We start from the raw sequence: 112493 nt of genomic DNA, 5'->3' as shown, positions 1-112493 counted from the left end.
CTTTCTCGTGCCGGGAAGACGCTGAACAAGCCTTGGCGTCCCTCAAGACGTCCCTTCGCCCACGGTTTCATCAGGTCAAGGCCGCGGTCGAAGAGATCGTACGCCCGAAAAAACGGCGCGGACGGCCGAAAAAAGGGGCGGAACCCGAGATGGAGACGCGGTATCTCTTGCGCCTTGACGTCGAATTCGACCAAAACGCGTGGGAACAGGCAAGACGGAAAGCGTCCCGGTTTGTCCTCGTCACGACCGTTCCGGAGGAATGGAAGGGCCAACAAATGGATGCCCAAGAGATCTTGAAGCTGTATAAAGGGCAGATCTCGGTGGAAATGAACTTCGCTTTTTTGAAAGACCCTTTTTTCACGGATGAGATCTATGTCAAAAAGCCAGAACGAGTTGCGGTATTGGGCTATTTGTTTCTCTTGGCCTTGGCCATTTACCGCGTCTTTCAGCGCCGGGTGCGCCAGTTCATCACACCCGAACACCCATTAAAGGGCGCCGGAGGCCGCAAGCTGACCCGACCGACGGGGCAGGCGATTTTCCAGCTGTTTCAATATGTGAACGTCGTCCTCCTGGAGCTGCCGGATGGACGCATCCAACGCTCACTGGATCGCTCCCTCACCCCTGAACAACGAAGGATTCTGCAGGGGTTGGGGCTGGATGAGAGCATTTACGTGTAACGTCATACGGAACGACCAGCGATGGTAAAAAAAGGATAGCCATCGCTCGTCGTGTGGTCAAAAAGTTATTCTGAAAAACTAAATAAAAAATCCTTTGTTTTGACCTTGTTAGGGTGCGAAATGTGAGTAGTAAAGTAAGAGGTATGATTTTCTGGGATTTCCCCCTGCTCGATCAGGTGTTCGTAGAACACCGTCACGGGCATGGTGGGATGTTCTTTTCTTAGGGCTAAAATATGATCCTCATCATCGGGCGACAGACGCCTTGAGTGGCCGCGGTCCGAACGGCGCTTCGGCTTTAAGGCGTCAAAGCCCCCTTTTTTGTATCGGGTGCACCAATCGAGGATCGTCTTGGCTGCGATTCGTTTGTCGCCCTGGTGGGGAACATGGTGCACTCGCTCGCTCACCTCTTTCAGATACGTCTTCGGTTCCACCTGCCCATTCACCAACGGAGCGATTAGCCCGTACCGAAACAGGGCAATGTCGTGTCTCATCGACTCATCCATTCGAATCTCCTCCTTGTCTCACTTGGAATCAGGACCGTTCCGGTCCGTCTGCCCTTATCGTACCGGATCGCTTTTTCTCCGTCGATAGGAAAGGTTTGTGGGAACCTCAACTATTTCCAATTTAGGATATGTATGTAAAATCAGGATCCCATTTGATTCGCAAAAGGGTGTCGGAATCCGTCCTCCCACATGTCTCTGATGACCGAATAGAGACCGTGTTTCTCCAACGTCCGGATCCACCAGGAAGCCCGTTCCTTTTCTTTTTTCACGATAGGGCCTATGATCCTCCACCGCCTCGCAAAAAAGCTGTGAAGGCTTGATAGGTTTCGGCAGAACCGTCGGACATAAAAGATGATGCCGTCCTTTGTCGGGAGAAACGGAGCCCGGTTCGTCCCCTCGGTCAATCCCAACTGCTCTTTCACGACTTGCCATATGGCGGACAACGTATACTGAAAATACGGGAGGAGAAAGGAAGGCAGCACACTCACCGTCTTCAAGCATTCCCGACAGCGATACCGGACAATCCAAATGCGATCATCACCATGTGGGGTCAATGCGTTTCGCTCATAGTAACCGTGGCGGTGCAACGGGCGCTTGGCCCGGCAATGCGGACACTTTTTCAGAAGAGGGAAGTCGTTTTCTTTTCCACGCTCTGCATACGTTTGGACGTCAATGCCAAAGTCATGAAATTGAATCACGTCCTCCTCCCCCTCCTCTGAACCGATGGATTTTCTCTTCCGAAATAATTCACAAAAAATTTAGCACATTCTTTCAGAAAAGGGGAGAGGGCTTTCTGAAGGAATGTGCAAAAAAATGGCTCTTTTGTTCCGAAATAAAGTGATAATTTACAAGGAAAAACGCACCACGCATCAATTTTTAACGATGAGTGAGATAACGAAGTTAGGAAAATTTCAGGAAAAATGAACAAAAGGCTTACAACTAATGACCACATAGACATTTAAAAATTATACTGTATACTATAGTGTCTGTTCATTTACTTAGGTAACTACTTTGCGAGTCAGTCAAGACTTTGTGGAGAACATTTTTTCGGTTCACTACGGACGTTGTCAATCACCGGTTAGTGAACCATTTTCAGGAATTGATATCGTAAGCGCTTTCGGACTCTCATCCCTCATCTTGAGGTGATGATACGATATTCCATTTTTTTACACCCAACCACCATCCCGGAGCGCCGACAACGCTTGATGGATCGGCGTCCCGGATGACTGCTGAAGATACGGGATGTTTTGTCGCATCACATCCGCCCACAACCGTCCTGCCTTCCGTTTGGCCTGTTCGATCCGCTTGGACTTTGTTGAGGCCGAGACGGCCGACTGGGGCTCTTGCTCCTCCCACCGTCCCTTTCTCCACCCGATCCCGTCGATTCGGGCTGCCATCGCCCTCAGAAACGCCCGAAGCCCTTGGTCTTTCCAGCTGCGGCGGGATTTCACCCGATGCGCAAATCGGCTCATCACACTCTCCGCATGGCCCATCGGACGCATGCCGGTCGTCTCCACCCCTTGCTCCGACAGCCACTCCCGGTAGTCCCGGATGCATCCCGGCATCGACTCGATCCGGCGAATCAAGGCGGCCAGCTGTTGTTCTTTGCCTTCGTCCCCCAACGTGCCGACCGCGCTGTTCAGCTCGACCAAAAGTCCTTCTTCGTCTTGTTTCGCCAGCTTCCTCCGCACCTCCCGCCAACGCGGATGGCCGGAGAGGCATTGGCGCAGCTCCCGCGCCACATGAAATCGATCCAACTGAAAGCAGGCTCGCTTTCCAAAATACTCCCAGCAGGCCGTGATCCACGACGCCGCGTCGCCGTTGATGATCAAAAGGTCCCGGCACGGATCATAGGCATATTCCTTCATCAGCCACTCTTCAAACCGTTCCCACACGTCTCCCGCCCCTTCATGGAGGCAGCAGCGCCGGTTCACGAGCTCGAGCTGCGAACCGCTTCGTCTCCATCCCTCATGAACCGCCAGGATTTTCTCTTCTTTCGCCCGTTTCCCTTTCCCCTGGCGGGAAACAGAGTCCTTCCGCCTCCACAAACAGCACTCGGCCGTGCCGTTGGGAAACAGGGTGGTGCAGCGAGACAGGGGCCTCCAGCACCAGTTGGCGAATCGCCTCGTGGCTCATGACCGCATACCCCACGATCGACTCCAGCGTGCGAGCCGCTTTGCGGTAGGAAGAGCACTCTACGGCCAACTCGACCGCCGTTTCCTCGAGGCACGGACTGATCGACTGCGCTCCATCAAAGCCCAGTTCGGCATCTAGCAAGAAGGTATAGGCCCCTGTTTGTCGATCATAGTAGTCGTTCCGACGGAACGCCACTTCTCCAAACAGCGTTTGGATCGTGGTCGGCCGTTTATCTTTCAGCTGATACCGCCGCTTGTCCCGCGCTTCCGCCAGTTGTTGATCAATCTCCTCCAAAAGGGCGGCCAACAAGACAGCGAACACCTTTTGAAGAGTTCTTACTAATTGCTCCTCCAACTCTTTTAATAGGGGCCATTATGTGGTAAGATGTTTCATGGACTCCCTCCCTCCTGTTTTATGGATGTTGGTCATCACCATCATAGCAGGGAGAGAGTCCTTTTTACATGAGATTTGTTTTTGGATTGGTGGCCCCGACGAGCGTGGCGAACAAAAATTCGCTACGCTCGTCGGGGATCCTTCCTGAATTTCACCCACAAATATTTTACTCACTCTTTGTGTTCGCATAGGCGGCGGGGCAATAAAAAAACACCTCGATCTCCATCGAGATCGAGGTGTTTTGTGATGACCTGTGAGGGACTTGAACCCCCGACCCCTTCCCTGTCAAGGAAGTGCTCTCCCACTGAGCTAACAGGTCATATCGCTTTCAAACACATTTTTTATTATATATATGCCTTCCTCGTTTGTCAAACACTTTTTTAAAAAAATTAGTGTTCATCATGAAAAAAGGGAAAGCCCGCGCCTCCCCCTTATCGAAACAACCCGCGCTCAAACGGCTCGAGCAAGAGCGGAATGTACTGGCGGCGGGCGGTTTCGTATTGTTCCATGATCCGGCGGCGGTGTTGTTCCGCGAGGGCGACGGTGTCGATCAAATCTGTTTCAAGCTGCGGGCTCGCGGTCGAGACGACATACCGGTCAAGGCCGAGCAAGGCGGCGAAGTCGAACACTTTAAACCGGTAGCCGAGCATGACGGCCGGGACGCCGGCGGCCAGGGACAACAAATTAGCGTGGAGTTTGAAGTTGACGGTGGCGGCAAGAGGCTGAAGCCGCTCGATGAACTGCCGTTCGTCATATAGTGCGCGGTCGAAGGTGACGCGCTCCGGGCAGTTAATTTTTTTGTACAGCCGCTCGCAGGCGGAGCGGTCGTTCGGCCAGACGATGTACAAGTGAATCCGGTAGCCGGAGGCGATCCACATTTTGGCAGCGCGGGCGAGGGTGTCTTCGACGAGTGTTTCGTGTTGGCCGAATAGGCGATTGTATGTCGTCCCCCAGTTGATGCCGATCGTTTTTTCTTTGTTTGGCGGTTCGGCTGAGGCGGGAGTCTGCAATAACAGCCCTGGATCGCCGATGACGCGGACGTTTGCAGGATAGGCGCCTAACGTTTTTAATACCGCTTCGCTGAGCGGGCCGCGAATGCCGGCAAAGGCGGCCGAGGCGAGGACGGTGCGGAACAGCTCGACGTCGTTGGCGGAAAAGTGGCGGTGAAGCGCTGGCTTAGCGCCTGCACACAAGGCGTCGGTTTCAGCTTCACCGATCCAGTCAATGCCGCTTCCCCATATCCATATTGGTTTTCCAGCTTCGTGCGCCTCTTGCAAAACGGCCATGTAGCCTGGAAGCAAGAGCGAACCGCCGCCGAGCACGACGGCGTCGTACGGGCTCGTATCTTTCCAGTTGACCTTGGGCGTCGATGGGATGATTTGAACGTCCGGGGCGTATTGGCGGGCATAGGAGGCAAAAAGATTCCATAACAGCTCGTCGCCTACGTTTTGAAAGCCGATCCAACCGATATACAACACCTTTTTCATCATGACGATTCCCCTTTCAACAAGGATGCATATACGCCAAGCACTTGGTCGACACACGTTTTGATATGAAACTGCTGTCTCACCCACTCCCGTCCGGCCGTGCCTAGTTGTTCGCGGTATGAGGGGGAGGCAAGCAGCCGTTTTAAGTCTTGGGAAAGAAGATAGCGGCTGCACCCTTGGCGCGAGCCGTGATCGCCAAAGTAACACTCCCATGCTTCGGCATAACCGCTTGGCTCGACAACGCCGAAGTAGCCGTGGTTGCCAGCGGCGAGCACCGGTTTGCCGCATGCCATCGCTTCTAGAGCGACACGGCCGGTGCCGACAACAACGTCAGCGAGTGAGTAATACACAGCCATATCGCTTTGTTCGCCAACGAGATGGAGAAACGACTCGCGGCACGTTTGGTGAATGAGGCGGACAAGGCTCTGCACGTCAGAAAAGCGCGGGCCGTCTCCGACAACGACGGCGTGCAAGGTCGGAAACAGCCGTTTGACATCTTTGCACGCTTTTAAAAACATAAAACAAATGCCAGCTTTCGCCCAGGCGAGGCGGCTGCTATAGACGATGACCAAGGCGTCGTCCGGGATGCCAAGCGTCTGCCGCCCTCCGCGGCCGAGCGGGGCAAACTCGTTCGTGTCAATGCCGTTCGGGATGAGAACCCGTTTGGAAATGAGCGGGACAATATGCCGCTCGACGGGCGGACTGACAGCAATCGCAGCAGAAGCAAGACGGAGCATCTCTTCAAGCTCGGCTGGCGGATAGTACGTGCCATGGGCGGTAAAGACGACCGGGATGCCGCGGCGGCGCGCAGCGGTGGCAGCGAGGATGCCGGATGGCGTCTGGTGGGCATGAACGATCGAGATGTTTTCCTTCTTCATCACCGCCTCAAGCTGCTGAATGAGCTGTTCTTTCCGTTGTTCGTCTATCTCGATCGCTGTTGGAAAATCGATGAAATAAATTGAACAGCCGGCTTCCCTAAAACGATCGGCCAGTGACCCGCCGCGGGCGGCGACGGCCACATGAACGCCGCGGGCGGCCATTTCTTTCGCTAGGCTGAAGGCGTGCGTTTCCGTTCCTCCAAAGTCAAGGCCATCTAGCACCATGAATACGCGCATGATCAGCTCCCTCCTTTCTTATAAAACTGGCGCGAGCGCTGTTGCGGATGGCTGCGGTAGTAGTACAAAATGTCAGGCAAATTTTCCACTTCCAGCTTGGCGTTTAAACATTTGACAATAAACTCATAATCTTCGGCGCCGCGAATCCGCCTTGTCGGCCCGCCGAGTTGGTCAAACACGGCGCCGCGGAACATGATCGTGCCGTGGCAAATGCAATGTTTCCCTTCCACATAGACGCGGCGGATGTCGCGCCCGTAAGCGAGCCAGTTGGCGGGCGTCTTTCGGTCGAAGTGTCCGTCGGGAAAGGCGGCGTAATTCGTGCCGATTAAAGCGATGTGCGGGTGCTCGTTCAAAAATTTCCATTGTTTTTCGAACCGCTCCGGATGGGAAATATCGTCGGCGTCATGGACAGCGATGTACTCACCTTTGCTTAAAAAGTAGCCGACATTGAGCGCCCCGGCAAAACCGACGTTGCGCGGGAGTTTGATATAGACGACCGGGAAGAACGGGGAATGGTCGTTCATCCACCGCTTCACGACTTCTTCGCTCCCATCGTCCGATCCGTCATCGACAATAATCGCTTCAAACTGGCGATATGTTTGATTGAACAGCCCATTTAGGCAGTCCTCAATATAACGGGATGCGTTATAACACGGAATGACGACGCTGATGAAGTCTTTTTTTCGCTCTGGCACCATCATCAATCACCTCATCCACTATATATCCATTTTTTCTCTTAACGGTGAGAGGCAATCGTTGATTTTTTAGGAAAACAGTAGAATTGTCCTATCATTTACCTGTCATTCCCCCGACAAAGTTCAACCGTTTTCCCCATGCCCGTGGCTAAAAAAATCGTTCTTTCTTCCTCGGATACGCACCCGTGTCGAATGAAAGAGCGGTGCATAACGTAGTTAACGAATGGAAGAAAAGGAAGGAGGAAGAGGCGTTGGGACATAAACATTTGCGCGAAGCAGTGAAAGAGCTGAAAAAGATCCGCAAATGGCTTGAAAAACTAGATTTGGATGATTCGGCCGTCGAACAAATTGTCTCTCTATTAGAAGCCATCGCCGATCACGGGGAAGATGCCGAACGAATTTTGCGCCGCATTCTTGATGAGGAGCAAGAACAGCGGGACATTTTGGAGGACGAGCGCGAACTGTTGCAAGCCATTTTGACCGAGTTGCGCACAGGGGCGCCACCCGCGGAAGATATTGGCGACGAGCTCGAGGACTTGATTGGGGAGAGAGTAGAAATTACGGTCAATTTCGGCCCGGTGAGCGGCACAGTCATCGCCGTCCGAAACGATTATGCCGTGCTTGAGGATGCGCTCGGGCGTTTCGTTTACATTCCGTTTGCCAGCATTCAAGCCATCACCCGTTTAGAAGGCTGATGAAAAACAATGGATTCGCTCGATTTATGAGAAATCACAAGGAATGAAGTGATGGTGTTGCAAGTTTTTTCAATTTGAGAAACACTGTTGGAGAGCAGTATTTCTCCTTAAATCACCGGCCTTTTAGACTGAAAGGAGGGAGGAGACAATGGACTTTGCGACCACATTCGAAGAGCAGCTCCGCCGCCTCATCGGGGAAACGATCCAAGTCGCGACGGACAACAACTTAATAGAGGGACGACTCACCGATGTCGAGGACGGAACGATCGAGCTTAGGGCGGAAGCGGGCGGATACGAGCGGGAAACGCGCACGGTGCTCATTCCGCTGACAGCCGTCAACTTTGTTCGGGAAGTGTAACGAAAAAAACAAAGGTATGCATCCGCCGAAACGATGCATACCTTTGTCGTTACCGCGTCGGAACGACCGATGGATGCTCATTGACAAACGACAACGCCTGCTCAAAATCGGCGATCAAATCGTTGACATCCTCAAGCCCGACGCTCAGCCGCAACAAGCCGTCGGTAATGCCGCGCCGGAGCCTCTCTTCTTTTGGCATCGCCGCATGCGACATTTTCGCTGGGTGCGATAAAATTGACTCGACCGCCCCAAGGCTGACGGCGAACACGGGCAGGCGGACGTTGCGGACGAACGTCCGGGCCGCTTCTTCATCGGCCAAGCGGAACGACAGCACGGCGCCAAACCCGTCCGCTTGATGGCGCTGGATGTCATGGCCTGGGTGGTTCTCGAGCCCCGGATAATACACTTCTTCGACCTTTGGGTGACAAGCCAAATATTGGGCGATGGCGGCCGCTGATTCAGATGACTGCTTCAGCCGGACGTGGAGCGTTTTTAATCCGCGCAGCACAAGCCACGCATCTTGGACGCCAAGGACAGCGCCAAATGCGTTTTGCAGTTTGTACAGCTCTTTTCCCAACTCTTCATCTTTCACCACGGCCAATCCGGCGACGACGTCGCTATGGCCGGCTAAAAATTTCGTGGCGCTGTGAAGGACAATATCGACGCCAAGGTCAAGCGGCCGCTGCAGCGCCGGCGTCATGAACGTATTATCCAAGAACGTCAAACAGCCGTGCGCTTTCGCCAGTTTGACGACGCCTTGAATATCGGTCACTTTTAACAATGGGTTGGACGGCGTTTCCATATAAATGACTTTCGTGTTCGGTCGGATGTTTTCGGCCACTGCGTTTAAATCGGTCATATCGACAAACGTATGCTCGATGCCAAAGCGGGTCAACACTTCCGTGATCATCCGGTACGTGCCGCCGTAGACGTCTTCAGTCACGAGGACGTGGTCGCCTCGGGACAAGAGCAAAAACGCCGTCGAAATGGCCGCCATGCCAGAAGCGAAGGCGAATCCGCGCACGCCGCCTTCTAACGCCGCGATCGTTTCCTCGAGCGCCTCGCGCGTCGGGTTGCCGGAGCGGCTGTAGTCGTATTTGCCGAATGAATCGAAATCGAACTGATGGAACGTGGAGGCATGCTGGATCGGCACGCTCACCGCTCCCGTGTGGCGATCGACTTTCCATTCATTATGGAGCAGTTTCGTTGAAAACGACCATTCCCGTTCCATCGCTTACACCTCTTTCATGTGTTTGAACGCTTGCGCCAAGTCGGCGATTAAATCATCCGCATGTTCGATGCCGACCGAGAAGCGGAGCAGTCGGTTGCAGACGCCGTTTTGGATGCGGATTTCCTCTGGAATGTCCGCATGCGTCTGCGTCGCCGGGTACGTGATGAAGCTTTCAACTCCGCCTAAGCTTTCCGCGAACGTAATGAGGCGCAAGCTTTTTAAAAACCCGTTCACCCACTTTTCATCGGCAATCCGGAATGACAGCATCCCTCCTCGCCCTGGGTACAGGACGTCAGTCACATCTTCATGTTCGCGCAAAAAGGCGCTGATGCGCTTGGCGTTTTCTTCATGTTGACGCATCCGGAGAGCCAACGTTTTCATCCCGCGAATGAGCAGCCATGAATCAAACGGCGACAACACCGCGCCGATGGCGTTCTGGTACTCGGCCAAGCGTTGACAGAGATCCTCGCCCTTGGCGACGACAAGGCCAGCCAGCACATCGTTATGGCCGCCTAAATATTTCGTGGCGCTGTGGATGACAATATCGGCGCCTTGTTCGATCGGGCGTTGAAGCACCGGTGTATAAAACGTGTTGTCAACGATCAACAAAAGCCCATGCCGTTTGGCAAGCGCGGAGACAGCGGCAATATCCGTCTCCTGCATCAATGGGTTCGTCGGCGTTTCCAAGAAAATGGCTTTCGTTTTTTCCGTTATCGTTTCTTCCACTGCATCGAGGTCAGCAAAGTCAACGTAATGAAACCCAAGACCGTACTTGCGCCAGCCGCGCTCAAACAGGCGGTACGTGCCGCCGTAAAGGTCGGCCGATACGAGAAACTCGTCTCCGCTCTCAAACAAGGCGAGCACCGTCTGAATGGCGGCCATGCCGGAGCTGAACGCATAGCCTTGGTCGCCGCCTTCCAGTCTCGCGATCGCTTCTTCGACGATTTTGCGCGTTGGGTTGCCGGTGCGGATGTAGTCAAACCCGGTCGACTCTCCGATGCCAGCATGGCGGTAGGCGGTCGAGAAATAGACGGGCGGGTTGACCGTCCCCGTCACCGTTTCGCTCCGATTGCCAATTTGCGCTAACAACGTCTCCAGTTTCTCCATCTCATCTCTCTCCTTCTGCTGAAAATTCCATCATGGATCAACGGCCGACCATTTGACGCCCAACGAAGCGCCGCTGTCTGTCGGGCAGCGGCCGAGGGCCTTGATCCTCGACGCCCCTCGGTTGAGGGAGCGGCCGCTTGAGTAAATAAAAAAAGTCTTCTAAGAAGAAGACTTTTCCATACGCACATGGTCATGCTTCTTCTTATCTGCCGAATTGAATGCTCAATTCGCTGGATTTAGCACCTGGCCGCCGGGCGGCTGGTTGCTGAAGCTTCATTGGGCCAGTTCCCTCCGCTTCTCTTGATAAGAATGAGACGCGTATTCAATTTTTCTAATTTTAATAAAAAATGTAGCGCATTCCCCCCGTTTTTGCAAGCCATTTTTTTGTGAATGGCACGATTCGGCAAATTCGCAAAAAATTCGAGCCCTTCGTTAACATCTTTTGGCGCAAATATGTTACAATAACAGATGAACTTACGCTTTCATGGAGGATGGTCATGGCGACAGCAACAGGAACGATGCGCGATTATACGCTTTACAGCAGGGAGCTGCAAGAAGAAATCGAACTGCTCGTCTACTTGCCAAGCAATTTTTCGCCGCTTTACAAATATTCTTTATTAATCGCGCAAGATGGCAAAGATTATTTTATGTATGGAAAAATGAAAACCGTCATCGAAACGCTGATGGCAGAAGGAACAATCGACCGGACGATCGTCGTCGGCATCCCGTATCGGAACGTCAACGACCGCTACGAGAAATACCACCCGGAAGGCCGAAAGCACGAAGCATACCTTCGTTTTTTAGCCCATGAACTCGTCCCGTTTTTGGACCGCGAACTGCCGACATACCAAATGGGCAAAGGCCGGGCGCTGATCGGCGATTCGCTCGGCGGAACGGTGTCGCTTCTAGCCGGGTTGTTGTATCCGCATACATTTGGGAAAATCGCCATGCAGTCCCCCTATATCGATGACTCGGTATTGGCGCGCATCCGCTCATTCCGCGATCCATCGCTCCTTTCGCTTTACCATTCTGTTGGCACAGAGGAAACAGCGGTGAAAACGACGGATGGCCATGTGCGCGATTTTATCACCCCGAATCGAATGGCGCGGGACTTGTTTATGGAAAAACGGTTTGCTTATACGTACCATGAGTTCGAAGGCGGTCATGCGTGGACGTATTGGCAGCCGGATGTCCCCCGAGCCGTAGCCGCTGTTTTATCGTTATAGGACAAAACGGAGCAACTTCAAAGATGTCGAAGCCGCCGCATCCATTCCGTGCGTTTCCTGCGCGTGGAAAAAGAACTGGTTCAAGGAGGGAAAACAAAATGAAGTACGGCATTGTGATCTTTCCGCCAAAACGGATTCAAGACTTCGCCAACTCGTACCGGAAACGGTACGACAGCCATTACGCCCTCATCCCCCCGCATATTACGCTGAAATACCCATTTGAAGCGGATGAGGAGCAAATAAAAAAAATGGCGAAAGAGTTGCGCCGCATTGCGGCGGAAACACCTCCCATTCCGATCAAAGTGACGAAATTCAGCTCGTTTTATCCGACAAGCAACATCATTTATTTGAAGGTGGAGCCAAACGACGTGCTCGAGCGCCTTCATGAACAACTGCACAGCGGCTTGTTCGCCGGAAAGCCGGAGTTTGTGTTCGTACCTCACATTACGATCGGCCGCGATTTGCCGGGCGCAGAATATGCGGACGTCTACAGCCAGCTGAAGCTGCAAGATGTGCACTTCGAGGAGACCGTCGACCGCTTCCATCTTCTCTATCAGCTGGAAAACGGCTCGTGGACCGTCTATGAAACGTTTATCGTCGGAGGAAAGGAAACGGTCTGAGATGAACATTGCGATTGGCACAACGCAAGATCGCGCTTTGTACGAAGACGCCTTGCGCGTCCGCCGGCTCGTATTCATTGAGGAGCAAAACGTGCCGGAAGACGAGGAAATCGACGCATTCGAGGACGACTCGTTCCACCTCGTCCTGTATGATGGCCAAACACCGGTCGGTGCTGGGCGACTCCGTTTCATTGACGAAGGCGTCGGCAAAATCGAGCGCATTTGCGTCCTGCCGTCCTACCGCGGCCGCGGCGCCGGACGGATGGTGATGGAAGCGATCGAACAGCTGGCGAAAACAAAAGGGGCGAAAACGGCGAAACTGAACGCCCAGACGCACGCGGAACCGTTTTACAAAAAGCTCGGCTACACGACCGTCTCCGGTGTCTTTATGGACGCTGGCATCCCACATGTGACAATGGTGAAATCGCTCGAATAACCAGCTGATTGAGCGTCCTTCGCCTACATGGCATCAAGTGCCAGGGGATCTGCAGAAACCTTTTCTTTTGCTTAGGCAGAGAGGGCAAAAAAGGGAGCTGTGCACACGCAAGCTCCCTTTCGCTTATTTTTTGTTGTTCAGCATATTGGCAATCGTATTGAAATCAATTTGCTTGCCGTTATGGACGATGGCCTTGACGATTTGGTCTTCGAGCTCCTTTGGCACTTTTCGATTAGCGATTTGCGCCACCCGTTTCACGACTTGGCGCACCGTTTTTTCGTCGCTGAAATTGGCGTTTTGCAGCGAGTTGGCGAGCTCAAAAACGTCTTTCATATTGACACCTGTTTTCTTTTCGATGTTTTTAAAAAATTGCTGATCCATCGTTCCGCCTCCTTCTCCCTGCTATATCGTATGACGCCGCCGCTTCGGCGTGCATGAAAGAAAGAAAAATACGAGCCGTTCCGTGGCGCCGAAACGGCCCGTACCGAATCCGTTTTTCTCATTAAGCGACAAACGCCGCGCCGACAATAATCAACAAGATGAACAACACGACAATCAACACAAAGCCACCGCCATAGCCACCGCCATAGCCGTAGCCGTAAGGATAACCATAACCGCAGAAGCCCATCATAATGTGCACCTCCTTCTCCGTTTACTGTATCGTATTCACCGGCTTAGCGGGGCGTATGGGCGCAAAGGCCATTTTGTCATCCAAATCGGCGGAACAGCTCGGCAAATTCCCGCTCCTTCTTCGCAAACCATTGCTCGATGTAGTCCAAGTTGCCTTGTACACTTTTTAAAAATCCATTGTTCAATTTTTCGATTTCTTGCAGCTGTTTGTTAAAGTCCTTTCCCCATTGTTCAAACAGGCGGATGAACGTTTCATGCCCTTCTTTGCGCGACGCCACCCAATTTTCGAGCGCTTTTTCCAACTCTTTGCTCACACTTTCCCCTCCTTTCTTACTGTTGTATGCAAAAACGACTGCCCGAGGTGAAGGCGTCCCCGTTCTTTTTTGCCTTGCCATATGGTAAAGTAAAGATGAACGGCAACATGAAAGGGAGGGAACGAATGTGAGACAAATTGAAACAGTTGAGCAATTCGAGGCGGCCATTTCCGGCGATAAGCCAGCGATTATGAAGTTTTACACAACTTGGTGTCCGGACTGCGTGCGCCTGAACATGTTCATCGATGACATCATCCGCGATTACGGGCAGTACGACTGGTTCGAAATCGACCGAGACCAGTTTCCAGATCTTGGTGAGAAGTACCAAGTGCTTGGCATTCCAAGTCTTCTTGTGTTCCGAAACGGGGAAAAAATCGCCCATCTGCATAGCGCCGATGCGAAAACGCCGGAAGAAGTGCGCGCCTTTTTGCAGTCTCTGCCGGAGTAAGGCGGGGCGGCGCCCTTGCGTCGCCAGAGAAGAAGGGCAACAAAAAGAGGCTGTCCGAGAAGGAAGTTTTCCTTCCCGGACAGCCAATGCGAATGAACAGACAGCTCCTTATGGATCGCCGATTGTGGAAACGGAAGCCGTCAATATTCGATTTCGTCGTAGTCTTTCGGCTGGCGCGTCAGCTGCGGGCTGTCAAACATCAATTCAATCGAAATTTCCTCATCGGTCGTCCGCGTCCGCTCGGAGCGGTCGTTCGTTTTCAATTGGATTTGAATTTCCTCATCCGTCGTTTTTGTCCGTTTGTCTTCCATCGTCTTTTCCTCCTGTGTCATCAGTTTCGCAAGAGCGGTTCGACTTTTTGCACAAGCTCTGCCATTTTTGCGGCGTTTCGTTCATACAGCGCCTTCGCCTCTTCGGAATTCGTCTGCAACGCATACAGCTCCAGATCAGCCTGCACTTTTTTCATCGCGGCCAAGAGCAGCTTTTTCTCCTGTGGCTCGGCAATTTGGATCTTATCATCGTACAAATCGATCGTCAGCTGTCCGTATGAATCGACTTGGGCGAGAAACACATTTTCAATCGCCACTCCTTGTTTGTCAAGCTGTTCCTTCAGCCAGCCGCGGCCAAGCCCCATCGTAGCGAGCGGCTCATCCAAAATCATGCCGTCCATAATGACCGTTTGCGGCTCTTTTTCCCGCGGCGGGTTTGGGAACACATCTCCAACGGTGAGCGGCTGCTTTTCCCGCTTCAGCAACACGTTCAAGTCGCCGTTTGGCTCAAGCACCGCAAACTCGACGTCGGCGACGCGGAACACATCTTTTTTGCGCAGCTGTTCGAGCAGCTCGTCAACCGTATATTTCTCCCGTTTCAAATTTTCCTCTAAAATTTTGCCGTTTTTAATAAAAACCGTGGAATTGCCCTCGACAAAATCGCGAAATTTCTTGTTGCGCAGCGAGAGACGAGCGACAGCCACTGGAAACAGCGACCAAATCAAAATGCTGGTGATGCCTTCTTGCAACGAAATTCCTAAATCGACCGACATCGTTCCAGCGATATCGCCGACGGTAATGCCGACGATGTATTCAAAAAACGACAATTTTGATAATTGCTTTTTGCCGAGAATGCGGGTGATCACAAACAACCCGATTAAAATGCAAATCGAACGAATGGCGGTTTCTAACCATATAGGCATCGATCATGCTCCTTACTTTCCGTGGTATTGCGGCTCTTCGAACTCGAGCCGGCCGATCCGGTCTTTGATGTCCGCGATGATCTCCTCTGTCGCAAGCATCGCTTCATGAAACGTCCGCTGCGCCGTTTCATCCTGGGAAGTGAGCGCCAGCTGTTGCAGCCCAGCGTGAATGCCTTTTAAGCTCGCCAACGTTTGTTTCACCTGCGAAGCAACGGTCATGGAAGATCCCTCCTATCCTTTCGGGCGGAACAAGAGCGCCCCGATAAACCCAAAGACGATCGCCGCTGAGATGCCGGCGCTCGTCACTTCAAACATGCCGGTCAATACGCCGATAATGCCGTGTTTTTCCGCCTCTTGCATCGCGCCGTGAACGAGCGCGTTTCCAAAGCTCGTAATCGGAATCGTCGCCCCGGCGCCGGCAAAATCAATGAGTGGCTCATACAAACCGAATCCATCCAAAATCGCCCCGACGACGACGAGAATCGTCAACGTATGTGCAGGTGTCCGTTTAAACACATCCATCAAAATTTGCCCGATCACGCAAATCAGCCCGCCGACGACAAACGCCCAAAAAAACATAGACAACACGCTACGCCTCACCTCCATACTCGATCGCCACCGCGTGGGCGATGCATGGAATCGTCTCGTTTTGCTGGAACGATAGCGGCGACAATAGCGCTCCTGTCGCGACTGCCAAAATGCGCTTCAGCTCGCCGCGCCGCATCCGTTTGATGAGATGCCCGTAAACGACGACAGCGGAACAAGCCGCCCCACTTGCGCCGGACAAAACCGGCTGCCCATCGCGGTAAATGAGCAGCCCGCAATCTTGGTAGCACTCTTCATCGATGTCAATGCCGTGCTGACGCAGCAAGTCAAGGGAGACTTGGCGTCCGATTCGCCCTAGATCGCCGGTGACGATCAAATCGTAATACGATGCATCGATTTGCATGTCGCGCAAATGCGCCTCAATCGTATCGACCGCCGCCGGCGCCATCGCTCCACCCATGTTGAACGGGTCGGCAAGCCCCATATCCACAACGCGGCCGATCGTCGCCGCGGTCACGCGCGGCCCGTCCCCTTTCGGGCTGACGATCGCCACGCCAGCTCCCGTTACTGTCCACTGCGCCGTCGGCGGCTTTTGCCCGCCGTATTCCGTCGGGTAACGAAACTGTTTTTCGACGGCAGCATTGTGGCTTGAGGCTCCGGTTAATATATAATCTGCCCCGCCGTAGTTGGTAATAAAAGCGCTTAGCGCCAGCCCTTCCATCGAAGTGGAACAGGCGCCAAAAACACCGAGATACGGCATGCCGAGCGTTCGGGCAGCAAAGCTTGTCGGGGTCATTTGGTTGATCAAGTCGCCGGCGATGAGAAATTGCACGTTTTCTTTCTCTAGGCCGGCTTTTTCCATCGCCTGAAACGCTGCTTCTTCCATGAGCACGCGGTGCGCCTTCTCGTACGACTCCTCTCCGAGCCATAAATCTTCGTGAAGAAGATCAAAGTCTTCCGCGAGGCGGCCGTTCGCCTCAAACGGCCCGCCGACCGCCGCTGTTGCGATGATTGCCGGCTTGTTCGCAAACACCCATGTGCGGTGCCCTTTCAGCATTACAATCCCCCCCACTGGGTCGCAATCGTTTTGACAAGGGCGATAACAAAGGCGGCAAACGTACCGAACAAGATGACCGATCCGGCGAGCTTGAACATGTTCGAGCCGACGCCTAACACAAATCCTTCCGTCCGGTGCTCAATCGCCGCCGAGATGACGGCGTTGCCAAACCCTGTCACCGGCACGGCGCTTCCCGCCCCAGCGAATTGAGCGATCCGGTCATAAACGCCAAGCCCAGTTAAAATCATCGACAAAAAGACCATCGTCGCCACCGTCGGATTGCCTGCCGTTTGCTCGGTGAAATCAAAGAAGTACATATAGAAATAAGAGATCGCCTGCCCGATCGTGCAAATGATTCCGCCAACGAGAAACGCGCAAACACAGTTGCGAACGATAGGGCGCTTCGTTTCCCGCTCTTTTTCGAATAAATGATATTCCTGCTGAACCGGGGTCAGCTTTTTCCGTTTTTCATTCGCCATAATGACACCTCTTATGTTTGCTCTTTGCTTAGCTTTTCAATGCGCCTGATTTCCCGATTGACTTTTCGTTCATCCCAGCGTCGATTGTCCATGTTGGCTTTTAATTCCTTCGTCTTCCAAAAAATTTTCAAATCGCTCGAGGAAACAACATCATAGCCAGGAAACAGGTCGCGCAGTTTTTGGTCAATGTCTTTCTCAATTTGTTTTCGACTCCACCGCTTCATATGGGGAATTTGATAAGCAATGAGCAACCGATCCCCGCTGTTGACCGCCACCACGTCCCGAACATCGTCGCGCCCGCGCAAATAGCTGGCCGCCCGCTCGGCCGGACCTTGGTTCAGCTCCGCATGTTTCGCCGTCCCGGACGTTTGGGTTCTCAGCAGGTTTGCCCCTTGCAGCGATTGTTTTTGTTCCGTTTCTTCTTTGGCGCAGCCGCCGACCGCGATCATCGCAACGACGGCCGCCAACCACCATTTTTTCATCTTCATCAACCCATTCGTTTTTATGTATTTCCGCCAAGTCGGGAAAGGTTGGCGTGCTGTGCCAACCTTTCCGCCTGAACCATCCCATTCGCTTCAGCGAAGGTTATTGTTGTTTATATTGTGGCTCTTCGTTTTGAATTTCTTGCATGCGCGAGTTCACCAAATCAATGACCGCCTGCGTTTGTTGGGCAGCTTGTTGGTAAAGCTGTTTCGCGGCTTGGTTTTCGGTTTGCAAAGCAAACGTTTCGAAGCTCGCTTGAGCCGATTTTAACCCCGCCAATGTTTGTTTCACTTGTGTTGCAACCGTCATGATTCATGTCCTCCTTATATGGTGTAAGATTGGTGGTGACAATGTTTAGAATGGTTTTTCGCCGCCAAATTATAATTGTCATTTTCTGCAAAACGTTCTGCCGCCTTTCCAGCCTTTCCGGGCACGAAAAGGGCGCCTTCTGCAGGCGCCCATGCGGTTTACGACTTGTTATCAACTTTATCGGAATAACCGCGGCCAAGCGACGGGTTGTTTAAAATGCCGGCCATCACCAAAATGCTTAATAACGCATGATACAACTGTTCATACTTGCCAAGGTCGATGTCGACGCCAAACGTCTCCAGCGCCAGTACGACAAACGACCCGACCCCGAGCCAAAGCCCGTAATTTTTAAAACGCTCCACCGTTTGCGTCCCCCATTTGCTTTATGGCTAGATCCACGAGAACGGTCTCCGTTCTCCTTCGTTTCGATCATGGCCTCCTTCACCATGTTCTTCCTTATCCCGGTCCCGCACATCTTCAACGGCTTCCATTTCCGTATCATCGCGGTGCGGGAACAACCACGGATCGCGGATGCGGCCGCGCGGCATAATGACGATGTCATCGGCATGAATGATCAATTTATCGACATGAATCACTTTCGCTTTTTTCCGATCCGACATGCCCTTCCCCCCCTTCCTTTCGCCTAGTTGCACTGTTAGACTATGCAAGGAGGCGAAGCGAAGTATAGGCATCTCTCACGGATTTCCGTTATTTCTTCTTGATGACGGCTGGCCGACCGCATCCGCATCCGCTCGGACGCCGCACAGGCTGCGTTGTCGAAGAAAGCACCCTTGTCACCGGTTTCGACGGAGTTGGCTTCTTCATTCCTCATCCCTCCATCCCGAAAAAGTGTAGCCCTCGCCGATCAACTATTTGCAAACTCTTCTCCAGTCAGAGCAATATAAAGCAAAGTTCAACGGCGAGAGGAAAAGCGAGCGGCTACTGCTATTGTATGGCTTGGCGAGCCAAGGGTGCCTCTCATTTTTCGTTTCGCTCCGGGTGTGGCATGATGGCATTTTCTTGCCTCAGTGTGCGGAAAAACCAGCTGTCCGGCCGTTCGTCCTCATCCGTCTTGCCCGTTTTTTCGCTCCATGGCGATTGCAGCAGCTGGCGGCGAAGCTCGTCATTTTCCTTCGCCAGCTGTTTGAGCTGCTCGTAGCGCTTGGCGCTTTGGTAAGCCAGTTCCTTTAACACAATGTTTTCGGCTTCCACCTCTTTCAGCCGGCGCTCCAGTTCAGCCATTCGCTCAGCGAGCCGCTGTTCACCCATCCCCCTTCTCTCTGCGTTCATCGCCCCGTGTTTGTCTTTCATCATTCGACATCTCCCCCTTTGATTCATCGTTGTCTGCACCCACCAGCAAAAAATCCGCATCTGTCCCAACACATTTACCTAAGCCGTTCCATAGTATACAGTAGTCCCAAACCACCAGGCGTTGGGGAACAAATGAACGATAGGAGGAACGAAGAAAATGGGTCATCATCACCGTCGCGATACAGAAAGAGTATGCATCAGAACGCGCAAAATTTACGACTGGGTGACGCGCCAAGTCGATGTGCCATTGCGAAGCTTCAGCGGCGAGGATTTGGAAGCGATTTTCCCGATGGACCACTGCCGGCGGGAAGGAACAATTTGCGATTTTTTGGGAGCGCAACATACAAACCCGCAACACTTGACAATCCGCTGCTTCCTGACAGACGCCGACGGAAACCCGATCGACTCGGTCGTTGACCAGGACGCATTGATTTGCCAGGAAATTACGCAGCCAAACGGCCGGCAGTCCGTAAACGTCACCCTTCCTTCTGGGGAAACGGTGACGTTGCAAAAAGTCAAAGCGCTCATCAAAGGGCATGTCGTCGTGCAAATTGTCAGCCCAGCCGGCACGGTCATTTGCCAATCGAAGCCAATTCCGTTCGCTACAGCACAAACGTTCATCTTGTGCGCCCCGGAAGGCACGCAGCTCAACTGCCATATTTCGTTCTTCGAATGCGACACGAGCCTAGTCTGCACAGACAACTTTGCACAACTTGATGTTTCCATCACCTTATGCCTTGAAGTCCAAGTGGAAGCTGATGTCAAAATCGAAGTCGAAGCTCGTTTCTGCCAACCGCGCGAAGAATTGGCCGAAGCCGTGCTTTGCCCGACAACCAAATTCCCGCCGCAATGCCCGGACGTATTCCCGGCCATGTAGCGTCCTGCACCGTTCAGGCTGTTGTTCCAACAACAGCCTTTTTTATATGGCATGCACCCGCAATGGATACATAAGATGAGAATGGAAGGGGTGGAAACCGTATGAAAAACAAAAACGACCAACATCTCCGTCTGCAGCAACAAATCATCCACTACCGGTCAGAAGCAGCCTCATGCCGGCAACAAGTGCAGCAACTGGAGGCCGAGTTGGCCAAGGAAAAAATGCGCAGCGCCTATTTGAAAGAGAAGCTGCGTGAAGCAGAAACAACCAACGTTGAAACGTACAAGAAAAAAATCGCCGCCTTGGAACGCCAGCTTCTGTTGTGTGAAATTGCACTGGAAGAAACGCGATATAACACCTCAAAAGAGACACAGACACCAGCGTTTGAACGAGCTGCTGCCGTGTCAGCGTTGTTTCACTATTCTGTCGTCGTTCCGACGCATCTTGATGAGGAGGAGCTGACCATCATCGGCGATTTCATCATTCGCAATCACGGAACAGCGCCGCTTCACCATTTGATTGTCTGTCTCCGCCTTTCGCCTCCAAAAACGGCGGTGCTCAGCGGGAAAATTGTTTTGCCAAACAGCGGACGGGCCGAGCAGGAAGCGCTGATCTCCAATAGCGCGGAAAGCTGGACGTTCACCCAAGAAAACTGGCGGGAAAAAGTGCGGCAAAGCGGGGAATACTGGCTTGCCCCGCTTTATGACGCCCCGCTTGAACCAGGCGAGGAGCGGCGCTTTTCCCAGTTTGAAATCACTGTTCCCCCGTCCAGCAATGCCCGCTCATTGACGGTTGATGGATTCGTGTATTGCGCAGAACTGCCAAAGGGCGTTCCTGCCGCCAACCATATTGCCATTCAATGGTGACCCGCTCGTTTTCCGCCTTCATGCCGGCCAGCGGCGCACCTGCTGTTTGGGCCGGCCGTTTTGGGCCGGCTCCGCTATTTCCTATTTCAAACAATAGGAGTTGGACGTTTCCTTCCATCAACGTCATCCCGACAAGCTGCGCTGCTGTTTTGGCATCACCGGCTGACGACGGCTTGACGACTTCCATCCACACCGCCAGCCATTCCTTCAGCGAACGTTGCCCAACCAGCATCAGCGGTTCGCTGTCCATTTTTTGACCAAAACGACGCCCGCCGGCATCCCTCATTGGCTGTGTCATGATCTCAATAGCCGCCTTTCTCCTTACGACAGCCATTTACTGACGATCGTCTCCATGATCGCCGCCCCGCCGGCAATCGCTAGAAGCATAATGAGCGGCTCAAAAACATTCGGCCAAAGCATTAGGCCAGTATAACAAAACGCCGCACACCAGATCCCCGTGCACCAGTAGCAGCTCAGCAGTTCGCCAAACCAGCGACGCAGCCCGCCTCCCTTGAAAGAAAGAAATGCTTGTTTGCTTCCGTCTGGAAGTTCCTGCTCCGTCCATTCGTGAAATGGACGGCGAATCCAGGCGGTGATCGCATCATATACAATCAGCCGTGTCAGGCGAAAGCTGGCTAAACAAAGAAGGACAAATGAAAATGGATCGTCCATGCTCCCCTCCCCCTTTCCGTCGGTCATGACCGCTAAAAAACCGATTACCTCTCCGTCGTTCCAACTTGGCAGCCAGTGAATTCTCTTTGACGCGGACGTTTGCCCAAACGCTCTCCTAAGCCAATCATATGATGGAGTATAGGTTTTTAACACAAGGGACAAGAAAGGAGGCGACGCGATGTACCATGTCTTTTTCAACCGACGCCCAACCCGACCCCGCCTTCCCCGTGCTCTTTACGAACAGCTGGCCGCGCTTCCACTCAACACTGAGGTTAACGTGCACACCACCAACGAGACGCATTACAATGCGCTTTTTCTCGGCTTCGAGCCGCGGACGAACAGCGTCTCGCTATTGGTTGACCGCTTTTATAAAGACGGGGGGCGCTCCCTTGCGATCGATGCGGCCGCGATCACCGCAATCGATCTCCCTGTTTCCATGCGGCCGGCTTCATCCGCTGATTCGGATGACGAGGAAGAATAACCAAGAAAGAAAGCACAGCCGGCTGACGCCAACCAACGCGGCCGGCGCTTATTTTTTTGGCGGCGCCGTTTTCTCATTGACTAGTGCGCTTGTCTATACATTCTCTTCTCGTATTACATACACTTTTACCAATCGACAATGGATGCTAGGAGGAACTGATCTTGGCTTCGAAACGATCTCGCTTGTTGTTTGACATTTTAAGCCGTTACGACCTGACTGGAACTGAAGTCGATATCATGAAGGAACTGAAAGAAAAAAAAGTATGGCTTGTGCAAAACAAAAAAACGAGGGAACGGTACGTGCTGAAACGGCTGAGCGAAGACAAAACGAATTTTCCGATTTTGCTTCATTCCAAGCTGTACCAAGAAGGATTTCATGTCCCAAAAATCTTCCAAACGAAAACAGACCAATATTACATCCACCGAAAAGGCCATTACTACTATTTGATGGACTACATCGTCCCAAGCGGAACGAAGCCCTCTTTCCAACAACGGATCGAAGGGCTCGCCCGCTTTCATGCTCACAGTCTGTTTGCCGATTGGATCGGCCCCTGCCCTTCATCGTTTCCGGAGCCAAAAGACGTGCTGAGCGCACATCGGCAAAAAGCAGCACAGTTAGAGGAGCAGGCAAAGGCCATCGATCATAGTGACACTCTTTCTCATATAATGGAACAGATGGCTGGAATCGCGAATCAAAGTTATGCATGGCTTGAAAAAAGCAATCTAGCTGATTTTTGCCGCACAGCGAAAGAACGAAAGGCCATTTGCCACGGGGATTACAACAGCAACAACCTTTTATTGGCGGAAAACCACGAAGTCATCATGATCGACTTTGACCTCGCCTACTATGGTCTTCCGCTTGATGATTTTCGCTTTTTGCTTATTTCTTTGACGAAAAACCCGAAAGACGATGCGGTAAAACGAACGAAGTTGCTATTTGACCTTTATTTCTCCGTTTGTTCCCTGTATGCTCCATACAAAAGGGTCTATTTAGCTGATGCCATGTTTCCGCACGTGTTTTACAGCGAAACGGTCGGCCAAGAAAAGCAAAAGCGGGCGGTAAACAGCCCAGCGTCCTTGAACTTGCTCACCCGCCTCGCCGAACAGGAAACAAAAAAATTCGCATTCTTGTCCGATTTTTTCAAAAGCGAGGGATAGAGAAAAATGAAACAAACGATCGCCCACTTTCTTCATGAAAAAATGAAAATCAATCAACGTTTTATTTACAACCAAATGGTTCATTTAAAAAAATACCGCCCGATCATGATCGGGTCATTCGCCGATGACGGCAGCCATCCGTTTCCTCTCATCAACTATTATCACCTCAACGACATCGACGATTTCGGCCGCTTCGCCAAAGAACAAAATATTGTCGCCATTCACGCTCACCATGGAAAGCATGCCGTCGAAATTCTTCCGCTTTGCATCGCCCATCGCATTCCGCTTGTCGTCAGCATCCGCGGCCGCGATGGATCGGCGAAGCATCAAAGTTTGCGGCGCAATCAAAAACGGTACAATTTGCTCAAACAGCACGGGGCGCTCTTTCTTCCTGTCTGCCGCTATCTTGCCAATGAACTGACTACACTAGGCTTTCCGCCGGAAAAAATCCAAGTTCTCTACGGCGGCATCGAGCTCGATTTATTTCCGTACCGAGAGCGGACGATTCCTGAGAACGGAGACATCATCATTCTCTCAATCGGCCGGCTCGTCGAGAAAAAAGGCTTTTTAACGCTCGTGCGCGCCTTTTGGCGCGTGCATGCGGTTCATCCGCGCTGCCGCCTCCGCATCATCGGCAGCGGCAAAGAGGAAGAAAACATCCGCCGGCTTGTCAGCGAGCTGAAGCTCGATCCGTTTGTCGACCTGCTGGGTGCCATGGATGCCGCTTCAATCGCCCGCGAAATGGAACGCGCCCATCTATTTTGCCTGGCGAGCGAGACCGCTTCAGACGGAGACATCGAAGGCATCCCCAACGTGTTGAAAGAGGCGATGGCAAGCGGACTGCCGGTCGTCTCAACGAATCACGCCGGCATCCCCGAATTGATCGAACACAAACGCACCGGCTATCTCGCACCAGAAAGAGACGATATTGAGCTAGCGAACGGCATTCGCTTTTTTCTGGAACATCCGGAACGAATTCCATCCTTCACGAAAAAAGCGCGCAAAGTGATTGAACAGCGGTTTGATATCACGAAACAAATCAAGGTGCAGGAGCGGTTGTATGATGAGTTCATCAAAAGGGGCTGACCCAAAAGGCTGTCTGCCTTCAGGATAGACACAAAATATAGTGCGGAAGAAGCGGTCAGTACGTATATATAGAGACGAAAGAGGGTGTCCCGATCCTTTTGGGACACCCCCTTTGTTGCTTAATTCTTCCCCTTTCCTTTCCAAACAGCAGAAAGGTTGTCCGCCGAAAATAGACCGCACCATTTCCAGCGTTTTAGGCGCTTGCCATGTAGCAAACCACGCTTGTCTGTTAATACGCTATAAAAGCCGGAGATTTCACGAAGGAGGCCTATTAGGATGAACATTTGCATCATTGGCGCTGGCTACGTCGGACTAACCACCGCTGCCGTCCTTGCTGAACTTGGGCATGAAGTGCATTGCATCGATCATGATGAACGGAAAATCCGCCTGCTCAATAACGGGGAAGTTCCGTTTTATGAGCCAGGGCTCGAAGAATTGATTGTCAAAAACTATAATGATCTGACGTTCAGCGGCCGCTGGGATGATATCAAACGGGCGGCCGTCGTTGTCATTTGTGTCGGCACCCCGCCGCGGCCCGACGGCGGCACCGACTTGCGCTATATTGAAGCGGTGCTCGACCGCTTGGCAACAACGATCAAATCGTACAAAACGATCGTCACGAAAAGCACCGTCCCTCCGGGGACGAATGAATGGATGCGTGCCGAGCTCATCCGCAAAGGAGTGAAACCGCAGTTGTTCCGCATCGTATCCAACCCAGAGTTTTTGCGGGAAGGGTCGGCTGTCTACGATATGTTTCACCCAGACAAAATCGTCGTCGGACTCGAACCGGATGATGACCAATCGCTTGCCGTCATGCAGGCGGTGTATGCCGGCATCAATGCCCCTTACCTCACAACAAGCCTGACCGGCGCGGAACTGATCAAATACGCCGCCAACGCGTTTTTGGCGACCAAAATTTCCTTTATTAACGAAATGGCGCGCATCTGTGACGCGTTTGCCGTCGATGTCAATGACATCGCCCGCGGGATCGGCCTCGACCCGCGCATCGGCCCGCATTTTTTGCGGGCCGGCCTCGGCTATGGAGGATCTTGCTTTCCAAAAGATATCAAAGCGCTCGAACATGCGGCGCGCTCGCGCCAAGTGGAGCCGCATTTGCTGAAGGCAGTGCAGACCATCAACGCCACCCAGCTTGACGTTTGCTTCCAAAAACTCAATGAGCAACTTGCCCCATTGACGGACAAAAAGATCGCCGTGCTTGGCATCTCCTTCAAGCCGAATACAGACGATACGCGTTTTTCCCCCGCTGAAGCGCTCATCCGCCGATTGAGTGAAAACGGCTGTACGGTTGCCGCCTACGACCCGAAGGCAACGCTCTCGGAGCCGCTCGCCCGCGTCACACAAGTCCAGTCGGTGCACGAAGCGATCCAAGGGGCGGATGGCTTGGTCATCGCCACCGATTGGGACGAATTCCGCACGCTTGACTGGGGGCAAGTGAAAGCGGCGATGAATGGGACGCTCGTGTTTGACGGTCGAAACTGTTTGGATCGCCATGCAGTCGAACAAAGCGGTTTGCGCTACATGGGGGTGGGGCGCCCGTGAACATTCTCGTCACCGGGGCGGCCGGATTTATCGGCTCCCATTTATGCGAAAAACTGCTCGAAAACGACGAGCATCATGTGATTGGCGTCGACGGCTTTCTCGGACCGACGCCGGCGCCGCTAAAAGCGAAGAACATTGCCCATTTGCAGTCTCATCCACGGTTTACCTTTCTTGAGCTGGATTTGTTGACAGCCGATTTGCCGTCCTTGCTGCAAAACGTCGAAGCGGTCTACCACTTAGCCGGCATGCCCGGCGTGCGAACGAGCTGGGGGACGGAGTTTGCCGCCTATGCTGCACACAACATTTCCGCTACCCAGCGGTTGCTTGAGGCATGCAAAGACCGGCCGCTCAAACGGTTCATCTACGCTTCGACCTCATCCGTCTACGGCGAGCGGAGCGGCCCGTTGTCGGAAACGCTTGAACCGGCCCCGCTCTCCCCATATGGCATTACGAAGCTCACCGGCGAACATTTATGCCGCGTCTATTTTCGCGAGTTCGCCGTACCGATCGTCATTTTGCGCTATTTCACCGTCTACGGCCCGCGCCAGCGCCCGGACATGTCGTTTCACCGCTTCATCCGCCAGCTGCTCGCTGGACAACCGCTCATTGTGTTCGGCGACGGAACACAATCGCGCGATTTCACCTATATTTCTGACTGCGTTGATGGAACAATCGCCGCAATCGAGCGGGATGGCGTCATTGGAGAAACGATCAATATCGGCGGAAAAGAACGAACATCGGTCAATGAGGTGATCCGTCTGCTGGAAACGCTGACGGGAAAACAAGCGATCATTCAGTATACCCCCGCCGCCCGCGGAGAGCCGAAACAAACATGGGCCGACTTGACAAAAGCGGAGCGGCTGCTTGGGTACAAGCCGGTTGTAACGCTTGAGGACGGCCTACAAAAAGAGATCGAATACATCCGTTCGCTGTATGAGGGTGAGCATTTATGAAAATCGCCTATGTCTGCACGGAAAAGCTGCCCGCCCCGGCAGTGCGGGGCGGGGCCATTCAAATGATGATCGATGGGATTGCTCCATTGATCGCCCGCCGCCACGAACTGACTATTTTTTCGATCACTGACCCGCTGTTGCCGCCTGAAGAGACAGACGGAGACATCCACTACATCCGTTTTCCAAAAGCCACGTATGAAACGGATGTGGCACGTGCGCTGGCCGCATACAACTTTGATGTCGTTCACGTCTTCAATCGTCCTGTTCCGCTCATCGATTACCAAGCGGCGGCTCCGCAAAGCGCCTTTGTGCTAAGCCTGCATAACGACATGTTTTCCCCGCTGAAAATGACAGCCAAGCAGGCGAAGCGGGCGCTAGACGCCTGCACCTTGCTGACTGCTGTCAGTGAATACATCAAACGGACGGTGACAAACCGTTACCCAATCGATCCTCAGAAAGTAAAAATCGTTTATTCCGGAGTCGATGCTTCCCAATACATCCCCGTCTGGACAGAAGAGGGCAAGCGCATACGCCAGGCGGAACGCGAAGCGTACGGACTCACTGATAAAAAAGTCGTTCTCTTTCTCGGCCGACTCAGCAAAACAAAAGGACCGCATTTGCTGATTCAATGCTTGCCATCCCTTTTGGTCCGCCATCCCGAGGCAGCGCTTGTCATCGTCGGCGGAAAATGGTTCGGCGACACCGGACGAAGCGAATACATCGACTGGCTTCATGAACTCGCGGCGCCGATGGCCGATCGCGTTCTGTTTACGAACTACGTTCCGCACAGTCATATCCCCAAACTGCTCTTAATGGCCGATGTGTTTGTATGCAGCTCGCAATGGCACGAGCCGCTCGCCCGCGTTCATTACGAAGCGATGGCCGCCGGCATTCCGGTCGTGACAACCAACCGCGGCGGCAATGCCGAAATCGTCCGCCACGGCGAGACCGGCTTTGTCATCGATGACTACCAAAACCCGCACGCTTTTTTTGAAGCGATTGATTACATGCTTGTGAACAAACATGAAGCGGAAACCATGGCGAAAAAGGCAAGAAGGCTCGTTGAACAGCAATTTCAATTCCACCATGTGGCCAAGCGGTTTGAAACGGTTTATATCGAAGCATGTTCCTCCCTTTCCCCAAACCAATAAGGGCTGTCTAAGAGAAATGTTTTCGGGACAGCCTTTTTCTCTTTCTCCGATGAAATCAACCATGCCGCTCCTTGTGCATCTATCCCCACTCGTCACACTTTCGCCGCCCCCCAGTTCGTCAAACTGCAGAGGCTTCGGGAAATATCCTCTATTTAATGAGCTTACCCAGTCCAATTTCGTTCTCCATACATATCCTAGTAGCAATCACACATATTTCACTTCGTCCATTCCCAAATACCTGACAGGAGGGATAGCATGAAAGACATCGTTATTGAACCATGGCTCGTCGATGAAACGACCCATGAATTTTTTATCCCTGAGTATATCATCCAGCTGGCAGAGGAAGTGCTGAAAAACTACGATTTATCCGTTCAAAACATGCAAATCGTTACGACAAAACCGGACAAGGGAGGAGCGATTTGGAAGCTCGAAACGAAATCAGGCCCGAAAAGTTTGAAGCTGCTGCACCGGAGGCCGACAAGGAGCCTATTCAGCCTAGGAGCACAAGAATATTTAGTGGAAGTGCGCAAGGCAAGAGTGCCGCCAATTGTAAAAACAAAGGATGGAAAAAGTTATGTCGAGGCAGGAGGAAAACTATGGTTTGTGGCGGAATGGATTGAACCGTTGACGCCAGTTACAAAGGATTTGGAAGGAGCAAGAAAGCTTTGTTATGCCCTTGGTGAATTCCATCGGCTAAGCAAAGGGTATGTCCCCCCAAAACAGGCGGAAATGGCTTCGCGGCTGCACAAATGGCCAAAAAACTATGAAAAAATGATTACGAAAATGAGCTGGTTTCGGAACATTGCCAAATACTACCCTGAAATGCCGGCAAGCCCACCATTATTAGAGGTAGTTGACCGATTTGAAGAACAGGCGCGAAAAGGCATGGAACGATTCCTGCAATCCAGCTATGTTGAATTCGTCAAGCAAGGAACGGCTCATTGGGGGTTGGTTCACCAAGACTACGGTTGGTCCAACGGCCAAATGGGCGCGGACGGAATGTGGATTATTGATCTCGACGGAGTTGCCTTTGACCTTCCGATTCGTGATTTACGAAAACTCATTAGCGGCACAATGGCGGATTTATACAAATGGGATGCAACATGGGTGCGGGAAATGATTCTAGCGTACCACGAAGCAAATCCAATCACACCTGAATTATACGAGCTTTTGATGATTGACTTGGCCATGCCAAACGAATTTTATAAAAATATGAAAGAAGTCGTCTATGAACCGGAAATTTTTCTCAATGAACAAACAGCACAGTTAATTCAAACGATTGTCGAAACCGACCAGTCAAAGTGGCCTGTATTGGCAGAAATCGAAAATGACTGGAAAGGAGTGGGATAAATATGAGGATTTTGATGGTTTGTACAGAAAAACTCCCCGTTCCCCCTGTACTCGGCGGAGCCATTCAAACGTATATTTCCGGCATTCTTCCACATGTAAGCCAATTCCATGATATTACCGTTTTAGGCATCAGCGATTCGTCGCTTCCCGAGCAAGAAACGATCCATGGCGTTCGCTACGTGCGCGTACCGGGAAAAATATTTGAAATATACCGGGAAAACGTTGTTCGTTATGTGGAAGCGAACAAGTTCGATCTCATCCATATCTTTAACCGCCCCCGCCTTGTTCTGCCCATCCGGCAGGCAGCGCCCGACGCCAAAATGACGTTAAGTATGCACAATGATATGTTTCAACCGGAAAAAATCGATCCAGAAGAAGCAACGGCGGCCATCGCAGAAGTGGCCTACATCGTAACCGTGAGCGATTATATTGGCAATGTCATCCGCAGTCTATATCCGCAGGCATCGCCAAAATTGCGCACGATTTATTCTGGAGTAGACAGCGAACGATTTTTGCCGGGAAATCATCCAAAAATGCAGAAAATACGCAACGACATTCGGCGGGCACATGGGTTGGAAAACAAAACGGTCATTTTGTTCGCCGGAAGGCTGTCGCGCAATAAAGGGGTCGATAAACTCATTCTAGCATTGCCGGAGCTGTCAAAAAAATTTAAAAACTTAGCCCTGGTGATTGTCGGGAGCAACTGGTTTAGCGAAAATGACATTACTGATTATGTCGCCTATGTAAGAGCACTGGCGAAACGAATGCCTGTCCCCGTTGTCACGACAGGCTTTGTCCCACCGAATGAAATCCAAAATTGGTTTGCGGCGGCTGATTTGTTTGTATGCACCTCGCAATGGCAGGAACCGTTGGCGCGCGTCCACTACGAGGCCATGGCAGCAGGCCTTCCGATCGTAACGACCGCGAGAGGCGGCAATCCGGAAGTCATTTTCGCCAATGAAAACGGCCTTATCGTAGAAAATCCGGAGGACCCAAGTGATTTTGCCAACAAGATTGCCCAAATATTATCGGATCAATCATTGATGAGAAGAATGGGAGAAAAAGGCCGGCAGCTTGCGATTTCGATCTATCATTGGGAGCGAGTCGCTTCCGAGTTATTGGAAGTTTGGGAGCAGGCGGAGAAAACAGAACAAGCTGTAGTGAGTGAAGAACAAGCAGCCGGCATGACAATAGAACCGCTGAAAGAAGATGCAACAGAACAACTGAACCGGCCAACCCCTAAAGCGGATGCAAAAGAAAAAGTCCACTCGAAAAAGAACGCGGCAGCGTCATCCGACAAAACGAAAAAGGGAAAAACCAAAAAAGAGCGTGCCATATCAATGGAAGACCATCAACAAACAGCCAAACAAAAAGAAGCTGCGGCAGAGCGAACTGAACTCGCGAAAAGCGCCCCAGCTCCTAAACAGCCCCAAACCGGCCGCCACATAAAACCTTTTACCATTGCAAGCGGCAACCAACAAACGCTGGACGCGTCGCCTAAAACGCATTTGAACCGCAAATTGGCTCAAGCGAAACATGACACCAAACATTTTACGATTGCAAGCTCACACTAACACGAATCGAAAATCGCCAACGAAGAAAATGACGGACATCCAAAATAAAAATGAGAATACACTCCCACAGCAAATGAAGGAAACAAACCCTCATCATCCTTTCCTGGCGCCGCAACGCATTCAGGCAAAGATGCGTTTCAACGCAAGGAAATGCGTTACTGCACAAACCCGATCATCGTCACCGCGAGAAGCTGCGCGCGCCCGATGACCGTTTCGTTTCCCTGTTCATCGGCGATCGTCAACTCGGTCGCCGTGCACTTCTTTAATATGCCTTCATAGCTCTTATCCTTCATGACAAATTGGCATTTCAGCGGCGGCAAATGGCCGGGCAGCTCCGCCAAAAAGGCCAGCCGCTCGTCGAGCGCCATCGCTTGGAATTCTTTTTTGGCAAAAAATTCAGTCGGTTCCTCCTCGCCGCCTCGTTCATCGCTGGAACTCCCTTCCTCTTCCTGTTGCGTTCGGCTAGTCCACATAAACGTTTCTTGCATATGCGCCGCCGCCCGCATCGCTTTTGGCTGCACAATGTAAAGCAACGGCTCCGTCTCCACAACGTTTTGTTTCCGCACGTCGATCCCCCTTTTCCATGCTTGCCTTACCTTATATATGTATGCCCGTGATCTCAATAATTGCCCAAGTCAAGCAAAAAACAGCCGCTCCATCAACAGGAACGGCTGCTCGCACGTTTTTAATATCCTAAAATGTGGTATCCCGAGTCGACGTGAATAATTTCCCCGGTGATGCCGCGCGACAAGTCGCTGAACAAAAACAGCGCCGCATCGCCGACTTCTTCTTGGGTCGTCGTCCGGCGGAGCGGAGCGCGTTCTTCGATTTGCTTTAAAATCGAGTTGAAATCGCTCACCCCTTTGGCCGACAGTGTGCGAATCGGTCCAGCGGAAATGGCATTGACGCGGATGCCGTATTTGCCTAAATCGTTCGCCAAATATTTCACGCTCGCATCAAGCGACGCTTTCGCCACACCCATAATGTTGTAGTTTTGCACGACGCGCTCGCCGCCTAAGTACGTGAGGGTGACGATGCTGCCGCCTTCCGTCATCAGCTCTTTCGCCTCGCGCGCAACCGCGGTGAGCGAATATGCGCTGATATTGTGGGCGAGCAAAAAGCCTTCGCGGCTGACGTTCATATATTCCCCGCTCAAGTCTTCTTTATTGGCGTAGGCGATGCAATGAGCGACGCCGTGGATGACGCCGACTTGTTGTTTGATTTGCGCAAAACATTGAACGATGTCTTCATCTTTTGCCACATCGCATGGCAGCAGAAGCGAACGTTCGTCCCCAAGCGTATCCACAAGCGCCCGCACCTCTTTTTCAAACCGCTCTCCGGCATACGTAAACACCAACCGAGCGCCGGCAGCGTGAAGCGAACGAGCGATGCCCCAGGCGATGCTTCGTTTGTTCGCCACCCCCATCACGACATATGTACGTCCTTCCAACGATAAGACCATTCGTTCATCCTCCCAATTATCATTTATTCTTAGCACCAGGTGTTAATTCTATTATAGGCGATGCGGCGGGCGATGTAAATGCACGCTTCCCTTTTGCCTTCCGATTCCTTCATGCTGGCGGCGGTTTTTCCCACTTTGCAAAACCGGCGCGATTCGCTAATATGGTATATGGCACATTTGAATGGAGAGGATCGTTCCATGGATCATGATCGTTTTTCCAAATCGAAGCTGGATTACCATATGCTGTTCCTTTTATTCTTGATGGCGGTCGTCAGCGCCATCGCCATCCATAGCGCAGAACCGATGCTGCCGGAGAAACTGCAAAACGTCAACTTCGCTTCGAAACAGCTGCAATGGTACGCCATCGGCGCTGTCGTGATCGCCTTGACGATGATCATTGACTATGATCGGCTGTTTCAAATCGCTTGGTATTTGTATGGATTCGGGATGTTGCTGTTGCTTGGGCTGGAATTGAACGTCCCAGGATCAGTAACCATTAAGGGGGCGACGAGCTGGTATCATCTACCTGGAGGCAACTTTCAACCATCCGAGCTGATGAAAATTTTTATGATCATCGTCCTAAGTCGCATCATCGTCAACCATCGGGAAAAATATCCCGAACCGACGATCAGCGATGATTTTAAATTGCTTGGCAAAATCGCTTTGACCGTCTTGCCGCCGCTTATTTTGCTCGCCAAGCAGCCGGACATGGGCATGTCGATGGTGTTTATGGCCATCACCGCCACCTTGGTGCTCGTTTCCGGCATCCGCTGGCGCATCATTTTCGGCATTGTCCTTTCCGGTGTAACAATGGTGGCAGTCGTTGTGTTCATTTTCTTTTATTTTCCTGATTTCTTCCATAAGTACATTATTAAAGAAGATTACCAGTTGAACCGGTTTTACGGCTGGCTGGCTCCATATGAATATTCCAACGAACAAGGCTTCCAGCTCATCCGTTCGCTTATGGCCATTGGGTCAGGGGAACTGTATGGGAAAGGATTGGGCAACTTACAAGTCTATTTGCCGGAGGCGCACACAGACTTTGTGTTTGGCGTCATCTCAGAACAGTTCGGATTTGTCGGCTCAAGCATCGTCGTGTCTCTCTTTTTCCTGCTCATTTATCGCATGATCCATATTGCCTTGGAGAGCAACGATTTATATGGCAGCTATTTATGCGCCGGCGTCGCGGGCATGATTACGTTCCAAGTGTTCCAAAACATTGGCATGACGATTGGACTTTTGCCGATCACGGGGTTGCCGCTTCCGTTCATCAGCTATGGAGGAAGCTCGCTGGCGACTTATATGCTGGCGATCGGCCTCGTCTTAAACGTTCATTCGCGAACGCGGAAGTTTATGTTCGCAAGCGATGAATAAAGCCGCTTGCTGCGTCCGCAGGCGGCTTTCTTTTGGCCTTCATCCCGGCCCAAGGCCCCTTCTTTGTTCCGCTCCCCGCCGCGGCCACTGCTTTTTGAACAGCGCCTTCGATGGGTAGGGCAAGGCTGCCTCATCTTTTCTTTTCCCTGTCGAACGGACATACTGGTAGTATAACGATTCGGGCTAGAAAGGAGCTCATCCTATGCAGGTGGACATCATCGGCGACATTCATGGCTGCTTCCGCGAATTCGCCGCATTGACGGAAACACTCGGCTACCATTGGGACGAAGGGGTGCCAATTCATCCCGACGGACGAAAGCTCGGCTTCGTCGGCGATTTGACCGACCGCGGTCCTGAATCGCTGAACATGATCGAGATCGTCTGCGCCCTTGTTGAGCGAAATTTGGCTTACTACGTGCCAGGCAACCATTGCAATAAGCTGTACCGCTTTTTTTTAGGACGAAACGTGCAAATCGCCCACGGGCTTGAGACGACGGTCGCGGAATATCGCGCCTTGCCTCCAAGCGAACAAGAGATGATCCGCCGCAAGTTCATCCGCCTGTATGAACAGGCGCCGCTGTATGCGGTGCTCGATGAGGGGCGCCTTGTCATCGCCCACGCCGGCATCCGTCACGACTATATCGGGCGGACGGACAAAAAAGTCAAGACGTTCGTCCTGTATGGGGACATCACCGGCGAAACGAACCCGGACGGGACGCCGGTGCGCCGCGACTGGGCGAAACGGTATCACGGCAGCGCATGGGTTGTATACGGCCACACGCCGGTCGAAAAACCGCGGTTTGTCGGGCGGACGGTCAACATCGACACCGGCTGCGTATTCGGCGGTGCGCTGACCGCCTTGCGCTATCCGGAAATGGAAACGGTCTCCGTTCCTTCCTCGATGCCGTTCGTCCCGGAAAAATTCCGCACGTTCTCCTAATCAGCGCACCGTCTGCGCGTTGCCTCGAGGAGGAGTTCCATATCGTCAGGAAGCGGGGCGGAACATGTATACCAGCGCCCGGCAAACGGGTGAAAAAACGACAGCTGCCGGCTATGAAGCGCCTGGCGGCCGATCATCTCCCGGCTCCCGCCGTACAGTTCATCGCCGGCGAGCGGGTGGCCGAGATAAGCCAAATGAACGCGGATTTGGTGCGTGCGCCCCGTCTCCAGCCGGAGCGAAACGTATGTATAGCCATAAAGCCGCTCAAGTACACGAAAATGAGTGACAGCCGACTTCCCGTCTTCCCGCACTTCGCGGGCAATGATGCTGTCGCTTTGGCGGCCGATGGGGGCGTCAATCGTCCCTTCATCCTCGACGATGACGCCATGGCAAATGGCCTCATACGTGCGCACAACGTGCCCTTTTTGCTGCAATGCCGACAACAAATGATGAACGTGGCGGTGCTTGGCGACGAGCACGAGCCCGGACGTGTCGCGGTCAAGCCGGGTGACGATATGGACGGTCGAGTCGAGCTGCTGCTTTCGATAATGGTGAAGCAAGCCATTGGCGAGCGTCCCGCCCGGGTGGTGGCGCGACGGAATCGTCGCCAATCCCGCTGGTTTGTTGACAACAAGGACGTAATCGTCTTCATACAGAATGTCAAGCGGCATCGCTTCTGCGTCCATCCAATCGCTTGTCCGCTCCGGCGGAAAGACAACCGACAGCGTCTCGCCGGCGCGCAGCACATGGCGGACGGTGACGGGCCGACCGTCAACCAACAGCGCCCCGCCATGGAATTTAATATCGGTAAGCGCCGTCCGCGAAATGCCGTTCTCTTGCAAAAACTGGCGCAGCAGCTTTCCGTCGTGCTGTTCATCGATGGAAAAGGTCATGGTAAACGGCGGCAATGTTCGTCACCTTTCTGATCAAAAATCTCCGTCTTGCTCATCGTGTTCCATCCACTTTTCTTTGGCGCCGCGAAAACGGAATCGGCATCCGCGCCAAAAGACCATCACCTCGCCGCAAACAGGAAGCGTTGCCTAACCAAGGAGGCGTGCTTTCCCTCAGTCGGCGATAAACGAGTCGCGCACCCGCCGCCAAAACGGAAACGGCCGAAAGCGGGCGAAACGCACCTTTTCATCGGCCACCCGGCATTGAATCGACTTCACTTCTTTATGCAACAGTGACAAATGGTCGATCGTAATTTGAAAATCGACGTGGTTGACCGGCTTGAGTAAACACGTATGGTGCGCCGGCAGCACGAGCGGCGAACCGATTGTCCGAAACACGCGGTTGTTGATCGACGCCATCTCGGTCACTTGAATCGCCTCAAGCGAAGGATGCAAAATCGCGCCACCGAGCGCTTTATTGTAAGCCGTGCTGCCGGTCGGCGTCGAAATGCACAACCCGTCGCCGCGGAACCGCTCAAACAAGTCGCCGCGAATCTCGACATCCATCACGAGCGTCCCGCTGACGCACTTGACTGTGCATTCATTGAGCGCTAAATACTTTGCCTCGCTTCCGCCGTTGAGATAGCGGATCGTCACCTCAAGGAGCGGGTATTCGACCACTTGGTACGGCGTCTTGGCGATGGCGATGACGAGCTTTTCGAGTTCCTCCGGCACCCAGTCTGCGTAAAAGCCGAGATGGCCAGTATGGACTCCGACAAACGCCGTCTTGTCCAACCGATGGCAATAGCGATGGAACGCATACAACAGCGTTCCATCACCGCCAACCGAAATGACGAGATCAGGTTCCTCTTCATCGTAACGCAAGTCAAAGTCAAGCAAATACGTTTTCATTTTTTGCGCCAGAGCGTTTGATATGTCGTCGCCTTTGGACGTGATGGCGAACACGAGCGGCGCGTCCGTCCGTTTCATTGCCCTTCTCCTTTTGCTTCTTGTTTTCGAGAAAAAGCAGCCTGCGCTTCTTGAATTTCAAAGCGGATTTTCGACATCTCCTCATCGAGGCGATAGGCCGCCTCCGCGGCGCGCTGCAACCGAACTTTGATATCTTCGGGGAAACGCCCGCTGTACTTATAGTTCAACGAATGCTCAATCGTCGCCCAAAAGTTCATCGCCAACGTTCGAATTTGAATCTCCGCCAAGATGTTTTTTTCACCGCGGATCGTCTGCACTGGATAGCGGATGACGACATGGTACGAGCGGTAGCCGCTCTCTTTTTTTTGCGTGATGTAATCGCGTTCTTCGACAATCGTAAAATCGTTGCGCTGGCGCAATAGCTCGACGACGGTCTTAATGTCATCGACAAACTGGCACATGATGCGCAGCCCCGCAATATCTTGCATCTCTTCCTCGAGACGGTCGAGCGGGATGTTTTTCTTTTGCGCCTTATCCAAAATGCTGGCAACTGGCTTCACCCGTCCGGTGACAAACTCAATCGGCGAGTGCGCTTCAATCATCTCGAATTGGGCGCGAATGCCCCTTAGCTTCACTTTCAGCTCCTCAACCGCCTGCTTATACGGGGCTAAAAACAAATCCCAATGGTTGACCATCGTACCACCTGCCTACATGTTTTCGATCTCCCGCGGCTTACGTCTCTTGCTGCTCGATGGAACCGCTCATCTGTCGAATTCACCGGGCCGCTCCCGATCCTAACGCGCCGGAAAGGGAACCCCCCGGCTTATGGCTCAAAAAACACGTCTTGCACCGCCTGTTCAAGCGCCTCGCCATAGTTGGCGTTGCCGCGAATATTTTCAAGCAAATAAGACAGTTCATCGCGAAACTGTTCAAGCTCAAGCGTCCTCTCTCCACATCGAAGCCAGACCGGCTCCTTGGCGTCAAGCGCCGCCTTTAGCTCAGGCCACCACGGCTTCGGAATCATGACATATAGAAAGCGGTTATCGGTTTCCAAAATGTACGCAAACGCCAACGCATCCGAGTCGACAAGCATATGGCGTTTCGGCGTTACGCGGGCAAGCGGAACCGGAGCATCATTGACATACAGCCAAAGCCGGCCGCCTTCCCGCTCCGCCCGCTCGACGATCCATTTTTCGTTCATGTTTTCTCTCCTTCCGCATCAACCATCCGCCCTTTATTTTACCATATTCACCCTATACAGGCGAAATAATTGATATTCGCCGGAAAACAGCTGATAATAGAGGGAGACGACTATCCTGTCTGAAGGGGATTCACGATGCATCAAGAAATCGAAATCGAATTAAAAAACTTGTTAACAGCAGCGGAGTTTGCTGCCGTCCGCGCCGCCTTCCGCCTTGATGATGGCGCTTTCTTCCGCCAGGAAAACCATTACTTTGACACCCCGTCATTCGCCCTGAAAGAACGAGCGGCAGCGCTGCGCATCCGAGCGAAAGAGGGACGCCTGACCTTGACGCTGAAACAAACGCGGGCGGACGGGACCATTTTGGAAATCCATGAGCCGCTTTCGCTGTCTGAAGCGGAAGCGTTGCTTGCTGGTATAGCGGCGCCGCGCGGGGCGATCGCCGATTTGCTTGCAGAACTGGGCATCAACCCACACGAGGTGCGCTGCTTTGGCTCCCTTGTCACCGACCGAGCCGAATGGCCGCATGAAGGCGGCACGCTATGCCTTGACCATAACTGTTACTTGCAAAGCGAAGATTACGAACTTGAATATGAAGTGGATCACGTGGAAGCGGGTGAAAAGCGGTTTTTGCGCCTGCTTGAGGCGCTCGGCATCCCGCGCCGCCCGGCGCCAAACAAAATCGCCCGCTTTTACGCCCGCATGAAAGAAATGGAGGAAAGACGATGACCGTTTCGCCATTAAAGCTGCTCATCGAATGGCAGGCGCTCAATGCGTTCTCACCCGGACGCTCCAGCCTGTTGCCATCGCCGGTGCCATCCTTGTTTTCAAGCTTGCTTGCCGAATCTCTCAGCCGCGGTGAGGAATCTTCTGCCGAGGCGCCTCAAGCTGCCCTAAGCGGTCAGCCCCCGGCGCCCGCCGGCCATCGCAGCGCCCCGCTCGAACATGAAGCGGGTGCTGCAACCAACTCATCTTCTTCCATCGATGCTTTCATCGCGGCGGCAGCGGAAAAATACGATGTTGACCCGCAGCTCATCCGCGCCGTCATTCGCCATGAGTCAAATTTCCGTCCCGATGCGAAAAGCCCGGCTGGAGCGCTTGGACTCATGCAGCTCATGCCAAGCACGGCAAAAATGCTCGGCGTCCACAACCCGCTTGATCCGGCGCAAAACATCGACGGCGGCGTAAAATATTTGCGCCAGCTCCTTGACCGGTACAGCGGCAATATCACTCTCGCCTTAGCCGCCTACAACGCCGGGCCCGGGCACGTCGACCGCTATGGGGGCGTGCCCCCATTTGCCGAAACGCGGGCGTATGTCGAACGCGTGTTGAAAAGCTACCGCACATAAACGAGCGGTGCTCGAGTCACTTTGTTTGAGATCCATGCGTGCTGTTGATAAAATAGCAATCAAACGACAACGAATGATTTTCAAACAAAAGGAGCATCCGCGATGGGTGAACAATGGCAAACTCTTTATGAGGCGATCGGCGGAGAGGAGACGGTTGCGAAACTTGTCGAAGCATTTTACCGTCGCGTGGCCGCGCATCCGGACTTGCGGCCCATTTTCCCTGACGATTTGACGGAAACCGCCCGCAAGCAAAAACAGTTTTTAACACAATATTTAGGCGGCCCCCCTCTTTACACGGCAGAGCATGGACACCCCATGCTGAGGGCGCGCCATCTCCGCTTTGAAATCACGCCGAAGCGGGCGGAAGCGTGGCTTGCCTGCATGCGGGCAGCCATGGAGGAAATCGGCTTGTCCGGGCCGGCGCGCGAACAGTTTTATCACCGGCTCGTACTCACCGCCCATCATATGGTCAATACCCCAGATCATCTGGACAGAAAGGAGCATACCCTTGAGTGAGAAGTTTGCTGGGAAGACGACATCAACTTGCTACCCTTCCCAGCCGCTAGGCAACACGAACAAACCGCTCGAGCTGTATTTGTTTATCGATCCTTTATGCCCGGAATGCTGGGGGCTTGAACCAGTCATCAAAAAACTGACGATCGAATACGGCCGTTTTTTTACCTTAAGGCACATATTGAGCGGAACATGGGCGACATGGAACGCGCGCAAAGGAACGAAGCCGGAGGCAATGGCGAAAGCGTGGGAGTGGGCGGCGAACCGCACCGGCATGTCATGCGACGGCAGCGTTTGGCTCGAAAACCCGATTTCGAGCCCGTTCGCCCCATCGCTCGCCATTAAAGCGGCGGAAATGCAAGGAAAGCGGGCTGGCCTTCGCTTTTTGCGCAAGCTGCAAGAACAGCTCTTTCTCGAAAAACAAAATGTCGCCGATTTGTCGGTGCTCGCCGAATGCGCCGTCAAAGCGGGCTTGGATGTCGATGAATTTTTGCGCGACATGCACTCGCCGGGAGCGGCGAAAGCGTTCCAATGCGATTTAAAAATCACATCGGAAATGGACGTCGACGAAATTCCGACGCTTGTGTTGTTTAATGAAAACATTGAAGACGAAGGCATTAAAATTTCCGGATGCTATCCGTACGACATCTACGTCGAATTGATCGCTGAAATGCTCGGCTTCCATCCTGAACCGTCCTCTCCTCCTCCGCTGGAATCATTTTTAAGCCATTTTAAATTCGTCGCCACAAAGGAAGTTGCCGTTGTGTACAACTGGACGATCCAAGAAGCGGAAACGGAAATGAAAAAGTTGCAGCTAAAGCAAAAAGTGGAGCGGGTGCCCGTCAAACACGGAACATTTTGGCGCTATATCGATGATTCCCGTCCCTAAAAGCAGGGATGGGCGCAAGAAAAAGCCCGGCTGACGCCGGGCTTTTTCTTGTTGCCAAGACAACAAAGGGGATGGGAGAAATTGTTCACGGTCAAACAAAGGGGTATCAGGTTTTGTCTTCCGTTCACGTTTTTATCTTACCAAACGTCCAACCAAATTGGCAACCCGTTTGCTCGTTTGTTCACATTATTGTCATAATTCGCCCTGCGTCATGATCAGGCAGACAAACAGCATATAATCAACTAGGCTCTTCACCAAAAGTTGTACTTGATTTTTTCTGAACATACCCTATTTACGCTTGTGAGGGAAAATCAACAAATCAGTGATTTTTGCACATCTTTGTGCAGGAAACCGTATTGCTTGTCAAGTACATGTTGTGGTGAAGAGCCATCAACTAAAGCAAATGAGAAGAGGTGGCCATCGCCATGAAGCAGCGCATCGTCTTATCCCTTTGGGCGGCGGCATCCGCTGCCGCCTTTATTCTGAATTTGTTGGGCCTTATGCAGCTCCTTCCGCTTTGGGCGACCATGCCGCTTTTGTTTCTCTCCTTGCTTGGGTTGGTGGCGACATGGAACCGCCGCCATCAGTTTCGTGGATTTCCGTCCAAACGAATGCGGCTGTAGCGCCGCATTCGTTTCATTTCTCAAGCAGCCGCTCCATCTCATCAAGCTTCTCCGCAAACACTTGGCACGCTTGGCGGATCGGCTCGGCGCTCGTCATGTCGACGCCGGCTTTTTTCAATACTTCAATCGGGTAATCAGAACTGCCGGCTTTTAAAAAGTCGATGTACCGTCTCACCGCCGGTTCGCCTTCTTCCAAAATTTGTTTGCTAAGTGCAGTCGCCGCGCTGAAGCCGGTTGCGTATTGGTACACGTAGTAGTTGTAATAAAAATGCGGAATGCGCGCCCACTCGAGGCCGATTTCTTTGTCCACGACAATATCATCGCCAAAATACGTTTTATTTAAGTCGTAATAAAGGGACGTCAACGTCTCGGCCGTCAATGCCTCGCCTTGTTGCGCCTTCAAATGGATCAAATGCTCAAACTCCGCGAACATCGTCTGGCGAAAAACCGTGCCGCGGAACCCCTCAAGATAATGGTTGAGCAAATAGAGTCGCTTTTTCTCATCATCGATTGTTTTCAGCAAATAGTCGTTCAACAGCGCCTCATTGCATGTTGACGCCACTTCGGCGACGAAAATTGAATAATGCGCATACGGATACGGCTGCGTTTTGCGCGTATAGTAGCTGTGCACCGAATGGCCAAATTCATGCACAAGTGTAAACAAATTGTTCACATTGTCCTGCCAGTTGAGCAAAATGTACGGATGGGTGCCGTACGCTCCCGACGAATAGGCGCCACTTCGCTTTCCTTTGTTTTCGCGCACATCGACCCAACGGTTGTCAAGCCCCTCTTTTACGATCGCCACATATTCCTCGCCAAGCGGCGCGAGCCCTTCAAGCATATATTGCTTCGCTTCCTCGTACGTCACTTCCATTTTCACTTCTTGCACAAGCGGCGTGTACAAGTCGTACATATGCAGCTCATCAAGCCCAAGCACTCGTTTGCGCAGCCGCACATACCGGTGCAGCAATGGCAAATGTTCATGAATCGTAGCAATTAAGTTGTCATAGACGCTCTCCGGAATGTTGTTCGCATCCAACGCCGCTTCCCGCGCCGAACGGTAGCGGCGGATGCGGGCGAAAAAGTTGTCTTTTTTCACCGTGCCGGCAAGCGTATTGGCGAACGTATTTTGAAACTTCTCATACGTATGGTATACGGCGTAAAACGCATCGCGGCGGACGCGGCGGTCCGTGCTTTCTAAAAAGCGGATGAACCGGCCGTGCGTGACTTCGACTTCCTCGCCGTTTTCATCGATGATCGTCGGAAACGTCAAATCAGCGTTGTTCAACGCGCTGAACGTGTCGGATGTCGCCTGCATCACCTCGGCTGCCTGCGCCAAGATCGCCTCCTCTTCCGCCGACAGCACGTGCGGGCGCTGGCGCGTAATTTCGTCTAACGCGTGCGCATACAAGCGAAGCGGCTCGTATTGTTCCAAAAACGAGCGCAGCACCGCTTCATCGATCGCCAAAATTTCCGGCACGATAAACGCCATCGCGCTCGATGCTTCGCTGTACAAGCTTTTCGCCCGGGCGTCGAGCCCTTGGTAAAACGAGTTGGTCGTATCTTGATCATAGCGCATATGGGCGTATGTATACAGCTTGCCGAGGCGCATCGATACGTCATCTTGGCATTTCAGCGCTTCATACAACACTTCCGGCGATTCGCCAAGCCGCCCTTTGTATTCGCCAAGCTTTGGAATCATCGCCTTCACTTGTTTGAACTCTTCTTCCCAGGCGTCATCGGTGGGAAAAATGTCCTCAAGCCGCCACGTTTCTTCCACCGGAATCTCGCTTCGCAGCGGCAGCGACTTTTTCGCTTTCTTTTCCTCCACCGTCATCATTCCTCCTTATACAAATAATCGATACACGAATTATTATTCACCATTCCGTTCATCTTTTCCTGTTTTCTGTTCATTTTCTCCGCGTTTTGAAATTCAAGCGCCTCCCAATAGCGGCTAAGCGCTGGCGTTTGATGAATTTGCTCAAGAAGCGCAGCATCTTGATGAATCATCTGATCGACGGTCGACGGAAACGACAGCGGCTTCACCAAATGAAGCTGGTCGCCCTCTTCGCGGCGGAGATAGCCGAGCAGGCTCAACCAATGCAAATACTCGCCGACGGCCTCACGATACGTATCCCGGCCGACAAGCGGCAGCCGGCGCGGAACGAGGCGGCCGGTGCGGATTTTGTCGTCGAGCCACTGAAATAAAGATACTGCCGTTGCCGGCCGTCCGGTCTTTCCAAGAAGAAACAAAAGGACATACGTTTGCCAAATGAACGGCGCCGTCTCCCATAAATACCCGCGCGGCACTGGCCAGCCAGCTTCGGTCGGAAACAGTGACGGAACGATGCCCGCCTGGTAAAAATCAGCACAAATGCGGCGCACGGTTTGGTTCGGATAAAGCGGAAACGTCCGCCGCCATTGTTTTTTTCGTTCGAGCCATCGTTCCCAAAACGTGGGTGAAAGCGGCAGCGGGCAGGGGGCCATCCAATCGGGGAACGAAAACGACGAAAGCGGAATCGAATCGACCGCAGCGAACGTTCGCTGCACCGATAGCGGCAACGGGCGAAAAAGGCGGATGAAGCGTTTCGTCTCTGGACTGTAGTACCATATATGTGGAACGACTGAATGTGGAGCGCGATGGGCAAACAACCATTGAAACCGGGAGAGCTGCACTTCCCCCGAATATTTTGGCGAACGCCGCAAATGATGGGCTCCTAACACCCACAACGGGCGGATGCCAAGGAGACGGTAGCCGTCATTGCGTTCGCGAAACAGCGATTCATCGATCGTGGAACATTGGTATTCGAGGGCATAAAGGTGTGGGCCATGGCGGAACAATATGTCAGGACGCTGCTTGATGGCGGGCAAATACGGCTCGAGCTTCGCCTCCATGCCTTGGCGAATGAGCCACGCGAACAAGTCTCGCTTCCCAGTTAAGTGACGCTCCGACTCCGGTTCGTGCTCGACCGGGCAGGCCGCCCCTTTTCGATGGGCGAAATGCGGCAAACGGTAGCGGCCCGACCGGAGCACCACTTCTTGACGGCACGCGGGACAAAAAAACGGTTCCTGTCGTTTCAGGCGCATCAGCCCCTCTCGTTCCCATCTTTCCGCCCCGGCAAGCGAAACCGTCCTGCCATCAGCTGAGAGAGCGACAAACAACATGATCACTTCCTTTCCAGTAAAAAATAGTTGTCTGTGAGCGGGAACAGCTGGAATTGTTCTCTGCTGCCCCCTTCACCGTCCGGTTCTTCCCTTTTATTCGTTGACCATCGCCGGTTTTCCTGCCCAAAGCCAAACTGCGCCGAAAAAAGTCCGCCGATTCGGCGGACTGGCGTTTACAAGCGGTTGGTTACAACAGAGGCGACAACAGCCGGGAGACCGATTCCGCGATGCGCACCCGGAACGGGCGCTGTTGAAACTGTTCGTAGTCGATCATGGAAGCGTGGCGAAAATCTTCCAAAAAGTCGCGGACGAGTTTATGAATGCTGTCGGTATAATACAAAAAGGCGTTCACTTCAAAATTTAAATGGAAACTGCGCATATCCATGTTCGCCGTGCCGATCGAGGCGAGCTCGCCATCGACGACGATGACTTTGCTGTGTAAAAACCCTTTCTCATACTCGTAAATTTTCACCCCAGCCTCGAGCAGCTCGGGAAAATACGAGCGCGAAGCGTAAAAGACAATTTTTTTATCCGGACGCTTTGGCGCCAGCAGGCGAACATCGATGCCGCTTAACGCCGCCACTTTGAGCGCCGTCAAAATGTCTTCATCCGGCACAAAGTACGGCGAGGCAACCCAAATCGACCGTTTGGCCGACGTAATCATGGCAAAATACAGCTGTTTGATCACTTCCCACTTTTGGTCCGGACCGCCGGCAATGAGCTGCACCCCGCCTTGCCCTTCCTCGACGATGAGCGGCGGCGACAAATAGTCCGGCGTCAACAAGCGTTCTCCCGTCATGTAATACCAATCTTGCAAAAAAATGAGCTGGAGCGTCCGGACGGCTTCACCGCGGATCAATAAGTGCGTATCGCGCCAAAATCCGAAATATTTGTTTTTTCCTAAATACTCATCTCCGATGTTCAGCCCGCCGACAAAGCCGACGCCTCCATCGATGACAATGATCTTTCGGTGATTGCGGAAATTGATTTGGTTGCTTAAAAACGGGAGGCGCACTGGTGAAAACGGGATCATCTCGACTCCAGCCGCGCGCAGCTCCTCGATATAGGCGTTTGACAACTTCCAACTTCCAACGGCGTCGTACAAAAAACGGACGCGCACCCCTTGGCGCGCCTTTTCCATCAAGACGCGCTTCAACTGTTGGCCGATTTCATCATGACGGACGATATAATATTCTAAATGAATATGGTGTTCCGCTTTTTCCAGTTCAGCAAAAATAGAAGAAAATGTCTCCTCTCCGTTCGTCAACACTGCCGTCTGCGAGGCGAGTGAAACCGGATGCTGGCCGATGCGATAAGCAAGGCGCAAAAGCGGACGCTGATGGGGCGCCATCGGCAGCCGCTCGACGGCAATCGGCGACGGCTCTTGAAACTTGAGCAGCACCGCCTCATCAAAATCGGCTTTCTTTTTATAGCGCCGTTGTTGCCAATAGTTGCGTCCGAACAATAAATAAAACAAAAAGCCGACAATCGGAAAGCTCCCCAGCACCGCCAGCCAAGCGATCGTCTGCGCCGGCTTTCGGTTTTCAAGCGAAATGACAAAGGCAATAAACACCACTGAACAAGAGATGAGCACGCTGAAAATGCCGAGGAGCTTCCCTTCCCAATAATCGTGCGTCAAAGCCAGCAACAGGCCGACGATGCCAGCAAGAATGGCCACTCTTGATGCGTTTCTCAACCAAACCCCTCCAACTGATGTTCCTCTTTTCCCTTATTCTTTATACTTGACTTCACGGCCAACGGTTTCACGGTTTTCCCTTCTCTTTCCTATCTAGAAGGGTCGGGAAAGCAGCCATTTTCTAAATAAGTGACCGACGGGTGCGAAAAAGCGTGCTGTTATAAAGCTTCTCCATTTGAAAACAACAGGGTCAACCCGCGTTTTCTGTCCGCCCCCTCCAAGCGCCCCAACAAAGAAAACGCCGATTTCTGGCGGCGAAATCGGCGAATGAACGAAAAGGTTATGGAGCTGGAAAATACCGTTTTACGGTCTCAAGCGCATTGTCGCCCATAATTTCAGTTCCGTATTCCTCAAGGCGGTAAATCGTCAGCTGTGAATCGTTTCCGTATTCCAGAAGAAGGCTGAGCATATTGTCGATATCATGCTCGCTATATTGTTCGGTAAATTGTACGAACAAGTAATAACGCCCTTCAAACTGGAATAAACGGTTCGACAAACTTGAAAAGTCGGCGCGGTGAGCCAAGGAGATGACGTCTTCAATGTCTTTGAACGAAATGATAAATTGAAGCACGTCTTGCGCTTCTTCGTCTCCGGCCGCATTGTTCCGCCCGAAATGGAAGTGATGGCCGAACAGCGATTCGATCTTCTCATCAGCCGAGAGCGAAAACTCGCGCCACTTGTCTTCCGGGAGCGGCAGCTCAAGCTTGCTGCCGTCTTTGGACAACTGCGCTTTCGTCACGACGACTTCAAGCCCTTTTTCGAGCGCCTGCACTTGGATCCAAAGCGGACCATCGAGCGAAAAATCGCTTTCCCCATGAACTTCATCCATCATTTCCCAAAATAATTCTTCGCTTCGTTCCCGATTGTACCAAATTTCCTCGCGGTCAAAGCCGCGCTCCTCTATATCAACATAGGAAATGTAGAACTTCACCGTATGTTCATTGATGCGTTCGATTTCCATTTCTCAACTCTCCCTTCTAAAACAAAGAAATAAAAAAGGAAGGGATTGTGCCCCTGAAACTATTTAAATCAAAACTTATGATCTTGTACTTTTATTTTATGATAAAAAGCGAAAGAAGGGAAATAAAAAAACGCATTTTTAAAAATTGGTTATGAAACCGGCCATGCCCTACTATAATGATGATGAACACGGACGGAATGAGGGACGCCTATGGTGGATGAATACATCGTTTCCATCTTGCTGATTATCGGCATTGATGTCATTCTTGGCGGGGACAATGCGGTTGTCATTGCGCTAGCAAGCCGCAACTTGCCGGAACAAAAGCGGAATGTGGCCATCATTGTCGGCACCGCGCTGGCGATCGCTGTTCGCATTGTCTTGACGGTGGCCGTCGTTTGGCTGTTGACGATTCCGTTCTTGCAGCTCGCTGGAGGCGTCGTCCTCTTTTGGATCGCCTTGAAACTGATCGGGCAAAAAGACGAAAAACCGACTATGATCAAAGCCGAACCGTCGCTTTGGAAAGCCATCCAGACGATCGTCGCCGCCGATGTCGCCATGGGTCTTGACAACGTCATCGCCATCGCTGGAGCGGCTCAAGGCCATATCGGACTTGTTGTGTTCGGTTTTCTCTGTTCCGTTCCTATCATCATTTTAGGCAGCAAAATCATCCTTTATGCCATGGAACGGTTCCCGATTCTCATTTATGCCGGCGGCGCCCTCTTGGCGTACACCGCTGGAAAGATGATCGCTGCCGAAGAGCGGTTGCGCCCGTTTTACCCCCCGAATGGGGAGGCGCTGTTTCCAATGGCGGCGGCCGTTCTTGCCGTTTTGCTCGGCTTGGCGGCCCACCGCCGGTCGCGCGCCGCATAAAGCAAATGATAAAAAACTTCTACATGGCAGACCATGTAGAAGTTTTTTTATTACCCGTTCACCAGCCGCTGCGCTTCACGAAGCTGATACGCCCGCACTTTGCGCGGCAGAAAGCGGCGGATTTCATCTTCGTTGTAGCCGACTTGAAGCCGCTTTTCATCAATGATGATCGGCCGGCGCAAAATGCCTGGGTTTTTTTGAATGAGTTCGTACAAATCTTGCAGCGGCAGAGCTTCCAAGTTAATGTTCAGCTTCTGGAATACTTTCGAACGGGTGGAAATGATCTCATCCGTCCCCGTTTCCGTCATCCGCAAAATCTCTTTAATCTCCTCGACCGTGAGCGGCTCGGAGAAAATATTGCGCTCGACATAAGGAATATTGTGCTTCTCGAGCCACGCCTTCGCCTTCCGGCATGACGTGCAGCTCGGTGATGTGTATAGCTTGACCACTTCGATCACTCCTTTTGACAAGGAATCCCTTGCTTCCCTCGTCCGTCAGACGACAGACGTGCACCGCTATGCCGGTTTGACGTCTGACAGCATAGCGACACGGCCTGGACGCCAGTCTGGCGATCAGCCGCTTTGCCAATCGTTTGCAAATTGAAATGACTTTAACATGATATATTATACAATACATCGGCCAAGAAAGATATAGTTTTTCGATGATAAATGCAATTTTCTTTCTTTCCTCTTCCAAAGTGAAGGCAAATCCTCTACAATCAAAGTAGAAAAGGAAAAGGGAGGAAGAACCGATGGCCGGCTATTTCATCGACTTTGCCATTGCTTCGGCATTGATCGTCGTCCTCACCGCATTGATGGGGAACATCAGCAACACGATCGGAGAGCGGATGTTCGGCCGAAACAAAAGTGGAAAGCATGTCGAGGCCTCTCGCCGCATCCAACAAGGATGGAAAGTCGTCGGAGGAAAAAAATAACGCGCCAAGACAGGCGCATAGGTGGGCGCCGCCTCTTTCACCGTTCGCATCATGCGGCGATGAAGGAGCGGCGCTTTTTTCGATTTGGCTAGGCATACATCGCCCGATACCGCTTATACTCTTCCTCCGAACAAAGCACAAAATGGCCAGGCGTAATTTCACGGAATTCAAGTTCCTCTCCATCTTTGTAGCCATGTTGCGCCGGATCGTAAACGATCCGCTTGCGCGTCCGCTCCGTTTCCGGATCAGGAAGCGGAATGGCCGACAAGAGCGCCTTCGTGTATGGGTGGATCGGATTGCGGTACAGCTCTTCCGCGTCGGCAAGCTCGACCATTTTCCCGAAATACATGACGCCGATCCGGTCGCTGATGTATTTGACCATCGACAAGTCATGGGCAATAAACAAGTACGTCAATCCTTTTTCACGCTGTAGCCGCTTCAGCAAGTTGACGACTTGCGCCTGAATGGAAACGTCAAGCGCCGAAATCGGCTCATCGGCGATGATGAATTCCGGTTCGACGGCGAGCGCCCGGGCGATGCCGATCCGCTGGCGTTGCCCGCCCGAAAACTCATGCGGGTAGCGGCTGGCATGCTCGCGGTTCAACCCGACCGTCTCAAGCAGCTCATAGACGCGCTGCATCCGCTCCTCTTTCGTTTTCGCCAATCCGTGGATGTCAATGCCCTCAGCGATAATGTCGGCGACCGTCATCCGCGGATTGAGCGACGCATACGGATCTTGGAAAATCATTTGCATTTTTCGGTTTAACTCTTTCAGCTCTTTTTTTGATTTTTTGCCGTGTACGTTAACGCCGTTAAACAGTACTTCTCCGTCTGTCGCCTCATACAGCCGAATGATCGTCCGCCCCGTTGTCGACTTGCCGCAGCCCGACTCGCCGACAAGGCCGAACGTTTCCCCTTTATAAATGTCAAACGTGACGCCGTCGACCGCTTTCACCACCTCGCCGCGGCCGGCCGGGAAGTATTGTTTTAAGTTTTTCACTTCAAGCAGCTTTTGCTTAGCCACGCGGCTTCCCTCCTTTCCGGGCGACGATGTCAGCAAACCGTTTCATCCGCTCGCGCACGATCGCCGGCGGTTCCACTTTCGGCGCCATCTCATGCAACAGCCATGTCGCCGCATAGTGCGTATCAGACACTTGGAACATCGGCGGCTCGAGCTCGTAGTCAATTTTGAGCGCATACGGATTGCGCGGCGCAAACGCATCGCCTTTTGGCGGATTTAACAAATCCGGCGGCGAACCCGGGATCGAATACAGCTCCGTATCTTTATGATCAAGGCTCGGCATCGAGGCCAGCAATCCCCACGTGTACGGATGTTTCGGATTGTAAAAAATTTCATCCACCGTGCCGATCTCCACGATTTTCCCGGCATACATCACGGCCACTCGGTCGGCCATGTTGGCGACAACCCCTAAATCATGGGTGATGAAAATAATCGACATGCCGAGCTTTTTCTGAATGTCTTTCATCAACTCCAAAATTTGCGCCTGAATCGTCACATCCAGCGCTGTCGTCGGTTCATCGGCGATCAAAATTTTCGGATTGCACGCCAAGGCGATGGCGATGACAACACGCTGGCGCATCCCGCCGGAAAATTGGTGCGGGTATTGCTTCATGCGCAGCTCGGCGTTTTTAATGCCGACCAGCTGCAATAGTTCAATCGCCCGTTTGCGCGCTTCATCTTTCGACAGCTTTTGATGCTTTAAAATCGCTTCCATAATTTGTTTCCCAATCGTCATCGTCGGATTGAGCGACGTCATCGGATCTTGGAAAATCATTGAAATTTCCGCACCGCGGATCGATTGCATTTCTTTCTCCGACAGCTTGGTCAAGTCTTTTCCTTCAAATAAAATTTCCCCTTGCTTAATCCGGCTCGGCGGTGTCGGCAACAGGCGCATCAACGCTTTTGAAGTCACTGATTTCCCAGACCCTGACTCGCCGACGATCGCCAGCGTTTCTCCCTTATACAAGTCGAACGTGACGCCGCGAACCGCCTGCACTTCACCGGCGTGGATGTCAAAGGAAATATGCAAATCGTTCACCTGCAAAATTTTCTCCATCGGTTTCACCCCTTCCGTCGGTTATTTGCGCATTTTCGGGTCAAGTGCATCGCGGATTCCGTCTGCCACCAAGTTGAAGCTTAAAATGAGCAAGCTGATGACAACGGCCGGAATAATCATTAAATGCGGATATGTTTGGATCGATTTGTATCCGTCATTGACAAGCGAGCCAAGCGACGCTTCCGGCGGACGGATGCCAAGGCCGATAAAGCTCAAAAACGCTTCGGTAAAGATGGCCGATGGAATCGTGAACATCGTCGTAATAATGATCGGGCCGATGACGTTCGGGATCAAATGTTTGAAAATGAGCCGTGATGTCGGCGCTCCGAGCGTCCTTGCCGCCAGCACGTATTCCATGTTCTTTAATTTCAACACTTGTCCGCGCACGATCCGCGCCATCGTCGTCCAACCGGTAATGACCATCGCCAACGTGATGGAAATGATTCCAGGCTCAAAAATCAAAATGAACAAAATGACCATAATTAAATACGGGATGCCGTTTAAAATTTCGATGATCCGCTGCATCACATTGTCGACGCGGCCGCCATAGTAGCCGGAAATGCCGCCGTACGCAATCCCGATCAATAAGTCGATCAACGCCGCCAGCAAACCAATGTAAAGGGAGATGCGCGTGCCATACCACGTTCTCACCCACAAGTCGCGTCCTAAGTCATCCGTGCCAAACCAATAGTACTCTTTCACGCCGCGCTGTTTATACACATCAACGCCGTTCGCATCCCGGCCGTCAAACGGAAGCCAATGAACATGCTCGAGCACCGGGATTTTCGGCGGAAGTTTCGCATGCCGCAAGTTTTGATCTTTATACGTCCGGTCGCTCGCCATCGGGGCGATGATCGCCATGAGCGCCAAGATGATAATCATCACGAGCCCGACGATCGCTGCCTTGTTTTCCCGAAGGCGAAGCCAAGCATCCTGCCAAAACGTCAAGCTTGGACGATTGATTTTTTCCTGCTCACCAACGTTCGGCGGGGCGGGCTGAAACCATTCCGGTGACAGTTGTTCGTATTGTTGTTTCGCCATCATTTTTTCCCTCCCGCTAACCGGATGCGTGGGTCGACAACCCCGTACAACACATCAACGATGAATACTGCCAAAATCAACAAGGCGGAATAAAACAACGTCGTTCCCATAATAACCGGGTAATCGTTCAGTTCAATCGAACGGACAAACTGCTCCCCAAGACCAGGGACAGCAAACAGTTTCTCAATGACAAGCGTTCCCGTCATTAAATTGACGGTCATCGGTCCTAAAATGGTAATGACGGGGATAAGCGAGTTGCGGATGGCGTGCTTGATGATAACCCCCGCCTGGCTGATCCCTTTCGCCCGAGCCGTCAAAATGTAGTCAGAGCTTAACACTTCCAGCATTTCTGTGCGCATAAAACGGGCGATGCTAGCGATGACCCCGACAGACAGCGCCAATGTCGGGAGAATCGTATATTTGAAGCCTTCCCAAAAAGCGACCGGAAGCCATTGCAGTTTCACAGCGATAAAATATTGCAAAAACCCCCCTAACACAAACGACGGAATCGAGGCGCCCAACACCGCAATGACCGTAGCAGTGTAATCTTCCCAATGATTATGTCGAATCGCCGCGACAATTCCGAGAATCAACCCGACGATCGTCCCAAACACAATCGCCTGAAACCCGAGCTGGGCCGACGGGCCGATTCGATCGCTGATGAGCTCTGTCACGGGGCGGTTGTCATATTGGAACGATACCCCCAAGTCTCCTTTCAGCAAATTCCCTAAATATTGAATGTATTGAACCGGCACGGGCTTATCCAATCCGTACTCTTTTAAAATAAGCGCCTTCTGTTCCGGCGTTAATTTCTCTTGGTTCTGAAGCGGCGAACCAGGCAACAGCTTCATTAAAAAGAACGTCAACGTCGCAATGATAAACAACGTGATGATCATATAAACGAACCGCTGAAGCGTATACCGCGCCATGACCGCACCTCCTCTGCTTTTCTTATAATCTTCGTTGTTTTTCGACATTTTTCGCCTTGGCAGGCAAAAGGAGAGTATATGCCCTCGCATATACTCTCCTCGGCATGCTGTAGAAAACAGATTACTCAATATATGCCCATTTGTAGCTGTAATCGCCGCCAAACGGGTGCGAAACGATATCTTTGACATACTCGCGTTGCAAGTAGGCGACACCGCGCTGATAGAGCGGGGCAATCGGCATTTCTTCAAAGACGATCTTTTCTGCTTTCAGCATCGCATCCCAACGGGCTTGCAAATCGCCAAGCAACGTTGTTTTCGCGTCTTTAATCAATTTGTCGTATTCAGCGTTCGACCAACCCGTTTGGTTGTGCGGGTTAGTTGTCGTCCACAAGTCAAGGAACGTCATCGGGTCTTGATAGTCCGGACCCCATCCGGAGAACGACAGGTCGTATTGCATTTTGCTTTCAAGCTCGAGCTTTTGTGCGAACGGCTGTTGTTTAATGTTGACCGTCAAGCCCGGCAAGTTTTGTTCAAGCTGCGCTTTCACATACTCGCCGATTTTCTTCGCGCTGTCGCTGTCATAGTTCAGCAGTTCAAGCGTAAATTTGTCTTTGCCCAGCTCTTTTTTCGCTTGCTCCCACAGTTTTTTCGCTTCATCCGGATTGTAATTGACCAAATCGCCATTCACATCGCGGAAGTCTTTGCCATCCGGACCGATGACGAAGTCTTTCGGAACGGTGAACTTCGCCGGAATCGAACCGTTGTTCAAGAGCGTATCGACCATCGCTTGCGTGTCGATTGCCATCGCGATCGCTTTGCGGGCGTTGACGTTGTTCAACGGTTCTTTTTTCGTGTTCATGCGCAGCCAGTAGAGGGATGGATCCAATTCCGTTTTGAAGTTTTTATCATTTTTATACTTATCAACAAATTCGGCCGTCAAACCGACGCGGTCGGCCTGTTTCGTTTCATACAAGTTGACCGCTGTCGCCGTGTCTTTCACAACTTTGACGTTGATTTTTTCAAGCTTAACTGTATCTTTGTCCCAGTAATTCGGGTTTTTCTCATATGTCCAGCCTTGTTCATGCTTCCATTCGCTTAAGACGAACGGGCCGTTGTAAAGCGTCGTATTAGCTTCGAGACCGTATTTGTCGCCTTGCGCTTTCACGAATTTCTCGTTTTGCGGCATGAACGTGCCGAATACCGTCAGGCTGATGAAATACGGAATCGGGTTTTTCAGCTCGACTTGGAGCGTGTAGTCGTCAAGCGCTTTGACGCCCAGCTGGTCAACTGGCAGTTTGCCGGTGTTGACTTCTTCCGCGTTTTTGATGTCGTACATAATGTACGCATACTCCGCTTTCGTTTTCGGGTCAAGCACCCGTTTCCAAGCAAACACGAAGTCGTGCGCCGTCACCGGGTCGCCGTTCGACCATTTGGCGTCTTTGCGAAGCTTGAACGTATACGTTTTGCCGTCTTCGCTCACCTCATGGCTTTCCGCCACCCCAGGAACCGGCTTGTTGTCTTTGCCTAAACGATACAGACCTTCCATGACGTTGTTCAACACGATAAACGATACTTGGTCGGTGGCGAGCGCCGAATCAAGCGACGGAATTTCTGAGGAATCAAGCAAGTTCAGCACCTGCTCCTTTTTCTCCGCCGGCTTTTCGCCGCCCTGGCCGCCTTGGGCGTTGTCGTTGTCCTTGCCCCCGCCGCAAGCCGCGAGGAACGTTGACAGCGCGAGAAGCAGGACGAGGAAGAAAGAAAATCGCTTCTTCACTAAAAAACCCCCCTTAGGTTTATGTAGTGTATTACAAATCTTCTGAACCATTTGATTTCAGAAGATTGTACTTACATCGCTTATTATATCCTGTGTTAGTATATTTGAAAAGGATTTTTTTATTTCCTTAAATAAAAAAATTTCAAACTACTTACAAACGGGATGAGGATCGGATTGCATTTACACCTGCATTGTAATGACTTTTGCCACCATTGTAAACAAAAAATTTCTGCCTACAGAAAAAAGAAAACGCTTACAATATAATTTTTTTGCCCTTCCCCTCGGCTCCAAAGCAAATCCCTCCTTAAATTCCATATTTCTTCTATATTTTTTAATATAATTTTGTTAATAATTTTGACAATCTTCCCGCCCACACGATTTATGATAAAATAAGCAGTGAGAAGGGAAAGGCGGGAACAGACGATATGAAACAAACGGCTGTGCGGACTGGATGGCTCTTCGTTGCGATGCTGGCGGCAAGCTCACTCATTGTCGTGGGACAAGGTGCATGGAGTATAGTGGCTTTTATTAACGTTTCGTTTTTGCTCTCCCTTTTGCCTCTGTCGCTCGGCGGGCTTTTGTTTGTTTATGAACGCGGGTTTTTCAGCGGATTCGCATACGGGTTTCGCCGATTGCGCAGAAGCAGCGCGAGGGTGGAGCGGTATCTTGAGGAAGCGGCAGCAGAACATGAATCGGATGAGCTGCTCGGTCCGCGGCGTTTCGCCATCACGTATCCGCTTCTCTTTTCTGGTCTGCTTCTGTTTCTGGCGATGATTGCCGCCGGATATGCCGTGCAATAAGGTTGCAACAGCTGAATGTTTTTCGTATAATATAAGGCAAATCTCGAATAAACCGAGCGATGAGAAAGAAAAGTACATATGGCGATGCCTTCAGAGAGCTTGTGGACGGTGCGAACAAGCGGCTAGCCATATGGAATGGGCTTTCGAGCTTCCCGCCGAACCGGCGACGCAGTAGGCGGGGACGTTCCCCGCGTTACAGGGGGCCATGCGCTAAGCATGGGTTGAGCGATTGCGCTTGTCGGCGCAATAAGTAGGGTGGCACCGCGGTCCTACCGTCCCTATCAGAGGGATGGCGGGGCCTTTTTTATTTTTTGCTTGAGGGAGTGAAGATCGATGAAAACCATTTTTTCCGGCATTCAGCCAAGCGGCGTCATCACCCTTGGCAACTACATCGGGGCGCTGCGGCAGTTTGTCGAGCTGCAGCATGAATACAACTGCTATTTTTGCATCGTTGACCAACACGCCATTACCGTTCCGCAAGACCCACACGAACTGCGGCAAAACATCCGCCGCCTCGCCGCTTTGTATTTAGCAGTCGGCATCGACCCGACGCAAGCGACGTTGTTCATCCAGTCAGAAGTGCCGGCGCACGCTCAAGCCGCTTGGATGCTGCAGTGCATCGTTTATATCGGCGAACTTGAGCGGATGACGCAATTTAAAGAAAAATCGGCCGGCAAAGAGGCGGTCAGCGCCGGACTGCTCACGTACCCGCCGCTGATGGCCGCTGACATTTTGCTTTATAACACCGACATCGTCCCGGTCGGCGATGATCAAAAGCAGCATATCGAATTGACGCGGGATCTGGCCGAGCGCTTCAACAAACGGTATGGCGAGCTGTTCACGATCCCTGAGGCGCGCATTCCGAAAGTCGGCGCCCGCATCATGTCGCTTGTCGACCCGACGAAAAAAATGAGCAAATCCGACCCCAACCCGAAAGCGTACATCACACTGCTTGACGATGCGAAAACGATCGAGAAGAAGATCAAAAGCGCGGTCACTGACTCGGAAGGAACGATTCGCTACGACAAAGAAGCGAAGCCAGGCATTTCGAACTTGCTCAATATTTATTCGACGCTATCCGGTCAATCGATCGAGGAGTTGGAGCGGCAATACGAAGGAAAAGGATACGGCGTCTTCAAAGCCGACCTCGCTCAAGTCGTCATTGAAACGCTTCGACCGATTCAAGAGCGGTATCACCATTGGATGGAAAGCGAGGAGCTTGACCGCGTGTTGGATGAAGGGGCGGAAAAAGCAAATCGGGTTGCATCGGAAATGGTGCGCAAAATGGAGCAAGCCATGGGGCTCGGGCGGCGGCGGTAAATAGCCGCATCGAGCGAAGCCATACAAAAACGGGCAGGCGCCTATCGCCTTGGCCCGTTTTTTAATTGACTTTTGGTTCTTGCTCCATTTCCCACAGTTTTTCGAAAAATGGCTGCCCTTTGATCAAGTTTTCGCACAGCTGCTCATGCCGTTCGGACCACCCGTATTTCGTCTCGTTATACAATTGTTCCCACGCTTCATCAAAAGACATTTTTTGAATAGCGGCGTATTTTTCCGGCGCCCATTCCGTATACCAATAGCGCATCTGGGCCGTATTTTTTGTCGAATAAAGCTGGTCAAGCGCCATAAACAACAGCTGTTTCAACTGCCGCTCTTTGCGCGTGAGTCCGCACATCAGTTCCGGAGCCGGCGATAAAATATGGTATTCTTTTTCATACCTCGGCAGCGGATAGTCCCGTTCCTCCGCTTCGGCCGCCATTTCGTAGACGAGTTGTTCCTGACGCGGAATGAGACGGCTTTTGCGAATCGGGATTTGATAACCGATTGTATCGACAGCCAAAACACCGGCGCCGTCCGTGACAACGAAACAATAGTCCAGCTGGATGCGTTCATGGTTTTTGCGGACATACGCCTTCTGATGCACATCGTCTAGCAGCGGTTTTGGAAGCTCGGACAAGCTGTTTTCAATGTAATGAAACAGGGCCGGAGATACTTTTAACAATGGCACTTGGTCAAGCAGCTCGATTTGATCGTCCTTGCGCCATTCATGGAAATGGCAGACGTTGTATCCGTTCTCTTCGCCTTCAAACCAGTTGACCCAAATGTCGTGCAGATAAAGCATGCGAGACCCCTCACTTCCAGACGTGTTTGTCCATCAGTATAGGCAGAGGGACAGAATTTTATTCCATTTCGTCCTCTTTTCCCCTCTAGGAGCTGCGGCTTGGAAACGTCAAGCTCCCCCACATCAAAAGAAGGCCAATAGGGAATAAATAACATTCCACCCTTGTCGAAATATAAGACAAGTATTCGTGAAAACCGCGCTCTGGGGTGATGATGTTTAAATAAGCGATCACCATCATGCCGCCGACGACCGAAAAACCAAAGCCGACCAAATAAAAAAACAGGCGGACCACCGGGCTTTCCCTTCTTTCTTGTCCACGTCCTTGTTCTACATATATGTCGGCGTCATGGACAACATGCCTGTTTGCGCCCGATGTCCCTAAGATTCTTGTGATAACCGGACAGCGGCGTCCGCCATGCGGTTTCGAGCTAAGACGCTCCCTGTTTGTCTGAAAAGCCCGCCAACTCCGCGATGTCTTTCGTTTCCATCGTCATCAATTGGGTGAGCGAATATCCTCTTTCCAGGCAGCGACGGACGATGGCATACCCAACGGCATAGCCCCCCATTTTCGGATGCCATCCAAGTCCGTACAAAATGCGGGAAGTATGCGGATGCGAAACGGGCAAATGTTTATTCGGGACTATATAGCGCCGCCAAAACCGTTCCATCTCCCGATCGGTGTAATACTTCGTCCATCCCGCACACTGTTCGGCGCCGACTGTCTCGGCGACGGCATGCTCCGCCAATCCTTCCATCACGACGGCATCCAGCAACGTCGCATCTTCGCCTTCGTTCGGCAACTGCTTGAGACGGCATACATGGTTGTATTCATGCACCAACAACGCGGCGATCTCCTCGTCGCAATGATCAGGCAGCAAGAAGAAAAACAATTTATCAGCAAACGCCACCCCGCCTTTTCCTTGAAACTCGCGCGCAAGCTTCCAGTTTTCGTCATCGGCCGGCAGCAAACATACCGGAACGTCTGGCCCCTTCCATATCCCCCGTTGCCGTTCATACAAACGGCCAAGACGTTCCCAAAGACGGCGCTCTTTCATCTTCGGCAAAAGCCGCTCGGCCTGTCGAGTGCTTCGGTACATGCCATACAGCCGTAAATAGCTGTAAATCTCACGCGCCGGCATCTTGCCAAAAAGCGGCGCCAACCGTGCGCACAACCGGAGCGGATCGCCTTCATCCTCTTCCAGCCATCGATCGGTCGGAAGCAATCCCATCGCTTTTCCCTCCTTTTCTCTTACGTTATGTCGGCAGGGAAAAGACGGTGAAACAAAACAAAAAAGAGAGCCTGACGCTGAACCGAACCCGCCGTTAGTCACGCGTTTTCAGCTCTGCTCAACCAAGGCTCTCCTTTTCATCCATTACACATATTTTTTAAAAATCAATGTCGCATTATGGCCGCCAAATCCAAATGAGTTGCTTAAGACCGCACGCACGTCTTGCTTGCGCGCTTCATTCGGCACATAGTCGAGGTCGCATTCCGGATCCGGTGTTTCGTAGTTGATCGTCGGCGGAATGATGCCGTCGCGGATCGCCAGCACGGAGAAAATCGCTTCCACCGCACCGGTCGCCCCGAGCAAATGCCCGGTCATCGACTTCGTCGAGCTGACAGCGAGCTTATAGGCATGATCGCCGAATACTTCTTTGATCGCCGCCGTCTCATACTTATCATTGTACTCGGTGCTCGTGCCGTGGGCGTTGATGTAATCGATCTCCTCCGGCTTCAGGCCAGCGTCTTGAAGCGCCTGGCGCATCGCCCGCACGCCGCCTTCGCCGCCCGGCGCCGGCGCGGTGATATGGTACGCATCAGCGGTCGCACCGTAACCGACAATTTCGGCGTAAATCTTCGCGCCGCGGCGCAACGCGTGCTCCAATTCCTCAAGAACAACGATGCCTGCTCCCTCACCCATGACGAAACCGTCGCGGTTTTTGTCAAATGGGCGGCTCGCCGTTTTTGGATCTGGATTGGTTGAAAGAGCCGTATTGGCGCAAAAACCGGCGAACGACATTTTCGTAATCGGCGCTTCCGTCCCGCCGGTGATCATGACATCGGCGTCGCCGCGCTGAATGACTTTAAACGCATCACCGATCGAGTTCGCCCCGGTCGCGCAAGCGGTCACCGTGCACGAATTGATCCCTTTCGCTCCGAGGATGATCGATACTTGCCCAGCGGCCATATCCGGGATCATCATTGGCACGAAAAACGGGCTCACTCGGCGATAACCGCGCTGCTGGAAAATCTCAAACTGCTGTTCAAACGTCTCCATGCCGCCGATGCCAGAACCAATCCAGACGCCGACCCGTTCAGCGTTGCTTTCATGAATGTCGAGATTGGCATCTTTGACCGCCATGAGCGCCGCCGCGACGGCGAATTGGGTAAATCGGTCCATCTTCCGCGCCTCGCGGCGGTCGATAAACAGCGACGGATCGAAGTCTTTCACTTCCGCCGCCACTTTCGCCGGAAAGTCGTCCGGATTGACGCGAGTGACAATGTCGATGCCGGACTGGCCGGCGATGATGTTTTTCCACGTCGTTTCTGCGTCATTCCCAAGCGGGGTGACGGCGCCTATGCCTGTCACGACGACTCGTCTTTTTTCCATCGTTTCCGTCTCTCCTTTTATTTCGATAATATACGTGCCGTTAACGGCCCCAGCGCAAAGCGATCGCGCCCCACGTCAGCCCGCCGCCGAAGCCGACCATAATGATGAGATCATCGTCATGGATTTTGCCCGCTTCCAACTCTTCTACAAGCGAAATCGGAATAGATGCGGCCGACGTGTTGCCATATCGACGGATGGTTGTCGATATTTTCTCTTCTGGCAGCTCGAGCCGCTGTCTGGCCGCTTCGACGATGCGAATGTTCGCTTGATGCGGAATGAGAAAGTCGACATCGTCTTTCGTGAGCCCGGCTTTTTCAAGCACACGCACGCTTGATTCTCCCATTTGCCGGACGGCGAACTTGAATACTTCACGGCCGTTCATGACGATATATTCGTCTTTGTATAAATGTTTTCCTCCTGTTCCGTCAGCTCCCAACTCGAAAGATAAAATCCCGCGCCCGGGCGACACCGGACCCATGACGACCGCTCCGGCGCCGTCGCCGAACAGCACCGCCGTGTTGCGGTCGGTCCAATCGGTGATTTTCGATAGTTTGTCTGCCCCCACTACTAATATATACTTGTAGGCGCCTGTGTCAATAAATTGGGCGGCCGTGACCATCCCGTACATAAACCCCGCGCAGGCAGCGCTAATATCAAGCGCAGCGGCGTTGACGGCGCCAAGCCGCTCTTGCAGCATGCAAGCGACCGACGGAAACGGACGGTCCGGGGTGACAGTGGCAACTAAAATGAGATCAATGTCCTTCGCCTCCATGCCAGCGTCTTGAAGCGCCCTTTTGGCGGCAAAATACGCCATATCGGACGTATCAATGTCATCCGCGGCGATGCGGCGCTCCTCGATCCCGGTGCGCGTTCGGATCCATTCATCCGATGTATCCATCATTTTTTCCAAATCAAAGTTGGTCAACACTTTCTCCGGCACATAGCGGCCGACCCCGATAATTCCTGCTCCCATATGGTCCATCTCCTCTTTCCCAAAATGGCGAAAAAATGCTCACGCTGACAACCAAACTTGAATGTACAATCAGTATACATCACCAATTATTATTACTTGGTACTAATTTTAGCCGAAAGAGCGTGGATGCGCAATAGAAAACGAAAGTTGAACGAGCGCTTTCCGTTCCCCTAAGGCATTTGTCCAAACCGCTTTTTCCTTTCTGCCATACAATACAAATACGAGCAACCATCGCATGAAAGGGAGGATCGCCCATGGCCAACGGCGAAGCGCAACAACGTCGCGAACGGCAAGACCATTTTTCCCGTCTAATGTTCGGATCTTTTCCTTCTCGCGCAACCGGCGAGCGCGAAGATCAAGGGAGCGGGGCAGAACCGCCTTTACTGCCGAACATCGATTTCATGAAGCTGTTTGAAAACGTCAATACGCTAGCCGACTCATGGCAACAATTAAAACCGCTCGTGAAAAAGATCACCTCGCTCGTCGACTTATTGAAAAAATAGCAGGGGCTGATCCAAAAAAGCGGTAATACCCCTATCTGAGGCAACATGGAAAAATAGACCACCTTGAAAACCCGGTACAACCAAGGGGTCAGAGGTGGTCTTTTCAATACTTGGGTGAAATTTCATCAAAAAGGAGCTTTTGAGTCAGCTCCTGCCCTTATCGTTTACGGGAGTTCATTGTATTGGCAGAAAAATTGCCCGATTTGCCGAGCCAGTTGGCGCCGTTTCTCCGGCAGCTCGTAAACGACGCGCACCCGGTTGTTTGTCGTTTTCATCCATTGTTCATATTTACGGCTATGCAAGGCGGATGGATACGGGCTCACTCCGGCCAGCTGCCAAATCGTCACCGGAACGTCATGAGGACTGAGAAAGAGGGACGGAACAGCCTCCGGCACCTCTTCTTCTTTCAAGCCATAGGCAGTCGCGATTTCCCTCACCATCCGCCGGTACACGAATGGATGTTCTTGTTCATAGTCAAGCTGGGCGCGTACGTCAAGGCAAGGGTTGATCATGGCGACGGCGCGGATTTGACTTGGCATGGCGCCAAGCAGTTGCAAGGCAACGAGCGCGCCCATTCCTTCGGCAACGATATAGATGCGCTGGTTCACAATTTCGCTTTTCAACACCGAGTAAATGAGCTGGCGCGCCAGCCGGACCGCTTTCGGACTTCCCCAATGCCGGCCGTACAAATGGGACGAAAAGACCGTATACCCACGTTTCAACCAATCTCCCAGCCATTGGCGCCGCCCCGGATGTTCGAGCCAAAAACTCGTCTGTTCGTTCACAAAATGGTCGCCGTCGCCCATTAAAAAAAGGGCAAACCCATTTGGGCGCTCCGGCACGTGAACGATGCACCATTGCTCATCGAGTTGAAAAAACCGCCGTTGTCCTGCCATCGTTTCCATTCACCCTTGTTTGGCAATGCATAATGGTACAGTATACGATATGCGCGGCCAAAAAAAACGTCCGGGTATATGCCTACGCGACAAATTGTGATAAGATAAGAAAAGGAATGACGAGAAGATGGGAGGAACAAAGATGCGCTTGTTTTGGACGTTTTTTTGGACGTTTTTGCTCGTGCAAATGGCAACGTACGTCATGGGCTCGATGCAAGGGATCGGCTATAACTTCGCAACCGGTGCTTTGCTTGGCGTCATCGTGACGATCTTAGTCTTCGTGATTGCAGCCCTGATTCCGGACGAGCCGGCCGGGGATCACCATCATTGATCATTCGCTTCATAAGACAACGCCTTGGGGTGAAAGTCCCAAGGCGTTGTTTTTTGTCATCTTTAACCGAGAATCCTCCCACTTCAACACCTATATATAGATGCAATTTGAAGCTTTAACATTTGTAGCTTTTACCGAGCATTTGATCGACTGTCGGGCGACCGAACAACGCCGCTTTCAGACCCATGTATGGGTTATGGGTCTGTGAAGCGGGTGGTTGTTCGGTCTTCCGTCACGCCTTGGCGTGACGGAGGCAAGCCTGTGGCTTGCCTTCGACAGTCGAAAAATGGACAAGCGACTTTTCCATCAAGGATATGTTAAACTTTTTCGTTGCATCTATATAGGTGTCAATGGAGGAGCATTCCATCCCTATTGATCTAGACTTGTGTTTTCCGTCCATGCTCAAACAATGCGACCAACCCGGCAGACAGGAAGCACGTCTCTCCGCGTCGGCGGCGCCCCCTTCAGCTCGTTTGCGCCGACGGACGAATGACGATCTGCCCGTTGTCAACATCGACCGTGACGGTGCTGTAATCTTTCACCCGCCCAGCGATCAGCTCTTTCGCAAGCGGCGTTTCGATTTGCTTTTGCATAAACCGTTTGAGCGGGCGGGCGCCGTATACTGGGTCGAAGCCCGCTTCGGCGATGTATTGCTTCGCCGCTTCGGTCAGCACGAGTTCGATATGCCGATCGGCCAAACGGGCCGACAGCTCGCGGGCGAACTTTTCGACGATGCCTTTCACTTCATTCATCGACAATGGTTTAAACAAGACGATATCGTCGATCCGGTTTAAAAATTCTGGGCGGAAATGGGCGCGCAGTTGGTCAAACACTTGTTTGCGCGTTTCTTCATCGATGTCGCCCTGTTTGTTTTCCAACAACAGCGGCGATCCGATGTTCGATGTCATAATGACGACCGTGTTTTTAAAGTCGACCGTCCGCCCTTGCGAATCGGTGAGCCGTCCGTCATCCAGCAGCTGCAGCAGGATGTTGAACACGTCCGGATGAGCTTTTTCGATTTCATCGAACAACAGAACGGAATACGGCTTGCGCCGCACTGCCTCGGTCAGCTGGCCGCCTTCCTCATAGCCGACATAGCCAGGCGGCGCTCCGATCAAGCGGGAGACGGCGTGTTTTTCCATATACTCGGACATGTCAAGACGGATGAGCTGCTCCTCGCTGTCAAACAGCGCCTCGGCGAGCGCTTTGGCCAGCTCCGTTTTGCCGACGCCGGTCGGTCCGAGGAACAAAAACGATCCGATCGGGCGGTTCGGGTCTTTCATGCCGGCCCGCGCCCGCAAGACGGCGTCAGCGACAAGCTCGACCGCTTCGTCTTGACCGATGACCCGTCTATGCAGCAATTCATGAAGGCGAAGCAGCTTTTCTCTCTCTCCCTCGACGAGGCGGGTGAGCGGAATGCCCGTCCAGCGTGACACGATTTCGGCAATCTCTTCTTCCGTCACTTCCTCGCGCAGCAATTTCCCTTCACTTTGCTCACTGATTTCTTGCTCGAGCTGTTTGAGTTGCTTTTCCAACTGCGGAATGCGGCCATGGCGAAGCTCCGCCGCCTTGTTTAAATCATACTCGTTTTCCGCCTCTTCCAGTTCGCGTTTTGCCCGCTCGAGCGCCTCGCGCAAACGGCGGACGCGGTCAAGCGCCTCTTTTTCTTTTTGCCATTGCGCTTTCATGGCGTTCGCCTTTTCACGCAAATCGGCAAGTTCTTTTTGCAATGCCGCAAGCCGCTCGCGGCTCGCTTCGTCCGTTTCTTTGCTTAAGGCCGCCTCTTCAATTTCAAGCTGCATGACGCGGCGCATCACTTCGTCCAGCTCCGACGGCATCGATTCCATTTCCGTCCGGATCGTCGCGCACGCTTCATCGACCAAATCGATCGCTTTGTCAGGCAAAAAGCGGTCAGAGATGTAACGGTCGGACAAAACGGCGGCCGCGACGAGCGCGCGATCGTGGATTTTCACTCCATGGTGCACTTCATACCGTTCTTTCAATCCGCGCAAAATCGAAATCGTGTCCTCGACACTCGGCTCTTGGACAAGCACTTGTTGGAAGCGGCGCTCGAGCGCCGGGTCTTTTTCGATGTATTGCCGGTACTCATCAAGCGTCGTCGCCCCGATGCAGCGCAACTCGCCGCGGGCAAGCATCGGCTTGAGCATATTGCCGGCGTCAATCGCCCCTTCCGCTCTGCCGGCGCCGACGATTGTATGCAGTTCGTCAATAAATAAAATGATGCGGCCGTCGCTTTTTTTGATTTCATTGAGCACCGCTTTCAGCCGTTCTTCAAATTCACCGCGAAACTTTGCTCCGGCGACGAGCGCGCTCATATCAAGAGCGAAAATCGTTTTGTCTTTCAGCCCTTCCGGGACGTCTTTGCGCACGATGCGTTGAGCGAGCCCTTCGACAATAGCGGTCTTCCCGACGCCCGGCTCGCCGATCAACACCGGGTTGTTTTTCGTCTTCCGCGACAAAATGCGGATGATGCGGCGAATTTCGCTGTCGCGGCCGATGACCGGGTCGATTTTTCCCGCCTTCGCCTCGGCGACAAGATCGCGCCCGTATTTGGCCAACGCTTCATAGGTTGCTTCCGGATGTGGACTCGTCACGCGTTGATTCCCCCTTACCTTTCTCACGGCTTCTACCAGTGCTTCCTCTGTCAAGCCAAACGATGCCAGTTGCCGGGCAACCGGCTCGGCGCCATGAGACAGCGCGAGCAGCACATGTTCGACCGATATGTACTCATCTTGCATTCGTTTCGCTTCGTTTTCCGCCTCCTCAAGCAGCCGCGCTAAGGCGGGCGCAACATACAGCTGCCCGTCCGCCCCATGCACTTCAGGCTTTTGGCGAAGCCGGTCTTGCAGCCAGCGGATCGCCTGAGCGCGGTCGGCGCCGCAAAGGGCAAACAGCCGCGGCGCCAAGCCGCCTTCTTGTTCGAGCAGCGCAATCAGGAGATGCTCGACATCAAGCTGTTGATGATGTCGTTCTTTGGCGAGCGACTGCGCCGCCATCAGCGCCTCTTGCAGTTTTTCCGTCAAACGGCTTGCGTCCATGCCGTTCCCTCCATTTGACCTTCTTTGACCATAAATCATTATAGCCGATCGCGAAGCACACGGCAAATCAAAAGCCACTCCATACTTGGAATGGCTTTTGTTGTACTTCACGGTTTGCGCAAATACGTCCAATGTCGATTATGGTTCGACGTTTCCGGGAACGTATCGCCGGCTTTCAGTTTCAGCTTTTTCGGGTGTTTTACATTGTCGCCCGTTTCGCCGATTTCAATGTACACGCCGTTGTTCGGCGCTTTATCCCCTGGTTTGAAATGGCGCGGTTGGCCCATTTGTTTCATCCCCCTTGCTTCGATTGCATTTGTTAGCATTCCCGGTTTTGCCGCTGTTCATAAGAAGGGAAATGATGGGGCCGCCGCACACGGAGCGTCAAGCCGTTCACAATAAAAACGTTTCTTCCTCATGGAAATCCTTTTCTTTGCAAAAAAAGAAAAAAGGAACTCCCGAAACGGGAATTCCTTTTTCCTATAGGATCGACACTAAAATCGCTTTTTGGGCATGAAGCCGGTTGCCGGCCTGCTCAAATACGACCGAGTTCGGGCCGTCCATGACGCCGGCCGTCACTTCTTCGCCGCGATGGGCCGGCAGGCAATGCAAAAAGAGGTAATCCGGCTTCGCCGCTTTGACGAGCTCTTCATTCACTTGGTACGGCTGGAACACGTTAAGCCGCTCGGCGCTTTCGCTTTCTTGGCCCATGCTCGTCCAGACATCCGTATAAATGGCATCCGCCCCCGCCACCGCTACAAGCGGGTCGTGCGTCACCACAACGGTTGCCCCGGTTTTCTCGCCGATCTGGCGCGCTGCCTCGACATATTCTGCCTTCGGCTCATAGCCTGGCGGACAGGCGATGGCGACATTCATGCCAACTTTCGCCGCGGCCACAAGCAAGGCGTTGGCGACGTTGTTGCCGTCGCCGACATAGGCGAGCTTGACGCCTTGGAACGTTTTTTTCGCCTCGTAAATCGTCAGCAAATCCGCCAGCGCCTGGCAGGGATGATCGTCGTCCGTCAAGCCGTTGATGACCGGAACGGACGCATACTCGGCCAATTCCTCGACTTTTTGATGGGCAAACGTCCGAATCATAATGACATCGACGTATTGCGACAAGACGCGCGCGGTATCCGCAATCGTTTCACCGCGGCCAAGCTGCAAATCGTTGCCGTTTAAATACATCGCCTGGCCGCCAAGCTGGATCATGCCGACTTCAAACGACACGCGCGTGCGCGTTGAGGGCTTTTCAAAAATCATCGCCATTGTTTTGCCGGAAAGCGGCGTATACGATACACCGGCTTTTTGTTTCGCTTTTAAATCGGCTGCTAGCGCCAACAAGTCCAAAATTTCTTCTGTCGAGAAATCAAGAAGCGTTAAAAAGTCTCTCCCTTTTAATGACATCACTGCATTCATGCGATCACCGCCTGTTCTGCCTGTTTTTTCTTTTCCAACCAGCCATGGATCGGCTGCACGTCAAGATGATCGACATCGAGCGCCTGCAAGAAGAGCTTCAATGTCTCACGTTCCGTGAAGACGAGCAATTGTCGGGACAACGCAGTCATTCGTTTGTTTGCCTCGTCTTCCTCTTTGCCCAAGTTGATCACCGCGAGCGCCGTGTCGCGCTTCACCCAATCGGCAAACGGGACATCTGGCACGATCACAAGCTGTTTCGCTTCGATTTCCGCGGCCAGCGTCTCATCGATGCCGCCAATCACATACATTTCATTGGCGTTTGCTTTCTTTCGCAAGTACGCGTAAAACGCTTTGTACGCCGCTTCTTCCTTCGTCGCTGCGATGCTGATGCCTTCACCGGTCGATTTCATCTCCGGTCCAACCATCGGGTCAACCCCCGGCAGCTTATGGCTCGAAAAGACCGGATACTTTAACACGGCGTACGGCATGACCGCCAATCCGCGAGCTTTTTCGTCAACGATGTCGACGAGTGATTTCCCAAGCAATAACTTTGTCGCAATTTGCGCCAATGGCACGCCGGTCGTTTTGCTGACGATCGGCACCGTCCGGCTCGCGCGCGGGTTCACTTCAAGGACGTATACATTGCCGTCCGCAATGACGTATTGAATGTTCATGATTCCTTTAAAGCCAAGTTTTTTCGCAATCCGGCCCGCATAGTCGATGATTTTCGCTTTTTCTTCGTCTGTGAGCGTCTGCGCCGGCAGCCAAGCATAGCTGTCGCCGGAGTGGACGCCGGCTTTTTCGACATGTTCAATGATGACCGGCAGCACGATGTCTATTCCATCCGTCACAATGTCCGCTTCCGCTTCTTTCCCATCCAAGTACGCGTCAATTAAAATCGGATACGTTAACTCGCCTTGCTCCACCAATGCCGCAAGCTGGACTTCATCGCGGACGATGAACATGCCGCGGCCGCCGATGACATACGACGGGCGAAGCAGCACCGGATAGCCGATTTCGGCCGCTTTGGCGGCGAGCTCCTCAGCGTCGTTCGCCATTAGGCCAGGCACGTGCGGAATGTCAAGCTCTTCAAGCAACTGATAAAAGCGGTCGCGGTCTTCGAGCTGGTCGATCATATCATAGGTGACGCCAAGCAGCGGCACACCGGCTTCTTCAAGACCTTTGACCAAATTGATCGCCGTCTGTCCGCCAAACTGAACGATGACATGCTTGATTTGTTCCGCTTCAATGACATCGAGGACGCTCTCTAACGTAAGCGGCTCAAAGTACAGGCGGTCGGCGACGGCAAAGTCGGTGCTCACGGTTTCCGGATTGTTGTTGATCATCACCGTTTCATAGCCTTCTTTTTGCAAGGCGAACACGCTATGAACGGAGCTGTAGTCAAACTCAATGCCTTGGCCGATGCGAATAGGTCCGGCTCCAATGATCAGCACTTTCTCCTTGCCGCTCGCTTTCTTCCGCTCGTCTTCGCCGAAATAGGTCGAGTAGTAATAATCCGTTTCCGAATGAAATTCGGCCGCGCACGTGTCGACCATTTTGTATGACGGCACGATGCCAAGTTCCTTCCGCTTGTTGCGCACCTCAAGCTCCGTCACGCCCCACGTTTCGGCCAAAAAGGCGTCGCTTGCCCCTTTTTCTTTCAAGAAGCGCAACGTCGGCTCATCGATCGTATCAATCGTGGTGGCTGCCGCTTGTTTTTCGAGCGCCACGAGCCGTTCGAACGAAGCAAGGAAAAAGCGGTCGATTTTCGTCCATTCGTGAATCGCTTCGACCGCCACCCCGCGGCGGAGCAGTTCCAAAATCGCGAAAAAGCGGCGGTCGTCTTTGTCGACAAGCAGCTGTTTCAGCTCGTCATCCGTTTTCGCCGAAAGCTCTGGCAAAAACAGTCCGTTGTTTTTGCCTTCGAGCGACTGCACCGCTTTTTGGAACGCCCGCTCCATATTGCGGTCGATCGCCATCACTTCCCCGGTCGCTTTCATTTGCGTACCGAGCTTCCGGTCCGCGTGCGGGAACTTGTCAAACGGCAAGCGCGGGAACTTGACGACGACGTAGTCCAAGGCCGGCTCGAAGCTGGCGTACGTCGTTTTCGTCACCGGATTGACGAGTTCCGCGAGCGTATAGCCGACCGCCAGCTTCGCCGCAATGCGGGCGATCGGGTAGCCGGTCGCTTTGGACGCGAGCGCTGACGAGCGGCTGACGCGCGGGTTGACTTCGATTAAGTAATATTGTTTGCTGTTCGGATCAAGGGCGAACTGAATGTTGCAGCCGCCGATGATCCCTAAGGCGGAAATAATTTTCACTGCTGAAGAACGAAGCATTTGGTACTCCTCATCGGTCAACGTCTGCGACGGTGCGACGACGATCGAATCGCCCGTATGGATGCCGACTGGATCGACATTTTCCATATTGCAAACCGTGATGCACGTATTCGACTGGTCGCGCATCACTTCGTATTCAATTTCTTTAAACCCGGCGACGCTCCGTTCGATCAAACATTGGCGGATCGGGCTTTCGGCGAGCCCTTTCTCCACGATCGCGAGAAACTGCTCCATGTTCTCGGCAATGCCGCCGCCCGTCCCGCCGAGCGTATACGCGGGACGAATAATGATCGGAAAACCGATTTGTTCGGCAAACGCGACCGCTTCCTCAACGCTTGTGACAATTTCGCTTTCCGGCACCGGTTCGCCAAGCTCATGCATTAACGCGCGGAACGCTTCGCGGTCTTCCCCGCGCTTGATCGCTTCAATCGGTGTTCCGAGCAGTCTCACCCCATACTTTTCAAGCACGCCGGCTTCATGCAGCTGAAACGCCAAGTTGAGCCCTGTCTGGCCGCCGAACGTGGCGAGCAGCCCGTCCGGGCGTTCTTTGGCAATAATCGCTTCGACCGCATCGACGGTGAGCGGTTCAAAATACACGGCATCGGCATGAACTTCATCGGTCATGATCGTCGCCGGATTGTTGTTCACTAAAATGACGCGATATCCTTCTTCCTTTAAGGCAATGCACGCTTGTGTGCCGGAATAATCAAACTCGGCGGCCTGGCCGATGACAATCGGCCCCGACCCGATCAGGAGAATCGACTGAAGCGAAGAATCTTTAGGCATACACGTTCTCTCCCTTGAACACGGTTTGCAAAAATTCGTCGAAAATATAGCCGGTATCTTGCGGCCCCGGATGCGCCTCCGGGTGATATTGCACCGACAAAATCGGTTTATGGCGATGGACGATGCCTTCGATCGAGCCGTCGTTGACGTTGATGAAGCGGATGTCAAACGGCTTGCCCGCCAAGCTTTCCTCTTTGACGACGTAACTATGATTTTGCGATGTCATCATTACTTTTTGCTTCCCGGCGTCCCACACCGGCTGATTGGCGCCGCGGTGCCCGAAGCGGAGTTTTTCCGTATCCGCCCCGTACGCTAAGGCGACAAGCTGATGGCCAAGGCAAATCGCAAGCGTCGGATACCGGTCGATAAGCTGACGGATAGCGGGAAGCTGATGGCTTAACTGTTTCGGATCGCCTGGGCCGTTCGAGAGGACAAGCCCGTCCGGTTTCAGCGCGTCAATCGCTTCCGGCGCCGTATCATGCGGCACGACCGTCACCCGGCAGCCGCGTGCAAGGAGCGACTGCAAAATCGACTTTTTATAGCCGAAATCGATGAGCACCAAATGCGGCCCGGCTTCGCCGTATGTTTCGATCGTTTTCGTTGACACCGCGCGCACTGGAAACGCCGCTTCCTCATCCGCAACTGCTGGAATGGGCGACAAACTTAATTCCGCCATCATCGTCCCAGCGGTGCGGATTTCTTTCACAAGGGCGCGCGTGTCCACGTGCGCAAGAAGCGGAATGTTCCAATGCTGCAAGTATTCTGCCAAGCTGTATTTCGCCCCATAATGAAATCCTGTGCTGCTCGCTTCGTAGACGACGACCGCTTCGACGTGCGGCCGCTTGCTTTCAAAATCGTCTTCATTAATGCCATAATTGCCGATCAGCGGGTACGTAAAAACGATGATTTGGTTTTTATACGACGGGTCGGTCAACACTTCTTGATAACCGGTCATGCCGGTGAAAAAAACGATCTCCCCGCTCACCTTTTCTTCAAGCGGAGCGGCAAGCTCGCCGCTGAACGTTTTTCCGCTCGCCACATGCAAGTACGCTTTCATTGGCGCCACCTCATCGTTTGAGTTTTTATAACCGTTTAAGAATTTTTATGCATGAACAGGAATAAAAATTAAGCCGTCGGCCGTCCGTTTACAAGACGGCTGAGGCGTTGGCGTTGTTCAACACGTTTGTTAAAATGTCCACCGCTTCATCGATTTCCGCTTTCGTCACGACAAGCGGCGGCAGCAGGCGGATCACCTTCGGCCCCGCCGAGAGGACAAGCAAGCCGTTTTCATGAATCAATGGCAACAGCGGTGCGACGTCCGTTTGGCACTCGACCCCGACAAGCAGCCCGAGCCCGCGCACGTCCTTGACGATGTCAAGCGGGGCGAGCGCCTCGTTTAACCGTCCGAGCAAGTAGCTCCCCTTTTCTTGCACCTCTTGCAAAAACGCCGGATCGAACACCACTTCTAACGTCGCCTTGGCAGCGGCCATCGCGATCGGGTTGCCGCCAAACGTCGACCCGTGCACGCCAGGCCCAAACGACTCTTTCAAAAACGCTTTGCCGATCATCGCACCAACCGGAATGCCGCTTCCAAGTCCTTTCGCCACGGTGATGATGTCGGGCTCCACGCCGAAATGCTGGTAAGCAAACGGCTTTCCGGTCCGGCCGATGCCGGTTTGCACTTCGTCGATGATCAGGAGCGCCCCGTACTGTTGACACAGCTCCGACGCTATTTGCAAAAACGCCGGATCCACCGGGCGGACCCCCCCTTCCCCTTGGACGACCTCAAGCATCACCGCGGCCACTTCTTCGTTCATTGCCTGCTTGAGAGCGTCGACATCATTCAGCGGCAAGTGAATGAATTCCGGAAGCAGCGGACCAAAACCGCTATGCACTTTCTCCTGCCCGGTCGCGGCCATGGTCGCGAACGTCCGGCCGTGAAACGACTGGCGGAACGTAATGACTTTGTGTCTCCCGGTATGTTTGCGCGCCAGCTTCAGCGCCGCCTCGTTCGCTTCCGCCCCGCTGTTGCAGAAAAAAACATAATCGCCGGCGCTGTGGGCGACAAGCAAGGAGGCGACCTCTTCTTGAATCGGGATCGTAAACAAGTTCGAGACGTGCCAATATTGATTCAGCTGTTGTTCAATGCCCTTTTGGACATGCGGATGGCGATGGCCGAGATTGCAGACGGCAATGCCGGAAACAAAATCGAGATATTGTTTTCCGTTTACATCGGTCACAACCGTCCCTTCCGCGGCTTGGACGGCGATCTTCCAACGGTTGTATGTCGGAAACAGCGCGCTCATAAATATACCCCCACTTCTTTGCGAATCGTTGTGCCGTGCCATGTTCCGTTCTGGTAAAACGTCGTTTTGCCGCTGACGATCATCACCTCGGGCAGCGCATCGGACAGGGCGGACAGCGCCGCTTTCACTTTCGGAATCATCCCGCCCGTGATGACGCCGTCTTCGATCAGTCGTTCAATCGTTTCCGCCGTCGCCTCAGCCACGAGCGCGCCGTCTCGCAAAATTCCGGGCACGTTCGTCACAAACGCGAGCTGGCTGGCGCCAATGGCGGCCGCGACCGCCCCAGCCGCCGTGTCGGCGTTAATGTTGTATGTTTGCCCGTTTTGGTCGATGCCAAGCGGCGAAACGACCGGAATGTAGCCCGCCTCAAGCAGCGTGCGCAAAAGACGGGAGCGAACCGTTTTCACACGGCCGACATAGCCAAGTTTAGCAACGTCAATCGGTTCCGCTTCGAGCAGCCCCCCGTCCACGCCGGAAACGCCGACCGCCGGCAAGCCGTTCTGCCTGAGCACCGCCACAAGCTGTTTGTTCACTTTGCCGGAGAGCACCATCTCCACAACCGCGAGCACGTCTTTCGTCGTCTTCCGCAAGCCGTTGACAAACTCGCTCGGCACCGCCAGTTTTTTCAACATTTGCCCGATTTCCGGCCCGCCGCCGTGGACGATGACGACCTCCATCCCTTGTTTTCGCATTGCGTTCACGCTGGCAAAAAAGGCGGGAGACAGCTCATCAAGCACGCTGCCGCCGCATTTGATGACGACCGTTTTCCCCATCGTTCTCTCTCCTTACGTCCGATAGCTGGCGTTAATTTTCACATAATCGTATGTCAAATCGCAGCCCCACGCAACGCCGACACCATCGCCTATATGCAAATCGACCTCAATGACGACCGTCTCTTGTTGCAAATACGCCGCCGCTTCTTCTTCCGAGAACGGCTGCGGCTCGCTTCCTTTCAGCATCACCATCGGCCCGATGGCGACATCGACGTTGTCCGGGTTCACTTCGGCATCCGAATAGCCGATCGCGCCGATGATCCGCCCCCAGTTGGCGTCCGCGCCGTAAACGGCCGTTTTCACTAAGTTGGAGCCGACGATTTGCTTGGCGATTTTTTTCGCTTCCTCATCCGTTTTCGCGCCGCGCACGCGCACTTCAATGAGCTTCGTCGCCCCCTCGCCATCTCTGGCGATTTGCTTCGCCAAATCTTCGCACGTTTTCCGCAGCGCCTCATAAAAGTTTTCCCAGTCCGGATGATCCGGCGTCAGCTCGTCATTTCCGGCAAGACCGCTTGCCATCACCACAACCATGTCATTCGTCGACGTATCGCCATCGACGGTAATTTGATTGAACGATACATCGGTAATCGACCGGAGCGCATCATGCAGCACCGCCGAAGAAATGTTGGCATCGGTCGTAATGAACGCGAGCATCGTCGCCATGTTCGGATGGATCATCCCCGACCCTTTCGCCGCTCCGCCGACGGTGACCGTTTTCCCATCGACGGTCGTTTGGTAACAGGCGCGCTTCATCACCGTATCCGTCGTTAAAATCGCCGTTTGAAACGCCTCAGCATCCGCCATCGTCGCCCCTGGAACAAGCTTTTCGATGCCCGCGCGAATTTTTTCCATCGGCAAATATTCCCCGATCACGCCCGTTGAAGCGACGGCCACATGGTGCAGCGCCAGGCCAAACTGTTTCGCGCACAGCTCGCGCATTTCATAGGCGTCGCGAAGCCCCTGCTCGCCGGTGCAGGCGTTCGCGCATGCGCTGTTGACGATGACCGCCTGCAATTTTTGTTCTACAGCGAGGCTCGCCTGCGTCACTTTGAGCGGCGCCGCCTGAAAATGGCTTTGCGTATACACCGCCGCCGCCGAAGCGGGCACGTCGCATAGAATAACCCCTAAATCGTTTTTCGAATAGCGCAGCCCGGCGTGCACCCCAGCCGCTTGAAATCCCTTCGGCGTGACGACCGTTCCATCGGCGACCACCGTTACTTGCGCCGTTTGTTTCGTTGCTGTCATTGTTCGTTCCCCTTCCCTCACGGATAGATCGGCAAGGAGTGGAGGCCCTCAGCCTCATCCCACCCCATCATCAAATTGAAGTTTTGCACCGCCTGCCCGGCAGCGCCTTTCATCAAGTTGTCGATCACCGACACGACCGTCACCCGTCCCGTCCGTTCATCGTAGGCGAGGCCGATGTCGCAATAATTTGAGCCGTACACTTCTTTTGTCGCTGGAAACTGTCCAAGTTGACGGATGCGGACAAACGGCGAACCTTCATAACTTGTTTTATATAAATCTACCAAGTCGTTTGGCGAAATCGGTTGTTTCGCCTTCGCATAGATCGTCGCCATAATGCCCCGTGTCATCGGAATCAAATGGGTGCTGAACGTAATCGGCTCCATCGCTTCATTCCACGTTTGCAGCGTTTGCTCAATTTCCGGAATGTGCTGATGGACGTTCACTTTATAAATTTTCACGTTTTCGTTCACTTCGGAAAAATGCGTCCCAAGCCCTGCTTTCCGCCCCGCGCCCGATACGCCGGACTTGGCGTCAACGATGATCGAATCTTCCTGAATCAATCCTTCTTTGACAAGCGGCGCCAGGCCAAGCAGCGTCGCCGTCGGATAACAGCCCGGGTTGGATAGGAGCACGGCCTCGCGCACCGCCTCCCGATTCCACTCGGTCAGCCCGTACACCGCCTTTTGCAAATATTCCGCCGGCGCCGCCTCGCGCCCGTACCATTGTTCGTACACCGCTCCGTCTTTCAAACGGAAATCCCCGGATAAATCGATCACTTTCACTCCCCGATCCACGAGCGCCGGCGCCCACTCCCCGGACACCCCGGGCGGCGTGGCGAAAAAGACCGCATCGTAACGGGAAAGCGCCTCGATTTCAAGTTTATGCAACACCGCACCATCGACCGAACCGACGTGCGGGAAACTTTCCGATACATGAACCCCGTCCTGCGACGACGAGAAAACGTCGCAACGGCTCACATGCGGATGCCCGTATAGCAAGCGGAACAACTCCGCGCCGCTGTACCCCGTCGCCCCGATAATGGCTACGTTCATCATGTTCCCCCTCACCCGTATGCCTCATGTAGTTCTCATTATAATACTGTATAAAAATAAAATCAAATGTATATTTAATAATTTTCAAGGATTTTTTTTCTTGCCCCTCCCTCCGTCTATGGGAAACGAATACCGATTTGTCCCGGCAGCCAAGGTGCATCCTTGACTCCATCGCCCTCATGTTCTCGGGATGCAAAGACTTTCACAAACGATTCCACCGATGTTCAACAAGTTTTCAATCTTTCCACTATCCTTATATTGACTTCCCTCTTTTTTCCTGTACACTTTTATATAGCGATACATTTTACGTAAGGTTGTGATCAGATGAACGAGATTGAATCTCGTGAATGGCAGAAGTGGCTTACATCGCTTGGGCGCGATCTTCGCCTTGAGAAGGGAACGTACTTGTTTCAAGAAGGGGAAAAAGCAGACGATATTTACTATATCCAATCGGGGAAAATCCAAATCAGCAAAATGGATATGGACGGACGGGAGCTCGCGCTGCGCATTTGCAGCGAGGGCGATTTGATCGGCGAGCTGACGCTGTTTTGCCCTGGCGCCCGCTACATGCTGACGGCGAAAGCGCTCGAAGACAGCGTCGTTTCCGCCATTCCGCGCGAAAGGCTCGAACAAGAGCTCGCCAACAATCCGACGCTGGCGATCGAGTTGATGAAGTGGATGAGCCTCCATTTCCGCAAAACGCAGACGAAATTCCGCGACCTCATTTTGCACGGCAAAAAAGGAGCGCTCTATTCAACGCTCATCCGTCTGTGCAACAGCTACGGCGTGATGAAGGAAGACGGCATTTTGATCGACGTGCCGCTGACGAACCAAGAGCTCGCCAACTTTTGCGGCACCTCCCGTGAAGTCGTCAACCGCATGCTCGGCGATTTGCGGAAAAAAGGCGTCATCTCCGTGGAAAAAGGAAAAATTTGCGTCCACAACTTGCAATATTTGCGCGACGAAATCGCCTGCGAAGGCTGCCCGCCCGAGCTGTGCCGCATTGACTGACGGGCGGGTGCGGCAAAAAAAGGAGCTGACCGAAAAGAGCGGTAATGTTCCTATTTAGGGCGACATGGAAAAACAGGCCACCACGAAAAACCCGGTAAAACCAAGGGTTTCAGAGGTGGTCTCTTTCACATACTTCGGTTAAATTTCACCAAAAAGGGGGCTTTTGAGTCAGCCCCTTTTGCTCTTTTCGGAGCAATCATTCACACCGCACCTTACTTCACCATATCCCGATCCATCCAACTCAGACGGCCATCGTCTCCAGTGAACTACCCACCACCTACGCTTCGCTGAGAGGTGGGGGCTTCAAGCGACTTGTGTGCGTTCGCCGAACGGTAAGCCACACACAAGAACCCTTTACGCTTCCCTTCGTTCGGAAGGTGTCCGTTCTAACCATATTCTATCCTATTCGTTGGCTAACGCCAACCGACATTCATCTCCCACCTACTCACTGAGTTACACCCTTCGCGTTCCTTGCGGTGGGAGACTTCTTTCGAAAAGATGTTAAAAAAGATAACAAAAAATGCGCAAATACAGACCTCTCGTTGCCCTGCAGGCAAATACGATGTTTACTGATGATGATTGTTAAGAAAAGAAAACAAGCCCACAAACAAAAAAATCCCCCCCAGCGTTTTATAAGTGCTTATATATTCTTTTAACATTTGCAAATATTCTTGAGAATCCACAGATCCCCCCATGGATCGAACCCAGGATGAAGCAGAACGACTCCCTAATTCGGGACTATTTAACATCAACCACAATCCGATGAGAGAAAGAACGAGTGAAACAAACTTCATTTTGTTTGGGCTTTTTAAAATATTCATTTTGCATCCTCCTTTTTATAACTATCCGTTATGCTTAAACGAAACACAAAAACAGAAGCAAGTTCCATCAGGAAACTTGCTTCAATATTACTATAAATAACAGAACACAGAACATTACTCATAGTAATAAAAACATACCCCTACAGGCTTAGCGGCATATCCATACCCTACTTTAGAATCCCATCCAATAAGTGGGTCGTACCAAACTTCAAAGTTATAAACTTTGTAATACGGTCTAGCTATTATGGTATAGGTTTTTCCTGCTGGAACTTGAATTTGATAAGTGTCTGTAACTTCATAAGATTTTGTTACGTTAAATCCCAACGCTGCCGAAACTGTTTCAGCGCTTATATTTGTGTTCGATGACCATGTGGCAGAAACCCCTTGTTTTATAGACATGGTAGCTGTTGATGGTCCTTTAAAAGTAGATTGTCTTATTATTTCTGTTCCACATGCTTCACTAGTAGTAATGTTTTTTAGATAATAACCCGTTCCTAATTGTGGAGTCACCACAGGACGATCCCCTGGAAGGGATGACTCTTGTGCTTGAGTGTATGCGATTGAAACCCCAACTAGTTTTTTCCCTTTTGGTCCAGGAACAGAAGTTTCTAATCTTTTAAGAAATTCTAGGTCTGTTATTTCAATCACCTTGTTCCCGCTTTGAGATACGATCACACTCGATTCTTTCGCTCTATCTAAAAACCCATTTACTGTCACATTCGTCTTGCTACTGAGTGAACATCCTGCATTTGAAGTCCCTTCTTCGGCAGAAGCGATGATACTGCCACCCAGCAACAGACCGAAAACTAACGAAAAAGAAAGGATTGATTTGACCCGAGTTCGACAGTTTTGAGGCCATTTTAGGCAAATGAAAATGGTCAAAATGCTGTAATATCAAGGATTTCACGATGCGGATCCTAGAAAAAAACGCTGAATTTCATAGGCACACGATTTGATAATTTAACCTTTTAAAATAGCCGAATATCGTTTATAATATAGGCATGTACATACGGAGAGTCACACGCAAAAACAAAGATGGAACGACTGTTGCGTATCTTCAGCTTGCTCACAACGAATGGGATCCGAAGGCCAAATATGCGAAAGCGAAGGTGATTTATTCGTTTGGGCGCGAAGACGAGGTGGATCGCGCTGTCTTGGAGCGTCTGGCCAAAAGCATTTCGCGATTCCTTTCTCCTGAGCAGGCTTGGGAAATCGAGACGTTGACAGGAGAAGTATCGGATGACTTTCAGTTTCAATCAAGCAAACGCCTTGGTGGCGCTTGGCTTTTGGATCAGCTCTGGAGACAACTGGGATTGGGAGAGATTCTCCACTCCTTGTTTGCCTCCCGACATCATCAGATTCCGTTGGAACGGCTCATTTTTGCCATGGTGGCGAATCGTGCCCTTCATCCGTCAAGCAAGTTGGCGATGGAGGAGTGGGTGGAGAAGGACGTGCATATCCCTCATCTTCCCCAAGTCGCCAGCCACCAGTTATACCGGGCGATGGATGAGCTGCTGGCTGTGCAGCCGGAATTGGAACGCCAAGTGTTCCATGCCGTGGCCGATTTATTGAACCTGGAAGTCGATTTGATTTACTTTGATACGACTTCGTCGTACTTCGAAGTGGATCCCTCTGAAACACCGGAAGGAGAATCGCTTCGAAAGCAGGGGTTTTCCAAAGATAAGCGTCCTGATTTGGTTCAAATCGTCATTGGGCTGGCTGTCACCCGGGAAGGAATCCCGATTCGCGCTTGGGTATGGCCTGGCAATACCATGGACATGACGGTCATCAAACAGGTGAAACAAGACTTGATTGGCTGGAAGCTTGGACGTGTGATCAGCGTCATGGACCGCGGCTTTTCCTCTGAAGAGAATTTGCGAATCTTGCAACAGGCCGGGGGACACTACATTGTCGGCGAAAAAATGCGATCCGGCAAAGCCGCCGTCGAAGAGGCCCTAAGCCGTCGCGGGCGCTACCAACAAGTTCGCGAGAACTTGCATATCAAAGAAATCATCGTGGGCGACGGAGAAGCGCGTCAGCGCTATGTTCTCGTGTACAATCCCAGCGAAGCCGAACGCCAACGCAAGGAACGGGAAACGCTGCTCGAATCGCTGAAAGAGGAGTTGGAGGGGCTTCGCCAACTCCCCAATGAAGCTCATCATAAGGCCACCTGCCGGTTGCGTTCCCATCCGTCCTACGGAAAATACTTGCGCCAGTTGAAGGATGGAACGCTTCGCATCGACAAGCAGGCGGTTCGTGAAGCGGAAAAGTATGACGGCAAATATCTCATCCGAACATCCGACGATACCTTGTCTGCGGAAGATGTCGCCATCGGGTATAAGCAGCTGGTGGATATCGAGCAGGCCTTTCGGACGTTGAAATCGACACTTGAGCTGCGTCCCATGTATCATCGCTTGGAAGACCGCATCCGGGCGCATGTGCTGCTCAGTTGGCTGGCTCTCTTGTTAGTTCGGATCGTAGAGATCCGGACTCATGAATCGTGGCCGAAAGTAAGGGATGAATGTGAGCGTCTTATGCTTGGACATTTTTCTTCCAAAAACGGCGACCTTTATCAACGAACCGAGCTGACGGCCAAACAAGCGCAACTCTTTACGGCTCTAGGGCTGGAGCCTCCTCCGAAGATCCTAGGCATCCATCCTCGCGCCTAGATACACGCCCGAAGTGTGCCCAAATGTCTCTCGTCCCTTTTGTATCAAGGGGCGAGAGGCATTTTGTTTGCCTAGTCACTGTCGAACTCGGGTTTGAGAAGATCTTTTATCATTATAACCTCTCTCCAATTACAAAAATGATGTCCTCCAAAAGCAACCAAGCAACGCGATCTGCCCACTATCTCTAAAGGGCTGGTGATTTAGCGCAAAATATGGCTGATTCCTGCTCTCTTTCAATTCGAAAAACGCGGCCGAATCGGCTTTCTTTTCTGATGAAATGCCATCGATTTGCAGGCCATTCTCGTTTTTCACCATCCTTCTAAGCGCGAAACATTTTGACGGCAACTATTCGCCCCCTTTTTTTAACCTTTATTTTACAATTAGATTATATTTCGCCTTTACTAAAATTATCAATAAAAATTTGAATTGTTTGTTTCTTTGTCGCATAAAGTAAGATTTTTAAGCTTTATCGAGTTGTTTTTTGGCTCATCACCAAATTTTGTGATTTAGTGACAAAAGAGAAAGCACTGACGAGATCCTGGCCATAATGTTAGCGGTGAAATCAACATTAAGGAAGTCTCGTAAGGGCTTTCGACACCACTAGGATTGCCAGAATATTGAAAACAATTGATTTCCCACTCATGTTGAGTGACTTCCACGCGAACCACTGGGAAGCCGAACACTTAGCGAATGTCTACTTGAAGTGAATCGACATGTTCTAATTTTTATTTATTTGAGAACGAGCATAGAAGAAGAGGTAGGCTTTTGAAACGACCCTTTGCAAAACCGTTACAAGGAATTCACGCCCATTTCACATCATGCTTGTGCAGTGAAAAAGCAATACCGCCTAACCAAAAGAAAACCCCAAACGGTCATGGATGCCTCCCGTTTGGGGTTCGCTCAAGAGTAGAGCACGATCATCGCGATGAAAAAGTACGCCGCGTTGGCGATTTCCAGCATGCCGAGTTTCATGATCGGCAGCGACTTGCCGTATAAGTAGACGGCGCGAATGACGCTCGGGGCGTAGGCCAAAACAGCGAACGGCTCGCCGATGGCGATGAGGCCGACGATCAACAAGGCGTGGTAGCCCCATGACAGCCATTTGTACCGTTCATTTTTCTTTTCCCGAATCATCGTCTTGACGTAAAACGTGCTGCCGATGAAAAAGAGGAAGGAAAACAGGGCGAGTTCAAACGCTTTGATCGTCAACGCCCCGCGTCCGGCGTAAAAGGCGGCGAGGCCGCCGATGCAAAACGCCGCGATGGCCGCTGCATCATTCCAAAAGGCGCGCTCATTCTTTTTCTTGCTGTAGTAGGTGTTTACTAGGAAAAACGGGATCATCGCCAATCCGAAGAGAACAAGGGTCGGCCGCTGCCAAAGGGAAACGGCCAGGGCCGGCGCGGCGATGGCGCCATAGCGAACGGCAGCGGGCACGTACGGCTCTTTCCGCTTCGTTTTCACCGCCATCAAGAGCGGATACGTCGCCAAATAGAGCGCAAGCCAGGCGACAAAGAGCGGCGCGTGAATCCACGAAAGCCCACCGGCGTACACCCCGAGCCAAAACGGGATGATGAGCATCGCCCAGGCGCCGTGTTGTTTTGGCATCACCCATTTGCTTTTGTTCGCCATCCGTCTCATCCTCCGCTTACCGGTGGAATAAAGGCGACCGTGTCGCCGGCATGAAGCGGCGACTCGTCGCGGGCGTACTCCTCATTGACCGCGGTCATGACGCGCCCGAGCGAGACGCCATAGCGCTCTTCCACTTCGTCTTTCAGTTTTTTCACCGTTTCCGGAACATTCGGCCACATCACTTCCCGCTCGCCGATTTGCTCGCCCAAATGGGCGAAAAACAATAGACGGATCATTCCTCTTTCACCTCCGGTTTTCCGGACGGATACGCCGTTGTTTCAAGCTGGTCGCCCACCCAGGCGCTTCCGTCCTCCCATTGCTCTTTTTTCCAAATCGGCACGATTTGTTTGATCCGCTCAATGGCATAGCGGTTCGCCTCATACGCTTCGGCGCGGTGCGGCGAGGAAACAGCGATGACGACGGCGATGTCGCCGATCTTAAGCCGCCCGATCCGGTGGGTGATGGCGGTTTTCGCCCCTGGCCATTTCTCCGCAATTTCCGCCCCGATTTGCGCGAGCATTTTCTCGGCCATCGACACATACGCCTCATATTGCAAAAAGAGCGTCCGCTTGCCGTTCGTCCATTCGCGCACCGTGCCGGCAAAGACAGCGACCGCCCCCGCTTCCGGACGCATCACTTTTTTCATCACATCCTCGACCGAAATCGGCCGGTCGGTAATGACAAACAACGGTTCTGTCATGTTCGCGTTCTCACCTCATTTATGAGCCATGGAATATATTCATCATCGTCCGCCAGCAAAAACACCGGGTGTGACAGCGGTTCGGGAAGCGGCTCCCAGGCGATGACGGCGCGGATGTCGGCGAGGTGCTGGAGCGACGCCCAATCTTTCGCGGAGCGCACAAGCACGACTTTCGGATGCCGCTCTTGTTTGTAGCCTTCAACCAACACGAGATCGAGCTGAAGCGGCGCATAAAGCGCCAACACGTCATCCAGCCGCCATAGCGGACGGCGGAGATGCAGCTGCAACAGCCCGCCACCTTCGACCGCTGTCGCCGACGCCCCCGCCCGCTCGTGGCGGACGGAATCGACGCCTTCGGGCCGTGCGGGTTCGCCGCCATGGCCGTGATGCTTCACCGTCCCGACGCGCCATCCTTCCCGGACCGCGGCCGCCACCCATTTTTCCATCAACGTCGTCTTGCCGCTATGTTTATAGCCGACGACTTGCCAGACGTTCATTCGCTTGATCCCTCATCGTCATTCAAAAGCCACACGTCGACCTCATCGCCGGCCGCAAACCCCCGCGTTCCGCCCGGCAGCACCATTAAGGCGTTCGCTGCCGCGAGCGAAGTGACGATGTTCGATTTGTCCATGCCGACCGGCTTCACGACAAGCCGCCCGTCGACCGCCTCCACCCGGCTGCGCACGAAGCGGGTGAACGGATTCGGCTTTGGAAACTCGGCGCCAAGGGTGGCTTTCGCTTTTTTCAAATACGGCTTGGCCGAAAACAGCCGCGTGCGCACGACCGGGCGGACAAACAGCTCATACCCGACGTAGCACGCCGACGGGTTGCCGGATAAGCCGAACAGCAGCTTGCCGTCCCGTTCCGCAACGGTCGTCACGCTTCCCGGGCGCATGGCGATTTTGTTAAACAACACGTTCGCTCCGAGCCGCTCGTAAATGGCGGGCAAATAATCGAAATCCCCGACCGAGACGCCGCCGGTCGTAATGAGCATGTCCACTTGATCGAGCGCCTCGCGCACCGCGGCGAAGCAGGCGTCCAGGTCATCGGCAAGCTGACCGAAATAAACCGGCTCGGCGCCGCTTTTGAACACCTGCGCCTCGATCATGTAAGCATTGCTGTTGCGGATTTTTCCCGGCACAAGCGGTTCAGAGACGTCGAGCAGTTCGCTGCCGGTCGCAAAAATGCCAATCCGGGGCTTTTTCGCCACCTTCACTTCGGCGTAGCCGAACGTCGCCAAGAGCGCCGCCACCCCGGGATTGATGCGCGTCCCTTTTTCGATAAGCAGCTGCCCTTTTTTCGCGTCTTCCCCTTGAAATGAAATGTTGTCGCCAGGGCGGAACGAGCGCTTAATCGACATATACGTTTTTCCATCCCGCTCGTACTGTTTGGCGAGCTCGAGCATGACGACGGCATCGCACCCGTCGGGAATTTGCGCTCCGGTCATCAGGCGCACCGCTTGAAACGGGCCGACCGGCTGCTTCGCCACTTGCCCGGCGCCAATCGTTTCGATCACTTCAAACTCGACCGGATGGTCAAGTCCCGCTCCTTCCGAATCCGCGGCGCGAATGGCAAATCCGTCATACGGCGAGCGGTCAAACGGCGGCACGTCATGATCGGCGAGCAAATCCTCGGCTAAATAGCGCCCGTACGACTGCCTTAGCGGCACGATCTCCTCTTCTCCTCTCCCAGCGTAACGCATCACCCGGGCGATGGCTTCCGCTACGGGAATGGGAGTTCGTCTTTCGACCAACGGTGTTCTCCCCTTTCTTTCCCTCATTCACTTCACTAAGCCCATTTTATCGTTTTATCACAATGATTTCCAATCTTGCAGCTGCTTAATGGTTTTGGCCAATTTTTCATCAACGACGCTGGCATCATCAATATGTTGCAAAATCATCTTTTTCTTCCTCCCAGCGGCTTGCCTTGGCCAGCAGCCACATGCTGACTCCTCCTCTTTTTTCGGCCGTTCACATCTTCTATGCAGCGCATTCACAATTTATATCGTCCGTTTTATTGTACAGGAAAGAAGGGAGCCACTGTTGTGATGTTCATCACATTTCCTTAGTTGTCCACTTTTTTCGTTTGTGTGAGATGTGTCACAACGTTGGCGTCCAAAACAAGGTATGCTGAAGCTGTAACGATTTGGTGATGGAGGGATCCGAAATGGAACAGCGGTTTACCGAACAATCGTTAATTGGCGATATTGTCACGGTCTTTCCGAAAGCAGCGGATTTGTTTAAAGCGCAGCGCATTGATTTTTGCTGCGGCGGGCAGCGCCCGTTAAAAGAGGCCATCGAAGAGCGCGGACTGGACGGCGAAGCGCTCCTTCGCGAGCTGAACACCCTTTACGCGGAGGCGCAAAACAAGCCGTCCGGAAACTGGAGTGAAGCTCCGCTAGCCGACTTGATCGAGCATATCATCAACACGCACCACCGCTATTTGAACGAGGAACTGCCGCAACTCAGCCCGTATGTCACGAAAGTGTTGCGCGTGCACGGCATGCACCATCCGCATCTTTCCCGCGTGCATAAACTGTTTCATGAGTTAAAAACAGAACTCGAGCAGCATCTCATTAAAGAGGAAACGGGAGCGTTCCCGCTCATTTTGCAATTTGCCGACAACCCGTCGCCGGAAAACCGGGAGGCGGTCGAACAGGCCGTTCGTGAACTCGTCCATGAGCATGACGCCGCTGGCGATCTCATCAAAGACATTCGCGACATCACCAACGACTTCACCCCGCCGGAAGACGCGTGCGGCATGTATCGCCTCGTCTACAACCGGCTGGCCGCGCTTGAAGACGATTTGTTTACCCACATCCATTTGGAAAACAACATCCTCTTCCCGCGCGTGTTGGCGGCGGTGAAGGTTTAAAGGAAGAAAGACGCCGATTCGCACTTCCGAAAACATAAACCAAAAACGGGATCGCTTCTTCTACGGAAAGAGCGCTCCCGTTTTTTTCACCCTCCAATATACGACATTTCAATTTTCGGCCGTTGTTTCGCCGTCTCCGCCGTCCGTTCTTCCGAATAGCGGTCCGTCCGCCGGTTCCAGATGGCCGTAATGAGCGCCTTCAGCTCTTCTTTCCCCGCGCCGGCGCGCAGTTTGTCTTTCAATGACACGCCATTGGCCGCAAACAGGCACGTATACAGCTTGCCATCGGCGGAAATGCGCGCTCGTGTGCAGCTTTGACAAAACGCTTCCGTCACCGAGGCGATAAAGCCGACTTCGACGTTCGTGCCGACGTAGCGGTAGCGGCTCGCCACCTCGCCGAAATACTCTTTCTCGACAGGCTCGAGCGGATGCATCGCGTTGATTTGCTCGTACATCTCTTTTTTCGTCACGACATGGGAGTAATCCCAGCCGTTCGTCGTGCCGACATCCATGAATTCAATAAAGCGGAGCGGGATGCCCAAGTCTTTAAAATAAGCCGCCATCGGCACGATTTGTGAATCGTTCCATCCTTTTTTGACCACCATGTTCACTTTGACGCCAAGCCCCGCCTCGCGCGCTGCTTCAATGCCTTTCAACACCGGAGCGACGCCGACGCCGATGCCGTTCATTTTGCGGAAAATGTCATCATCAAGCGCATCCAAGCTGACGTTAACGCGCTTCAACCCAGCCGCTTTCAGCCGTTTCGCCCATTTCACCAAATGGATGCCGTTCGTCGTAAGGGCAACGTCCCGCAAGCCGGGAATCATGGACAGCCGCTCAATGAGCGCATCGAGGTCGCGCCGAAGCAGCGGCTCGCCGCCAGTCAGGCGGATTTTTTCAACGCCAAGCTCGACGAAACATTCCGCTAAAAGCGCCATTTCCTCAACCGTCAACAGCTGGTCTTCCGCCAAAAAGCGAAAATTCGGCCCGAACACTTCAGCGGGCATGCAGTAGACGCAGCGAAAATTGCATTGGTCGATGACCGACAGCCGCAAATCACGAAGCGGGCGGGCGAGGCGGTCGGTGATCTTCATCCGGTCGCGCTCTTCCATGGCGCTCCCTCCTTTCCCTTTCATGGGCCGCGTGATATTCCAACGGCCTTCTCCTTATCGCTGCCAACGGCCTAGTTTCGCCGCACAAGACAATAAACTAAACGACAATCCAATCGTGACCGCCACCCATGCCCACGCCAGCTCCATCCGCCCCGACTCCATCGCCATATAGACGGCAGTCGGAATCGTCTGCGTTTTTCCCGGGATGTTTCCGGCAAACATGAGCGTTGCGCCGAACTCCCCGAGGCTGCGGGCAAACGACAGCACCGCTCCGGAGAATAACGCGTGTTTGGCCAGCGGCAGCGAAATATGCCAAAACACTTGGCGCTCGTTCGCCCCGTCGATGCGCGCCGCTCCTTCAATGGCGGGGTCGACGGCCTCCAGCCCCGCTTTGGCCGCCTGATACATGAGCGGAAACGACACAACAACCGCCGCCATCACCGCCGCGCCGGGCGTAAACAATATCGTTGTGTGAAACCACCTTTCCACCAGCTGTCCGATTAGGCTATGACGCCCAAACAAGACAACGAGCAAAAACCCGACGACCGACGGCGGCAATACAAGCGGCAGCATAAACACCGTCTCCATCGCCGTCTTCCCGCGAAACCGGCGGCGCGCCATCCACCTCGCCGCCGCTGTTCCAAGGATTGCGACGATCACGCCGGCAAGAAGCGATACGTTTATCGATAACCAAACCGGTGACCAAAACTCTGCCATCGACGAACCTCTCTCTGTTCCGTCTCCCTTTTACCATACGAAAACAAACAGTAGAATGCTGTGATGCTACTCACATTGTAACATAGAAAAAGGAAAAACCAATTTAGAAAAAATTGTGACGCCTCGCACAAAAAACAGTAACCGGTGATTTTTTTCACTCTCTCTCGCTGTGATGATTTTTACAATAGAAATAGCTGAATGAATGGAGGTGCTATCGATGGAAGCTGCAGTGAATGGATATTTTCCCCATTTACGTTCTTTGTTGCAATCGTCGAAAAAAGTGATTCCACTTCGCAAGCACTCCTTTTTGTTCCAAGAAGGGATGCCGGCCAATGAGCTGTACTTGATTCTTTCCGGCAAAGTGCAAGTGAGCAAAATTTGTCCGGACGGAAAAGAAATGTGCTTCCGCATTTGCGGAAGCGGGGAAATCGTTGGTGAATTGACGCTGTTTACGAACGATGCACGCTACTTGTTGACGGCCAAGGTAATAGAGCCAGGCGAAGCGGCAGTCATAAACAAAGAGGAACTGGAACAGCAGCTGCTGATCAATCCGCCCCTTACCCTTGAATATATGCGCTGGATCAGCAAGCATGCCCGGCGGACACAGACAAAGTTTCGCGATTTGATCATGAACGGCAAAAAAGGAGCGCTTTACTCGACGCTCATTCGCCTTTGCAACAGTTATGGCGTCCCGCTTGAGGACGGAAGCATTTTTATTGATGTCACATTGAAAAACCAAGATTTAGCCAACTTTTGCGGCACGACGCGCGAAAGCGTCAATCGGATGCTCAACGCCTTAAAACAGGAAGGGATTATCTCGATGAAGCGGGGGAAAATTACGGTTCATGATTTAAACTATTTGAAAGCGGAAATCCAATGTGAAGATTGCCCGGCGGATATTTGCTGCATTGAGTGAGCAAAACGCCAAGGACAACAAAACGGATCGAGCCGTCTCAGGACACTGATGAAAAAAGCGCCCGGCCGGCCGTTGTTCTCGGCACGCCGGACGCTCTTTTTTTCTTGTCGGTTGTGATGCGAATCACTTCTGTTTCTTTTCACCGCCGTATAATGCGTTTTCCCTTTGTCAATTTCAATGTCAGTGATTTGCGCCGTCATTTCGACGCGGACATCATGCAGACCGATCCGCTCCATTTTCAACGGCACCGGTGCTTGGTTCACTCCTTTATGCGCCGCTAACATGTTCGCAGCAGACTGTTGCGTAGTTGCCGCTGTTCCGCTTTTATTTTCCGCCTTTGCCTCTCCTCCTCCCCCGTTGCTGCATGCGGCCAGAAGCGAAGCGGCTAACGCGACGGACAATAACGAAGACATCCTTTGTTTCATCGTTCTCCCCCCTTAGATGATTTGATTTACACCTTTAACGTACGGCATTTTCACTTCTTCCCTGGTGATTTGTATCACCAACAGACAGCCATGTTTGAATGATTTGTGAAATAATGAGCAATATATTTTAATCATGTAACAATAGTGAAACGCATACTCACATTGAATAACAGAAAAACACGCCCAAATAAAAAAAGAGGCTAAAAGCGAACAAGCTTTCAGCCTCTCTATACGGTATTCCATTCAAGAAGCGAACCGCTTCGCCGGTTCGCCGGCTTTTTTGCCAAATACGAGCCGGTTCAGCAAGAAGCAAATAAGGGTAAACAAGCTAAGGAGCAGAAAACCGAGCACGTACGAACCTGTTGCATCTTTCATGATCCCCATGACAATCGGCGGAAAAAAGCCGCCAAGTCCGCCCCAGGCCCCGACAAGGCCGGTGACGGCGCCCGTTTCGGCTGGGAACAGCTGCGGCACGAGTTTGAACACCGCACCGTTGCCCAGCCCAGACATCACGGCCACAAACAAACAAGCCGCTGTCATCACCCAAATATTTTCCATTCCAAACGCGATCACCAACGCGCCGATTGTCATTCCAGCGTAGACGAACGTCAACACCCGTTCAGCGCCGATTTTATCGCCAAGATAGCCGCCGACTGGCCGCGCAAGCGTAGCGAGTACAGTAAACCCAGCCGCGCGCATCCCAGCATCCACCGGCGTCAACCCATACAAGTCAACGAGCAGCGACGGCAAGTAAATGCCAAAAGCGACAAACGCCCCGAACGTAACGAAGTAAAAGAGCGACAACGTCCACGTATGTTTATATTTCAATACCGACAGCGATTCACGCACCGTTTTTTGTTGTTTCGGTTTCGGCATATCCGGTGTGAAAAACCAAACGAGAACGAGCATGACGACAACCGGAATGATCATCCCCCAAAAAGCCCAAGGCACACCAAACGCTGCGGCAATCGATGGAACGGAAAACGCAGCAACCGCCGTGCCGAAGTTGCCCATCGCGTTAATCCCAAGCGCCGTCCCTTGCTTTTCCGGCGGAGTCAAGCGGGAAACGAACGTCACCGAAATGGCGAACGACGTTCCGGCCATGCCGATGAAAAACGCCCAAAACAGAAGCATCGCATACGAATCTGCAAACCCTGCGCCAACAAGCGGAATGACAAGAAACAAGAGCAGCAGCGAAAACAGCCTGCGCCCGCCGATCCGGTCCGTCCAAATGCCAAGCGGCAACCGCATCACCGAACCGAGCAAAACGGGAATGGCGACCAAAATGCTTTTTTGCGTCGATGTCAGCCCGTACATTTGTTGAAACGTACTCGCAAGCGGCGAAAACACGGCCCACACAGCGAATGAAAACATCATGGCGAACGTCGTAATCGGCAGCAGCGCCTTTTGTTTATTCATGAAAAGCCCCTCCCAAACTTTCAAAATTTGTGACGTTGTTTGTACTTCCATCATACGCAGGAGAAGGAAACGGATTTGTGAGGTTGATCACATTCTTGCCTGTTGTCACCATTTTGCCACAAGCGTTGTCACGGTTTTGTCACATCCAAAAAAAGAAAAAGCCCGTCCCCAAAAGGAACGGACACGATTTGGCAGAACGTTTTTCACATACGAACGATAAGAAACGCTGTTGGGCGCACACATCTCTTCCGCCCCGTCTGCGGCAAACAACTTGTTTTCTCACCCACTCGCCCGTATCTCCTGCCTCATAAACAACCAATACGCGATCGCAAAGCAGATGAGAGTGGCGGCAATGAGCGCGGTCGCCTGCGGCCAAATGAGCAGCAAACTTTGCGAGAATGGCAAGGGGGCCGCAACAGCGCCGGCCGTTTGCTCCACCGTGACGATCCCTAGCGTTCGGACGTCCGGCGAAAGCAAGGCGGTTGTTGATTCATTGAACAAGTAGCTCGGCGACAATCTCATGAGGCCAAGCACCAACTCTTGACGGCCGACCGCCTGCTCGACGGACGTAATGGCGTCAGACTGCAAAAACGGTTTCGCAAACACTTCCACAATCATCGAGTAGAAAAGATTGAAAAACAGCCAAACGGCCATCGACGACAACGCGGATGTCGCCGCCTGGCGGAAGACGACGGAAAACAAAATGCCGAGATTCAGCCAAAAAGCGATATACACAAGGCATAACAACAAAAAGCATATGATGCGGGCAAATTCCTCGAACGTCGGTGGAATGCCCAAGATCAAAATGCCCAATGCCGTTACAAGCAATCCGAGAGAGAAAAACAACACAGCGTTCAACAAAAGACCCGCGACAAACTTGCCATTGATCACATAATCGCGCGGAATCGGCTGGGCCATGAGCCGGCTTAACGTCCCCCGGCTCCGCTCCGAATTGATGGCGTCAAATCCAAGAGCGATGCCGAGCAGCGGCCCGAGAAAGCTGACAAACGTCAGAAACGAAGGCAACGTTCCGTCCGAGACGGTGAATAATTTTAGAAACAAGTAGGCGCCTTTCGCGATTTCCTTGGCCTCTTCCGAGGAATCCAACGCGTCCCGGATCGTCGTCATCGCCGTATACAGCGAGCCGAAGCAAGTGAGCAAGATGAGGGCGATTAAAATGATCATGCGCCAACTCGTCAAATAATCGGCCAGTTCTTTTTTGACCATGGCCGAAAAGGCGCTGTTTGCCCCTCTTGCCCGTTTCTTCTCATCCGGCGCACCCGCCTTCAGCCGTTCGCTCCATCTTTTCACATATGAAAAAACATCGTTTGCCCATCGTCCTTCGTTACTCGCCCTCACGTACATCCCTCCCTTCAAAATAGCGGTGATAAATCTCATCAAGTCCAAAATCCCGCCGGCTGAGATGGAACAAGGAAGAGTGCGATTCAACGATGGTTTTGCTGATGGCGGCGCTCACATCCGTCTGGCAATACACATCCCATCCATTTTCCGTTTGCTCCACTTTGTTGACGCCCGGAATCGCCTCGATTTTGGACCGTAAGGAAGCGTCAAGGGGGGAAGCGACCACATGGATGACATAGGCATCCTGCAAAAACAATTGCTGCGCTAGGCGCTCGATATTCCCTTCGGCCAACAATCGGCCCCCGACAAACAAGCCGACCCGGTCGCAAATTTGCTGCACATGGTGCAATTGGTGCGAGGACAATAGAACGGTGATGCCTTCATGGCGGCTCAAATTGCGGATCAGGCGAAGCAGCTCTCGCACTCCCTCAGGATCGATGCCCAACGTCGGCTCATCCAAAATGATCACTTCCGGGCGCTTCATCAACACATCGGCCAAGCCGAGCCGCTGCCTCATTCCCCGCGAGTATGTCCCCGCTTTCTTGCGGGCCGCATCAGTCAAATTCACCTTCTCGAGCAGCTCCCACGCCCGCTTTTCCGCCTCGGCGCGGGGAATGCCGTTTAACGCCGCCGTATACAACAAGTTCTCCAAGCCTGTCATGTGATGGTAAAAGCCGACATCATCCGGCAAGTACCCGACTTTCCGTTTCACCTCAATCGGGTTTCGCACCGGATCGATCCCGCATACCCTCACCGAACCGGACGTCGGTTCGGTGAGCCCGAGCATCATCAAAATCGTCGTCGTCTTTCCCGCCCCGTTCGGGCCAAGGAGGCCAAAAATTTCCCTTTTTTGAATCGAAAGCGACAAATGGTCAACCGCCCGATGGTCGCCATACGTTTTGCACAAGTTGTCAAGCTCGATGACGGCAGGTGCTGCCATGCTTACCTCCTCCCGTATGTTTTGATCAAATAGTACAGCCCTCCGGTCACCCCGAGAATGATCAACACCGCCACCACGCCCCAAACGGTCGACGTTTTGACCGAGACGCGAAACGCCGCCTCCGCCGACGTTTCCGCCGTTTGCGCCTGGAAGTTGACGACATAATCCCCAGCGATCGCTTCATCCGACGCTTTCACTTTCGCCTTGACTGTTTTGGAATCGCCCGGGTTCAGCTGGGCGATCGTGCTTTGATCGAATTCCACTTCCCAATCAGGCGGAGCGTCAGCCGTCATATTGATGTTCAAAAGCGGAGCGCTTCCGGTGTTTTTGACGACAAGATCGATCACCCGTTCATGCCCCGCCGTCACATCGGTGCTTAAGTTTCCTGACGGCGTCGTCAGTTTGAGCGCATACGTGCCCGTAATGACCGCTTCTAACGTCAGCTCAGCCGACGTATCGCTCGTTTGCGCTTTGATCGGGATTTTGTACGTGCCCGCTTTCACATTTTCCGGCGGTTTGATCTCTACGGTAATGTCTCTTGATTCATTCGGCTCGAGTTTCACCGACGTAACGGAATTGCCTTCCGATTTGAACGTGACTTGCCAACCTTTTTCCGCCGCCGAACTTAACGCGTAATTTTGCGTCTTGGCGGTTCGGTTTTTCAGCGTGACATCATACGTGAAGCTCGAATCCGCGTGCCCCTCGAGGTTCGTTTGTTCCGACGTCAGTTCCGTTTTAAACGATCCTTGTTCCGTCACGCGGACAAGCAGCGGCAATTTCGATGAACCACTCTCCCCTTTCGCGACGAGCCAAAAGCGGTAATCCCCTTTGTCGGCATCCAGCGGCACGGTCACTTCCAACGTGACCTGTTCTTCTTTTCCGCCTCGGACGGACAGCTGCTCAATCGTTCTCCCCTCAGCGGTAATCGAAGTCGACCATCCTTTCGGCAGGTGGTCAAACGAGAAGGTGACGTTTTCAATGTTGGAACCGTTGTTGATGACATTGACCGTATAGTCGATTGTTTCCCCCGGCGTCACGGAAAGCCCGGTGTATGGCGTGAAGAGAACAACACCGCTTGCCGCCGCTGCCGGGCGGATCGGAAGAAGAAGCGAAAAGAGTGTCAAGATCATGGCGAACATCATGATGACCCTGCTTCGCACGACGTTCACTCCCTCCTTCTGTTTTCACTTCGTATACGCCAGAAATGGATCAATGGATTTGTTTTGCAGGAGAAAAATGAAATTGTAGAATAGATGCAGTAGGGGCAACAATTCCATCAAGCATGTGTCGGGAGGTGGGCAAGATGGAAGATCGACGGGAAGACATGGAACTGCTCGAGAAGATCGCCGAAGGCTCGCGCGCCGCCTTTGACCGTTTTTACGAAAAATACGCTCCGATGGTCTATCATATCGCTCTTCGAATCGTCGGCAACGAGGTGGAGGCGGAAGATGTCAGCCACGATGTGTTTCTCGAAATCTTGCAAAAACCGCACCAATTTGATCCGAAGCGGGGAAGCGTTCAAGCCTTTCTTGCCGTGAAAACGAAAAGCCGGTCGCTCGACCGCCTGCGCAAGAAACGGGATTTGCTAGTGAGCCGCCTTGAGGAAGCGGCTTTAAAAGAAAAGGGGGCGGAATTCTACTTTCTCCGCCAACTGGAACAACAAGTCATCCTCGATGCGTTAGCCCATCTCCCCGAGGAGCAGCGGCAAGCGATCATTCACTTTTACTTTCACGGGGAAACCCAGCGGGAAATCGCCGCCGCGATGAACAAACCGTTAGGCTCCGTCAAGTCGCTCATCCGCTACGGCTTGCGCAATTTGCGGAAACAAAAAGAGTTGTTCCACTGGATGGAAGCTGGCAGAGGTGAAGAACAGCATGAAGCATAGCCATATTTCGGAAGCAAAAATCGTGGACTGGCTGTTAGGGATGCTGCCAGAACAAGAAAAAGAAGACGTGTCCAACCATCTTAAGTACTGCCTTGAATGCCAACGCCTGCTTGAAGCGTGGAAAGACATTGGGCTTAAAGAGGCAGCCCAATATGAAGCACCGCCCCTTTCTCACAAAGAGCGAATTTGGGCACAAGCGGAAGCGCAAAGACAAACAGCGCGCGCGCAGCGAAAGGTCCGCATCGCTTCGGGATGGATCGGCGCCGCTTTGGCCGTCTTCCTTTTCGCCTTGTGCCTTTCCGCTTCGAACGACGGGCCGACCGCTTCCCATGGCGGATCGGATGAGCCATATCGATACCAGATTGTCAAACAACATACCGACATTCCAATTGAGCGAATCATCCGTAATCCCAAAACGAAACAAATTCCGATTGAACCATCGGCGCTCTTTCAACAGATGGACGGCACGATTTGGCTCAATAACGATACGAAGGAAATGCTGATGGAAATTGAAGGGTTGCCGCCGTTTGCGACTCGCGATTATCAATTGTGGATCATTTACACCAACAACGAGGTCAAAGGGGAACTGTTGACGATCCGCCACGGAGCGGCGCGCATTTTGATCACCGGCGAGGATGTCAAACAGTTCAAGCAAATTAAAGCAAGCCTCGAACCAAAGGGAGGAAGCGCGGTGCCGACCGGGCCGGAGACATTTATTGTCGATTTGGACCACGAATGATCTTTCAACATTGAACGCTCTCCCACCTACGCTTGAGCTTTGAGGTGGGAGATTCTTGGGAACACCCGCCCCACAGCAGGCTGTCCACCAAGCCATCCCCGTGCGTGCCACGGTTCTTTACACCTTCTGTTCTGTGGAAGCAAGAGGAAGAGTGACGGCAAATCCCGATTCATCCCCCACTTACGCTCACGCGTGAGCGTAAGTGGGGGATCTTCTCGGTTCAGGATGATAAAAACGGGGAAGGGCGCCTTGCCCCTTCCCCGTATGTTTTGGACACATCACCAACGTCCGCCGCATGCGCCCGGGCAACCGTCTCACGAACGCCGTAGCGCCGTCATTTTAAGCGGCCGTTTTTCACCGCTCTCTTACCGTTGGCTTCGCTCTTTTGTCCGCAGCGCCTTTGGAATGTAAACACAATACGGCTCGCTTTCCAAATAGTCTCCCGTCACCGCATACGCCCGCGAGCGTGAGCCGCCGCACACATGGCGAAACTCGCAGACGCCGCATTTTCCTTTATATTTGTCCGGATTGCGCAAGTCTTGGAAAATCGGCGAGTGTCGGTAAATGTCCGCCAGCGGCGTTTCCCGGACGTTCCCTGCCTTCACCGGCAGCAGCCCGCTCGGGTAGACATCGCCGATATGGGAGATAAAAACAAAGCCGTTGCCGTCGTTTACTCCTTTCGGCGCGCGGCCGAGCCCGTCGACCTGCCCGGTTAAGCCTTTGTTCAACACGTCTTCGTAACGGATGCCGCCTTTTGCCGTTTTTCCTTCACGCATTTTCGCCTGCAGCACGACGCGGCGGTAATGCTGGCCCGCCGTCGTTTTGATATCAAACGGAACGCGCTTGCTCGTTTCATACAGCCAGCGGAACACCCGCTCATGCTCGATGGGGGAAATCATATCCTCCTCTTTTCCCCTGCCTGTCGGCACAAGGAAAAAGACGCTCCAAAGGACGCATTTCAGCTTCTCAACCAATTCCGCCATTTCATCAAGCACATGAACGTTGTATCGCGAAATGACGGTGTTGATTTGCACGGGAATGTCGAGCTCATGCAAGTATTGAATCGCACGGATCGTCAAATCAAACGAGCCGCTCACGCCGCGGAAATGGTCGTGAATCTCGGCGTTCGGCCCGTCAAGGCTGAACGCCCAGCGCGACAGGCCGACCTCTTTTGCTTTGCGGATCGCCTCTTTCGTCACGTTCGGCGTCGCGCTCGGCGTCATGGACACGCGCAATCCTTTATCGATCGCATATTTTGCCAAATCGTACACATCCGGCCGCATGAGCGGATCGCCGCCCGTAAAAACGAGCATCGGCTGATCCATCTCGTAAATCTCATCGATCAGTTTTTTCCCTTCCTCAAACGTCAACTCGCGCGGATCGCGATGGTATTGCGCTTCGGCGCGGCAATGAAGGCACTTGAGTTGACAAGCTCTCGTCAATTCCCAAATCACAATAAACGGATTTTCATTAAAATCGCGCATTGCGGCCCCCTCCTTGGCCTCCATTGTACCGCAACATTCAGGCGCGTTATGTGATATGGATCACATCCACAGCAAAGCCATAACAGAGGGCGATCGTACCATGGACGAAGATGACAGCCATCTGAACAGGCGGTATAATATATTGACCCGCCATACGCCCAAAAAGTAAAGCAAGGATGGCTCTTCTGAATTGAAAAAAGTGTATGCGGTGTCTGCTTCGGCCACCATCCCCCCTTCACCGGTACTCTTCCTCCGTATTGACATTGCGCCAGACGTCACTATCTGCGGCAAGTTGCTCGGCGTCCACCCAACGGACGCGGGCGCGGTCAAGGAGCGAGATCATCCGCCGTTCGCCGGCGTCAAGCAGCTCGGCGATCACGGAGCGAAGCCGACGGTGGTATAAGGCGACCAATGGTTCGGGACGGACGCCATGGAGCGGGACGATGGCGTCAAACATCGGATCGATATAGGAAGCAAGCCGCTCTGTCACTTCCCGCCGCATGTACGGCATGTCGCACGGCAAGACGAACACCCAATCCGCTCGGCTCTGTTCCATAACGGTGTAAAGGCCGGCCAGCGGCCCACAGCCGCGGCAGCGCTCGACATCGAGCAGCACCGGGATATCCGTTTGGCGGCGGAATTCATCGACAAGCGACGGGTGGCTGACGATATACAATTCATCCGCGATCGGATCGAGCGCCGCGACCGACCAAGTGAAAAACGGGGCGCCTTCGTGCAGCGCAAACGCCTTCGGCCGCCCGAACCGGCGCGACTGGCCGCCGGCGAGCACCGCTCCGGCAATGGCTCGTTTCATCTCTATCCCCTCTTTCCGAACATCATCTGTCCCTACCGTACCATACGAACCGGCGAAAAAAAAGATTTCCGCCTGTCGACGGAAATCCCTATGGAGCGGATGATTTATTTTTTGCCGATCGCCACCCGCCATACGTCCGGCCCTTCCTCTAAGTACTCCCACGTAAACTGATCCGGACGCTCCATCATAAATTGGTATTGCAACGGACGCGGATCATGGTCATTGACAAGCTCCATTACTTCCCCCGGCTTCAAATTGTCAAACAGCCGGAAAATCGCCGGATGGCGATCCCGCGGCGGATAGTCCGGGGCGTGGATTTTGGCAGCAAATTGGTTCATAACATTGGCCTCCTTTGTAGTATAATGAATTATATACTTTATCATAACCGCTTGAACCTTGGGGGGTAGTGACGAGCGTCACAGCCCGAAGGTGAACATGTTCAATCCCCATGAAAGGAGAAATGGCGGTTGGAAGAGCTTGTTGGCTTTTGCGCGCAATGCGGCAAGCCGATCCATTGTCTGCATGGGTTTTTAAATGGCGTCGTCAGCCGAGAAACAGAGACGTTGTACTGCTTTCCGTGCCATGACAAGCAAAAGGAAATGGAACACACCACGCCGGACAAATGCCACAAGTGATTGAAAACGCTCATAAACGAAGGGAGCTGACCCAAAAATCCGCTAAAAAGCGGACTTTTGGAGTCAGCTCTTTCTTTATGAAATCGTGTATTGATCATGAACGATTCCGACTAAATCCCATGTTTCACCTTAATAAAGGAAGTTCGATTTTCGTCAAAACAATGCCGCTGCCGGGATTAACATGACCGTACGGGCTAAAACGCACTCCTTTTCCTGGACGGATGCAAAGCGACAATGACCCAAAACGTTATGTTCAAATTTCTGTGAATCATTTATAATATGAATGGGGAACGATGATCCTCATTTGTTCTGCGCTACAATCCCATCCCTTTCCTCAACCACTTACTCTACACGCTCGTTTCCCCAGTCCTCAAAAGAAAGGAGCGATTCATCACCACCCGCTTTCCCATGGCTACTATATAAGAAGGGAGGATTTTCCTTGGAAGCGATATTGAAACAAATTTTGGACAAGCTCCAAATTATCGAACAGGAAGTAAGCGACGTCAAAACAAACATGGCAACGAAACAAGAACTCGAAGAAGTGAAGCAAAACTTCACAACAGAGCTTGAGGATATTAAAGCCAACATGGCAACGAAACAAGAACTTGAAGAAGTGAAGCATAGTTTCACAAAAGAGTTCGAAGACATTAGAGCCAACATGGCCACCAAACAGGAGCTCGAAGAAGTAAAACAAAGCTTCTCAAAAGAACTAGAAGATATTAAAGCTAACATGGCCACCAAACAAGAACTTGAAGAAGTGAAGCATAGTTTCACAAAAGAGATCGAAGACATCAAAGCCAACATGGCTACCAAACAAGAACTTGAAGATATCAAAGCCAATATGGCCACCAAGCAGGAGCTTGAAGACATCAAAGCCAGCATGGCCACCAAACAAGAACTTGAAGACATCAAAGCCAACATGGCTACCAAGCAAGAACTTGAAGACATCAAAGCCAACATGGCTACCAAGCAAGAGCTTGAAGACATCAAAGCCAACATGGCTACCAAGCAGGAGCTTGAGGACATCAAAGCCAACATGGCTACCAAGCAGGAGCTTGAGGACGTAAAGAACAACCTAATGAAAGAATTAGATCATGTCAAAGCCAATATGGTCACAAAGCAAGAATTTGTTTTCCTCCAACAAGCAGTGCTTGAAACAAATGAAATCGTTAAGAAAATAGAACAAAACATGGAAAAGCACGAACGGATTTTAGATCTTCTTTCTAGGCGTTCGATTGAACACGAAGCGGCAATTTCCAGCATTCGTCTTATAAAGACAACATGAGCAAGGAGGAAGCATCTCTCCTTGCCTTTCTGAGGTGCGGCGGCCTTTATGTAAGAAAGAAGCTCGACCATTTCGTGAACTACATGAGCCATATGATCCAGTGGAATGATATCGCCTGGCAACGTGAGATGATTCATGGTACACTCTTCAAAAATTATGATGATGTTTCATAAACAAATCGCTCCTTTTCCGGCGATAGCGGTTATGATAACTCTATTCTGCCAGAAAACGAACGATTCTCTTCTATTTTCGTGTAAAAACGGGCTAATCCCAAAACGCATTCGCGTTTTGGGTCAGCCCGTTTTTGTTATTCTTCCTCCGCCAAATTCGCCGCCGGCAGCTCTTCCCCTTCGCCGTGAGTTGGTTTGCGCAAATGGAACATCGCTTTGATGGCAAAGACAAGCAAGGCGGCGACGCCGATTAAAAAGATCGTATCCGGAACGAAGCGGACAAGCAGCAAATTTTGTACGACATCTTGTTGCAAAAACGAAGGCGAACGAGACGCCCAATAGCCGTGTTCAAACGCTTCTTTGATTTGCAGCACCCCAACCGGGAGAAGCGTGATGAGAACCATGCCAGCCAGGCCGATGTTCAGCATCCAGCAAGAGAATTTCAGCCATTTGTCGTTCCATGCTTCCGGTTTGACGATGTTGCGCAGCGAGTAAAGAAGCACGGCGATCGCAAACATGCCGTACACGCCCATCATCGCCGCATGGCCGTGGGTCGGCGTTAAGAATTGCCCGTGTTCAAAGTAGCTGACCGCCGGCAAATTGATGAGAAAGCCGAACACCCCGGCGCCGACCAAGTTCCAGATCGCTGTGGAGATCAAAAACCAGAATGTTGCTTTATACGGGAAGTTGACTCCGCCGTCGCGCATCATTTTGTATTGCTCGTACGCTTCCAAAATAAGGAGCGTGAGCGGAATCACTTCGAGCGCCGAGAACACGGCGCCAAGGGCGATCCAGATTTCCGGTGAACCGTTGTAGTAATAGTGGTGGCCGATGCCGATCACACCGCTGCCCAATAAAATCGTAAATTGGAAATAAAGCGCCCGGACGGTCGATGTTTTCGTCACAAGCCGCATTTGAACGAGCAAGAACCCGATGACGACAACGGCGAACACTTCAAAAATGCCTTCCACCCATAAGTGGATGATCCACCAGCGCCAAAAGTCCGCCATCGTAAAGTTCGTATCCGGTTCGATAAAGAACGCGAAGATGTAAAAGAACGGAACGGCGATGGCCGAATAAAACAGCAAGTGAATGAGCCCGCCTTTGTCGCTTTCTTGCTTCAGCCCTCGTTTGACGCCGCGGAAGACGATGAACAGCCAAAGCAGCATGCCCACGACTAAAATGATTTGCCAAACGCGGCCGAGCTCGATATATTCCCAACCTTGATGGCCAAGCAGGAACCATTCGTTTCCTAAGTAGCCGTTGACGCCGAGCCATTGGCCGATCATGCTGCCGCCGACAAGCACGACAAGCGCCCAGAAGAGCAGATCGACGAGCAGCCCTTGCTTTTTCGGCTCTTGCCCGCCGACAAGCGGCGCGATGAAAATCCCCATGCCAAGCCAAGCGGTGGCAATCCAGAAAATCGCCAGCTGCAAATGATATCCTTTGGCGATGTTAAACGGCAACAGGTCATGGATCCATTTGATGCCAAAGAAGCTGTCCGGTTCCGTATAGTAGTGGGCGAGCAGCGCCCCGAACATCGCTTGCACGAAAAAGAGCGCGGCGACGACAACGAAATATTTGCCCGCTTTCACTTGCGACGGAGTAAGCGGCTGCCGCCGCAAGTCGATGACCGGAAACTTCCCTTCAGCATACGCTTCTTGCATGCTTAGTTGATAACGGTGGAAGACGTACAAAATGATCCCGATGAACAAAATCAAAATCGTGACGCTCGCGCCGCTCCACCATACCGCGGAAAAGGACATCGTATTGCCAGCGTCTTCATAGTACGGCCAGTTGTTGGTGTATGTGATCTTGTCTCCAAGTCTTGGCGTGCTAGACAGCCAGGCGGTCCAGAAGAAAAAGTCGGCAATTTGCTTGATTTGGTCGCCATCCGCCACCCAGGCACGGTTTGATTTTGGCATGTCGCTTTCTTTGATCAATCCTTTTTTCAATCCCCAACCGTCGCCATTTGTGAAGACATCGCGGTAGTAGTCGCGCACTTTTTCCAACCCGTATACTTGCGCATCCGTCAGGACGAGAACATCCGTAACCGGGTTGTAGCGGTTTTTTCGCATTTCCTTGATGACTTGTTCGCGGATGATCGTTTTCTCATCGTCGGTTAAATCGGCAAACGGTTTGTGATACCGCTCTTTTGCTTTGTAATCTTGCATGCCTTCCGTATAAATTTTCAACGCTTCCGCCGTATAGTCCGGCCCCATATACGATCCGTGTCCAAGCACGGTTCCGTAATCCATCAGCCCGTATTTTTGGAAGACGGCCTGCCCGCCGATGATCGTTTCTTTCGTCATCAACACTTGGCCGTCTTCACTGCGCACTTCCTTCGGCCTTGGCGCCATTTCTTTAAAAATCCAATACCCGCCGACAAGCAGGACGGTAAAGCTGATCACAATAGTGAAAATGAGAATCGATTTGAGAAAACTGTTGGTCGTTTGCCGCCCCGGCCGCATGTTGGGGCGAACGGATCGATGAACTTCCATATGAGACAACCTCCTTCTCGTTTGTTCGCCCCCATTGTAGCGTGCTGAACCGAGGACGGTTTGTGAGCTGGGGCAAATGTCTGTTATGATTTATATCACAGCTTTATGGCGTGGGAATGTATACAATGAAGGCAGAAAAGGCCAAACGACGCGGATGTTCAAAAAGAGAAAAGCATTGATGTTCCGTTGGCAGCTGTCACACGTTTGTCACATTTCCAAAGGAGAGAACGCCATGGCGAACCATTGGATGAAAGACCGCTTAAAAGCTGTTCCGTTGTTTCGTGAACTGTCCGATTACGAGCTTGATTCGCTGGTTGCCATTTCCCACGTGCGCGTTTACAAGCCGCGGACGTTCGTCTTTATGCAAGGCGATCCGCTCGAGCGAGTCTATTTCATTCATTCCGGCACGGTAAAAATTTATAAAACGGACTTCAGCGGGAAAGAGCAAATCATCTCGATTTTGCAGACGGGAGAAATGTTTCCGCATGCCGGCTTTTTCTTAAAAGGCACCTATCCGGCCCACGCCGAAGTGGTCGAGGAAGCGACATTGATCGCGATCCCGATCCACGATTTCGAACAAGTGCTGATGGCGAGCCCTGAACTTTGCATAAAACTGTTCCGCGTCATGGGCGAAAAAATCGTCGACTTGCAAAACCGGCTTGAGGCGCAAGTGCTCCATAATACGTACGAACAAATCGTGCTGCTTTTGTTGCGGTTGACGCGCACGAACGCCGTCAAGCAAGGGAAATGGCATCGGCTCACCGCCCATGTGACGAACCGCGAGCTGGCCAACATGATCGGCACCGCCCGGGAAACGGTGAGCCGCACGTTGAGCCAGCTGAAACGGAAAGGGCTGATTGACGTCGACGAACACGGCTTTTATTTGATTGACCGCGAAGGGCTCGAACAAGAAATCTTTTTCTAACTCCTTTTCCCCATCGTCCGGCACCGGTCGGGATGCGCAATGGAGCTGATGGGTTTTCCTTTCAAACACTTGGGCAAGCCCATCTTTCTGAAACATGCTATTCCGCCCTTTCAAACGAAGACGAAACCTTTTTTCCAAAGTGGAATATGTCATGTTTCGGCCGAAAGATGTGAGCTATATCACAACATTCCTCAGTGAAAATGATTATCATGATAGTCAAAAAGGAGGGAAAGCGCATGGGTGTGACGATTGAACTCGATGTGCGCGAAGATTTGCGGCAGAAACGTGAGCCGTTTGAAAAAATTATGAACGCCATTAAGCCGCTCAAACCGGGCGATACGTTCATTTTGCACGCTCCATTCAAGCCGCTGCCGCTGTTTCCGATTATGAAAGCGAAAGGATTTACGTACGAGGCCGAACAAATCGAGAAAAAACATTGGAGAGTAACGTTTGTCAAACAGGGGGAGACCGATGATCCTCGATAACCGCGGACTCGAGCCGCCGCAACCGATGATGCGGACGCTAGCCGCCCTCGCCAAACTCAACCAAGGCGAAACGTTGACGATCATCAACGACCGCCGCCCGATGTTTTTGTACGAGCAGCTTGATGAGCTCGGCTACCGGCACGAGACGGTCGCACGCGAAGACGGCAGTTTTGAAATCCGCATTACGAAAGGATGAGCAACGTGTTTCCTACTCGCACGGGGACAGAAACAGACGTCCGTCTTCCGTTCTCGTTTATCATGTTCGCCGTGTTGGCGTTCGCCGCGTCGCAGCTTATGTTGCTTGGAGCGATTCCCTCACTTAGCAGCGGCGCGTTCCGGTTGCCGTTCGTGTGGGCGGCGGCCCACCTGGCGTTGCTTGGCTTTGCGTTGATGACGGCCATGGGGGCGATGTATCAGCTCGTTCCGGTCGCCTTTTTGACGCCGATTTGGAGCGAGCGGCTCGGCTTTTGGCAATTTGCAGTGACAGCGGCCGGCATTGTCGCATTTGCCGTAAGCCTGGCGGCGGCGCCAAACCGGGCGTTTCTTCCCAGCTTGTTGCTTTTGCTTGGCATCATCCTATTCGTCTGGCAAATGGCGATGACGTTAAGAAAACAAGAAACGAAAAACGTCATGACCCTCTTTGTCGCCACATCGCTGTTGTTTTTGCTGCTGACGGCGGCGGCCGGAGGGCTCTTGGCGTTTCACTTTTTCGCCGCCAAAGGCGCTAACAGTCATGAAGTGGTGTTCGGGCTGCATGTGCTGTTTGGGCTGTGCGGCTGGTTCACACTGCTCATCATAGGCTTTTCGTACAAAATGGCGCCGATGTTCTCGCTCGCCCACGGCTTTTCGCTGCGGCCGGCGCGTTACGTCTATGCGCTGTACATCAGCGGGATTGCGGTGGCGTTCGCCAGCTTATTCTTGCGAAGCCACGCATGGCTTGCAGCCGGTGCAGCCTTGCTCATGAGCGGATTCGTTGTTTTCGCCTGGCATATCCGCGCCATTTTGCAAAAGCGGATGAAAAAAACGCTTGACCGCCCGTTCCGCTTTTCGCTTTCGGCCATCGTCATCGGCCTTGCGCTGCACGTTGCCGCCTTTGCCGCCATCGTTGTCGGCAGCGGACGGCTGCTTGGCATCATTGTTTATCTATTCATTGTTGGCTGGATCCTGTTTAGCATCATCGGCTATTTGCTCAAAATCGTGCCGTTTTTATGGTGGACGCATCGCTACAGCGAAAAAGTCGGCCAACAAAACGTGCCGACGTTAAAGCAAATGATGAATGAGCGAGCCGTCACCGTCCAATGCCGCCTATGGCTCATCGCCCTCGCGCTGGCGGCTGTGGCGCTTGCTGTCGCGAGCGTGCCGCTGTTCGCCATCACTCAAGTGCTGTTGGCTGGATTAAGCGTTGCTTTTGCCGGAACGATTTTAACGGTCTTCCGAAAATAAGCGAATGAGGAGGAAAAGAACGATGGATGTCCGCAAACTTGCCATTCAACAGCTGAAAACGGTCCTTGATCCGGAGCTCGGCATTAACGTCGTCGATTTAGGGTTAATTTATGACTTAAAAATCGAAGATGGGCATATCAATGTCCTGATGACGCTCACGACCCCAGGCTGCCCGCTTCACGACTCGATCGCCCGCGGCGTCAAACGGGCGCTCGAACAAATCGACGGCATCCGCGACGTGCGCGTCCAAGTGACATGGAACCCGCCTTGGACGCCGGAACGGATGAGCGAAGAAGCGCTCCGTCAGCTTGGGCATTTTTCCTGAAACGGTCCACTTTTCCATCCCTTTTCGCCGTTCGCCCGTGTTGGGCGGACGGTTGTTTCATTGTCCTGCAACTGCTGAACACTCCCCGCCCTTTATTTTCTGTATCATATAGAAAAAACGAGAGCCATCGCTTGGCTATTTAAAGGAAAAACGAATCGAGGCCGCGAATCATATACCAAGAGGTGAGAGCGATGTTTGCTAAAATCGACGAGCTGAAACAACGGTTGGATGCGTTGCGCCCTTTGCCTCCAGGGTTGGTGAAAAACTTGCGGGAATCATTTCGGATCGAATGGACATACCATTCTAACGCCATCGAAGGCAATACGTTAACCTTGTTAGAAACAAAGCTAGTCGTAGAAGAAGGGATTACCATTGGTGGAAAACGACTCAAGGAACATTTGGAAGCGATTAACCATGCGGAGGCGATTGACTTTATTGAAGAGTTAGTCGCAAACAAAGAACATTTGACCGAGCACGTGTTGAAACAGGTCCATTATTTAGTATTAAAGAGCATTGACAATGAAAATGCCGGGAAATATCGAACATACAATGTGCGCATTTCCGGCAGCTCGTACACCCCCCCTCACTTTTTGCATGTACAAGATGAAATGAATCGATTGTTTTCTTGGTATGAAACGAATCAATATGCTCTTCATCCAATCGAACTGGCGGCTCGTTTCCATTTTCAGCTCGTATCCATTCATCCATTTGCTGACGGAAATGGACGAACTGCCCGCTTAATGATGAATTTCATTTTAATGCAGCATGGCTATCCGCCCGCTATTGTGAAAGCAAACCCAGAACAGCGCCGGAAGTATTACGAAGCGTTGGAAAAAGCGAGCGTCAAAGGTGAGGTCACTCCGTTCATTCAACTGATCGCCGCATGTGTCGAAGAAAGCTTGCGCCACTATTTGTACGCGTTAGGGATGGAAGACGAATGAAACAGTACAAGAAAAAGACACGGAAGTGGACATGATTCCGTGTCTTTCTTGCTCCAATTCTAAGGTTGGCATTTGATCGGCTATTCAAGCAACACGTTCCACAACCACGCCATCAAAGGAACGATGACAAAAAAAGCGAAGGCGATGTATCCGACATATCGAATCCACCGGGGAAATCCTCGCCAATCGAGGGCTTCCCGCTTCATCGCCCCTCCCGCAGCGATCCGATCCAACTCTTCGGTCGGCGAAAACACCCGGTCGTCCACCCGTTGAACCTCTTCTATCCGTTGCGTTTCATGCCTCTCTTCTTCTCGAGATCCCTTCATGACGCCCCCTCTTCCCTATGATTTTCCTAAACAGAACAAAACATCTAACAACCGCCATCCCAAACATCCAACCGAATCCGCTTTGCTGTTTTCCTCTGCATTATACCGTCTCTCGTTGTCAGAAAGCACCACTATTTTCCACGAAGGAGGACAAATCCCCCAGAGGGGCGGAAAACGGTCCGTTCCCCGTTGCCCGGAGCCCCCGTTCATTCCTTCACCCGCAGCAGGCGCATGCTGTTGAATGTCACGAGCAGCGTCGCGCCCATGTCGGCGAACACCGCAAGCCAAAGGGTGAGCCAGCCCGGGACGGCAGCCACGAGTGCCAGCACTTTAAGCCCTAAGGCGACGGCGATGTTTTGCCGGATGACGGCCAGCGTTCGGCGCCCAAGGCGGATCGTGTACGGAAGCTGGCGCAAATCATCGGCCATGAGCACAACATCGGCTGTTTCCAAGGCGGCATCCGTCCCCGCCCCGCCCATCGCCACACCAATATCGGCCGCGGCCAAGGCAGGGGCGTCATTCACCCCGTCACCGACCATGGCGGTTATGCCGCAGCGCTGTTTCAACTCGCGGATCGCCGAAAGCTTCTGTTCCGGAAGCAGCCCGGCGCGAATATCGGATACGCCCGCTTGGCGGCCAATGGCCTGTGCGGTTTGCTCGTGGTCGCCCGTCACCATCACCACTTCCGCCACTCCAAGGCGCCGCAGCGCGGCGACCGTTTCCGGTGCGGACGGCCGCAGTTGATCGGCCGCGGCGATAAGACCCAACAGCCGATCGGTCGTGCCGACGGCCATCACGGTTTTTCCTTCGTCTCGGAAGGCAGAGATTTGCTTTTCCGCTTCATCGGGCAACTTCCCGATCAAACTGGTGAACAAGGCCGGGCTGCCGATATAATACGTTTCGTTTCCGACAGCGGCCTTGACTCCTTTTCCGGTCAACGACTGAAACGCATCAACTGACGCGTCAAGAAACGGCGCTCCTTCCTCTTCCGCTTTGCGGATGATGGCCGAAGCCAAAGGGTGCTGCGATCGTTTTTCGATGGCGGCGGCGATAGCCAACAGCTGTTCACGTGTCCCTTCATATACGACGACATTGGTCACGGCTGGTTTCCCTTCCGTCAACGTCCCCGTTTTATCCAAGGCCACCGCCCGCAGCCGTCCGATTTGTTCGAGATATACCCCGCCTTTGATGAGCACGCCGCGCCGGGCCGCGTTGCCGATGGCCGTCACAATCGCCACCGGCGTTGAGATGACGAGCGCGCACGGGCAGCCGATGACAAGAACGGCAAGACCGCGGTAAATCCAATCAAGCCACTCCCCACCCATCACGAGCGGCGGCACAAGAGCGATCAGAAGCGCGGTCACGATCACAAACGGCGTATAATAGCGGGCAAACCGGTCGACAAACGCTTGCATCGGAGCCCGCTCCGCTTGCGCCTCTTCCACAAGATCAATCATTTTCGCCAATGTCGTCTCGTCCGCCCGTTTTGTCACTTCAACTTCGAGGAATCCTTCTCCATTCAGCGTCCCGGCAAACACTGCGTCTCCCACTGTTTTTTCCACCGGCAGACTTTCGCCGGTGATCGCCGCTTCATTCACTGTCGAGGCGCCGCTTATGACAATGCCGTCCAAAGCGATTTTTCCACCCGGCTTGACGATCATGACATCCCCGACGCGAACGTCTTCGACCGGAACGGTCATTTCCTCGGCGCCGCGCCGGATCGTCGCCTCCGCCGGCGCCATCTCCATCAAGGAGGCAATCGACCGCCGCGCCCGATCCATCGAATAGCGCTCGAGCGCTTCGCTAATGGCAAACAAAATGACAACGACCGCCCCTTCCTGCCATTCGCCAATGGCCGCCGCGCCAAGAATGGCGATCGTCATTAACGTTTTCATATCAAACTGCCAGCGGGCCAGATTCCGGAGCCCCGTCCAGAACAGGGAGTAGCCGCCGATCACGATCGCCGCCAAATACATCGCAATCGCCAGCATCCCCTTGTCTGCCGCATCCGCCGCAACGCCAAACAGAAGCAGTGCCACAGAGGCGAAGACATTTCGATTTTCTTTTCGCTTCCAAAACGGCTCTCGCTGAACCGTGCGCTCTCGTTCTTCACGAATGGTCAACTGTTCAAACGCTCCTGCCTGCTCAAGTTCATCAATCGTCGCCTCGCCCCAAACGGTGAGCTTGGCGGCGCCGAAATTCACTTTCGCCTCTTTCACGCCGGGCAAGGATTTCACGTTTTGCTCAAACTTAGCTGCGCAGTTTGTGCACGTCAGTCCTTGCACGCGGTATGTTTTGGCCTCAAGCCGATCCAATGTTTGTTCATTCCCCACGGCCGTCCCCCTCTTTCCGATGGGCGAGCGCGACAAGCAGCAGCTCGCGAATATGGTCGTCATCCAGCGAGTAAAAGGCAAGTTTCCCCTCTTTTCGATATTTCACAATTCCTTGTTTGTACAAGATGCGCAAATGATGCGATGCCGTCGCCACCGTCGCCCCGATCACGTTCGCTAAGTCACAGACGCACAGCTTCTCTTCACCGCAAAGCGCATACACGATCTTCGCCCGGTTTTCATCGGCAAGCGCCTTAAAAAAAGGGACAATCTCGGCAATTGGTTCATCGCGAAGCCGCCGCTGAACCCGCTCGACCTTCTCGTCGTCATAACAGTAAACGTCGCACACATCATGACGGTGCATTCCTTCTCGCTCCTTGTCAATATTCAAATATTCATTTGAATATAGAATAGCATATCTCCCCCTTATATTCAAATATTCATTTGAATAAAAAATGTGCTCAAACGAAAAATCCGCCTTTTTTGTTTAAAAGGCGGATTCCCTCTTGTGAAGCACGCTTTAGCTGACCACAAACATGTTCGTTTCCTCATTGCCGATTTTGCTTACACATGCTCGCGAAACCAGCGCACCGTCTCCAAAAACGCTTCACGCGTCACTTTATGGCCGGCGTGCGGGTCGGCGATGAATTGCAGCCGATCTTCGTTTCCTTCATAAAGTGGTTTAATTTGCTTGTAAAACTCATATGTATAAGCATACGGGACGACTTGGTCGGCTTTCCCGTGCCAGATGAACAACGGCCGCCCGGCGAGTGTTTCCGGCTGCTTGGATAAATCGTAGCGGGCGAGCTTTTCTTTTTCGAGCGCAAGCAGCGTCGGCGGCATCGGGATGTCAATCTGACGCCGTTTCGCTTCTTCCATCATCGCGTCAAAAAAGGCGCTGTAGTTCGGGCAGCCCATAAGCGCCACCGCCGCCTTCACCCATGGATACACAGCGAGCGCGCCAAACGTGACGATGCCGCCCATCGATGTCCCAGCGAGCCCGATCCGTTCAGGATCCGCCAATCCGTGGCTGACAAGGTCGTTTTTCATCTCCTCGATTTCGGTGATCGTGCGCACGACAATGTCCCAAAACGACAGCTGCAATTTTCGTTCGCTCAAGCCTTCGTCCCGCTCGCCGTGAAACAGCGCGTCGGGAAGCACAGCGCGGTAGCCCGCCTCCGCAAGCAAGTAGCCGAAATGCAAATTATGTTCTTTGGCGCTCGTAAAGCCGTGGATAAAGAAAATCAGCGGCAGCCGTTCGTCCCGCTTTTCCGGCTTGACAACGTGAAGAACCGGCACGCCGGCCAACTGTTCCTGTTCAATGATCACCATGGTTGCACAAACCCCTTTTCTTTTTCCATCGCTGTATAGTGTACCATATGGACAGCGATTTTGGAAAAGAGTTACACTATGTAGTGTAAAGAATAACGAGGGCAAAGGAGTCGGACATGAAGCCGTATTTAATCGCGTTGGATTTGGATGGAACGTTGCTCAAAGAGGATAAAACGATTTCTCCATTTACCAAAGACGTCATCCGCCGCGCCATCGACGCTGGCCATTTTGTTGTCATCGCCACCGGCCGCCCGTACCGGGCAAGCCGTATGTATTACGAGGAACTCGGGCTTACAACGCCGATCGTCAACTTCAACGGCGCGTTTGTCCACCATCCGCGCCAGCCGTCGTGGGGCATGCACCATTACCCGCTGCCGCTTGCGGTCGTCAAAGACATTGTTGAAATCAGCGAATCCTATGGAATCAAGAATATGATGGCCGAAGTGTTAGACAATGTTTATTTTCATCAACACGACGACGTCTTGCTTGACATCGTCCGCCTTGGCAACCCGACCGTGGAAATCGGTGATTTGCGCCGCTCGCTCGGCAAAGACCCGACGAGCGTGCTCGTGTACACAGACGATGATCATATCGAGCGGATTCAATCACACTTAGCGAATGTGTACGCCAACGTCATCCACCAACGGCGTTGGAGCGAACCGTGGCATGTCATTGAAATCATCCGCCATGGCGTCCATAAGGCCGCGGGCTTAAAACAAGTCGCCAACTACTTCGGCATCCCAAAGGAGCGCGTCATCGCTTTTGGCGATGAAGACAACGATTTCGAAATGATCGATTGGGCCGGGCTGGGCGTCGCCATGGGCAACGCTATCGAGTCATTGAAAACGGTCGCTGACGATGTGACGAAAAGCAACGAAGAAGACGGTATCGGCTTGTATTTACAAGATCTTCTAGGCCTGTAGCCCTGCCGCCCCCCTTGCTACGGGAGGCTTCTCGCGCCTCCCAACCACTTCTTTCCGCTTTTGCATTGATTTTTTCCTGTCGTGTCAAGCAGATTTCCGCTTTCAGAGCGACGAACGGCGGTTTGTAACGAATTTCCTTACTACTGTTCCCTGGCGGCGGTTACACTATACGTGACGCAACGCGCGTCTTCAACTTTTTAAAGGGGGAATCGGTCATGGGCAAACGAAACAAATCGAAGCGTTTCGTCCAGCAAAGCGTCGATGCAGTCGAACGGCATGACAAGCGAATCCCTTATCACCTGACGTACGCCGAGGCGGAAGCGCGCAAAGCGGAAAAAGCGGTGGAAACGTCGCTTGGAGGGGCATAACGATGGGCAACCGTCTGTTTCAAGAGGCGCGCAAAGCAGTCGCACAGGCGAAACAAGCCAAAAGCGGCGAGATCGACATGAGCGTCGAGCGCGCTGTTGCCATCGCCAAAAACGCCTTGTCATCCGCGTACGCGCATTCCAACACGGCGGAAAAAGCGCAGTTGCGTCAATTTCAAGCTGAGCTTGATGAGCTCACTCAATAACAGCTGCGGGCTTCCCGCAGCTCTTTTTTCTCTCGTCCCCGATTTTCCGTTGTATTCTGAGCTGAAAACCGCTACACTGAACATAGAAACATGAATCGCCGTTCACCTGCGGAAACGGTTCGTTCATCTGATAGAGCCGTGGGGAACACGAAAGGAGAAAAGAGGAGGACGAAAGATGTCCATTCAAATCATCACCGACAGCGGCGCGGATTTGCCTCAATCGTACATTCGCGAGCATCAAATCGCCTTTTTGCCGCTTGTCGTTCATTGGAACGGCCAAGATTACGAAGACGGCATCACAATCGAGCCGAAGCAAGTATATGACGCCATGCGCCAGGGGCATACGGTGAAAACGGCACAGCCAAGCCCGCTGGCGATGAAGGAGCTGTTTTTGCCATACGCCAAAGAAAACCGGCCATGCCTTTACATCGCCTTTTCATCGAAATTATCCGGTACATACCAGACAGCGATAGCGGTGCGCAGCGAGCTGCTTGATGAATATCCAGAATTTCGCCTGACAATCATCGACTCGAAATGCGCTTCGCTCGGCCAAGGGCTCGCCGTCATGAAAGCGGTCGAGCTGGCGGAGCAAAACACGCCGTACAACTTGCTTTGTGAAACGATCGAATCGTACTGCCGCCATATGGAGCACATTTTCACCGTTGACAACTTGGACTACCTCGCGCGCGGCGGCCGCATCAGCAAAACCGCCGCGGCCTTCGGAGGCTTGCTCAACATCAAGCCGCTTCTCCATGTCGAAGACGGCGCGCTTGT

At 52.6% G+C, this 112493-nt stretch carries 122 protein-coding genes, 1 tRNA gene, 3 pseudogenes, 1 riboswitch and 1 other annotated feature (2 of these 128 cut by a window edge); of the genes and pseudogenes, 48 read left to right on the top strand and 78 right to left on the bottom strand.

Features of this window, described 5'->3' with window-relative positions:
• Nucleotides 1-677: the end of an IS1634 family transposase gene (locus tag GHH_RS04065; protein WP_015374196.1), read on the top strand. 982 nt of this gene lie to the left of the window's left edge; only the last 677 of its 1659 coding nucleotides appear in the window; its start codon lies off the left edge, out of view; its stop codon occupies nt 675-677.
• A gap of 122 nt (nt 678-799) precedes the next feature.
• Here the strand turns inward: GHH_RS04065 and GHH_RS04060 are convergent.
• The 7 genes and pseudogenes from GHH_RS04060 to GHH_RS04025 form a co-directional block, all read right to left on the bottom strand.
• Nucleotides 800-1180, bottom strand: a pseudogene (locus GHH_RS04060) (helix-turn-helix domain-containing protein); the annotation flags it as partial.
• Between the two features lie 140 nt (nt 1181-1320).
• On the bottom strand, nt 1321-1878 hold the full coding sequence (locus GHH_RS19375) for a DUF6431 domain-containing protein (RefSeq protein WP_015374194.1): 558 nt from the start codon (nt 1876-1878) through the stop codon (nt 1321-1323).
• A gap of 468 nt (nt 1879-2346) precedes the next feature.
• Nucleotides 2347-3670: pseudogene (locus tag GHH_RS17910) on the bottom strand (ISLre2 family transposase).
• Nucleotides 3671-3956: 286 nt separating this feature from the next.
• A tRNA-Val gene (locus GHH_RS04040) sits at nt 3957-4028 on the bottom strand.
• A gap of 112 nt (nt 4029-4140) precedes the next feature.
• Entirely contained in the window at nt 4141-5196 is a 1056-nt protein-coding gene (locus tag GHH_RS04035) for a polysaccharide pyruvyl transferase family protein (RefSeq protein ID WP_015374191.1), read from the bottom strand.
• Nucleotides 5196-6311 (bottom strand): glycosyltransferase family 4 protein, encoded by a 1116-nt coding sequence (locus GHH_RS04030; RefSeq protein ID WP_015374190.1) that lies wholly within the window; start codon nt 6309-6311, stop codon nt 5196-5198. Before GHH_RS04030 ends, GHH_RS04035 begins: the two co-directional genes overlap by 1 nt.
• A gap of 2 nt (nt 6312-6313) precedes the next feature.
• The gene (locus GHH_RS04025) at nt 6314-7009 is read right to left on the bottom strand and encodes a glycosyltransferase family 2 protein (protein ID WP_015374189.1); all 696 of its coding nucleotides are present in this window, start codon (nt 7007-7009) and stop codon (nt 6314-6316) included.
• Nucleotides 7010-7257: 248 nt separating this feature from the next.
• Here GHH_RS04025 and GHH_RS04020 point away from each other — a divergent pair, with 248 nt between their 5' ends.
• Nucleotides 7258-7701 carry a hypothetical protein gene (locus GHH_RS04020; protein ID WP_011230370.1) on the top strand — a complete coding sequence of 148 codons (444 nt, stop codon included), beginning with the start codon at nt 7258-7260 and terminating at the stop codon, nt 7699-7701.
• Between the two features lie 148 nt (nt 7702-7849).
• Complete coding sequence (locus GHH_RS04015) at nt 7850-8059, top strand: hypothetical protein (RefSeq protein WP_011230369.1); 210 nt, start codon at nt 7850-7852, stop codon at nt 8057-8059.
• A gap of 49 nt (nt 8060-8108) precedes the next feature.
• Here the strand turns inward: GHH_RS04015 and metC are convergent, their stop codons facing one another.
• Together metC and GHH_RS04005 are read right to left on the bottom strand one after the other, a co-directional pair.
• Nucleotides 8109-9290: a cystathionine beta-lyase gene (metC, locus tag GHH_RS04010; RefSeq protein WP_015374188.1), complete on the bottom strand. Its 1182-nt coding sequence runs from the start codon at nt 9288-9290 to the stop codon at nt 8109-8111.
• Between the two features lie 3 nt (nt 9291-9293).
• Complete coding sequence (locus tag GHH_RS04005) at nt 9294-10397, bottom strand: methionine biosynthesis PLP-dependent protein (protein WP_015374187.1); 1104 nt, start codon at nt 10395-10397, stop codon at nt 9294-9296.
• 199 nt (nt 10398-10596) lie between these two features.
• Nucleotides 10597-10707, bottom strand: a riboswitch (SAM riboswitch).
• Between the two features lie 187 nt (nt 10708-10894).
• Here GHH_RS04005 and GHH_RS04000 point away from each other — a divergent pair.
• From GHH_RS04000 to GHH_RS03990, 3 genes are all read left to right on the top strand, one after another.
• Complete coding sequence (locus tag GHH_RS04000) at nt 10895-11623, top strand: esterase family protein (protein ID WP_015374186.1); 729 nt, start codon at nt 10895-10897, stop codon at nt 11621-11623.
• A gap of 98 nt (nt 11624-11721) precedes the next feature.
• Entirely contained in the window at nt 11722-12243 is a 522-nt protein-coding gene (locus tag GHH_RS03995; RefSeq protein ID WP_011230365.1) for a YjcG family protein, read from the top strand.
• Nucleotide 12244: 1 nt separating this feature from the next.
• The gene (locus GHH_RS03990; protein ID WP_013146036.1) at nt 12245-12679 is read left to right on the top strand and encodes a GNAT family N-acetyltransferase; all 435 of its coding nucleotides are present in this window, start codon (nt 12245-12247) and stop codon (nt 12677-12679) included.
• Between the two features lie 123 nt (nt 12680-12802).
• Here GHH_RS03990 and GHH_RS03985 read toward each other — a convergent pair whose 3' ends face one another.
• From GHH_RS03985 to GHH_RS03980, 3 genes are all read right to left on the bottom strand, one after another.
• Nucleotides 12803-13060 (bottom strand): stage VI sporulation protein F, encoded by a 258-nt coding sequence (locus GHH_RS03985; RefSeq protein ID WP_011230363.1) that lies wholly within the window; start codon nt 13058-13060, stop codon nt 12803-12805.
• Between the two features lie 121 nt (nt 13061-13181).
• Complete coding sequence (locus tag GHH_RS17905; RefSeq protein ID WP_013146038.1) at nt 13182-13310, bottom strand: YjcZ family sporulation protein; 129 nt, start codon at nt 13308-13310, stop codon at nt 13182-13184.
• 76 nt (nt 13311-13386) lie between these two features.
• On the bottom strand, nt 13387-13623 hold the full coding sequence (locus GHH_RS03980) for a hypothetical protein (protein ID WP_015374185.1): 237 nt from the start codon (nt 13621-13623) through the stop codon (nt 13387-13389).
• A 112-nt stretch (nt 13624-13735) separates the two neighbouring features.
• Between GHH_RS03980 and GHH_RS03975 the strand changes: the two are divergent.
• Nucleotides 13736-14071: pseudogene (locus tag GHH_RS03975) on the top strand (thioredoxin family protein); the annotation flags it as partial.
• 140 nt (nt 14072-14211) lie between these two features.
• Here GHH_RS03975 and GHH_RS19095 read toward each other — a convergent pair.
• The 11 genes from GHH_RS19095 to GHH_RS03925 all read right to left on the bottom strand — a co-directional run bounded on the left by GHH_RS19095 (nt 14212) and on the right by GHH_RS03925 (nt 19451).
• Entirely contained in the window at nt 14212-14382 is a 171-nt protein-coding gene (locus GHH_RS19095; RefSeq protein ID WP_015374183.1) for a hypothetical protein, read from the bottom strand.
• Nucleotides 14383-14402: 20 nt separating this feature from the next.
• The gene (locus GHH_RS03970) at nt 14403-15263 is read right to left on the bottom strand and encodes a DUF421 domain-containing protein (protein ID WP_013523193.1); all 861 of its coding nucleotides are present in this window, start codon (nt 15261-15263) and stop codon (nt 14403-14405) included.
• A 12-nt stretch (nt 15264-15275) separates the two neighbouring features.
• On the bottom strand, nt 15276-15482 hold the full coding sequence (locus GHH_RS03965; RefSeq protein ID WP_011230357.1) for a DUF1657 domain-containing protein: 207 nt from the start codon (nt 15480-15482) through the stop codon (nt 15276-15278).
• Nucleotides 15483-15494: 12 nt separating this feature from the next.
• Nucleotides 15495-15851: a stage V sporulation protein AE gene (spoVAE, locus tag GHH_RS03960; RefSeq protein ID WP_015374182.1), complete on the bottom strand. Its 357-nt coding sequence runs from the start codon at nt 15849-15851 to the stop codon at nt 15495-15497.
• Between the two features lies 1 nt (nt 15852).
• Nucleotides 15853-16866, bottom strand: coding sequence for a stage V sporulation protein AD (gene spoVAD, locus GHH_RS03955; protein ID WP_015374181.1), 1014 nt, complete (start codon nt 16864-16866; stop codon nt 15853-15855).
• Complete coding sequence (gene spoVAC / locus GHH_RS03950) at nt 16866-17345, bottom strand: stage V sporulation protein AC (protein ID WP_015374180.1); 480 nt, start codon at nt 17343-17345, stop codon at nt 16866-16868. Before spoVAC ends, spoVAD begins: the two co-directional genes overlap by 1 nt.
• Nucleotides 17346-17356: 11 nt before the next feature.
• Complete coding sequence (locus GHH_RS03945) at nt 17357-17833, bottom strand: YhcN/YlaJ family sporulation lipoprotein (RefSeq protein ID WP_011230353.1); 477 nt, start codon at nt 17831-17833, stop codon at nt 17357-17359.
• Between the two features lie 97 nt (nt 17834-17930).
• Nucleotides 17931-18137, bottom strand: coding sequence for a DUF1657 domain-containing protein (locus GHH_RS03940; RefSeq protein WP_011230352.1), 207 nt, complete (start codon nt 18135-18137; stop codon nt 17931-17933).
• 158 nt (nt 18138-18295) lie between these two features.
• A complete protein-coding gene (locus tag GHH_RS03935) occupies nt 18296-18499 on the bottom strand; it encodes a hypothetical protein (protein WP_015374179.1) in 204 nt (67 codons plus the stop codon).
• A 27-nt stretch (nt 18500-18526) separates the two neighbouring features.
• Nucleotides 18527-18757: a hypothetical protein gene (locus GHH_RS03930; protein ID WP_011230350.1), complete on the bottom strand. Its 231-nt coding sequence runs from the start codon at nt 18755-18757 to the stop codon at nt 18527-18529.
• Between the two features lie 358 nt (nt 18758-19115).
• Complete coding sequence (locus tag GHH_RS03925) at nt 19116-19451, bottom strand: spore coat protein (RefSeq protein ID WP_013146047.1); 336 nt, start codon at nt 19449-19451, stop codon at nt 19116-19118.
• A 154-nt stretch (nt 19452-19605) separates the two neighbouring features.
• Between GHH_RS03925 and GHH_RS03920 the strand changes: the two genes are divergently transcribed.
• Nucleotides 19606-20325, top strand: a complete 720-nt coding sequence (locus GHH_RS03920; RefSeq protein ID WP_015374178.1) for a hypothetical protein — start codon at nt 19606-19608, stop codon at nt 20323-20325.
• A gap of 101 nt (nt 20326-20426) precedes the next feature.
• Nucleotides 20427-21191 (top strand): hypothetical protein, encoded by a 765-nt coding sequence (locus GHH_RS03915; protein WP_013146049.1) that lies wholly within the window; start codon nt 20427-20429, stop codon nt 21189-21191.
• Here the strand turns inward: GHH_RS03915 and GHH_RS17900 are convergent.
• Both GHH_RS17900 and GHH_RS03910 read right to left on the bottom strand, forming a co-directional pair.
• Complete coding sequence (locus tag GHH_RS17900; RefSeq protein WP_015374177.1) at nt 21079-21489, bottom strand: hypothetical protein; 411 nt, start codon at nt 21487-21489, stop codon at nt 21079-21081. The genes GHH_RS03915 and GHH_RS17900 overlap by 113 nt on opposite strands.
• A 23-nt stretch (nt 21490-21512) precedes the next feature.
• On the bottom strand, nt 21513-21863 hold the full coding sequence (locus tag GHH_RS03910; RefSeq protein WP_013146050.1) for a DUF1360 domain-containing protein: 351 nt from the start codon (nt 21861-21863) through the stop codon (nt 21513-21515).
• 178 nt (nt 21864-22041) lie between these two features.
• Here GHH_RS03910 and GHH_RS03905 point away from each other — a divergent pair, with 178 nt between their 5' ends.
• From GHH_RS03905 to GHH_RS03870, 8 genes are all read left to right on the top strand, one after another.
• A complete protein-coding gene (locus GHH_RS03905; protein WP_015374176.1) occupies nt 22042-22344 on the top strand; it encodes a hypothetical protein in 303 nt (100 codons plus the stop codon).
• A 161-nt stretch (nt 22345-22505) separates the two neighbouring features.
• A complete protein-coding gene (locus tag GHH_RS03900) occupies nt 22506-23501 on the top strand; it encodes an aminoglycoside phosphotransferase family protein (RefSeq protein WP_015374175.1) in 996 nt (331 codons plus the stop codon).
• A 6-nt stretch (nt 23502-23507) separates the two neighbouring features.
• Nucleotides 23508-24587, top strand: a complete 1080-nt coding sequence (locus tag GHH_RS03895; protein ID WP_015374174.1) for a glycosyltransferase — start codon at nt 23508-23510, stop codon at nt 24585-24587.
• 276 nt (nt 24588-24863) lie between these two features.
• Nucleotides 24864-26147: a UDP-glucose/GDP-mannose dehydrogenase family protein gene (locus tag GHH_RS03890; protein WP_015374173.1), complete on the top strand. Its 1284-nt coding sequence runs from the start codon at nt 24864-24866 to the stop codon at nt 26145-26147.
• Nucleotides 26144-27100, top strand: coding sequence for an NAD(P)-dependent oxidoreductase (locus GHH_RS03885; RefSeq protein ID WP_015374172.1), 957 nt, complete (start codon nt 26144-26146; stop codon nt 27098-27100). The genes GHH_RS03890 and GHH_RS03885 overlap by 4 nt, the downstream gene beginning before the upstream one ends.
• The gene (locus GHH_RS03880) at nt 27097-28251 is read left to right on the top strand and encodes a glycosyltransferase family 4 protein (RefSeq protein ID WP_015374171.1); all 1155 of its coding nucleotides are present in this window, start codon (nt 27097-27099) and stop codon (nt 28249-28251) included. Before GHH_RS03885 ends, GHH_RS03880 begins: the two co-directional genes overlap by 4 nt.
• A 255-nt stretch (nt 28252-28506) precedes the next feature.
• Complete coding sequence (locus GHH_RS03875) at nt 28507-29601, top strand: CotS family spore coat protein (RefSeq protein ID WP_014195186.1); 1095 nt, start codon at nt 28507-28509, stop codon at nt 29599-29601.
• A 2-nt stretch (nt 29602-29603) separates the two neighbouring features.
• On the top strand, nt 29604-31175 hold the full coding sequence (locus GHH_RS03870) for a glycosyltransferase family 4 protein (RefSeq protein ID WP_015374170.1): 1572 nt from the start codon (nt 29604-29606) through the stop codon (nt 31173-31175).
• Between the two features lie 155 nt (nt 31176-31330).
• On the opposite strand, the gene GHH_RS03865 is transcribed toward GHH_RS03870, so the two are convergent.
• Together GHH_RS03865 and fabI are read right to left on the bottom strand one after the other, a co-directional pair.
• Nucleotides 31331-31741, bottom strand: coding sequence for a CotO family spore coat protein (locus tag GHH_RS03865; RefSeq protein ID WP_015374169.1), 411 nt, complete (start codon nt 31739-31741; stop codon nt 31331-31333).
• A 119-nt stretch (nt 31742-31860) separates the two neighbouring features.
• Entirely contained in the window at nt 31861-32637 is a 777-nt protein-coding gene (fabI, locus tag GHH_RS03860; RefSeq protein ID WP_015374168.1) for an enoyl-ACP reductase FabI, read from the bottom strand.
• A gap of 198 nt (nt 32638-32835) precedes the next feature.
• On the opposite strand from fabI, the gene GHH_RS03855 reads away from it, so the two are divergent.
• Together GHH_RS03855 and prpE are read left to right on the top strand one after the other, a co-directional pair.
• Nucleotides 32836-34011 carry an FtsW/RodA/SpoVE family cell cycle protein gene (locus GHH_RS03855; protein ID WP_011230334.1) on the top strand — a complete coding sequence of 392 codons (1176 nt, stop codon included), beginning with the start codon at nt 32836-32838 and terminating at the stop codon, nt 34009-34011.
• A gap of 202 nt (nt 34012-34213) precedes the next feature.
• Nucleotides 34214-34951 carry a bis(5'-nucleosyl)-tetraphosphatase PrpE gene (prpE, locus tag GHH_RS03850; RefSeq protein WP_015374167.1) on the top strand — a complete coding sequence of 246 codons (738 nt, stop codon included), beginning with the start codon at nt 34214-34216 and terminating at the stop codon, nt 34949-34951.
• On the opposite strand, the gene GHH_RS03845 is transcribed toward prpE, so the two are convergent.
• From GHH_RS03845 to GHH_RS03830, 4 genes are all read right to left on the bottom strand, one after another.
• Nucleotides 34948-35859: an RluA family pseudouridine synthase gene (locus GHH_RS03845; protein WP_015374166.1), complete on the bottom strand. Its 912-nt coding sequence runs from the start codon at nt 35857-35859 to the stop codon at nt 34948-34950. The two genes, prpE and GHH_RS03845, sit on opposite strands and share 4 nt — an antisense overlap.
• Nucleotides 35860-36015: 156 nt before the next feature.
• Nucleotides 36016-36831, bottom strand: coding sequence for an NAD kinase (locus GHH_RS03840; RefSeq protein WP_011230331.1), 816 nt, complete (start codon nt 36829-36831; stop codon nt 36016-36018).
• Nucleotides 36828-37466 (bottom strand): GTP pyrophosphokinase family protein, encoded by a 639-nt coding sequence (locus GHH_RS03835; RefSeq protein WP_011230330.1) that lies wholly within the window; start codon nt 37464-37466, stop codon nt 36828-36830. Before GHH_RS03835 ends, GHH_RS03840 begins: the two co-directional genes overlap by 4 nt.
• A gap of 128 nt (nt 37467-37594) precedes the next feature.
• The gene (locus tag GHH_RS03830; RefSeq protein ID WP_015374165.1) at nt 37595-37972 is read right to left on the bottom strand and encodes a hypothetical protein; all 378 of its coding nucleotides are present in this window, start codon (nt 37970-37972) and stop codon (nt 37595-37597) included.
• Between the two features lie 135 nt (nt 37973-38107).
• Between GHH_RS03830 and GHH_RS03825 the strand changes: the two genes are divergently transcribed.
• The 5 genes from GHH_RS03825 (at nt 38108) to GHH_RS03805 (ending at nt 41346) form a co-directional block, all read left to right on the top strand.
• Nucleotides 38108-38701: a CYTH domain-containing protein gene (locus GHH_RS03825; protein ID WP_011230328.1), complete on the top strand. Its 594-nt coding sequence runs from the start codon at nt 38108-38110 to the stop codon at nt 38699-38701.
• On the top strand, nt 38698-39321 hold the full coding sequence (locus tag GHH_RS03820; protein WP_015374164.1) for a lytic transglycosylase domain-containing protein: 624 nt from the start codon (nt 38698-38700) through the stop codon (nt 39319-39321). Before GHH_RS03825 ends, GHH_RS03820 begins: the two co-directional genes overlap by 4 nt.
• Nucleotides 39322-39423: 102 nt before the next feature.
• Nucleotides 39424-39837: a globin-like protein gene (locus GHH_RS03815; RefSeq protein ID WP_015374163.1), complete on the top strand. Its 414-nt coding sequence runs from the start codon at nt 39424-39426 to the stop codon at nt 39835-39837.
• Nucleotides 39830-40723, top strand: a complete 894-nt coding sequence (gene spxH, locus GHH_RS03810) for a ClpXP adapter protein SpxH (RefSeq protein ID WP_015374162.1) — start codon at nt 39830-39832, stop codon at nt 40721-40723. Before GHH_RS03815 ends, spxH begins: the two co-directional genes overlap by 8 nt.
• A gap of 425 nt (nt 40724-41148) precedes the next feature.
• A complete protein-coding gene (locus tag GHH_RS03805; protein WP_015374161.1) occupies nt 41149-41346 on the top strand; it encodes a hypothetical protein in 198 nt (65 codons plus the stop codon).
• Nucleotides 41347-41359: 13 nt separating this feature from the next.
• On the opposite strand, the gene pepF is transcribed toward GHH_RS03805, so the two are convergent.
• The 4 genes from pepF to mecA form a co-directional block, all read right to left on the bottom strand.
• The gene (pepF, locus tag GHH_RS03800) at nt 41360-43183 is read right to left on the bottom strand and encodes an oligoendopeptidase F (protein ID WP_015374160.1); all 1824 of its coding nucleotides are present in this window, start codon (nt 43181-43183) and stop codon (nt 41360-41362) included.
• Nucleotides 43183-44511, bottom strand: a complete 1329-nt coding sequence (locus GHH_RS03795; protein WP_015374159.1) for a competence protein CoiA — start codon at nt 44509-44511, stop codon at nt 43183-43185. The genes pepF and GHH_RS03795 overlap by 1 nt, the downstream gene beginning before the upstream one ends.
• A gap of 187 nt (nt 44512-44698) precedes the next feature.
• A complete protein-coding gene (gene cls / locus GHH_RS03790; protein ID WP_015374158.1) occupies nt 44699-46207 on the bottom strand; it encodes a cardiolipin synthase in 1509 nt (502 codons plus the stop codon).
• A 280-nt stretch (nt 46208-46487) separates the two neighbouring features.
• Nucleotides 46488-47168 (bottom strand): adaptor protein MecA, encoded by a 681-nt coding sequence (mecA, locus tag GHH_RS03785; RefSeq protein ID WP_015374157.1) that lies wholly within the window; start codon nt 47166-47168, stop codon nt 46488-46490.
• Nucleotides 47169-47378: 210 nt separating this feature from the next.
• On the opposite strand from mecA, the gene GHH_RS03780 reads away from it, so the two are divergent.
• Entirely contained in the window at nt 47379-48038 is a 660-nt protein-coding gene (locus GHH_RS03780) for a TerC family protein (RefSeq protein WP_014195176.1), read from the top strand.
• 50 nt (nt 48039-48088) lie between these two features.
• Here the strand turns inward: GHH_RS03780 and spxA are convergent, their stop codons facing one another.
• Nucleotides 48089-48487: a transcriptional regulator SpxA gene (gene spxA / locus GHH_RS03775; RefSeq protein WP_011230318.1), complete on the bottom strand. Its 399-nt coding sequence runs from the start codon at nt 48485-48487 to the stop codon at nt 48089-48091.
• A 302-nt stretch (nt 48488-48789) separates the two neighbouring features.
• Here spxA and GHH_RS03770 point away from each other — a divergent pair, with 302 nt between their 5' ends.
• Nucleotides 48790-48972: a hypothetical protein gene (locus GHH_RS03770; RefSeq protein ID WP_011230317.1), complete on the top strand. Its 183-nt coding sequence runs from the start codon at nt 48790-48792 to the stop codon at nt 48970-48972.
• A gap of 88 nt (nt 48973-49060) precedes the next feature.
• Here the strand turns inward: GHH_RS03770 and GHH_RS03765 are convergent, their stop codons facing one another.
• From GHH_RS03765 to GHH_RS03745, 5 genes are all read right to left on the bottom strand, one after another.
• Nucleotides 49061-49996, bottom strand: coding sequence for an ABC transporter ATP-binding protein (locus tag GHH_RS03765; protein ID WP_015374156.1), 936 nt, complete (start codon nt 49994-49996; stop codon nt 49061-49063).
• Entirely contained in the window at nt 49989-51050 is a 1062-nt protein-coding gene (locus tag GHH_RS03760; protein ID WP_014195173.1) for an ABC transporter ATP-binding protein, read from the bottom strand. Before GHH_RS03760 ends, GHH_RS03765 begins: the two co-directional genes overlap by 8 nt.
• A 21-nt stretch (nt 51051-51071) precedes the next feature.
• On the bottom strand, nt 51072-52094 hold the full coding sequence (gene opp3C / locus GHH_RS03755; RefSeq protein WP_015374155.1) for an oligopeptide ABC transporter permease: 1023 nt from the start codon (nt 52092-52094) through the stop codon (nt 51072-51074).
• The gene (gene opp3b, locus GHH_RS03750; RefSeq protein ID WP_011230313.1) at nt 52091-53020 is read right to left on the bottom strand and encodes an oligopeptide ABC transporter permease; all 930 of its coding nucleotides are present in this window, start codon (nt 53018-53020) and stop codon (nt 52091-52093) included. The genes opp3C and opp3b overlap by 4 nt, the downstream gene beginning before the upstream one ends.
• Nucleotides 53021-53141: 121 nt before the next feature.
• Entirely contained in the window at nt 53142-54794 is a 1653-nt protein-coding gene (locus GHH_RS03745; RefSeq protein ID WP_015374154.1) for a peptide ABC transporter substrate-binding protein, read from the bottom strand.
• Between the two features lie 425 nt (nt 54795-55219).
• On the opposite strand from GHH_RS03745, the gene GHH_RS03740 reads away from it, so the two are divergent.
• Nucleotides 55220-55594, top strand: a complete 375-nt coding sequence (locus GHH_RS03740; protein ID WP_015374153.1) for a DUF3899 domain-containing protein — start codon at nt 55220-55222, stop codon at nt 55592-55594.
• 50 nt (nt 55595-55644) lie between these two features.
• Nucleotides 55645-55877, top strand: a binding site (T-box leader).
• A 50-nt stretch (nt 55878-55927) separates the two neighbouring features.
• Nucleotides 55928-56914 (top strand): tryptophan--tRNA ligase, encoded by a 987-nt coding sequence (gene trpS / locus GHH_RS03735; RefSeq protein ID WP_015374152.1) that lies wholly within the window; start codon nt 55928-55930, stop codon nt 56912-56914.
• Between the two features lie 61 nt (nt 56915-56975).
• On the opposite strand, the gene GHH_RS03730 is transcribed toward trpS, so the two are convergent.
• The 5 genes from GHH_RS03730 to GHH_RS03710 all read right to left on the bottom strand — a co-directional run bounded on the left by GHH_RS03730 (nt 56976) and on the right by GHH_RS03710 (nt 61301).
• Nucleotides 56976-57716 carry a YjbA family protein gene (locus tag GHH_RS03730; protein ID WP_015374151.1) on the bottom strand — a complete coding sequence of 247 codons (741 nt, stop codon included), beginning with the start codon at nt 57714-57716 and terminating at the stop codon, nt 56976-56978.
• A gap of 85 nt (nt 57717-57801) precedes the next feature.
• Nucleotides 57802-58008, bottom strand: a complete 207-nt coding sequence (locus GHH_RS03725; protein ID WP_015374150.1) for a hypothetical protein — start codon at nt 58006-58008, stop codon at nt 57802-57804.
• Between the two features lie 136 nt (nt 58009-58144).
• Nucleotides 58145-58945: a DUF2268 domain-containing protein gene (locus GHH_RS03720; RefSeq protein WP_015374149.1), complete on the bottom strand. Its 801-nt coding sequence runs from the start codon at nt 58943-58945 to the stop codon at nt 58145-58147.
• Between the two features lie 144 nt (nt 58946-59089).
• Nucleotides 59090-60328, bottom strand: coding sequence for a beta-ketoacyl-ACP synthase II (fabF, locus tag GHH_RS03715; RefSeq protein WP_015374148.1), 1239 nt, complete (start codon nt 60326-60328; stop codon nt 59090-59092).
• A 40-nt stretch (nt 60329-60368) separates the two neighbouring features.
• Nucleotides 60369-61301 carry a beta-ketoacyl-ACP synthase III gene (locus GHH_RS03710; RefSeq protein WP_011230305.1) on the bottom strand — a complete coding sequence of 311 codons (933 nt, stop codon included), beginning with the start codon at nt 61299-61301 and terminating at the stop codon, nt 60369-60371.
• A 254-nt stretch (nt 61302-61555) separates the two neighbouring features.
• On the opposite strand from GHH_RS03710, the gene GHH_RS03705 reads away from it, so the two are divergent.
• Nucleotides 61556-61804: a hypothetical protein gene (locus GHH_RS03705; protein ID WP_015374147.1), complete on the top strand. Its 249-nt coding sequence runs from the start codon at nt 61556-61558 to the stop codon at nt 61802-61804.
• A gap of 164 nt (nt 61805-61968) precedes the next feature.
• Here GHH_RS03705 and GHH_RS03700 read toward each other — a convergent pair whose 3' ends face one another.
• Nucleotides 61969-62709 carry an alpha/beta fold hydrolase gene (locus GHH_RS03700; RefSeq protein ID WP_020753723.1) on the bottom strand — a complete coding sequence of 247 codons (741 nt, stop codon included), beginning with the start codon at nt 62707-62709 and terminating at the stop codon, nt 61969-61971.
• A gap of 133 nt (nt 62710-62842) precedes the next feature.
• On the opposite strand from GHH_RS03700, the gene GHH_RS03695 reads away from it, so the two are divergent.
• Complete coding sequence (locus GHH_RS03695) at nt 62843-63031, top strand: YjzD family protein (RefSeq protein ID WP_011230302.1); 189 nt, start codon at nt 62843-62845, stop codon at nt 63029-63031.
• 464 nt (nt 63032-63495) lie between these two features.
• On the opposite strand, the gene clpB is transcribed toward GHH_RS03695, so the two are convergent.
• The 9 genes from clpB to argC all read right to left on the bottom strand — a co-directional run bounded on the left by clpB (nt 63496) and on the right by argC (nt 76010).
• Nucleotides 63496-66090 (bottom strand): ATP-dependent chaperone ClpB, encoded by a 2595-nt coding sequence (gene clpB / locus GHH_RS03690; protein WP_015374145.1) that lies wholly within the window; start codon nt 66088-66090, stop codon nt 63496-63498.
• 107 nt (nt 66091-66197) lie between these two features.
• Nucleotides 66198-66377 (bottom strand): YjzC family protein, encoded by a 180-nt coding sequence (locus tag GHH_RS03685; protein ID WP_011230299.1) that lies wholly within the window; start codon nt 66375-66377, stop codon nt 66198-66200.
• Between the two features lie 193 nt (nt 66378-66570).
• Nucleotides 66571-67509 (bottom strand): ornithine carbamoyltransferase, encoded by a 939-nt coding sequence (argF, locus tag GHH_RS03680; protein ID WP_015374144.1) that lies wholly within the window; start codon nt 67507-67509, stop codon nt 66571-66573.
• Entirely contained in the window at nt 67506-70634 is a 3129-nt protein-coding gene (locus GHH_RS03675; RefSeq protein ID WP_015374143.1) for a carbamoyl phosphate synthase large subunit, read from the bottom strand. Before GHH_RS03675 ends, argF begins: the two co-directional genes overlap by 4 nt.
• Nucleotides 70627-71691: a carbamoyl phosphate synthase small subunit gene (locus tag GHH_RS03670; protein WP_015374142.1), complete on the bottom strand. Its 1065-nt coding sequence runs from the start codon at nt 71689-71691 to the stop codon at nt 70627-70629. The genes GHH_RS03675 and GHH_RS03670 overlap by 8 nt, the downstream gene beginning before the upstream one ends.
• A gap of 88 nt (nt 71692-71779) precedes the next feature.
• Nucleotides 71780-72940, bottom strand: coding sequence for an acetylornithine transaminase (locus GHH_RS03665; protein WP_015374141.1), 1161 nt, complete (start codon nt 72938-72940; stop codon nt 71780-71782).
• The gene (argB, locus tag GHH_RS03660) at nt 72937-73713 is read right to left on the bottom strand and encodes an acetylglutamate kinase (RefSeq protein WP_015374140.1); all 777 of its coding nucleotides are present in this window, start codon (nt 73711-73713) and stop codon (nt 72937-72939) included. The genes GHH_RS03665 and argB overlap by 4 nt, the downstream gene beginning before the upstream one ends.
• A gap of 12 nt (nt 73714-73725) precedes the next feature.
• A complete protein-coding gene (argJ, locus tag GHH_RS03655) occupies nt 73726-74958 on the bottom strand; it encodes a bifunctional ornithine acetyltransferase/N-acetylglutamate synthase (protein WP_015374139.1) in 1233 nt (410 codons plus the stop codon).
• Between the two features lie 17 nt (nt 74959-74975).
• Nucleotides 74976-76010, bottom strand: coding sequence for an N-acetyl-gamma-glutamyl-phosphate reductase (gene argC / locus GHH_RS03650; RefSeq protein WP_015374138.1), 1035 nt, complete (start codon nt 76008-76010; stop codon nt 74976-74978).
• Between the two features lie 324 nt (nt 76011-76334).
• Between argC and GHH_RS03645 the strand changes: the two genes are divergently transcribed.
• Entirely contained in the window at nt 76335-77021 is a 687-nt protein-coding gene (locus tag GHH_RS03645) for a Crp/Fnr family transcriptional regulator (protein ID WP_015374137.1), read from the top strand.
• A 566-nt stretch (nt 77022-77587) separates the two neighbouring features.
• Here GHH_RS03645 and GHH_RS03640 read toward each other — a convergent pair.
• Together GHH_RS03640 and GHH_RS17895 are read right to left on the bottom strand one after the other, a co-directional pair.
• Nucleotides 77588-77842, bottom strand: coding sequence for a hypothetical protein (locus tag GHH_RS03640; RefSeq protein ID WP_015374136.1), 255 nt, complete (start codon nt 77840-77842; stop codon nt 77588-77590).
• A gap of 114 nt (nt 77843-77956) precedes the next feature.
• The gene (locus GHH_RS17895) at nt 77957-78559 is read right to left on the bottom strand and encodes a DUF6426 family protein (RefSeq protein ID WP_236612586.1); all 603 of its coding nucleotides are present in this window, start codon (nt 78557-78559) and stop codon (nt 77957-77959) included.
• 284 nt (nt 78560-78843) lie between these two features.
• Between GHH_RS17895 and GHH_RS03635 the strand changes: the two genes are divergently transcribed.
• The gene (locus GHH_RS03635; protein WP_015374097.1) at nt 78844-80511 is read left to right on the top strand and encodes an IS1634 family transposase; all 1668 of its coding nucleotides are present in this window, start codon (nt 78844-78846) and stop codon (nt 80509-80511) included.
• A gap of 900 nt (nt 80512-81411) precedes the next feature.
• Here the strand turns inward: GHH_RS03635 and GHH_RS03625 are convergent.
• From GHH_RS03625 to glp, 5 genes are read right to left on the bottom strand one after another with little or no spacing between them, the layout of a single operon-like run.
• The gene (locus GHH_RS03625; RefSeq protein ID WP_015374133.1) at nt 81412-82140 is read right to left on the bottom strand and encodes a YwiC-like family protein; all 729 of its coding nucleotides are present in this window, start codon (nt 82138-82140) and stop codon (nt 81412-81414) included.
• A gap of 5 nt (nt 82141-82145) precedes the next feature.
• On the bottom strand, nt 82146-82376 hold the full coding sequence (moaD, locus tag GHH_RS03620; protein ID WP_015374132.1) for a molybdopterin converting factor subunit 1: 231 nt from the start codon (nt 82374-82376) through the stop codon (nt 82146-82148).
• A complete protein-coding gene (locus GHH_RS03615; RefSeq protein WP_015374131.1) occupies nt 82373-82840 on the bottom strand; it encodes a molybdenum cofactor biosynthesis protein MoaE in 468 nt (155 codons plus the stop codon). The genes moaD and GHH_RS03615 overlap by 4 nt, the downstream gene beginning before the upstream one ends.
• The gene (gene mobB / locus GHH_RS03610) at nt 82837-83337 is read right to left on the bottom strand and encodes a molybdopterin-guanine dinucleotide biosynthesis protein B (RefSeq protein WP_015374130.1); all 501 of its coding nucleotides are present in this window, start codon (nt 83335-83337) and stop codon (nt 82837-82839) included. Before mobB ends, GHH_RS03615 begins: the two co-directional genes overlap by 4 nt.
• Entirely contained in the window at nt 83334-84593 is a 1260-nt protein-coding gene (gene glp / locus GHH_RS03605; RefSeq protein WP_015374129.1) for a gephyrin-like molybdotransferase Glp, read from the bottom strand. Before glp ends, mobB begins: the two co-directional genes overlap by 4 nt.
• 413 nt (nt 84594-85006) lie before the next feature.
• Between glp and ric the strand changes: the two genes are divergently transcribed.
• The gene (gene ric, locus GHH_RS03600) at nt 85007-85714 is read left to right on the top strand and encodes an iron-sulfur cluster repair di-iron protein (RefSeq protein ID WP_015374128.1); all 708 of its coding nucleotides are present in this window, start codon (nt 85007-85009) and stop codon (nt 85712-85714) included.
• An 86-nt stretch (nt 85715-85800) separates the two neighbouring features.
• On the opposite strand, the gene moaA is transcribed toward ric, so the two are convergent.
• Nucleotides 85801-86826 (bottom strand): GTP 3',8-cyclase MoaA, encoded by a 1026-nt coding sequence (gene moaA / locus GHH_RS03595; RefSeq protein ID WP_015374127.1) that lies wholly within the window; start codon nt 86824-86826, stop codon nt 85801-85803.
• Nucleotides 86827-86880: 54 nt separating this feature from the next.
• Entirely contained in the window at nt 86881-87543 is a 663-nt protein-coding gene (gene modB, locus GHH_RS03590) for a molybdate ABC transporter permease subunit (protein WP_015374126.1), read from the bottom strand.
• 217 nt (nt 87544-87760) lie between these two features.
• Between modB and GHH_RS03585 the strand changes: the two genes are divergently transcribed.
• Nucleotides 87761-88459, top strand: a complete 699-nt coding sequence (locus GHH_RS03585) for a Crp/Fnr family transcriptional regulator (RefSeq protein WP_015374125.1) — start codon at nt 87761-87763, stop codon at nt 88457-88459.
• Here GHH_RS03585 and GHH_RS19370 read toward each other — a convergent pair.
• From GHH_RS19370 to GHH_RS03560, 5 genes are all read right to left on the bottom strand, one after another.
• Nucleotides 88399-88884 (bottom strand): hypothetical protein, encoded by a 486-nt coding sequence (locus GHH_RS19370; protein ID WP_015374124.1) that lies wholly within the window; start codon nt 88882-88884, stop codon nt 88399-88401. The two genes, GHH_RS03585 and GHH_RS19370, sit on opposite strands and share 61 nt — an antisense overlap.
• A gap of 243 nt (nt 88885-89127) precedes the next feature.
• Nucleotides 89128-90303, bottom strand: a complete 1176-nt coding sequence (locus GHH_RS03575; RefSeq protein ID WP_015374123.1) for a nitrate/nitrite transporter — start codon at nt 90301-90303, stop codon at nt 89128-89130.
• A 279-nt stretch (nt 90304-90582) separates the two neighbouring features.
• Entirely contained in the window at nt 90583-91662 is a 1080-nt protein-coding gene (locus GHH_RS03570; protein WP_015374122.1) for an ABC transporter permease, read from the bottom strand.
• On the bottom strand, nt 91649-92605 hold the full coding sequence (locus GHH_RS03565) for an ABC transporter ATP-binding protein (protein ID WP_015374121.1): 957 nt from the start codon (nt 92603-92605) through the stop codon (nt 91649-91651). The genes GHH_RS03570 and GHH_RS03565 overlap by 14 nt, the downstream gene beginning before the upstream one ends.
• A 2-nt stretch (nt 92606-92607) precedes the next feature.
• Nucleotides 92608-93774: an NEW3 domain-containing protein gene (locus GHH_RS03560; RefSeq protein WP_015374120.1), complete on the bottom strand. Its 1167-nt coding sequence runs from the start codon at nt 93772-93774 to the stop codon at nt 92608-92610.
• A gap of 134 nt (nt 93775-93908) precedes the next feature.
• Between GHH_RS03560 and GHH_RS03555 the strand changes: the two genes are divergently transcribed.
• Together GHH_RS03555 and GHH_RS03550 are read left to right on the top strand one after the other, a co-directional pair.
• On the top strand, nt 93909-94490 hold the full coding sequence (locus GHH_RS03555; RefSeq protein ID WP_015374119.1) for a sigma-70 family RNA polymerase sigma factor: 582 nt from the start codon (nt 93909-93911) through the stop codon (nt 94488-94490).
• Nucleotides 94480-95229: an anti-sigma factor domain-containing protein gene (locus tag GHH_RS03550; RefSeq protein ID WP_015374118.1), complete on the top strand. Its 750-nt coding sequence runs from the start codon at nt 94480-94482 to the stop codon at nt 95227-95229. Before GHH_RS03555 ends, GHH_RS03550 begins: the two co-directional genes overlap by 11 nt.
• Before the next feature lie 365 nt (nt 95230-95594).
• Here the strand turns inward: GHH_RS03550 and GHH_RS03545 are convergent, their stop codons facing one another.
• The 3 genes from GHH_RS03545 to GHH_RS03535 form a co-directional block, all read right to left on the bottom strand.
• Nucleotides 95595-96713, bottom strand: a complete 1119-nt coding sequence (locus GHH_RS03545; protein WP_015374117.1) for a TIGR04053 family radical SAM/SPASM domain-containing protein — start codon at nt 96711-96713, stop codon at nt 95595-95597.
• Nucleotides 96714-96948: 235 nt separating this feature from the next.
• Nucleotides 96949-97527 (bottom strand): molybdenum cofactor guanylyltransferase, encoded by a 579-nt coding sequence (locus GHH_RS03540; protein ID WP_015374116.1) that lies wholly within the window; start codon nt 97525-97527, stop codon nt 96949-96951.
• A 104-nt stretch (nt 97528-97631) separates the two neighbouring features.
• Nucleotides 97632-97865: a DUF2249 domain-containing protein gene (locus GHH_RS03535; protein ID WP_011230264.1), complete on the bottom strand. Its 234-nt coding sequence runs from the start codon at nt 97863-97865 to the stop codon at nt 97632-97634.
• A gap of 129 nt (nt 97866-97994) precedes the next feature.
• On the opposite strand from GHH_RS03535, the gene GHH_RS19090 reads away from it, so the two are divergent.
• Both GHH_RS19090 and GHH_RS03530 read left to right on the top strand, forming a co-directional pair.
• Nucleotides 97995-98162, top strand: coding sequence for a hypothetical protein (locus GHH_RS19090; protein WP_014195091.1), 168 nt, complete (start codon nt 97995-97997; stop codon nt 98160-98162).
• Between the two features lie 439 nt (nt 98163-98601).
• A complete protein-coding gene (locus tag GHH_RS03530; RefSeq protein ID WP_015374115.1) occupies nt 98602-99447 on the top strand; it encodes a hypothetical protein in 846 nt (281 codons plus the stop codon).
• Between the two features lie 307 nt (nt 99448-99754).
• Here GHH_RS03530 and GHH_RS03525 read toward each other — a convergent pair whose 3' ends face one another.
• Nucleotides 99755-102118, bottom strand: a complete 2364-nt coding sequence (locus tag GHH_RS03525) for a nitric-oxide reductase large subunit (RefSeq protein ID WP_015374113.1) — start codon at nt 102116-102118, stop codon at nt 99755-99757.
• 232 nt (nt 102119-102350) lie between these two features.
• Here GHH_RS03525 and GHH_RS03520 point away from each other — a divergent pair, with 232 nt between their 5' ends.
• The 6 genes from GHH_RS03520 (at nt 102351) to GHH_RS03495 (ending at nt 106237) form a co-directional block, all read left to right on the top strand.
• Complete coding sequence (locus tag GHH_RS03520) at nt 102351-103043, top strand: Crp/Fnr family transcriptional regulator (RefSeq protein WP_015374112.1); 693 nt, start codon at nt 102351-102353, stop codon at nt 103041-103043.
• A 236-nt stretch (nt 103044-103279) separates the two neighbouring features.
• A complete protein-coding gene (locus tag GHH_RS03515; RefSeq protein ID WP_011230258.1) occupies nt 103280-103528 on the top strand; it encodes a DUF2249 domain-containing protein in 249 nt (82 codons plus the stop codon).
• Nucleotides 103515-103724 (top strand): DUF2249 domain-containing protein, encoded by a 210-nt coding sequence (locus GHH_RS03510; protein ID WP_011230257.1) that lies wholly within the window; start codon nt 103515-103517, stop codon nt 103722-103724. The genes GHH_RS03515 and GHH_RS03510 overlap by 14 nt, the downstream gene beginning before the upstream one ends.
• Nucleotides 103721-104971 carry a hypothetical protein gene (locus GHH_RS03505; RefSeq protein ID WP_015374111.1) on the top strand — a complete coding sequence of 417 codons (1251 nt, stop codon included), beginning with the start codon at nt 103721-103723 and terminating at the stop codon, nt 104969-104971. Before GHH_RS03510 ends, GHH_RS03505 begins: the two co-directional genes overlap by 4 nt.
• Before the next feature lie 22 nt (nt 104972-104993).
• The gene (locus tag GHH_RS03500) at nt 104994-105296 is read left to right on the top strand and encodes a metal-sulfur cluster assembly factor (RefSeq protein WP_015374110.1); all 303 of its coding nucleotides are present in this window, start codon (nt 104994-104996) and stop codon (nt 105294-105296) included.
• Between the two features lie 191 nt (nt 105297-105487).
• Nucleotides 105488-106237, top strand: a complete 750-nt coding sequence (locus GHH_RS03495; RefSeq protein WP_015374109.1) for a Fic family protein — start codon at nt 105488-105490, stop codon at nt 106235-106237.
• An 80-nt stretch (nt 106238-106317) separates the two neighbouring features.
• Here GHH_RS03495 and GHH_RS03490 read toward each other — a convergent pair whose 3' ends face one another.
• The 4 genes from GHH_RS03490 to GHH_RS03475 all read right to left on the bottom strand — a co-directional run bounded on the left by GHH_RS03490 (nt 106318) and on the right by GHH_RS03475 (nt 110225).
• Nucleotides 106318-106563: a hypothetical protein gene (locus GHH_RS03490; RefSeq protein WP_015374108.1), complete on the bottom strand. Its 246-nt coding sequence runs from the start codon at nt 106561-106563 to the stop codon at nt 106318-106320.
• 206 nt (nt 106564-106769) lie between these two features.
• A complete protein-coding gene (locus tag GHH_RS03485) occupies nt 106770-108896 on the bottom strand; it encodes a heavy metal translocating P-type ATPase (RefSeq protein WP_015374107.1) in 2127 nt (708 codons plus the stop codon).
• Complete coding sequence (locus tag GHH_RS03480) at nt 108886-109257, bottom strand: metalloregulator ArsR/SmtB family transcription factor (RefSeq protein WP_015374106.1); 372 nt, start codon at nt 109255-109257, stop codon at nt 108886-108888. Before GHH_RS03480 ends, GHH_RS03485 begins: the two co-directional genes overlap by 11 nt.
• A 200-nt stretch (nt 109258-109457) precedes the next feature.
• Nucleotides 109458-110225 carry an alpha/beta fold hydrolase gene (locus GHH_RS03475; RefSeq protein WP_015374105.1) on the bottom strand — a complete coding sequence of 256 codons (768 nt, stop codon included), beginning with the start codon at nt 110223-110225 and terminating at the stop codon, nt 109458-109460.
• A 116-nt stretch (nt 110226-110341) separates the two neighbouring features.
• Between GHH_RS03475 and GHH_RS03470 the strand changes: the two genes are divergently transcribed.
• The 4 genes from GHH_RS03470 to GHH_RS03460 form a co-directional block, all read left to right on the top strand.
• Entirely contained in the window at nt 110342-111148 is an 807-nt protein-coding gene (locus GHH_RS03470; RefSeq protein ID WP_015374104.1) for a Cof-type HAD-IIB family hydrolase, read from the top strand.
• 215 nt (nt 111149-111363) lie between these two features.
• Nucleotides 111364-111516, top strand: a complete 153-nt coding sequence (locus GHH_RS19085; RefSeq protein ID WP_015374103.1) for a hypothetical protein — start codon at nt 111364-111366, stop codon at nt 111514-111516.
• A gap of 2 nt (nt 111517-111518) precedes the next feature.
• Nucleotides 111519-111719 (top strand): DUF3813 domain-containing protein, encoded by a 201-nt coding sequence (locus GHH_RS03465; protein ID WP_015374102.1) that lies wholly within the window; start codon nt 111519-111521, stop codon nt 111717-111719.
• A 175-nt stretch (nt 111720-111894) separates the two neighbouring features.
• Nucleotides 111895-112493, top strand: partial view of a DegV family protein gene (locus GHH_RS03460; protein WP_015374101.1) — the 5' portion only. 274 nt of this gene lie beyond the right edge of the window; 599 of the gene's 873 nt are visible here — the first part of the coding sequence; the start codon lies at nt 111895-111897; its stop codon lies off the right edge, out of view.

The sequence above is a fragment of the Geobacillus sp. GHH01 genome, from assembly GCF_000336445.1.
Taxonomy (GTDB): Bacteria; Bacillota; Bacilli; order Bacillales; family Anoxybacillaceae; genus Geobacillus; species Geobacillus zalihae.
Note: the sequence above shows the minus strand (reverse complement) of the source record. Positions and strands in the feature narration are given on the sequence as shown.

Coding starts and splice junctions, on each gene's coding strand:
- GHH_RS04035 (WP_015374191.1), bottom strand. CDS start 5,196: ATGAAAAAGGTGTTGTATATCGGTTGGATCGGCTTTCAAAACGTAGGC.
- GHH_RS04030 (WP_015374190.1), bottom strand. CDS start 6,311: ATGCGCGTATTCATGGTGCTAGATGGCCTTGACTTTGGAGGAACGGAA.
- GHH_RS04025 (WP_015374189.1), bottom strand. CDS start 7,009: ATGGTGCCAGAGCGAAAAAAAGACTTCATCAGCGTCGTCATTCCGTGT.
- GHH_RS04015 (WP_011230369.1), top strand. CDS start 7,850: ATGGACTTTGCGACCACATTCGAAGAGCAGCTCCGCCGCCTCATCGGG.
- metC (WP_015374188.1), bottom strand. CDS start 9,290: ATGGAACGGGAATGGTCGTTTTCAACGAAACTGCTCCATAATGAATGG.
- GHH_RS04005 (WP_015374187.1), bottom strand. CDS start 10,397: ATGGAGAAACTGGAGACGTTGTTAGCGCAAATTGGCAATCGGAGCGAA.
- GHH_RS04000 (WP_015374186.1), top strand. CDS start 10,895: ATGGCGACAGCAACAGGAACGATGCGCGATTATACGCTTTACAGCAGG.
- GHH_RS03995 (WP_011230365.1), top strand. CDS start 11,722: ATGAAGTACGGCATTGTGATCTTTCCGCCAAAACGGATTCAAGACTTC.
- GHH_RS03990 (WP_013146036.1), top strand. CDS start 12,245: ATGAACATTGCGATTGGCACAACGCAAGATCGCGCTTTGTACGAAGAC.
- GHH_RS03985 (WP_011230363.1), bottom strand. CDS start 13,060: ATGGATCAGCAATTTTTTAAAAACATCGAAAAGAAAACAGGTGTCAAT.
- GHH_RS17905 (WP_013146038.1), bottom strand. CDS start 13,310: ATGATGGGCTTCTGCGGTTATGGTTATCCTTACGGCTACGGCTATGGC.
- GHH_RS19095 (WP_015374183.1), bottom strand. CDS start 14,382: ATGGAAGACAAACGGACAAAAACGACGGATGAGGAAATTCAAATCCAA.
- GHH_RS03970 (WP_013523193.1), bottom strand. CDS start 15,263: ATGCCTATATGGTTAGAAACCGCCATTCGTTCGATTTGCATTTTAATC.
- GHH_RS03965 (WP_011230357.1), bottom strand. CDS start 15,482: ATGACCGTTGCTTCGCAGGTGAAACAAACGTTGGCGAGCTTAAAAGGC.
- spoVAD (WP_015374181.1), bottom strand. CDS start 16,866: ATGCTGAAAGGGCACCGCACATGGGTGTTTGCGAACAAGCCGGCAATC.
- spoVAC (WP_015374180.1), bottom strand. CDS start 17,345: ATGGCGAATGAAAAACGGAAAAAGCTGACCCCGGTTCAGCAGGAATAT.
- GHH_RS03945 (WP_011230353.1), bottom strand. CDS start 17,833: ATGAAGATGAAAAAATGGTGGTTGGCGGCCGTCGTTGCGATGATCGCG.
- GHH_RS03940 (WP_011230352.1), bottom strand. CDS start 18,137: ATGACGGTTGCAACACAAGTGAAACAAACATTGGCGGGGTTAAAATCG.
- GHH_RS03930 (WP_011230350.1), bottom strand. CDS start 18,757: ATGTCGGATCGGAAAAAAGCGAAAGTGATTCATGTCGATAAATTGATC.
- GHH_RS03925 (WP_013146047.1), bottom strand. CDS start 19,451: ATGATGAAAGACAAACACGGGGCGATGAACGCAGAGAGAAGGGGGATG.
- GHH_RS03920 (WP_015374178.1), top strand. CDS start 19,606: ATGGGTCATCATCACCGTCGCGATACAGAAAGAGTATGCATCAGAACG.
- GHH_RS03915 (WP_013146049.1), top strand. CDS start 20,427: ATGAAAAACAAAAACGACCAACATCTCCGTCTGCAGCAACAAATCATC.
- GHH_RS17900 (WP_015374177.1), bottom strand. CDS start 21,489: ATGACACAGCCAATGAGGGATGCCGGCGGGCGTCGTTTTGGTCAAAAA.
- GHH_RS03910 (WP_013146050.1), bottom strand. CDS start 21,863: ATGGACGATCCATTTTCATTTGTCCTTCTTTGTTTAGCCAGCTTTCGC.
- GHH_RS03905 (WP_015374176.1), top strand. CDS start 22,042: ATGTACCATGTCTTTTTCAACCGACGCCCAACCCGACCCCGCCTTCCC.
- GHH_RS03895 (WP_015374174.1), top strand. CDS start 23,508: ATGAAACAAACGATCGCCCACTTTCTTCATGAAAAAATGAAAATCAAT.
- GHH_RS03890 (WP_015374173.1), top strand. CDS start 24,864: ATGAACATTTGCATCATTGGCGCTGGCTACGTCGGACTAACCACCGCT.
- GHH_RS03880 (WP_015374171.1), top strand. CDS start 27,097: ATGAAAATCGCCTATGTCTGCACGGAAAAGCTGCCCGCCCCGGCAGTG.
- GHH_RS03875 (WP_014195186.1), top strand. CDS start 28,507: ATGAAAGACATCGTTATTGAACCATGGCTCGTCGATGAAACGACCCAT.
- GHH_RS03870 (WP_015374170.1), top strand. CDS start 29,604: ATGAGGATTTTGATGGTTTGTACAGAAAAACTCCCCGTTCCCCCTGTA.
- fabI (WP_015374168.1), bottom strand. CDS start 32,637: ATGGTCTTATCGTTGGAAGGACGTACATATGTCGTGATGGGGGTGGCG.
- GHH_RS03855 (WP_011230334.1), top strand. CDS start 32,836: ATGGATCATGATCGTTTTTCCAAATCGAAGCTGGATTACCATATGCTG.
- prpE (WP_015374167.1), top strand. CDS start 34,214: ATGCAGGTGGACATCATCGGCGACATTCATGGCTGCTTCCGCGAATTC.
- GHH_RS03840 (WP_011230331.1), bottom strand. CDS start 36,831: ATGAAACGGACGGACGCGCCGCTCGTGTTCGCCATCACGTCCAAAGGC.
- GHH_RS03835 (WP_011230330.1), bottom strand. CDS start 37,466: ATGGTCAACCATTGGGATTTGTTTTTAGCCCCGTATAAGCAGGCGGTT.
- GHH_RS03830 (WP_015374165.1), bottom strand. CDS start 37,972: ATGAACGAAAAATGGATCGTCGAGCGGGCGGAGCGGGAAGGCGGCCGG.
- GHH_RS03825 (WP_011230328.1), top strand. CDS start 38,108: ATGCATCAAGAAATCGAAATCGAATTAAAAAACTTGTTAACAGCAGCG.
- GHH_RS03820 (WP_015374164.1), top strand. CDS start 38,698: ATGACCGTTTCGCCATTAAAGCTGCTCATCGAATGGCAGGCGCTCAAT.
- GHH_RS03815 (WP_015374163.1), top strand. CDS start 39,424: ATGGGTGAACAATGGCAAACTCTTTATGAGGCGATCGGCGGAGAGGAG.
- GHH_RS03805 (WP_015374161.1), top strand. CDS start 41,149: ATGAAGCAGCGCATCGTCTTATCCCTTTGGGCGGCGGCATCCGCTGCC.
- pepF (WP_015374160.1), bottom strand. CDS start 43,183: ATGACGGTGGAGGAAAAGAAAGCGAAAAAGTCGCTGCCGCTGCGAAGC.
- GHH_RS03795 (WP_015374159.1), bottom strand. CDS start 44,511: ATGTTGTTTGTCGCTCTCTCAGCTGATGGCAGGACGGTTTCGCTTGCC.
- mecA (WP_015374157.1), bottom strand. CDS start 47,168: ATGGAAATCGAACGCATCAATGAACATACGGTGAAGTTCTACATTTCC.
- GHH_RS03780 (WP_014195176.1), top strand. CDS start 47,379: ATGGTGGATGAATACATCGTTTCCATCTTGCTGATTATCGGCATTGAT.
- GHH_RS03770 (WP_011230317.1), top strand. CDS start 48,790: ATGGCCGGCTATTTCATCGACTTTGCCATTGCTTCGGCATTGATCGTC.
- GHH_RS03760 (WP_014195173.1), bottom strand. CDS start 51,050: ATGGAGAAAATTTTGCAGGTGAACGATTTGCATATTTCCTTTGACATC.
- opp3C (WP_015374155.1), bottom strand. CDS start 52,094: ATGATGGCGAAACAACAATACGAACAACTGTCACCGGAATGGTTTCAG.
- opp3b (WP_011230313.1), bottom strand. CDS start 53,020: ATGGCGCGGTATACGCTTCAGCGGTTCGTTTATATGATCATCACGTTG.
- GHH_RS03740 (WP_015374153.1), top strand. CDS start 55,220: ATGAAACAAACGGCTGTGCGGACTGGATGGCTCTTCGTTGCGATGCTG.
- trpS (WP_015374152.1), top strand. CDS start 55,928: ATGAAAACCATTTTTTCCGGCATTCAGCCAAGCGGCGTCATCACCCTT.
- GHH_RS03730 (WP_015374151.1), bottom strand. CDS start 57,716: ATGCTTTATCTGCACGACATTTGGGTCAACTGGTTTGAAGGCGAAGAG.
- GHH_RS03720 (WP_015374149.1), bottom strand. CDS start 58,945: ATGGGATTGCTTCCGACCGATCGATGGCTGGAAGAGGATGAAGGCGAT.
- fabF (WP_015374148.1), bottom strand. CDS start 60,328: ATGGAAAAAAGACGAGTCGTCGTGACAGGCATAGGCGCCGTCACCCCG.
- GHH_RS03710 (WP_011230305.1), bottom strand. CDS start 61,301: ATGGGAGCAGGAATTATCGGGGTCGGCCGCTATGTGCCGGAGAAAGTG.
- GHH_RS03705 (WP_015374147.1), top strand. CDS start 61,556: ATGGCCAACGGCGAAGCGCAACAACGTCGCGAACGGCAAGACCATTTT.
- GHH_RS03700 (WP_020753723.1), bottom strand. CDS start 62,709: ATGGAAACGATGGCAGGACAACGGCGGTTTTTTCAACTCGATGAGCAA.
- GHH_RS03695 (WP_011230302.1), top strand. CDS start 62,843: ATGCGCTTGTTTTGGACGTTTTTTTGGACGTTTTTGCTCGTGCAAATG.
- clpB (WP_015374145.1), bottom strand. CDS start 66,090: ATGGACGCAAGCCGTTTGACGGAAAAACTGCAAGAGGCGCTGATGGCG.
- GHH_RS03685 (WP_011230299.1), bottom strand. CDS start 66,377: ATGGGCCAACCGCGCCATTTCAAACCAGGGGATAAAGCGCCGAACAAC.
- argF (WP_015374144.1), bottom strand. CDS start 67,509: ATGAATGCAGTGATGTCATTAAAAGGGAGAGACTTTTTAACGCTTCTT.
- GHH_RS03675 (WP_015374143.1), bottom strand. CDS start 70,634: ATGCCTAAAGATTCTTCGCTTCAGTCGATTCTCCTGATCGGGTCGGGG.
- GHH_RS03670 (WP_015374142.1), bottom strand. CDS start 71,691: ATGAAAGCGTACTTGCATGTGGCGAGCGGAAAAACGTTCAGCGGCGAG.
- GHH_RS03665 (WP_015374141.1), bottom strand. CDS start 72,940: ATGAGCGCGCTGTTTCCGACATACAACCGTTGGAAGATCGCCGTCCAA.
- argB (WP_015374140.1), bottom strand. CDS start 73,713: ATGGGGAAAACGGTCGTCATCAAATGCGGCGGCAGCGTGCTTGATGAG.
- argJ (WP_015374139.1), bottom strand. CDS start 74,958: ATGACAGCAACGAAACAAACGGCGCAAGTAACGGTGGTCGCCGATGGA.
- argC (WP_015374138.1), bottom strand. CDS start 76,010: ATGAACGTAGCCATTATCGGGGCGACGGGGTACAGCGGCGCGGAGTTG.
- GHH_RS03645 (WP_015374137.1), top strand. CDS start 76,335: ATGAACGAGATTGAATCTCGTGAATGGCAGAAGTGGCTTACATCGCTT.
- GHH_RS03640 (WP_015374136.1), bottom strand. CDS start 77,842: ATGAATATTTTAAAAAGCCCAAACAAAATGAAGTTTGTTTCACTCGTT.
- GHH_RS03635 (WP_015374097.1), top strand. CDS start 78,844: ATGTACATACGGAGAGTCACACGCAAAAACAAAGATGGAACGACTGTT.
- GHH_RS03625 (WP_015374133.1), bottom strand. CDS start 82,140: ATGGCGAACAAAAGCAAATGGGTGATGCCAAAACAACACGGCGCCTGG.
- moaD (WP_015374132.1), bottom strand. CDS start 82,376: ATGATCCGTCTATTGTTTTTCGCCCATTTGGGCGAGCAAATCGGCGAG.
- GHH_RS03615 (WP_015374131.1), bottom strand. CDS start 82,840: ATGACAGAACCGTTGTTTGTCATTACCGACCGGCCGATTTCGGTCGAG.
- mobB (WP_015374130.1), bottom strand. CDS start 83,337: ATGAACGTCTGGCAAGTCGTCGGCTATAAACATAGCGGCAAGACGACG.
- ric (WP_015374128.1), top strand. CDS start 85,007: ATGGAACAGCGGTTTACCGAACAATCGTTAATTGGCGATATTGTCACG.
- moaA (WP_015374127.1), bottom strand. CDS start 86,826: ATGGAAGAGCGCGACCGGATGAAGATCACCGACCGCCTCGCCCGCCCG.
- modB (WP_015374126.1), bottom strand. CDS start 87,543: ATGGCAGAGTTTTGGTCACCGGTTTGGTTATCGATAAACGTATCGCTT.
- GHH_RS03585 (WP_015374125.1), top strand. CDS start 87,761: ATGGAAGCTGCAGTGAATGGATATTTTCCCCATTTACGTTCTTTGTTG.
- GHH_RS19370 (WP_015374124.1), bottom strand. CDS start 88,884: ATGAAACAAAGGATGTCTTCGTTATTGTCCGTCGCGTTAGCCGCTTCG.
- GHH_RS03575 (WP_015374123.1), bottom strand. CDS start 90,303: ATGAATAAACAAAAGGCGCTGCTGCCGATTACGACGTTCGCCATGATG.
- GHH_RS03565 (WP_015374121.1), bottom strand. CDS start 92,605: ATGGCAGCACCTGCCGTCATCGAGCTTGACAACTTGTGCAAAACGTAT.
- GHH_RS03555 (WP_015374119.1), top strand. CDS start 93,909: ATGGAAGATCGACGGGAAGACATGGAACTGCTCGAGAAGATCGCCGAA.
- GHH_RS03550 (WP_015374118.1), top strand. CDS start 94,480: ATGAAGCATAGCCATATTTCGGAAGCAAAAATCGTGGACTGGCTGTTA.
- GHH_RS03545 (WP_015374117.1), bottom strand. CDS start 96,713: ATGCGCGATTTTAATGAAAATCCGTTTATTGTGATTTGGGAATTGACG.
- GHH_RS03540 (WP_015374116.1), bottom strand. CDS start 97,527: ATGAAACGAGCCATTGCCGGAGCGGTGCTCGCCGGCGGCCAGTCGCGC.
- GHH_RS03535 (WP_011230264.1), bottom strand. CDS start 97,865: ATGAACCAATTTGCTGCCAAAATCCACGCCCCGGACTATCCGCCGCGG.
- GHH_RS03525 (WP_015374113.1), bottom strand. CDS start 102,118: ATGGAAGTTCATCGATCCGTTCGCCCCAACATGCGGCCGGGGCGGCAA.
- GHH_RS03520 (WP_015374112.1), top strand. CDS start 102,351: ATGGCGAACCATTGGATGAAAGACCGCTTAAAAGCTGTTCCGTTGTTT.
- GHH_RS03515 (WP_011230258.1), top strand. CDS start 103,280: ATGGGTGTGACGATTGAACTCGATGTGCGCGAAGATTTGCGGCAGAAA.
- GHH_RS03510 (WP_011230257.1), top strand. CDS start 103,515: ATGATCCTCGATAACCGCGGACTCGAGCCGCCGCAACCGATGATGCGG.
- GHH_RS03505 (WP_015374111.1), top strand. CDS start 103,721: ATGAGCAACGTGTTTCCTACTCGCACGGGGACAGAAACAGACGTCCGT.
- GHH_RS03500 (WP_015374110.1), top strand. CDS start 104,994: ATGGATGTCCGCAAACTTGCCATTCAACAGCTGAAAACGGTCCTTGAT.
- GHH_RS03495 (WP_015374109.1), top strand. CDS start 105,488: ATGTTTGCTAAAATCGACGAGCTGAAACAACGGTTGGATGCGTTGCGC.
- GHH_RS03490 (WP_015374108.1), bottom strand. CDS start 106,563: ATGAAGGGATCTCGAGAAGAAGAGAGGCATGAAACGCAACGGATAGAA.
- GHH_RS03480 (WP_015374106.1), bottom strand. CDS start 109,257: ATGCACCGTCATGATGTGTGCGACGTTTACTGTTATGACGACGAGAAG.
- GHH_RS03475 (WP_015374105.1), bottom strand. CDS start 110,225: ATGGTGATCATTGAACAGGAACAGTTGGCCGGCGTGCCGGTTCTTCAC.
- GHH_RS03470 (WP_015374104.1), top strand. CDS start 110,342: ATGAAGCCGTATTTAATCGCGTTGGATTTGGATGGAACGTTGCTCAAA.
- GHH_RS19085 (WP_015374103.1), top strand. CDS start 111,364: ATGGGCAAACGAAACAAATCGAAGCGTTTCGTCCAGCAAAGCGTCGAT.
- GHH_RS03465 (WP_015374102.1), top strand. CDS start 111,519: ATGGGCAACCGTCTGTTTCAAGAGGCGCGCAAAGCAGTCGCACAGGCG.